At 72.7% G+C, this 110,548-nt stretch carries 113 protein-coding genes, 1 rRNA gene and 1 pseudogene (1 of these 115 cut by a window edge); 61 read left to right on the top strand and 54 right to left on the bottom strand.

Annotated elements, in window-relative coordinates; all coding sequences use genetic code 11:
• On the bottom strand, positions 1-200 hold the start of the coding sequence (locus ACZ4FH_RS23460) for a hypothetical protein (RefSeq protein ID WP_467307109.1). Its footprint begins 475 nt before the window's first position; the window shows 200 of its 675 coding nt (coding positions 1-200); its start codon is at positions 198-200; its stop codon lies off the left edge, out of view.
• Between the two features lie 46 nt (positions 201-246).
• A complete protein-coding gene (locus ACZ4FH_RS23455) occupies positions 247-744 on the bottom strand; it encodes a helix-turn-helix domain-containing protein (RefSeq protein WP_467307108.1) in 498 nt (165 codons plus the stop codon).
• A 316-nt stretch (positions 745-1,060) separates the two neighbouring features.
• Between ACZ4FH_RS23455 and ACZ4FH_RS23450 the strand changes: the two genes are divergently transcribed.
• The 7 genes from ACZ4FH_RS23450 (at position 1,061) to ACZ4FH_RS23420 (ending at position 6,188) form a co-directional block, all read left to right on the top strand.
• Positions 1,061-1,609: a SigE family RNA polymerase sigma factor gene (locus tag ACZ4FH_RS23450; protein ID WP_467307107.1), complete on the top strand. Its 549-nt coding sequence runs from the start codon at positions 1,061-1,063 to the stop codon at positions 1,607-1,609.
• Positions 1,606-2,184 carry a PASTA domain-containing protein gene (locus ACZ4FH_RS23445; protein WP_467307106.1) on the top strand — a complete coding sequence of 193 codons (579 nt, stop codon included), beginning with the start codon at positions 1,606-1,608 and terminating at the stop codon, positions 2,182-2,184. The genes ACZ4FH_RS23450 and ACZ4FH_RS23445 overlap by 4 nt, the downstream gene beginning before the upstream one ends.
• 228 nt (positions 2,185-2,412) lie before the next feature.
• Positions 2,413-3,156: a VOC family protein gene (locus ACZ4FH_RS23440; RefSeq protein ID WP_467307105.1), complete on the top strand. Its 744-nt coding sequence runs from the start codon at positions 2,413-2,415 to the stop codon at positions 3,154-3,156.
• Between the two features lie 92 nt (positions 3,157-3,248).
• Positions 3,249-3,719, top strand: coding sequence for a DIP1984 family protein (locus ACZ4FH_RS23435; RefSeq protein WP_467307104.1), 471 nt, complete (start codon positions 3,249-3,251; stop codon positions 3,717-3,719).
• 93 nt (positions 3,720-3,812) lie between these two features.
• Positions 3,813-4,256, top strand: a complete 444-nt coding sequence (locus ACZ4FH_RS23430; RefSeq protein ID WP_467307103.1) for a DUF5958 family protein — start codon at positions 3,813-3,815, stop codon at positions 4,254-4,256.
• 69 nt (positions 4,257-4,325) lie between these two features.
• Complete coding sequence (locus tag ACZ4FH_RS23425; RefSeq protein ID WP_467307284.1) at positions 4,326-4,838, top strand: NUDIX hydrolase; 513 nt, start codon at positions 4,326-4,328, stop codon at positions 4,836-4,838.
• Between the two features lie 117 nt (positions 4,839-4,955).
• Positions 4,956-6,188: a hypothetical protein gene (locus tag ACZ4FH_RS23420; protein WP_467307101.1), complete on the top strand. Its 1,233-nt coding sequence runs from the start codon at positions 4,956-4,958 to the stop codon at positions 6,186-6,188.
• Between the two features lie 170 nt (positions 6,189-6,358).
• Here ACZ4FH_RS23420 and ACZ4FH_RS23415 read toward each other — a convergent pair whose 3' ends face one another.
• Positions 6,359-7,321, bottom strand: coding sequence for a phosphotransferase family protein (locus tag ACZ4FH_RS23415; RefSeq protein WP_467307100.1), 963 nt, complete (start codon positions 7,319-7,321; stop codon positions 6,359-6,361).
• A 196-nt stretch (positions 7,322-7,517) separates the two neighbouring features.
• On the opposite strand from ACZ4FH_RS23415, the gene ACZ4FH_RS23410 reads away from it, so the two are divergent.
• A complete protein-coding gene (locus ACZ4FH_RS23410; protein ID WP_467307099.1) occupies positions 7,518-8,624 on the top strand; it encodes a MerR family transcriptional regulator in 1,107 nt (368 codons plus the stop codon).
• Positions 8,625-8,643: 19 nt separating this feature from the next.
• Here ACZ4FH_RS23410 and ACZ4FH_RS23405 read toward each other — a convergent pair whose 3' ends face one another.
• From ACZ4FH_RS23405 to ACZ4FH_RS23395, 3 genes and pseudogenes are all read right to left on the bottom strand, one after another.
• Positions 8,644-9,546, bottom strand: coding sequence for an RpnC/YadD family protein (locus ACZ4FH_RS23405; RefSeq protein ID WP_467307098.1), 903 nt, complete (start codon positions 9,544-9,546; stop codon positions 8,644-8,646).
• Between the two features lie 30 nt (positions 9,547-9,576).
• Positions 9,577-9,786: pseudogene (locus ACZ4FH_RS23400) on the bottom strand (hypothetical protein); the annotation flags it as partial.
• A gap of 89 nt (positions 9,787-9,875) precedes the next feature.
• Positions 9,876-10,301 (bottom strand): ATP-binding protein, encoded by a 426-nt coding sequence (locus tag ACZ4FH_RS23395; protein ID WP_467307097.1) that lies wholly within the window; start codon positions 10,299-10,301, stop codon positions 9,876-9,878.
• A gap of 166 nt (positions 10,302-10,467) precedes the next feature.
• Here ACZ4FH_RS23395 and ACZ4FH_RS23390 point away from each other — a divergent pair, with 166 nt between their 5' ends.
• The 4 genes from ACZ4FH_RS23390 (at position 10,468) to ACZ4FH_RS23375 (ending at position 13,497) form a co-directional block, all read left to right on the top strand.
• A complete protein-coding gene (locus ACZ4FH_RS23390; protein ID WP_467307096.1) occupies positions 10,468-11,346 on the top strand; it encodes a helix-turn-helix domain-containing protein in 879 nt (292 codons plus the stop codon).
• Positions 11,343-11,552, top strand: a complete 210-nt coding sequence (locus ACZ4FH_RS23385) for a DUF397 domain-containing protein (protein WP_467307094.1) — start codon at positions 11,343-11,345, stop codon at positions 11,550-11,552. The genes ACZ4FH_RS23390 and ACZ4FH_RS23385 overlap by 4 nt, the downstream gene beginning before the upstream one ends.
• A 72-nt stretch (positions 11,553-11,624) precedes the next feature.
• Positions 11,625-12,536 (top strand): aminoglycoside phosphotransferase family protein, encoded by a 912-nt coding sequence (locus tag ACZ4FH_RS23380; protein WP_467307092.1) that lies wholly within the window; start codon positions 11,625-11,627, stop codon positions 12,534-12,536.
• A gap of 193 nt (positions 12,537-12,729) precedes the next feature.
• Positions 12,730-13,497 (top strand): hypothetical protein, encoded by a 768-nt coding sequence (locus ACZ4FH_RS23375; RefSeq protein ID WP_467307090.1) that lies wholly within the window; start codon positions 12,730-12,732, stop codon positions 13,495-13,497.
• 100 nt (positions 13,498-13,597) lie between these two features.
• Here ACZ4FH_RS23375 and ACZ4FH_RS23370 read toward each other — a convergent pair whose 3' ends face one another.
• A complete protein-coding gene (locus ACZ4FH_RS23370) occupies positions 13,598-14,323 on the bottom strand; it encodes a class I SAM-dependent methyltransferase (protein WP_467307089.1) in 726 nt (241 codons plus the stop codon).
• Between the two features lie 118 nt (positions 14,324-14,441).
• On the opposite strand from ACZ4FH_RS23370, the gene ACZ4FH_RS23365 reads away from it, so the two are divergent.
• The 4 genes from ACZ4FH_RS23365 (at position 14,442) to ACZ4FH_RS23350 (ending at position 19,032) form a co-directional block, all read left to right on the top strand.
• Entirely contained in the window at positions 14,442-15,044 is a 603-nt protein-coding gene (locus ACZ4FH_RS23365; RefSeq protein ID WP_467307088.1) for an ArsR/SmtB family transcription factor, read from the top strand.
• A gap of 29 nt (positions 15,045-15,073) precedes the next feature.
• Entirely contained in the window at positions 15,074-16,348 is a 1,275-nt protein-coding gene (locus ACZ4FH_RS23360; protein WP_467307282.1) for an MFS transporter, read from the top strand.
• An 84-nt stretch (positions 16,349-16,432) separates the two neighbouring features.
• Positions 16,433-17,011, top strand: a complete 579-nt coding sequence (locus tag ACZ4FH_RS23355; RefSeq protein ID WP_467307087.1) for an O-methyltransferase — start codon at positions 16,433-16,435, stop codon at positions 17,009-17,011.
• 125 nt (positions 17,012-17,136) lie between these two features.
• Positions 17,137-19,032 carry a hypothetical protein gene (locus ACZ4FH_RS23350; protein ID WP_467307086.1) on the top strand — a complete coding sequence of 632 codons (1,896 nt, stop codon included), beginning with the start codon at positions 17,137-17,139 and terminating at the stop codon, positions 19,030-19,032.
• 63 nt (positions 19,033-19,095) lie between these two features.
• On the opposite strand, the gene ACZ4FH_RS23345 is transcribed toward ACZ4FH_RS23350, so the two are convergent.
• Both ACZ4FH_RS23345 and ACZ4FH_RS23340 read right to left on the bottom strand, forming a co-directional pair.
• Positions 19,096-19,653 (bottom strand): YceI family protein, encoded by a 558-nt coding sequence (locus ACZ4FH_RS23345; protein WP_467307084.1) that lies wholly within the window; start codon positions 19,651-19,653, stop codon positions 19,096-19,098.
• Positions 19,654-19,759: 106 nt separating this feature from the next.
• Positions 19,760-20,890 (bottom strand): serine hydrolase domain-containing protein, encoded by a 1,131-nt coding sequence (locus tag ACZ4FH_RS23340; protein WP_467307082.1) that lies wholly within the window; start codon positions 20,888-20,890, stop codon positions 19,760-19,762.
• Between the two features lie 173 nt (positions 20,891-21,063).
• Here ACZ4FH_RS23340 and ACZ4FH_RS23335 point away from each other — a divergent pair, with 173 nt between their 5' ends.
• Positions 21,064-21,720: a TetR/AcrR family transcriptional regulator gene (locus tag ACZ4FH_RS23335; protein ID WP_467307081.1), complete on the top strand. Its 657-nt coding sequence runs from the start codon at positions 21,064-21,066 to the stop codon at positions 21,718-21,720.
• Between the two features lie 117 nt (positions 21,721-21,837).
• Here ACZ4FH_RS23335 and ACZ4FH_RS23330 read toward each other — a convergent pair whose 3' ends face one another.
• Positions 21,838-22,200, bottom strand: coding sequence for a winged helix-turn-helix transcriptional regulator (locus ACZ4FH_RS23330; RefSeq protein WP_383648452.1), 363 nt, complete (start codon positions 22,198-22,200; stop codon positions 21,838-21,840).
• 45 nt (positions 22,201-22,245) lie between these two features.
• Here ACZ4FH_RS23330 and ACZ4FH_RS23325 point away from each other — a divergent pair, with 45 nt between their 5' ends.
• Together ACZ4FH_RS23325 and ACZ4FH_RS23320 are read left to right on the top strand one after the other, a co-directional pair.
• Positions 22,246-23,181, top strand: coding sequence for an NAD(P)-dependent oxidoreductase (locus ACZ4FH_RS23325; RefSeq protein WP_467307079.1), 936 nt, complete (start codon positions 22,246-22,248; stop codon positions 23,179-23,181).
• Between the two features lie 68 nt (positions 23,182-23,249).
• Positions 23,250-24,065, top strand: coding sequence for a phosphotransferase family protein (locus ACZ4FH_RS23320; protein WP_467307078.1), 816 nt, complete (start codon positions 23,250-23,252; stop codon positions 24,063-24,065).
• 30 nt (positions 24,066-24,095) lie between these two features.
• On the opposite strand, the gene ACZ4FH_RS23315 is transcribed toward ACZ4FH_RS23320, so the two are convergent.
• Positions 24,096-24,941 (bottom strand): alpha/beta fold hydrolase, encoded by an 846-nt coding sequence (locus tag ACZ4FH_RS23315; RefSeq protein ID WP_467307077.1) that lies wholly within the window; start codon positions 24,939-24,941, stop codon positions 24,096-24,098.
• A 74-nt stretch (positions 24,942-25,015) separates the two neighbouring features.
• On the opposite strand from ACZ4FH_RS23315, the gene ACZ4FH_RS23310 reads away from it, so the two are divergent.
• The gene (locus ACZ4FH_RS23310) at positions 25,016-25,648 is read left to right on the top strand and encodes a sigma-70 family RNA polymerase sigma factor (protein ID WP_467307075.1); all 633 of its coding nucleotides are present in this window, start codon (positions 25,016-25,018) and stop codon (positions 25,646-25,648) included.
• 126 nt (positions 25,649-25,774) lie between these two features.
• Here the strand turns inward: ACZ4FH_RS23310 and ACZ4FH_RS23305 are convergent, their stop codons facing one another.
• The gene (locus ACZ4FH_RS23305) at positions 25,775-27,127 is read right to left on the bottom strand and encodes an MFS transporter (protein WP_467307281.1); all 1,353 of its coding nucleotides are present in this window, start codon (positions 27,125-27,127) and stop codon (positions 25,775-25,777) included.
• Between the two features lie 149 nt (positions 27,128-27,276).
• On the bottom strand, positions 27,277-28,494 hold the full coding sequence (locus tag ACZ4FH_RS23300) for a DUF4037 domain-containing protein (RefSeq protein ID WP_467307073.1): 1,218 nt from the start codon (positions 28,492-28,494) through the stop codon (positions 27,277-27,279).
• A 100-nt stretch (positions 28,495-28,594) separates the two neighbouring features.
• On the opposite strand from ACZ4FH_RS23300, the gene ACZ4FH_RS23295 reads away from it, so the two are divergent.
• The 3 genes from ACZ4FH_RS23295 (at position 28,595) to ACZ4FH_RS23285 (ending at position 31,293) form a co-directional block, all read left to right on the top strand.
• Positions 28,595-29,086 carry a MarR family winged helix-turn-helix transcriptional regulator gene (locus ACZ4FH_RS23295; RefSeq protein ID WP_467307072.1) on the top strand — a complete coding sequence of 164 codons (492 nt, stop codon included), beginning with the start codon at positions 28,595-28,597 and terminating at the stop codon, positions 29,084-29,086.
• Positions 29,087-29,234: 148 nt separating this feature from the next.
• Complete coding sequence (locus ACZ4FH_RS23290) at positions 29,235-30,764, top strand: MFS transporter (RefSeq protein ID WP_467307070.1); 1,530 nt, start codon at positions 29,235-29,237, stop codon at positions 30,762-30,764.
• Between the two features lie 70 nt (positions 30,765-30,834).
• On the top strand, positions 30,835-31,293 hold the full coding sequence (locus tag ACZ4FH_RS23285; RefSeq protein WP_467307280.1) for a DUF2199 domain-containing protein: 459 nt from the start codon (positions 30,835-30,837) through the stop codon (positions 31,291-31,293).
• Positions 31,294-31,324: 31 nt separating this feature from the next.
• Here ACZ4FH_RS23285 and ACZ4FH_RS23280 read toward each other — a convergent pair whose 3' ends face one another.
• From ACZ4FH_RS23280 to ACZ4FH_RS23260, 5 genes are all read right to left on the bottom strand, one after another.
• Entirely contained in the window at positions 31,325-31,993 is a 669-nt protein-coding gene (locus ACZ4FH_RS23280) for a TetR family transcriptional regulator (RefSeq protein ID WP_467307069.1), read from the bottom strand.
• Positions 31,994-32,011: 18 nt separating this feature from the next.
• The gene (locus ACZ4FH_RS23275) at positions 32,012-32,818 is read right to left on the bottom strand and encodes a TetR/AcrR family transcriptional regulator (protein WP_467307067.1); all 807 of its coding nucleotides are present in this window, start codon (positions 32,816-32,818) and stop codon (positions 32,012-32,014) included.
• 120 nt (positions 32,819-32,938) lie between these two features.
• Positions 32,939-34,192, bottom strand: a complete 1,254-nt coding sequence (locus ACZ4FH_RS23270; RefSeq protein WP_467307065.1) for a GNAT family N-acetyltransferase — start codon at positions 34,190-34,192, stop codon at positions 32,939-32,941.
• Between the two features lie 102 nt (positions 34,193-34,294).
• Positions 34,295-35,278, bottom strand: coding sequence for an asparaginase (locus tag ACZ4FH_RS23265; protein ID WP_467307064.1), 984 nt, complete (start codon positions 35,276-35,278; stop codon positions 34,295-34,297).
• 46 nt (positions 35,279-35,324) lie between these two features.
• Positions 35,325-35,990 (bottom strand): RsiG family protein, encoded by a 666-nt coding sequence (locus ACZ4FH_RS23260; RefSeq protein ID WP_467307063.1) that lies wholly within the window; start codon positions 35,988-35,990, stop codon positions 35,325-35,327.
• Positions 35,991-36,106: 116 nt separating this feature from the next.
• Between ACZ4FH_RS23260 and dtd the strand changes: the two genes are divergently transcribed.
• A complete protein-coding gene (dtd, locus tag ACZ4FH_RS23255; RefSeq protein WP_467307061.1) occupies positions 36,107-36,556 on the top strand; it encodes a D-aminoacyl-tRNA deacylase in 450 nt (149 codons plus the stop codon).
• Positions 36,557-36,589: 33 nt separating this feature from the next.
• On the opposite strand, the gene ygfZ is transcribed toward dtd, so the two are convergent.
• The 6 genes from ygfZ to ACZ4FH_RS23225 all read right to left on the bottom strand — a co-directional run bounded on the left by ygfZ (position 36,590) and on the right by ACZ4FH_RS23225 (position 41,596).
• Positions 36,590-37,555, bottom strand: coding sequence for a CAF17-like 4Fe-4S cluster assembly/insertion protein YgfZ (gene ygfZ / locus ACZ4FH_RS23250; protein ID WP_467307059.1), 966 nt, complete (start codon positions 37,553-37,555; stop codon positions 36,590-36,592).
• Positions 37,556-37,615: 60 nt separating this feature from the next.
• The gene (locus tag ACZ4FH_RS23245) at positions 37,616-38,083 is read right to left on the bottom strand and encodes a Fur family transcriptional regulator (RefSeq protein ID WP_467307057.1); all 468 of its coding nucleotides are present in this window, start codon (positions 38,081-38,083) and stop codon (positions 37,616-37,618) included.
• A 102-nt stretch (positions 38,084-38,185) separates the two neighbouring features.
• Positions 38,186-38,758: a heme-binding beta-barrel domain-containing protein gene (locus tag ACZ4FH_RS23240; RefSeq protein WP_383648155.1), complete on the bottom strand. Its 573-nt coding sequence runs from the start codon at positions 38,756-38,758 to the stop codon at positions 38,186-38,188.
• A 246-nt stretch (positions 38,759-39,004) separates the two neighbouring features.
• Positions 39,005-39,931 (bottom strand): hypothetical protein, encoded by a 927-nt coding sequence (locus ACZ4FH_RS23235; protein WP_467307056.1) that lies wholly within the window; start codon positions 39,929-39,931, stop codon positions 39,005-39,007.
• Positions 39,928-40,662, bottom strand: coding sequence for a hypothetical protein (locus ACZ4FH_RS23230; RefSeq protein ID WP_467307054.1), 735 nt, complete (start codon positions 40,660-40,662; stop codon positions 39,928-39,930). Before ACZ4FH_RS23230 ends, ACZ4FH_RS23235 begins: the two co-directional genes overlap by 4 nt.
• A gap of 118 nt (positions 40,663-40,780) precedes the next feature.
• Complete coding sequence (locus ACZ4FH_RS23225) at positions 40,781-41,596, bottom strand: hypothetical protein (protein ID WP_467307053.1); 816 nt, start codon at positions 41,594-41,596, stop codon at positions 40,781-40,783.
• 126 nt (positions 41,597-41,722) lie between these two features.
• Between ACZ4FH_RS23225 and ACZ4FH_RS23220 the strand changes: the two genes are divergently transcribed.
• Positions 41,723-42,085: a DsrE family protein gene (locus tag ACZ4FH_RS23220; protein ID WP_383648149.1), complete on the top strand. Its 363-nt coding sequence runs from the start codon at positions 41,723-41,725 to the stop codon at positions 42,083-42,085.
• A gap of 67 nt (positions 42,086-42,152) precedes the next feature.
• On the opposite strand, the gene ACZ4FH_RS23215 is transcribed toward ACZ4FH_RS23220, so the two are convergent.
• The 8 genes from ACZ4FH_RS23215 to ACZ4FH_RS23180 all read right to left on the bottom strand — a co-directional run bounded on the left by ACZ4FH_RS23215 (position 42,153) and on the right by ACZ4FH_RS23180 (position 47,844).
• Positions 42,153-42,476: a DUF3099 domain-containing protein gene (locus ACZ4FH_RS23215; protein WP_383648145.1), complete on the bottom strand. Its 324-nt coding sequence runs from the start codon at positions 42,474-42,476 to the stop codon at positions 42,153-42,155.
• Positions 42,477-42,658: 182 nt separating this feature from the next.
• Complete coding sequence (locus ACZ4FH_RS23210) at positions 42,659-42,946, bottom strand: DUF1416 domain-containing protein (protein WP_148837139.1); 288 nt, start codon at positions 42,944-42,946, stop codon at positions 42,659-42,661.
• A 77-nt stretch (positions 42,947-43,023) separates the two neighbouring features.
• Positions 43,024-43,869, bottom strand: coding sequence for a sulfurtransferase (locus ACZ4FH_RS23205; protein ID WP_467307049.1), 846 nt, complete (start codon positions 43,867-43,869; stop codon positions 43,024-43,026).
• A gap of 168 nt (positions 43,870-44,037) precedes the next feature.
• Positions 44,038-44,145 (bottom strand): putative leader peptide, encoded by a 108-nt coding sequence (locus ACZ4FH_RS23200; RefSeq protein ID WP_351392369.1) that lies wholly within the window; start codon positions 44,143-44,145, stop codon positions 44,038-44,040.
• Between the two features lie 218 nt (positions 44,146-44,363).
• Positions 44,364-45,053, bottom strand: coding sequence for an LmeA family phospholipid-binding protein (locus ACZ4FH_RS23195; protein ID WP_467307047.1), 690 nt, complete (start codon positions 45,051-45,053; stop codon positions 44,364-44,366).
• Between the two features lie 160 nt (positions 45,054-45,213).
• Positions 45,214-46,650: a hypothetical protein gene (locus tag ACZ4FH_RS23190; RefSeq protein ID WP_467307045.1), complete on the bottom strand. Its 1,437-nt coding sequence runs from the start codon at positions 46,648-46,650 to the stop codon at positions 45,214-45,216.
• A 10-nt stretch (positions 46,651-46,660) separates the two neighbouring features.
• Entirely contained in the window at positions 46,661-46,915 is a 255-nt protein-coding gene (locus tag ACZ4FH_RS23185; RefSeq protein ID WP_383648130.1) for a MoaD/ThiS family protein, read from the bottom strand.
• A gap of 53 nt (positions 46,916-46,968) precedes the next feature.
• On the bottom strand, positions 46,969-47,844 hold the full coding sequence (locus tag ACZ4FH_RS23180; protein ID WP_467307044.1) for an alpha/beta hydrolase family protein: 876 nt from the start codon (positions 47,842-47,844) through the stop codon (positions 46,969-46,971).
• Between the two features lie 303 nt (positions 47,845-48,147).
• On the opposite strand from ACZ4FH_RS23180, the gene ACZ4FH_RS23175 reads away from it, so the two are divergent.
• From ACZ4FH_RS23175 to ACZ4FH_RS23155, 5 genes are all read left to right on the top strand, one after another.
• On the top strand, positions 48,148-48,948 hold the full coding sequence (locus tag ACZ4FH_RS23175; RefSeq protein WP_467307042.1) for a response regulator transcription factor: 801 nt from the start codon (positions 48,148-48,150) through the stop codon (positions 48,946-48,948).
• Positions 48,949-48,972: 24 nt separating this feature from the next.
• Complete coding sequence (locus tag ACZ4FH_RS23170) at positions 48,973-50,013, top strand: LacI family DNA-binding transcriptional regulator (protein WP_383648119.1); 1,041 nt, start codon at positions 48,973-48,975, stop codon at positions 50,011-50,013.
• A gap of 126 nt (positions 50,014-50,139) precedes the next feature.
• Complete coding sequence (locus ACZ4FH_RS23165) at positions 50,140-51,243, top strand: S1C family serine protease (RefSeq protein ID WP_467307040.1); 1,104 nt, start codon at positions 50,140-50,142, stop codon at positions 51,241-51,243.
• Positions 51,244-51,309: 66 nt separating this feature from the next.
• Positions 51,310-52,041, top strand: coding sequence for a response regulator transcription factor (locus tag ACZ4FH_RS23160; protein WP_467307038.1), 732 nt, complete (start codon positions 51,310-51,312; stop codon positions 52,039-52,041).
• Positions 52,038-53,444 carry a sensor histidine kinase gene (locus ACZ4FH_RS23155; RefSeq protein ID WP_467307037.1) on the top strand — a complete coding sequence of 469 codons (1,407 nt, stop codon included), beginning with the start codon at positions 52,038-52,040 and terminating at the stop codon, positions 53,442-53,444. Before ACZ4FH_RS23160 ends, ACZ4FH_RS23155 begins: the two co-directional genes overlap by 4 nt.
• A gap of 243 nt (positions 53,445-53,687) precedes the next feature.
• Here the strand turns inward: ACZ4FH_RS23155 and ACZ4FH_RS23150 are convergent, their stop codons facing one another.
• Positions 53,688-55,550 carry a bifunctional metallophosphatase/5'-nucleotidase gene (locus tag ACZ4FH_RS23150; protein ID WP_467307035.1) on the bottom strand — a complete coding sequence of 621 codons (1,863 nt, stop codon included), beginning with the start codon at positions 55,548-55,550 and terminating at the stop codon, positions 53,688-53,690.
• A gap of 574 nt (positions 55,551-56,124) precedes the next feature.
• Here ACZ4FH_RS23150 and mshD point away from each other — a divergent pair.
• The 11 genes from mshD (at position 56,125) to pstB (ending at position 67,777) form a co-directional block, all read left to right on the top strand.
• Positions 56,125-57,063 (top strand): mycothiol synthase, encoded by a 939-nt coding sequence (gene mshD, locus ACZ4FH_RS23145; protein ID WP_467307034.1) that lies wholly within the window; start codon positions 56,125-56,127, stop codon positions 57,061-57,063.
• Between the two features lie 87 nt (positions 57,064-57,150).
• Positions 57,151-57,561, top strand: coding sequence for a GntR family transcriptional regulator (locus ACZ4FH_RS23140; protein WP_467307032.1), 411 nt, complete (start codon positions 57,151-57,153; stop codon positions 57,559-57,561).
• On the top strand, positions 57,558-58,448 hold the full coding sequence (locus tag ACZ4FH_RS23135; RefSeq protein ID WP_467307030.1) for an ATP-binding cassette domain-containing protein: 891 nt from the start codon (positions 57,558-57,560) through the stop codon (positions 58,446-58,448). The genes ACZ4FH_RS23140 and ACZ4FH_RS23135 overlap by 4 nt, the downstream gene beginning before the upstream one ends.
• Entirely contained in the window at positions 58,445-59,218 is a 774-nt protein-coding gene (locus ACZ4FH_RS23130; RefSeq protein ID WP_467307029.1) for a hypothetical protein, read from the top strand. The genes ACZ4FH_RS23135 and ACZ4FH_RS23130 overlap by 4 nt, the downstream gene beginning before the upstream one ends.
• A gap of 253 nt (positions 59,219-59,471) precedes the next feature.
• Complete coding sequence (locus tag ACZ4FH_RS23125) at positions 59,472-61,727, top strand: RNA degradosome polyphosphate kinase (protein ID WP_383648096.1); 2,256 nt, start codon at positions 59,472-59,474, stop codon at positions 61,725-61,727.
• On the top strand, positions 61,714-62,754 hold the full coding sequence (locus ACZ4FH_RS23120) for a CHAD domain-containing protein (protein WP_467307027.1): 1,041 nt from the start codon (positions 61,714-61,716) through the stop codon (positions 62,752-62,754). The genes ACZ4FH_RS23125 and ACZ4FH_RS23120 overlap by 14 nt, the downstream gene beginning before the upstream one ends.
• Positions 62,751-63,176 (top strand): NUDIX hydrolase, encoded by a 426-nt coding sequence (locus ACZ4FH_RS23115; protein WP_467307026.1) that lies wholly within the window; start codon positions 62,751-62,753, stop codon positions 63,174-63,176. Before ACZ4FH_RS23120 ends, ACZ4FH_RS23115 begins: the two co-directional genes overlap by 4 nt.
• 463 nt (positions 63,177-63,639) lie before the next feature.
• On the top strand, positions 63,640-64,773 hold the full coding sequence (gene pstS, locus ACZ4FH_RS23110; protein ID WP_467307024.1) for a phosphate ABC transporter substrate-binding protein PstS: 1,134 nt from the start codon (positions 63,640-63,642) through the stop codon (positions 64,771-64,773).
• A gap of 132 nt (positions 64,774-64,905) precedes the next feature.
• Positions 64,906-65,898: a phosphate ABC transporter permease subunit PstC gene (gene pstC, locus ACZ4FH_RS23105; RefSeq protein ID WP_467307023.1), complete on the top strand. Its 993-nt coding sequence runs from the start codon at positions 64,906-64,908 to the stop codon at positions 65,896-65,898.
• The gene (pstA, locus tag ACZ4FH_RS23100) at positions 65,895-66,977 is read left to right on the top strand and encodes a phosphate ABC transporter permease PstA (RefSeq protein ID WP_467307021.1); all 1,083 of its coding nucleotides are present in this window, start codon (positions 65,895-65,897) and stop codon (positions 66,975-66,977) included. Before pstC ends, pstA begins: the two co-directional genes overlap by 4 nt.
• Before the next feature lie 23 nt (positions 66,978-67,000).
• Complete coding sequence (gene pstB, locus ACZ4FH_RS23095; RefSeq protein ID WP_467307019.1) at positions 67,001-67,777, top strand: phosphate ABC transporter ATP-binding protein PstB; 777 nt, start codon at positions 67,001-67,003, stop codon at positions 67,775-67,777.
• Positions 67,778-67,903: 126 nt separating this feature from the next.
• On the opposite strand, the gene ACZ4FH_RS23090 is transcribed toward pstB, so the two are convergent.
• Both ACZ4FH_RS23090 and ACZ4FH_RS23085 read right to left on the bottom strand, forming a co-directional pair.
• The gene (locus ACZ4FH_RS23090) at positions 67,904-68,902 is read right to left on the bottom strand and encodes an inorganic phosphate transporter (protein ID WP_450685187.1); all 999 of its coding nucleotides are present in this window, start codon (positions 68,900-68,902) and stop codon (positions 67,904-67,906) included.
• Positions 68,903-68,907: 5 nt separating this feature from the next.
• On the bottom strand, positions 68,908-69,528 hold the full coding sequence (locus ACZ4FH_RS23085) for a DUF47 domain-containing protein (RefSeq protein ID WP_383648080.1): 621 nt from the start codon (positions 69,526-69,528) through the stop codon (positions 68,908-68,910).
• Positions 69,529-69,729: 201 nt separating this feature from the next.
• Between ACZ4FH_RS23085 and ACZ4FH_RS23080 the strand changes: the two genes are divergently transcribed.
• The gene (locus ACZ4FH_RS23080; RefSeq protein ID WP_467307017.1) at positions 69,730-70,101 is read left to right on the top strand and encodes a metal-sensitive transcriptional regulator; all 372 of its coding nucleotides are present in this window, start codon (positions 69,730-69,732) and stop codon (positions 70,099-70,101) included.
• A 42-nt stretch (positions 70,102-70,143) separates the two neighbouring features.
• On the opposite strand, the gene ACZ4FH_RS23075 is transcribed toward ACZ4FH_RS23080, so the two are convergent.
• Together ACZ4FH_RS23075 and ACZ4FH_RS23070 are read right to left on the bottom strand one after the other, a co-directional pair.
• On the bottom strand, positions 70,144-70,374 hold the full coding sequence (locus ACZ4FH_RS23075) for a hypothetical protein (RefSeq protein WP_467307015.1): 231 nt from the start codon (positions 70,372-70,374) through the stop codon (positions 70,144-70,146).
• A gap of 138 nt (positions 70,375-70,512) precedes the next feature.
• Complete coding sequence (locus ACZ4FH_RS23070; protein WP_467307013.1) at positions 70,513-71,484, bottom strand: SCO4651 family lipoprotein; 972 nt, start codon at positions 71,482-71,484, stop codon at positions 70,513-70,515.
• 132 nt (positions 71,485-71,616) lie between these two features.
• Here ACZ4FH_RS23070 and ACZ4FH_RS23065 point away from each other — a divergent pair, with 132 nt between their 5' ends.
• Entirely contained in the window at positions 71,617-71,793 is a 177-nt protein-coding gene (locus ACZ4FH_RS23065) for a hypothetical protein (protein WP_383648074.1), read from the top strand.
• Positions 71,794-71,841: 48 nt separating this feature from the next.
• Positions 71,842-73,446 (top strand): FAD-binding oxidoreductase, encoded by a 1,605-nt coding sequence (locus ACZ4FH_RS23060; RefSeq protein ID WP_467307011.1) that lies wholly within the window; start codon positions 71,842-71,844, stop codon positions 73,444-73,446.
• Between the two features lie 31 nt (positions 73,447-73,477).
• On the opposite strand, the gene ACZ4FH_RS23055 is transcribed toward ACZ4FH_RS23060, so the two are convergent.
• The 8 genes from ACZ4FH_RS23055 to ACZ4FH_RS23020 all read right to left on the bottom strand — a co-directional run bounded on the left by ACZ4FH_RS23055 (position 73,478) and on the right by ACZ4FH_RS23020 (position 83,799).
• The gene (locus ACZ4FH_RS23055; RefSeq protein ID WP_467307009.1) at positions 73,478-74,212 is read right to left on the bottom strand and encodes a phosphatase PAP2 family protein; all 735 of its coding nucleotides are present in this window, start codon (positions 74,210-74,212) and stop codon (positions 73,478-73,480) included.
• Between the two features lie 268 nt (positions 74,213-74,480).
• Entirely contained in the window at positions 74,481-75,473 is a 993-nt protein-coding gene (locus tag ACZ4FH_RS23050) for a C40 family peptidase (protein WP_467307007.1), read from the bottom strand.
• A 234-nt stretch (positions 75,474-75,707) separates the two neighbouring features.
• Positions 75,708-76,331 carry a hypothetical protein gene (locus ACZ4FH_RS23045; RefSeq protein ID WP_467307006.1) on the bottom strand — a complete coding sequence of 208 codons (624 nt, stop codon included), beginning with the start codon at positions 76,329-76,331 and terminating at the stop codon, positions 75,708-75,710.
• Positions 76,328-78,751 carry an alpha/beta hydrolase gene (locus tag ACZ4FH_RS23040; protein ID WP_467307005.1) on the bottom strand — a complete coding sequence of 808 codons (2,424 nt, stop codon included), beginning with the start codon at positions 78,749-78,751 and terminating at the stop codon, positions 76,328-76,330. Before ACZ4FH_RS23040 ends, ACZ4FH_RS23045 begins: the two co-directional genes overlap by 4 nt.
• 298 nt (positions 78,752-79,049) lie before the next feature.
• Positions 79,050-79,526: a hypothetical protein gene (locus tag ACZ4FH_RS23035; protein WP_467307004.1), complete on the bottom strand. Its 477-nt coding sequence runs from the start codon at positions 79,524-79,526 to the stop codon at positions 79,050-79,052.
• Positions 79,527-79,621: 95 nt separating this feature from the next.
• A complete protein-coding gene (locus ACZ4FH_RS23030; RefSeq protein ID WP_467307002.1) occupies positions 79,622-81,421 on the bottom strand; it encodes an alpha/beta hydrolase in 1,800 nt (599 codons plus the stop codon).
• Positions 81,422-81,470: 49 nt separating this feature from the next.
• The gene (locus ACZ4FH_RS23025) at positions 81,471-81,902 is read right to left on the bottom strand and encodes a hypothetical protein (RefSeq protein WP_467307001.1); all 432 of its coding nucleotides are present in this window, start codon (positions 81,900-81,902) and stop codon (positions 81,471-81,473) included.
• A 166-nt stretch (positions 81,903-82,068) separates the two neighbouring features.
• The gene (locus ACZ4FH_RS23020; protein WP_467306999.1) at positions 82,069-83,799 is read right to left on the bottom strand and encodes a hypothetical protein; all 1,731 of its coding nucleotides are present in this window, start codon (positions 83,797-83,799) and stop codon (positions 82,069-82,071) included.
• 410 nt (positions 83,800-84,209) lie between these two features.
• On the opposite strand from ACZ4FH_RS23020, the gene ACZ4FH_RS23015 reads away from it, so the two are divergent.
• On the top strand, positions 84,210-85,421 hold the full coding sequence (locus ACZ4FH_RS23015; RefSeq protein WP_467306997.1) for a low temperature requirement protein A: 1,212 nt from the start codon (positions 84,210-84,212) through the stop codon (positions 85,419-85,421).
• A 47-nt stretch (positions 85,422-85,468) separates the two neighbouring features.
• Here ACZ4FH_RS23015 and ACZ4FH_RS23010 read toward each other — a convergent pair whose 3' ends face one another.
• Positions 85,469-86,743, bottom strand: coding sequence for a hypothetical protein (locus ACZ4FH_RS23010; protein WP_467306995.1), 1,275 nt, complete (start codon positions 86,741-86,743; stop codon positions 85,469-85,471).
• A 219-nt stretch (positions 86,744-86,962) separates the two neighbouring features.
• Here ACZ4FH_RS23010 and ACZ4FH_RS23005 point away from each other — a divergent pair, with 219 nt between their 5' ends.
• Positions 86,963-87,742 carry a DUF4232 domain-containing protein gene (locus tag ACZ4FH_RS23005; protein ID WP_467306993.1) on the top strand — a complete coding sequence of 260 codons (780 nt, stop codon included), beginning with the start codon at positions 86,963-86,965 and terminating at the stop codon, positions 87,740-87,742.
• A 141-nt stretch (positions 87,743-87,883) separates the two neighbouring features.
• On the opposite strand, the gene ACZ4FH_RS23000 is transcribed toward ACZ4FH_RS23005, so the two are convergent.
• Positions 87,884-88,297: a VOC family protein gene (locus ACZ4FH_RS23000; protein ID WP_383648045.1), complete on the bottom strand. Its 414-nt coding sequence runs from the start codon at positions 88,295-88,297 to the stop codon at positions 87,884-87,886.
• A 115-nt stretch (positions 88,298-88,412) separates the two neighbouring features.
• Complete coding sequence (locus ACZ4FH_RS22995; protein ID WP_383648042.1) at positions 88,413-88,805, bottom strand: helix-turn-helix domain-containing protein; 393 nt, start codon at positions 88,803-88,805, stop codon at positions 88,413-88,415.
• Positions 88,806-88,952: 147 nt separating this feature from the next.
• Here ACZ4FH_RS22995 and ACZ4FH_RS22990 point away from each other — a divergent pair, with 147 nt between their 5' ends.
• Positions 88,953-89,750, top strand: coding sequence for a class I SAM-dependent methyltransferase (locus ACZ4FH_RS22990; protein WP_467306990.1), 798 nt, complete (start codon positions 88,953-88,955; stop codon positions 89,748-89,750).
• Between the two features lie 17 nt (positions 89,751-89,767).
• On the opposite strand, the gene ACZ4FH_RS22985 is transcribed toward ACZ4FH_RS22990, so the two are convergent.
• The 4 genes from ACZ4FH_RS22985 to ACZ4FH_RS22970 form a co-directional block, all read right to left on the bottom strand.
• Entirely contained in the window at positions 89,768-90,301 is a 534-nt protein-coding gene (locus ACZ4FH_RS22985) for a TetR/AcrR family transcriptional regulator (RefSeq protein WP_467307278.1), read from the bottom strand.
• 22 nt (positions 90,302-90,323) lie between these two features.
• On the bottom strand, positions 90,324-91,160 hold the full coding sequence (locus tag ACZ4FH_RS22980; RefSeq protein ID WP_383651386.1) for an alpha/beta fold hydrolase: 837 nt from the start codon (positions 91,158-91,160) through the stop codon (positions 90,324-90,326).
• Between the two features lie 118 nt (positions 91,161-91,278).
• The gene (locus tag ACZ4FH_RS22975; RefSeq protein WP_467306988.1) at positions 91,279-92,223 is read right to left on the bottom strand and encodes a helix-turn-helix domain-containing protein; all 945 of its coding nucleotides are present in this window, start codon (positions 92,221-92,223) and stop codon (positions 91,279-91,281) included.
• A 100-nt stretch (positions 92,224-92,323) separates the two neighbouring features.
• Entirely contained in the window at positions 92,324-93,097 is a 774-nt protein-coding gene (locus ACZ4FH_RS22970) for a helix-turn-helix domain-containing protein (RefSeq protein WP_467306987.1), read from the bottom strand.
• 346 nt (positions 93,098-93,443) lie between these two features.
• Between ACZ4FH_RS22970 and ACZ4FH_RS22965 the strand changes: the two genes are divergently transcribed.
• From ACZ4FH_RS22965 to ACZ4FH_RS22920, 10 genes are all read left to right on the top strand, one after another.
• Complete coding sequence (locus ACZ4FH_RS22965) at positions 93,444-95,834, top strand: glycoside hydrolase domain-containing protein (protein ID WP_467306985.1); 2,391 nt, start codon at positions 93,444-93,446, stop codon at positions 95,832-95,834.
• Positions 95,831-96,508, top strand: coding sequence for a hypothetical protein (locus tag ACZ4FH_RS22960; RefSeq protein WP_467306983.1), 678 nt, complete (start codon positions 95,831-95,833; stop codon positions 96,506-96,508). The genes ACZ4FH_RS22965 and ACZ4FH_RS22960 overlap by 4 nt, the downstream gene beginning before the upstream one ends.
• A 50-nt stretch (positions 96,509-96,558) precedes the next feature.
• Complete coding sequence (locus ACZ4FH_RS22955; protein ID WP_467306981.1) at positions 96,559-97,008, top strand: peptidoglycan-binding domain-containing protein; 450 nt, start codon at positions 96,559-96,561, stop codon at positions 97,006-97,008.
• 268 nt (positions 97,009-97,276) lie between these two features.
• Positions 97,277-98,059, top strand: coding sequence for a ribonuclease FAU-1 family protein (locus ACZ4FH_RS22950; RefSeq protein ID WP_467306980.1), 783 nt, complete (start codon positions 97,277-97,279; stop codon positions 98,057-98,059).
• Between the two features lie 289 nt (positions 98,060-98,348).
• Positions 98,349-98,657, top strand: a complete 309-nt coding sequence (locus ACZ4FH_RS22945) for a hypothetical protein (protein ID WP_018101695.1) — start codon at positions 98,349-98,351, stop codon at positions 98,655-98,657.
• A 195-nt stretch (positions 98,658-98,852) separates the two neighbouring features.
• On the top strand, positions 98,853-99,710 hold the full coding sequence (locus tag ACZ4FH_RS22940; protein WP_467306978.1) for a DUF8175 domain-containg protein: 858 nt from the start codon (positions 98,853-98,855) through the stop codon (positions 99,708-99,710).
• A complete protein-coding gene (locus ACZ4FH_RS22935) occupies positions 99,700-101,046 on the top strand; it encodes a hypothetical protein (protein ID WP_467306976.1) in 1,347 nt (448 codons plus the stop codon). Before ACZ4FH_RS22940 ends, ACZ4FH_RS22935 begins: the two co-directional genes overlap by 11 nt.
• The gene (locus tag ACZ4FH_RS22930; protein ID WP_467306974.1) at positions 101,043-102,593 is read left to right on the top strand and encodes an SCO6880 family protein; all 1,551 of its coding nucleotides are present in this window, start codon (positions 101,043-101,045) and stop codon (positions 102,591-102,593) included. The genes ACZ4FH_RS22935 and ACZ4FH_RS22930 overlap by 4 nt, the downstream gene beginning before the upstream one ends.
• A gap of 39 nt (positions 102,594-102,632) precedes the next feature.
• Entirely contained in the window at positions 102,633-104,051 is a 1,419-nt protein-coding gene (locus ACZ4FH_RS22925) for an ATP-binding protein (RefSeq protein WP_467306972.1), read from the top strand.
• Position 104,052: 1 nt separating this feature from the next.
• Positions 104,053-105,654 carry a type IV secretory system conjugative DNA transfer family protein gene (locus ACZ4FH_RS22920; protein ID WP_467306970.1) on the top strand — a complete coding sequence of 534 codons (1,602 nt, stop codon included), beginning with the start codon at positions 104,053-104,055 and terminating at the stop codon, positions 105,652-105,654.
• A 6-nt stretch (positions 105,655-105,660) separates the two neighbouring features.
• Here ACZ4FH_RS22920 and ACZ4FH_RS22915 read toward each other — a convergent pair whose 3' ends face one another.
• Positions 105,661-106,218 carry a GNAT family N-acetyltransferase gene (locus tag ACZ4FH_RS22915; RefSeq protein ID WP_467306969.1) on the bottom strand — a complete coding sequence of 186 codons (558 nt, stop codon included), beginning with the start codon at positions 106,216-106,218 and terminating at the stop codon, positions 105,661-105,663.
• Positions 106,219-106,385: 167 nt separating this feature from the next.
• Between ACZ4FH_RS22915 and ACZ4FH_RS22910 the strand changes: the two genes are divergently transcribed.
• Genes ACZ4FH_RS22910 through ACZ4FH_RS22895 form a run of 4 tightly spaced genes read left to right on the top strand, consistent with a single transcriptional unit; the run spans position 106,386 to position 110,204 of the window.
• Entirely contained in the window at positions 106,386-107,354 is a 969-nt protein-coding gene (locus tag ACZ4FH_RS22910) for an ATP-binding cassette domain-containing protein (protein ID WP_467306967.1), read from the top strand.
• On the top strand, positions 107,351-108,151 hold the full coding sequence (locus ACZ4FH_RS22905; RefSeq protein ID WP_467306966.1) for an ABC transporter permease: 801 nt from the start codon (positions 107,351-107,353) through the stop codon (positions 108,149-108,151). The genes ACZ4FH_RS22910 and ACZ4FH_RS22905 overlap by 4 nt, the downstream gene beginning before the upstream one ends.
• Positions 108,148-109,542: a sensor histidine kinase gene (locus tag ACZ4FH_RS22900; RefSeq protein ID WP_467306964.1), complete on the top strand. Its 1,395-nt coding sequence runs from the start codon at positions 108,148-108,150 to the stop codon at positions 109,540-109,542. The genes ACZ4FH_RS22905 and ACZ4FH_RS22900 overlap by 4 nt, the downstream gene beginning before the upstream one ends.
• Entirely contained in the window at positions 109,539-110,204 is a 666-nt protein-coding gene (locus ACZ4FH_RS22895; protein ID WP_467306963.1) for a response regulator, read from the top strand. Before ACZ4FH_RS22900 ends, ACZ4FH_RS22895 begins: the two co-directional genes overlap by 4 nt.
• A gap of 75 nt (positions 110,205-110,279) precedes the next feature.
• Here the strand turns inward: ACZ4FH_RS22895 and rrf are convergent.
• Positions 110,280-110,396: ribosomal RNA gene (rrf, locus tag ACZ4FH_RS22890) — 5S ribosomal RNA — on the bottom strand.
• Positions 110,397-110,548 lie beyond the last annotated feature (152 nt).

Raw genomic sequence — 110,548 nt, 5'->3', positions numbered from 1 at the left:
TGCCCGGTCACCTTCTCCTGCACGGCCTTGGGGTCGGTGTTGCGTACCGCCTCGATCCGCTCGGGCGCCTCGGCCCGCAGCTGCTCCAGCAGGGCCGGGACCTTCCGGGCCTGCTGCACGGCGAGATCGGCCGTACCGGCGGCGAAGTAGAGGGGAGTCGGGTCGGTGAGGGTCTTGCGCAGGTCATCGGTGATGGCCATGACTGTGGTCCTCCCGGATCATCAGCTCGGTCTGAGGGTGGTGGATCTATGAGGCGCGGTGCGGAGGTTCCGCCGACGGCCCGTCGGCGTCCGTCGGTTCCCGGCCCGCATCAGCTGTATCGGCAGCACGGCCGTCGACACTGAGGGGCCCGTCCGCGCGCCCCTCCTTGCCCGGGGCCCCGTCGACGGGCTCGTCCTCGAACCCGTTCTCCTTGCGGAAGGAGGCGTAGATCTGGAGCAGCACGCTCTTCTGCCGCTCGTTGATCGACGGATCGGCCAGAATCACCGCCCGCGTCTCCGACTCCTCCCGCTCCCGCTCGTCCAGGATCCCGGCCCGTACGTACAGCGTCTCGGCCGAGATCCGCAGCGCCTTCGCGACCTGCTGCAGCACCTCGGCGCTGGGCTTGCGCAGCCCGCGCTCGATCTGGCTGAGGTAGGGATTCGACACCCCGGCGGCATCCGCGAGCTGCCGCAGCGACAACTGCGCACTGCGGCGCTGCTCGCGCAGGTAGTCGCCGAGATTGCCGACGTTGAGTGAGGCCATGTTCCGATACTGGACCCCTCGCGCTAACTTTTGCAAGCAGGCGCTTGCAAAAGTGTGCCGGACCACTCGGAGTGACTTGACCCGCAGGACGGGACCGGCGGAGGCGAACTCGCCGAGGTCGAGAGCGGCGTCGCGTCCGCCCGTGCGGGACGCCGGGCCCCGCTCCCACCCCGGGCGGCAGCGGCGCGAGGTCCCGGGACACCCTTCCGTCCCAGATGTGATTCACGTCACTGCTGGTGGCTCGGTGCAGCACCCGACCCCGTTCCGCCGTCATGGGGGCAGTGATCGGGACGGGACGAGGAGAGGAGGTCGGCGGGTGAGGTTTCGCAGGAGCGGTCCGGGCAACGGATTCACGGAGTTCGTCGCACATCGGTCGGGAGCGTTGTTCCGCACCGCGTATGCGCTGACCGGTGACGTGCACGTGGCCGAGGATCTGGTGCAGGAGGCGCTGGAGCGGGCGTGCCGACACTGGCGGAAGGTCGAGGTGGCGGACTCGCCGGAGGCGTACGTGCGCAAAGTGCTGGTCAACCTGGCCAACGACCGCTGGCGGCGGCTGTCGCGCCTGGGCGAGCGCCCCGGGCTGTCGGGGGTGCCCGAGACGGCCGACCCCCGGGACCGGTTCGGGCAGGCGGATCTGCGCGCGGAACTGATCGAGGCACTGCTCGGGCTGCCGATGGGCATGCGCAGCGTGGTGGTCCTGTACTACCTGCACGATCTGGACGCCCAACAGGTCGCCGGCGTCCTGGACATCTCTTCGAGTGCGGTGAGGTCCCAGCTCGCCCGCGGCCTGGCCAAGCTGCGCGATTCCGTATCGGGCGCCCAGGCGCCGCACACCCCGTCGACCGCTTTCGGAGGTACGAAGTGAGGAACACGTCGTCCGGACCCGCCCCGTTCGAGCCGAGCCTCGAAGCCGAGCTGCGTGCCGCGGTGGCCTCCTTCGCCGACGGGCCGACGGCGCCGGTCGTCGACGCGGCCGCGATCGAGCGAGCCGTCAGCCGCAGCCGCACCCGCCGGGCGCTCCTCGGCACCGCTGCGGCGTGCTGCGTGCTGGCGTGCGCCACGGTGGGGTTCTTCGCGCTGAAGCCCGTGCCGCCCGCGCCCGGCGCCTCCCCGACCCTGTCCTCACCGGCGAACGGGGCGTGCAGCCCGCTCGCCACCGGCACCCCCAAGAGCGGAAGCGCCGATGCGACTCCGACACAGGAGCAGGAGCAGACCGCGGAAGCGAACATCGCGCTGCCGGACCTGGCCGGCATGCCGGTCGAACAGGCCGGAAGCCTGCTGCGCAGACTCGGACTGAGCTGCACGATCATGCGGCACACGGACTGGAACGCTCCCGCCGGGCAGGTGATCAGCAGTGACCCCCGGGGCGGCGCAGCACCGGTGGCACCGGGCTCGTCCGTCCTCCTGCTGGTCTCGACGGGCAAACCCGGCAGAAGCTGAGCGACCGGGCCCTTCGGCCCGCGCATGCCTCAGCGCCCGGCACCGTGCCGACCGCTTTCAAGGACGCCGACAGGCCCAATGGAGGTCCGATGGAAATGACTTCCTGTCGCTGCGAGTCACACGGGTTCCCGTGGTCCCCAGCCGGTGCGGTCTCCGGCGTCTGCCGTCGCATTTCAGCTTTCGCCGTATCGGCTGTGCCGTGCGGGGCGGGTGCGTAGGATCCCCGGCATGGCGCTGCGACCCGTCCTGGTGAACATGAAGGCATGTGACGACTCGGCTGTCGGACGGTTCTGGGCGGAAGCGCTCGGCTGGAGCGTCAGCGGCGAGGGATCGGGCGCGACCGCCGCCAAACCCGCCGGCTTCGACTGGCTGGATCCGGTCGGCGTGTGCATCGACGTCGTCGCCGTCCCGGAGGCCAAGACGGCGACGAAGAATCGTGTGCACGTCGATCTCGCCACCAGTTCAGCGGCCCACCAGGCGGAGTGGGTCGCGCGTCTCAAGGCGCTCGGTGCGACGCCCGCCGACGTCGGCCAGGGGGACGTGCCGTGGACGGTCCTCGCCGATCCGGAGGGCAACGAGTTCTGCGTACTGGAGCCCCGGGAGACGTACCGCGACACCGGGCCGATCGCCCGGGTGGTGGTCGACTGCGCGGATCCGCGGGCCATGGCGCGGTTCTGGGACGAGGCGGTGGACTGGGACCTGTACGAGGTGACGGACGACCATGCGGTGTGGCGGTCGGCCGCGGGCGTGGGTCCGTATCTGGAGTTCCGCCGCTCGCCCGACGTGAAGACCGTGCCGGACCGCGTTCATCTCGACGTGGTGCCGGAGCCCGGTGACGACAAGGAGGCGGAGGTCGCCCGGCTGCGGGCCATCGGCGCCGCCGATCTCGATGTCGGCCAGGGCGATGTCCCGTGGACGTGTCTCATGGACCCGGAGGGACACGAGTTCTGCGTCCTCGCCCGTTCGTCCTGACACGGAGTGTTGGCCCCGCAAGGGCTTGGTACGGGTGCGCCGTTCCCCCCGCCCCTATACTCGGGCGCGTTCCGGAGAGGGAGGTCGAGACGGTGAAGCTTGCCGAGGCACTGGCCGAGCGGGCGGAGGCGACGCGCCGTGTGGAGCAGTTGCGCGCCCGCGTCGTCAGCAGCGCGCGGTACCAGGAGGGCGAGACCCCCGCCGAGGACGCCACCCAACTCCTGGCCGAGGCCGGTGAGGTGCTGAACACGCTGGAGACGCTGATCCGGCGGATCAACCGCACCAACGCCACCGTGGAGCTCGAATCCGGCGGCACGCTCACCGACGCCCTCGCCCGTCGGGACGTCCTGCGGCTGCGCCACTCCGTCGTCACCGCGGCGGCGGACGCGGCGGCGGGCGGCGGCGACCGGGGATACGGCCGGCAGCTCCGGTCGGAGCTGATGATGCTGGCCGCGCTTCCGGTCGCGGAACTGCGCGGTCAGGCCGACGTCCTCGCGCGGGAGATCCGCGACGTCGACGTGCGGATCCAGCGCACGAACTGGGAGGTGGACCTGCTGGACTGAGAGGTCCGGCGGACGGGAACGATGTGGAGCAGGTAGCCACTCCGGAGGCGTGCACACACCGAGGGCCGGCGGTTTCCGGCCCCTTTCTGGCGCGTGAAGAGCAACGCAGGGGTTCGACTCCCCAGTCAACAACGCAGCTCAGCACGGCGTACAGGTAAAGGTGCACAGCGCACAGCACATCACCACGTGCAGATCCGAAGCGGCGAGGGCGGGTTCGGGGCTTTCCACATCGCACCACGACGCACCACCCGGGCAGCGGCGGTCCTGCTCGTACGAGGCCGGATCGACCGGCAACTCCGGAAAATCACCGCCCTCGACCCGTACGACGAACGCCTCAAGGTATTCCGGCTGCTCATCGCGGTGCCGACCGTCGCCGACCGGCACCGGCGGGAACGCTTTGCGCCGACGACTGCGGCCACGCATGGCACCGGCTCCCGGCGCCCCCCGCCGGAACCCGCGTCGTCGTCGCAACACTGCCTGATCACAGGCGTCTCCCCGATCCGCGCCCTCAGGGAGCCGTCCCCAGAACGCAGTTGAACACATGGGATGTATGGGATGCATGGGAAAGATTGAACGCATGCCGCGTTGTCGGTGGCGCCTGCCAGGCTGTCCTTCGTGGACGAACTCGTGGAGCGTGTCGACGATCAGGACCGGGCGACGGGGGAGGTCGTCAGCCGTAGCCGGGCCGTTCGCGAAGGATGGCTGCACCGGGTCGCCGTGACGGTCTGCCGCGATACGCGCGGCCGGGTCCTCGTGCACCGGCGGGCGGAGCATCTGTCCCGCTTCCCCGGGCGCTACGAGGCCGTCATCGGCGGTGCCGTGACGGTGGGCGAGACCTACGAGCAGGCCGCCGCGCGGGAGATCGCGGAGGAACTCGGCGTACGGGCGCGGCCCCGCCCCCTGTTCACCTTCCTCAACCGGGGCGGCCTGAGCCCCCATTGGCTCGGCGTGCACGAGGCCGTCGTACCGGACGCCGTGACCATCGCCCCCGAGGAGATCGCCTGGCACGGCCGGCTGACCGTTCCGGAGCTGCGATCGGCCCTGGCGGAGTGGCCGTTCACTCCCGACAGCCAGGAGGTGTTCGGTCGGTACCTCGCGTTCGTGGCCGAGGAGTCCTGAGGGGAGGCCGGGCGCCCCGGCGTCTCCCAGGGCACCGCTCTCGTCCGCGGTGGCGCATAGGTCCGCAGAGGTCCGTTCCCCTCCGGTCGCCGACCGGTTCTCGTAGGATGCCGGGCCATGACTTCCGTATCGGCCCTCGCCATGCCGGGCCAGATCTGGTCCGTGGCGGTACAGGATCCGTCCGGCCCGCTGTACGTGACCGGTTGCGGGGGGAATCCTCTGGAGACGGTCGTGACGATGGTCCATGTCACGGGATCGGTGACGTGGCAGCGGTCGTACCCCGGCACCGGACGGCCCCGGTCCCGCTTGTCCGCGGACGGGACGCTCTGGGTCGCGTGCCCGGAGGGCACAGGGCGGGTTCTGGAGGGCGTACTCCCCGACGGATCCACTCACCGGACCGTTGTCCCGGAGTGCCAGGCCGGCGAGGAGATCGGCGCGTTCGTGCTGCTGGACGACGGTTTCTGTATCGCGTGGGCCGGTACTTTGCCCATGCTGCGGAGGATGCAGGGCATCGCGTCCGAGCCGCCGCCGCCTCGCGTCGCGCGGTACACACGGGACGGGCAGTGCCTGTGGTCGACGCCGATCGCGCTCGGCCCGGTCTCGCATCCGGGTGTCAAAGGCATGAGCGAGGAAAGTGGCTGGGAGATACGTCCGTTGCGGCCCTGGGTTCCGGAAGAGATCGATGTCGATCGCCAGGAACCACTGATGGTCTCGGGGGACAGGGTCGCGGCCAGTTACACCGACGCACGTGGCGGGCTCGGGAGGACCTTCCTCCTGGACCTGGCCAGTGGGACGATCGTCTCGGCCACCGCGCCCGCCCCTACGGGCCGGAAGGCGATCGCCGGTCCGGGCGCGTTCCTGATCGGGTCCCAGGGATACGGGGAGTTCATCACGCGCCGCTACGACCGGAGCGGCAGCGAAACGGACCGGTGGGCCAGCCACGGCGCGATGGTCGTCAACGACTGGGGGACCGTATGCGGCCCCGAACTGGAGAATCGCCTGCCGTCCACATCGCGTTTCCGGCGACTCGCCCCGGACTCAACGCTCGTGGACGGGCCCCGGCTGACGGGCTACTACACGTCCTCTCCGGCGATGGACAGGGCGGGCACCACGGTGTTCTGGCGCGACGGCGCGCTGATTGCCGTCGGTGCGGACCTGACTTCGCACGAGTTGTATGCCCGGAACGACGACAGGAACATCATGGGCCGCACCCTGCTCCTGGACGACGGCCTCGTCGTCGTCCCGCTGGACAGTGAGGTGGTCGTGTTTCGAACCCCTCTGGGCCCCTTGGCCGAAGGCCCCTGGCCGTGCGGCGACGCGAACCTTCAGGGCAATCCCGTGGTCCGCTGACGCGGGTGGGCGCGGACAAGGACACGGTCCGCGACGTGATCCACCGGTTCAACGAGATCGGCCTGGTCTGCCTGGACCGAGCAGCACCAGACTCTCGTGCCTCACGAAATGGTGAACATCTGCTGTCCCTTCTCGTCTCGCGAACGAGGCGCCTCCCGGCCCGTTCGCGTTCAGCCCGCCGCCCCCATCAACGCGACGACATACGCGTTCAGCCGCTCCCCCGCCACCCGTTCCGTCAGTTCCGGGCGCCCCGCCTCCCGCCACACCCGGGAGACGATTCCCACCTCTTCGGACGCGGCGAGTGCGTCCCGGAGCTGCCAGTAGCGGCGCTGGGCCGGGGTCGGGGCGAGGGTTCCGCCGGCTGCCTCGTACGCGTCGGGGAAGCGGAGGCCCCAGGTGGGGCCGTGGAGGAGGGCGAGGACGGTGGAGCAGTGGGCGACGTCGAGGTCGGAGGGGCCCCAGGAGGCGCCGGCCCAGTCGATGATGCCGGTGATGCGGGCGGAGGGGGTGAGGGCGGTGGAGCTGTCGAAGAGGATGTTGCCGGGCTGGAAGTCCCGGTGCAGGAAGCGCCCTTGGTACGGGGGCCGGGGTGTCCGGATCGCGTCGGCGGCGGCGGACCAGACCGCGCGGTCGGCGTGGTCCGGGACCACGGCCGTGTCGGGGGTCGAGAGGGTGACGTACTCCGGGGGCCGTTCGGCGGGGCGCAGCGCGTGGACGGCCGCGAGGTGGCGGGCCAGGAGGGGGAGGCGGGTCGGGATGCCCGCGTCGTCGAGGACCGTGCGGCCCTCCAGGCGGGTCATCAGCAGGGACGGGTGCGCGCAGTACGCGGCCGTGGGGTCGGCGGCGACCAGGGCGGGGGCGGGTACGCCGGTTCCCGGGAGCAGGGTCAGGGCGGCGGCCTCCCTGTTCAGGGCGGACTCGGCGTCGCGGAGGTAGAACGGGTCGACGTAACTCCGCAGGACCAGGTCCCGGGTGCCGCCGTCCCGTGCGGTGATCGTCAGTCTCCGTACGTCGGCGGTGACCCCGCCGTGCAACGGCTCGGCCCGGACCACCTGTTCGCCCGCTTCGAGGTGGCGGCTCACCCAGGCCAGGGTCTGCGGGCGGAGGGGCGCGGTCGCGTCGTGACTCGTCACCGGGGAAGCTCATCATCCGGACGGGGGCCGGGGCGAGGGATTTCCGCGGAGCCCGGAGGGTGGAGCGGCGGGGCGGCGGGGCGGCGGGACCGTGGGACGGCCGGAGCGTGGATCCGTAGCGGGTTGACCTTCCCCTTGGGGCAGCCCACAGCATCGGTGGTGCCGGGCGGCGTGCCCGGTACGAGGAAGGACGGGCATGGAGCTGCTGACGATCGGGGCGTTCGCGAAGGCGTCCCGGCTCTCGCCGAAGGCCTTGCGCCTCTACGACGAACTCGGCCTGCTGCCCCCGGCCCGCGTCCACCCGGTGACGGGCTACCGGCTCTACGCACCGGAACAGCTGGACGCGGCACGGCTCGTCGCCTGGCTGCGGCGGCTGGGGATGCCCCTGGCCCTGATCCGGCACGTACGGACCCTGGACGCCGAAGAGGCGGCCCGGGAGGTCCGCGCGTACTGGGCCCGGGTCGAGGCCGACACCGCCGCACGGCGGGATCTGGCCACCTTCCTCGTCGACCATCTGTCCGGGAAGGAACCCGCCATGTCCTCGACCACCGCACCCCTGGGAATCCGCTGCGCCGCCCTGTCCGACCGGGGCCTGATCCGCGAGAGCAACCAGGACACCGCGTACGCCGGGAACCGGCTGCTCGCCGTCGCCGACGGCTGGGGCGACCGGGGAGCCCCGGCCGGGGCGGCCGCCGTCGACGCGCTCAAGCACCTCGAAGCCGAAGGCATCCCGGCCGGCGGACTCCTCAACGCCCTGGAAGACGTCATCGAGGAGGCCCGCCGGGCCGTCCACGACGCCACCGGTACGGGTACGTCCCCCACCGGTACCAGTACCGGTACCTCCCCCACCGGATCCGGCACCACGCTCACGGCGATGCTCTGGACCGGCTCGCAACTGGGTCTCGTCCACATCGGCGACTCACGCGTCTACCTTCTGCGCGACGGGAGCCTCTCCCAGATCACCCATGACCACACCATGGTCCAGTCGATGGTCGACGAGGGCCGGCTCACCCCGGAGGAGGCCGCCTCCCACCCCCAGCGCTCCCTCCTGGTCCGGGCCCTGGGCGCGGAGACCGGCTCCTCCCCCGATCTGCGCCTCCACGACGCCCGGAGCGGCGACCGCTACCTCCTCTGCTCCGACGGCCTCTCCACCGTCGTCCCCGCCCCCGACCTCCACCGCGTCCTCAGCACGTCCACCACCCCCGACGAGGCCGTCCACGCCCTCATCGCCCTCGCCAACGGCTCGGGCGGCCCCGACAACATCAGCTGTGTGGTGGCCGATGTCGTGGAGGCCGACCGGTAGTGCCCACGGCGGTCCGCGATCAGGACGCCGGGCCGAACACGTCCTCGGAGGTGGTGGCGGTCACGGCACGCGTCAGCCACTGCCTCAGGCGGTGGGAGTCTGTGCAGGTGGCGATCCGCTGCCGGTGCTCCTCGCTGAGCGGGATCCCACGGGTGTCGAGGATGAGAAGGAGGCTGCCGGCCTGCCCCTCAGCCTGCCCCTGGGCGCGCCCTTGAGCGCGCCCCTCGTCGCGAATTTCCTCGGACATGAAGGACTTGTAGAAAGAAGTGTCCACGGCCACCAGGTTCCTCCACTGTTGTGCGGCCGGGCGGGTCCCCAGGCCTTGTGCGGTGAGTTCGACGATGGGGTCGGTGAGGGTTTCGGGTGTGTCCCGCAGCGCGGCGGAGAGCGTTTTCAGTATGGCACCGACGTCCGGATGATCGGCGTGGGTGATGGCGGCGAGCGTGGCGAGGGCGAGGTCCTTGCGGGCCTCGGCCACGTCCCTGATCACCGGCATGTTGTGGGGTCCGGCGACGAGGGGGCGGAGGATCAGGGTCGGCCACTGGGTGAAGCCGATGGTGACCGGGCTGGCGGCCCACTGCGCGGTGGCGTGGTCCTGGCAGACGACCAGGAGGAGGACGGGCAGGGCCCCGTAGCGGTTGTGGAGATAGCTGACGTAGTAGGGCCAGCTGGTGGTTTTGCGCGGGTCCTTCTTGCCCTGCGCCTCGACGGCGAGGAGGAAGGGGCCGTCGCGCTCGGTCTCGATGCGCAGGAGGGTGTCGACGCGTCGTTCGACCGGGCTGTTCTCGGTGAGGTCGGTCGGCAGGACCGTGGCGGACGTGGGCGGTGGGATGTCGATCCCGAGGACTTCGGAGACGCCGGAGAAGAGGCCCGGGTACTCCTGGAAGATCCGGTGCATCGCTTCGTGGGGTGAGCTGACCATGGGGGTCCGTTCCGGGAGGGGATGTCGCCGTCAGACGGCGGTCGCGTGCGGGTCCGGGGACGAGGGGGTACGGCATGTACGGCAGTGGCCCGGTTCCCCGGCCCGGAACGCGCGGTCGCAGCCGTCGCAGTTCTGGAGGGGAGTGACGAGCACCCTGCGGTGCGGTGGCGGCGCGAGATCCGCGCTGCCGGGGAGAGGCGGTGGCAGCAGCGCGGTGATGCGGCTGCGGACGAACTTCGACGTGGTGACGACACCGTGCGCGAGTGATGCAGGTCAGGACGGGGCGGGGTTGGGTTTCCCGGTGGAACCGGTGGAACCGGTGGAACCGGTCAGCGTACGAGGTCGAGTTCCGCCCAGATCGTCTTGCGCGGCACCGGCCCCCGGACCACGCCCCACCGGTCCGCCAGCGCCTCGACGATGAGCAGCCCACGCCCGCGTTCCGCCAGCGGATCGGGAACAGCCGTGACAGGCAGGCTGTCGCCCCGCGTATCGGTCACCTCGATCCGCAGCCGCGCCTCCGCGACCAACGCCAGGCGCAGTTGGAAGTCCCGCCCCGACACCCGGCCGTGAAGCGCCGCGTTGGCGGCCAGTTCCGCGACCACGTGCGCGGCCGTCGCGGAGGGCAGCCCCCACAGGTCGAGATGGGCCACGGCCAGAAGCCTGGCGAGGCGGGCCCCGCGTCGGGTCGGGGAGAGCAGCACGGTGAACGTGCGCTCGGCGGTGGTCTGTTGAAGCGTGACGGTTTGTTGGTTCACATCACACAGCGTGGCCGCCGCCGCATACCGTGCCCAGTGACACAGCCCTTGCGTACGGTGATTGTCCCGGGCTTGTCCAGCGCTGTCCCGGCTGTCCGGAGTGACCTGCGGGGAACGGACGCGGTTGAGGAACACCAGCACACGCGCGGTCGGGAATGGGGCACGGATGAGTGTGAACGGGGCGGGTACGGAGCAGGTCAACGGCGGTGCGGACGAGCCCGGCTGGGACGTCGACCCCGACGACGAGTCGGGCGTCGCGGTCGTCGCCGCCGTCGGCCGCCAGATCAAGGCCTGGCGGGAGGCGGCCGGGCTCCGCGCCGGCGAGTTCGGAGCGCTGATCGGGTACGGGGAGGACCTGGTCTACAAGGTCGAGGGCGGGCGCAGGATCCCCCGGCCGGAGTTCCTGGACAAGGTGGACGAGATCTGCGGGGCGGGCGGCAAGATCGCGGCGATGAAGGCGGATGTCGCGCGGGTTCGGTACCCGAAGAAGGTCCGGGATCTGGCAAGTGTGGAGGCCAAGGCTGTTGAGATCGCGGCCTATGTGGCGCACGGACTGCACGGGCTCTTACAGACCCCTGGGCACGCGCGGGCACTGTTCGAGGCCCGGCAGCCGCCGTACACACAGGACGAAGTGGAGCGCATGGTCGCCGCGCGCATGGCCCGGCAGTCGATCTACGAACAATCACCCGCACCCGCGCTCAGCTTCGTCCAGGAGGAATCGGCACTCCTGCGCCCCATCGGCGGCAGGGAGGAGTGGCGGAGGCAGCTCGAACGACTGCTGGAGATCGGGCAGCTGCGCCACGTAACCCTCCAGGTAATGCCCACGCATCGCGAGGCGCACCCGGGGATGGACGGTGACATCGACGTGCTGAAATTCAACGACGGTACGGCGGTGGGCCGTTCCCCCGGGGCCTTCAACGGCCGACGGGTGACCGATGCCAGGCAGCTCCGTATCCTGGAACTGCGGTGGAGCGCCATCCGGGCCGAGGCTCACACACCCCGAGCGAGCCGGGCCCTCATCGAGCGAATTCTGGGAGAGACATGATCCGCAGGACGTCCGCGCAGGACGTTTCCGAGTTGGCCTGGTTCAAGAGCAGCTACAGCAGCAACGGAAACGAAGGCGACTGCGTCGAGGTCGCCGCCGCCCCCGGCGCGGTGCACGTTCGGGACTCCAAGGACGTGCCGGGACCACGGCTCGCCTTCGGCGAGACCGCCTGGGCCGGGTTCGTGTCGTACGCCGCCGGACACTGAGCCCGTAGGCGACCCGTCCCCGGGCGGGGAAAGTCGTTGGAATCCCGCCCGGCCGCCCGTCAGACTCCCCGCGTGACGATTCACGAGAACGAGATCCCGGTCGACGAGGCGCTGGTGCGTGCGCTGCTGGAGGCGCAGCGGCCGGAGTGGGCGGGGTTGCCGCTGTCGCGGGCGGGGGCGGGGACGGACAACACCATGTTCCGGCTGGGGGACGAGATGCTGGTGCGGCTCCCGCGTACGGCTGAGCACGCGCCGTCGCTGGTGAAGGAGCGGGAGTGGCTGCCGCGGCTGGGGCCGGCCCTGTCGTGGCCGATTCCGGAGCCGGTTCATGCGGGGGTGCCCACGCAGGACTTTCCGCTGGTCTGGTCGGTGTACCGGTGGATCGAGGGGGATCCGGTCGGGCCGGAGACGGTACGGGACTGGGGGGCCTTCGGGGCCGATCTGGCGTCGTTCGTAGGCGAGTTGCACGGAGTCGGGCTCATGGGGGCGACGCGTGGGGACGGGCTCCGCTGGTACCGAGGGGGGCGGCCGGGCGAGTGCGACGCGTATGTCCGGCCGGCGTTCGAGGCGTGCCGGCCGCTCGTGGGGGACGAGCTGGATGTGGACGCTCTGGAGGGGATGTGGCGGGACGGGCTCGCGCTGCCCGATTCCGGAGCGGGGCCCGTGTGGCTGCACGGCGACCTCAAGGCGACCAATCTCCTGGTCCGGGACGGGCGGTTCCACGCGGTCATCGACTTCGGCGGGCTGTCGATCGGGCTTCCGGACGCCGAGCACGCCGCCGTGTGGGATCTGCCGCCGCAGGCCCGTCAGGCGTACTGGGACGCGCTGGACCTCGACGAGGCGACCTGGACCCGCGCCCGCGCCTGGGCTGTCGCGGTGGCCGTCCTCGGGATCCCGTACTACTGGACGACGTATCCGGCCTTCGTCACCGAGTGCCGGGCGCGCCTGCGCGCCGTCCTCGAAGCGCCCCGTTCCCTCCGCTGAGCGGCCGGCCGCACGGGGCGGGCGGGGGCACCCGAGGGCATCGACCGGACGTCCACGCCCCCTCCGCGACAGCGGGCGCGCTCCGGGGCGCGCCGGTCACGAAGGACCAGGTCACGGCGGCAGGACGCCCGGCCGTGTTACGGGATGCCCCGTGTCCGTGAAACGCCCTCTCCCGGCCGTCTAACCTGGCCGGATGATCGACGCCGAGGACATCCGGCCCGGCGACGTGCTCTCCGTCGCCTGCCCCTTCACCCCCGCCGACGTCGTGCGCGGGGCCGCGTCCGACAGGGATCACCTAGCGGTGCGGTGGCCCTGGTGGGAGATCGACGAGAGCCGGACGTACGGGCACTGGAACGGGGTCGTCGCCCTGGCGGTGGTGCGGGAGAAGGGCGGCCCCTTCCGGCCCGACGCGGAGGTGGAGATGTTCCGCACGGATCCGCCGGCCGAGGAGCTGGCGGCGGGTGACCGCTGCCGGGTCGGGATACCGCCCACCGTGGTGCACGTGACGGACGTCGAACGGCACGATCCCCCGCTGGAGACGGTCTGGCTGCCGCGCCCCACGCGGACGGTGACCGTGCTGCGGCGGGGCCTGTCGTACTGCGAATACCCCGATGGCAGCCACCTCGACGGCTCGGGCTACACCCTCCACCCCGGGGACGGCATCCCGTACGCCTTCGAGCTGGTGCTCCGCCCGTACGCCGCCCTGCTCGCGGACGACGAGGTGGCCGACGCCGCCGGGCGGGCCTGGCGGTTCAACGGGCCGTGGGACTGGACCGCCTTCGACGGCGATTCGTACGGCGCGGCCCCCGTCTGGCCGCTCACCCTGCTCGCACGGGCGGGCGCGCCCCGCTCCCCGGACGATCCGGAGGCGCGGGCCGTGGCGGCGAGCACGGCGCACGGCTCGCACGAGGAGACGGTCCGGACGTGGACGGCCCTGACGGAGGCCTCGCCCACACCGTGACGTCCGGGGCGCCGGAATGCCGTGCCTCCGAGACGCCGGAATGCCCTATCTCCGACCCGCCGGTGCGGCCGTACGCCGTACCCCCGCACCCCTGACCAACTCACCCGCGCCGCGCCACGAACACGAACTCCTTCCCCGGCCGGTCGGGGGCGTCCCGTACGTCCTCGACCTCGTAGCCCAGTTCCTCCAGCTCCGCCGCCACCTCCTCGCGCTCCCGGAAACGGAGGGTGGAGTCGGAGGTCAGCACGGTCCCGTCCGCGCCGAAGACGTACGTCCAACGGAAGCTCACCAGCGGGCCGTTGACGTCCAGAAGCTCCACCCAGCTCTCGACCGGGCCGGTCCCGGGGATGTCCGTCACCCGGTACGAGGCCGCGCGGTTCCACTGCTCCCAGGCGCGGGCGGCCGGGTCGCGGGTCTCGAAGACGAGGTGCCCGCCGGGGCGCAGGGCCGCGTGGGCGGCGGACAGGGTGGCACGCCAGACGGGCGGGCCGGCGAGGGCCTGGGCGACGTTCGCCGTCATGGTCGCCAGGTCGACGCGCAGGGGCGGCAGAGCCGTCGCGTCGCCGTCGATCCACCGGACCCGCTCGGCCCCGGGCTTGCCGCGCGCCACGTCGACGGAGGCCCGCGCGGGGTCCACGCCGACCACCTCGATCCCCCGCCCGGCCAGCAGCAGCGCGAACACCCCCGTACCGCAGCCGATGTCCAGCACCCGCCGCGCCCCGAACTCCTCCGCGATCCGCACATACGCGTCGAGGTCCCCACGGTCGGGCTCCAGCGCGTCGTACACGGCCGCCAGACGCGGATCCCCGAAACACTCGTCAGCCATGCGGCCGAGGATAGGAGCGCTGTCGGCGGCGTACGACGTCAACTGCCCCTCGGACAGCGCATTCTGCTCTCACAACAACTCTTTCGAAACAACTGTTGTACGTCTACGCTCGTCGCCCATGGCCTCCTCCGCGCCCGCGCCCGACCCCGACGTCCGCCTCGACACCGCCCGGCTCCGGGTCCTCGCCCATCCGCTGCGCCTGAACGTCCTGGCGCTGCTGCGCCTCCACGGCCCCTCCACCGCGACCCGGGTCGCCGACGCGCTGGACATCACCCCCGGCTCCGCCAGCTACCACCTCCGGCGGCTCGCGGCGGGCGGGCTCATCGCGGAGGTTCCGGAGCGGGGTGCGGGGCGCGAGCGGTGGTGGCGGGCCGTGCACCGGCAGTCGGTGCACGATCCGGCCGGGGAGCCCGGGGAGCGGCGCGCGGCCGGGCGGGCGTACGCGCAGGCGGTCGCGCTGGCCGCCGCCGAACGGCTGCGGAGGGCCGCCGACGAGGTGCCCGCCCTTCCGCCGGAGTGGTACGCGGCCGGTGTGTACGCCGACTTCGCGCTCCGGCTCGCCCCGGACGAGGTCGAACGGCTGCGCGCCGAACTCTTCGCGGTGGTCGACCGCTACCGGCGCGACCCCGCCGACGCCCCGCCCGGGACCGTCCCCGTCGCCCTCCAGATACAGGCGTTCCCCGTACCCGGCGGCGCGGGACCCGGCACGGGCGGGGCGTGACCGCCCACGGCGGGGAGGCCGCGCGGCCCCTGGACCACTGCGGAGGGCACCCCACGGCCCCCGCCGGTCGCCTCGCTCCCCCCGCTCACCGCGACGCCAACCTCCTCCGCTGGCTCGGGGCCTACACCGCATCGGTGATGGGTGACGTGGTGTATTTCCTCGCGCTGTCGTGGTCCGCGACGCGGGCCGGCGGGCCCTCGGTCGCCGGGTTCGTGATCGCGGCGGGGGCGCTGCCCCGGGCGGTGCTGATGCTCGGCGGGGGCGTGGTGGCGGACCGGTTCGGGCCGCGCCGGGTCGCCGTCGTCAGTGACGCGACGCGGTGCGCCGTGATCCTGGCGGCGGCCGCCGTCCTGCTGCTGACCTCGCCCCGCCTGTGGCTGCTGGTGCCGGTGGCGCTGCTGTTCGGCGTGGTGGACGCGGTGTTCATGCCTGCGGTCGGCGCGCTGCCGCCGCGCCTCACGGTTCCCGGACAGCTCGCCCGCGTCCAGGGGATGCGCGGGCTGGCCGTCCGGCTGAGCAACGCGGTGGGCCCGGTCCTGGCGGGGGCCGTTCTGGCGGCGGGCGGCGCGGCGGGCGCCTTCGCGGTGTCCGGGGCGCTGTTCGCCCTGTCCCTGGTCCTGCTGCTCACCGTACGGACGAAGGAGCTGCCGGAGGCACCGGAACTCGCCTCCCCAGCAAGGGAGTTGAGGGACGGGCTGCGTTACGTACGCCGGCACCGGCTCCTCGCCCCGCTGGTCACCGTGATCGGTCTGAGCGAGATGTGCTTCAGCGGGCCGGTCGCCGCCGGGCTGGTGCTGCTGGCCGACGAACGCGGGTGGGGCGCGTCCGGCATGGGCTGGATCGCGGGCGCGTTCAGCGCCGGGGCGGGTGCCGGTGCGCTGCTGCCGGCCGTCGCGCCCCGGATCCCGCGCGCCGGACTGGCCGTGTCCGGGGCCCTGTGCGTCACGGCGGTGGGCACCGTGGCCCTGGGGCACAGCCGGTCCCTGGCCGCCGCCGTGGTGTGCGGTGCGGTGGTCGGTCTGTCCAACGGGGTCACCGCGACGGTGACCGGGGCGCTGGCCCAGACGGAGACCGACCCCCGCTATCTGGGCCGGGTCACCTCCGTCACCACCCTGTGCGCGGTGGGGCTCGCCCCGGTCCTCTTCCCCGTCGTCGGCGTCACCGTGGCCGCGCGGGGAGCCGCCGCCTTCTTCACCGTCTGCGGCGCGATCTGCCTGCTCGGGGCGGTGCTCGGGGCCGCCGCCACGACTCTGCGACAGGCCGAACTCCGGTCGGCGGAGCGGCCCTTGGGCGCGAAGACGTGACCCGGAACGCCCCGCCCGTCCACCTGCTGACATCCGGGCCTAATTGCCTTGCCCGTACGCCCATGAGCCTTTCATGATCAGCGCATGGACGACACTCCGAGCATCCGGCCCGCCTCCCTGCCCGCCCTGCGTTCCCGGGCGCGTGACGCGGGCTTCACCATGTCCAGCGACGATCGCACGGGAAGTCTGCTGGCCGCCCTGGCCGCCGCCCGGCCGGGCGGGCGCATCCTCGAACTCGGTACGGGGGTGGGCGAGGGCAGCGCCTGGCTCCTGGACGGCATGGACGCCGCCGCCCGCCTCACCAGCGTCGAACTCGACGCCGCCGTCCAGGAGGTCGCCCGCCAGGAGCTGGGCGCCGACCCCCGGGCAGCCTTCGTCTCCGGCGACGGCGGCGCCTGGCTGGAGGAGTACGACGGCGCCCCGTTCGACCTCGTCTTCGCGGACACCTGGCCCGGCAAGTTCACCCACCTCGACCAGGCCCTCGGGCTGGTGGCCGTCGGCGGCACCTATCTGATCGACGACCTGGACCCCCAGCCCAACTGGCCGGACAGCCACCAGAAGTCCGTCGACGCGCTCCTCGTCGAGCTGGAGGCCCGCGACGACTTCCGGTGCGTACGGCTGGCCTGGTCGACCGGGCTGCTGATGGCCGTCCGTACGGGGTGAGGGGCCGGACGCGGACCCGTCTCCGTGTCCCCGTGTCTTCCCTGCCCCGTAACTCCCTCGACAGCGCACTCGCCGGACTGGCACGCTCCCCCCATGACCCATGGAATCGAGACCCGTCCCGCCCGGTGAGCGCCCAGGAGGAGCGCGACGCGCTCACCCCCGCACCCGACGCCCTGTACGACCAGGTGCGCCGACTGGTGCACTCGGCGCACAACGGGATCCCGCCCCGGCGCGGCTTCCCGCTCCCCCGGCAGCCCGCCTCCGGTGCGGAGCCGTTGCCGTACGACGACGTCGCGCGCGTCCTCGCGGAGGTACTGACGCCGCTGCCGCGCGACGCGGCCGAACTGGGCCGCCGCCTCACCCCGCTCGGCCTGGACCACAGCCATCTCCCCCGGCTCCGGGCGGCCGTCGCGGCCCTGCCCGTGCCGGAGGGGCCGTCCGGACGGGCGGCAGCCGCGCTGGCCCGGGAGCTGGTCCGGACCGGCACCACCGAGTCCGCCGTCGCCGTCGGGATCGCGCTGCTCGGCCGGTTCGGGGAGCCCGGGGACGTCCGGTATCTCACCGCCCTCGGGCTGTACCGGGAGTTCACCGACGGGGCGGTCCGCGCCCTCGACCGGCTGGACCGCCGCCGCGCCGCAGCCGTCTGGCTCGTCGTCCGGGCCCGCCCGGCCGAGTTGACGCCCCTTGTCCACGCCCTGTGGACAGGCGATCCCGACACCGTCCGGGAGGAACTCGGCGTGCTCTCCCCCGGACCGCGCTTCCTCCCCGCCGAGGTCGCCCGCCGCATCGCGGAGGCCGCCCCGCTCCCGGACCTGCTCGACCGGCACCCCGACGACCCCCGTCTGCTCGCCCGCGCCGCCCGGCTCCTGGTCCGGGGCGCGGCCTCCCGCGACGGCGACACCGGGCTCCTCGCCTTCCGCGACGCGCCCGCGCTGTACGAGCGGGTGGTGGCCCGTGCCGGGCTCCTGCCGCCGACGACCGAACACCGCGCCACCCTGCTCTCGCTCGCCCTCGACCTGAGCAGCGGCGCCGCCGTCCTGCTCGACTGGGCGCCGGGACGACGCACCGCCCTGCTGGACGCGCTGGACCAGGTGCTGGCGCAACCGCACTGGGCCGACGCCGCCGTTGCGGCTGTCGCCGTATCGGAGTCCGGCCCGGCGGAAGGCGGACAAGGGCTCCACAGACGTTCGGAGTCCGGCCCGGCGGACAGCGAACAAGAACTCCGCGCCCGCTGGATCCGCCGCACCGGCCGGCGTCCCTTCGCGTTCGCCGCCGCACCGCAGGCGCTCCGCATCGAAGTCGTCGCGGGCGATCCCGTGGACCGCGAACCCGTCGAGACCCGCGTCCTCGTGGACGGACGGCCCCTCGTCCCGGCGCTCTTCCCGTGGGGCCCGGCCGACGATCCCGAGGCGCTGCTGGACAACGGGGCGCTCCGGGCGGGCGGGGAGCCCCACGAGGTGCGGCTGGCGGAGGCGTACTGCACCGAGGGGTGCTGCGGGGCGCTGTACGTGACCGTGCGGCGGGACGGCGACACGGTGGTGTGGGAGAACTGGCGGCGGCCGACCACCCCGCCGCTGCCGCCGGGCGTCCCCGCCGAACCGGCCGTCCTCCGCTTCGACGCGGCGGCCTACGACGCGGAGATCGCCCGCGCCGAGGCGGACACCGCCTGGTCGTGGCCGGCCAGGACCACGGGCCGGCTGATCAGGGCGGGGCTGGTGGCGCGTCCGGACCTGCTGGGCCGGTGGGACGCGCGGCGCGGGTGGATCAGCACCGGGTTCGACGATCCGGACACCACCGTCGTGACCTTCGACCACGCGCCGGGCCTCGGCTCGGGCACGCCGGACGGGATCCCGCTCCAGTTCCGGTGGGTCATCCCCGAGGACGGCACCCCGCCCGAGACCCGGGCCGCCGCCGCCCTCGGCCGTCTCGCCGCCGAGAACCCCACGACGTACGCCGACGTCTGCGGCGGCAACCGCGCCCGCGCCGAACAGCTGGGATTCACCTGGCCCGAGGGGCTGTGATCCGGAGCCCCGCCCCGCCTACGACCGGGGCCGCGCGACGACGCGGGCGCGCGGGCCGGCGGGTCAGCCCTGCTTGATCGCGGAGATGTCGAACTCCAGGACGATCTTGTCGCCGACCAGCACCCCGCCGCCCTCCAGGGCCGCGTTCCAGGTCACGCCGAAGTCCTTGCGGGAGATCGTCACGGAACCCTCCAGGCCGACGCGGAGGTTGCCGTACGGGTCGACGGCGTTGCCCGTGTACTCGAAGTCGATGGTGACGGGGCGGGTGACGTCCTTGACGGTGAGGTCGCCGGTGACCCGGTACTCGCTCGCCGAGACCGTCTCCACGGCCGTCGTACGGAAGGTGATGTCGGGGAAGTTGGGGGCGTCCAGGAAGTCGTTGGTCCGCAGGTGCTGGTCGCGCTGGTCGACGCCCGTGTCGATGCTCTCGGTCTTGATGACCACCTGCGCGGTGCTGCGCGAGGGGTCCGTGCCGTCCAGATGCGCGGTGCCCTCGAACTGGTGGAACGCGCCGCGGACCTTGGTCACCATGGCGTGGCGGGCCACGAAGCCGATCCGGGTGTGGGTGGGGTCGAGGACGTAGTCCCCGGTGAGGTCGGCGAGGCCGGCGTTGGTCGTCAAGGGTTCCTCCGTGGCCGAGGTGGGGGTGGGGGTGGGCGCGCGGGGGCCGCCCGGCCGGGCGGCCCCCGCGGAGCGTTGCCCCCGCCACGCTAGGACGGGAAGCGCCTCAGCCGTACAGCGCCACGCGGTACAGCCCGGCCAGGGCCGCGTCGATCGGGTGCGGCCGGGGCCTGCCGTCCGCGCCGAGGCGGTTCCAGCGCTGGAGGTTGATCCCGACGGCCAGCTGCCGCCCGCCGTCGGCGCGGGTCATGGCCAGGGTGCCGCCGCCCCACACCGTGCCGCCGTGCCCCCAGAAGGCGTCCGGCCCCTCGTGCGCCTCCTCGCCCTCCATCGGGTGCAGTCCGAGCCCGTACGCGATCAGGCGGCCCTCCTGGGAGACGACCGGGCCCGTGCGCCGCATCTCCGCCAGCGAGTCGGGGCCGACGATCCGGCCCGCGAACAGCTCCGCGTAGAAGCGGTTGAGGTCGGCGACCGTCGAGACCAGCGAGGCCGTCGGACCCACCCACGACATGTCGAACACGCTGAAGTCGCGCGGCGGGTCGAGCTTCCCGAACCAGGACTCGTACAGCCGGGAGTGCGGCCCCGCGACCTCCGGGCCCTCCGGGAATCCGGTGTCCCGGAGCCCGGCGCGCTCGATGACGTGCCGCGTGATGTACCGCTCGGCCGGGACACCGGTGACCTCCTCCAGGAGCCGGCCGAGCAGCAGGTAGTTGGTGTTCGAGTACACCCCAGGCCGGCCGCCCGGCGCCCCCGCCGGCGGCGCCGAGACCCCCATGCCGATCAGCTCGGCCGGGTCGAACCGCGTGAACCGGTGCTCCTCCAGGCTCTCGGGCCCCGTCTCCGCGACGACCGGGTACGCCTTCAGCGAGGGATAGGCGTACGGGAGGTACTCGGGGAGCCCGCTGGTGTGGTCGAGCAGCATCCGTACGGTGATCGCCTCGCCGCGCTCCCCCGGCACCAGCCGCGGCAGATACCCGCCGACGGGCGCGTCCAGGCCGATCCGGCCGGCCTCGGCCTGCTGGAGGACCGCGGCGGCGGTGAACGTCTTCGTCACGCTGCCGACGCGGTGGCGCAGTCCGGGCTCCGCGGGTCGTCCCGTGCCGAGATCGGCGACGCCCGCGGCCCCGCGCCAGGCCTCGTCCCCGGCCCGGACCTCGGCGAACAGGCCCGGCACGCCTGCCCGGTGGACGCGGTCGATCGCGGCGTCCAGTGCCGCGGAATCCAGTGCGTTGCCCATGTCGGGGTGTCCCTCCGTCGTGTCCTGCGGCCGGCCTAAGTCCGTGTCCCTCACGTTCATGCCTCCATTATGCACGCGGTGCGTGCAACGCCAAGTGCATAGGTGAACGCACCTCTGGGCGCCTGCGTTACGCTGGCGCCCTGATCCGGCAGCGGAAGCGTGAGGGGAACGACATGGCGGGCCGCAGGCGCTGGTCGACCGAGGAGATCCTGGACGCGGCGGCCGAGCTGCTGCGCACGGGCGACGCCGACGCGTTCAGCGTGCGCAGACTGGCCTCCGAGCTGGGCACGGACTCCTCCAGCCTCTACCGCCACTTCCGCAGCAAGACCGAGCTGCTGCGCGCGGTCGCCGACCGGGTCCTCCTCGCCGCCATGGAGGGCCACCGCCCCGAGGGCGACGGCAAGCAGCGCATCACCGCCCTGGCCCTGCGGCTGCGCGAGGCCTTCGGCGAGCAGCCCCAACTCGCCGCCGTCTGGGGCCGTTACGCCTCCAGCGGCGACGGCGCCCGGCTGATGATGGAAGAGGTCGTCCAGGCCCTGCGCGCCTCCGGAATCCCCGACGAGGAGATCCCGGAGCGCTATCACCGCCTCGCCGTCCTCATCGCCGCCCTGATCGCCTTCGAGGCCGGGGCCGCCACCGTGGGCCCGGACGAACAGGCCCAGGGCATGGAGCTGTTCCGCGTCGCCGTCCTCGGCGCCGACCCGGCCCGCTTCCCCGCCGTCGCCCACTTCGCCCGCGACCTCCGCCCCCTGGGCGCGGACCGGGCCGCCGCCTTCGAGGAGATCCTGGCCGCGCACCTGGCGGGGATGGGGGCGGCGGGGAGGGCGTAGGGACCCTCTCGGGCCGGCCCGAGGCCGACCGCCACCCCCCTACCCACCTTTTTGTGGGTACTTGGCACCGTCCCGCGCCGCGGCGAAGCTGGTCGTACCGCGGCGCGCCCGAGCAGGTCAGGAGGGGGAGAGCGAGGGCGAGGGCGTCCCGGTCAGCTGGTCCAGGCGGCGGTGGCCCCAGTCCGAGAGGGGGGCCAGGGCGTCGGCGAGGTCCTGGCCGAACGGGGTCAGGGAGTACTCCGTCCTGAGCGGCCGTTCGTCGTACACCTCGCGGTGGACCAGTCCGTCCGCCTCCATCTCGCGCAGTGCCTGGGTCAGCACCTTCTCGCTGAGCCCGTCGAGCCGGCGGCGCAGTTCGCCGGGCCGCTGCGGTCCGGCCTCCATCAGCCAGAGCAGGGGCGTCTTCCACTTGCCGTCGATCACCGCGATCGCGGCGGTGACCCCGCAGACGTTCGTGTCCTGTGCGCGCTTGCGTCCCATTCCGGTCTCCCCCAGCCCGTCCTTCACGTCTCCAGGAGTCTCACCATGTCCACGACCCCCATGCCCGCAACGCCCCCGTCCACGACGGACCCGTCCCCCGGCCAGTCTGCCGTGACCGTGCTCGGTCTGGGCCCGATGGGCCGCGCCCTGGCCGGGGCCTTCCTCGCCGCGGGGCTCGCGGTCACCGTGTGGAACCGCACCCCGGGCCGGGACGCGGAGCTGGTCGCGCGGGGCGCGGCCGGCGCGGAATCGGCCGCGGCGGCGGTCGCCGCCAGTGCGCTGACCGTCGTCTGCGTCGTCAACTACGACGCGGCGGACGCCGTGTTGCGGGACGAAGCGGTCGCCGCGGCCGCCCGGGGCCGGACCGTCGTGAACCTCTCGGCCGACACCCCGGACCGGGCCCGGTCCACCGCCGCGTGGGCCGCACGGCACGGGGTCGGCTACCTCGACGGCGCGATCATGACGCCCACCCCGACGATCGGGACCCCGGCGGGCGTCTTCCTCCACAGCGGTCCCGCCGAGCTGTACGCCCGGCACCGGCCGGTGCTCGACGCGCTGGGCGGCACCCACACCCACCTCGGCGAGGACATCGGACGCGCCGCCGCCTACGACCTGGCCCTGCTCGACATCTTCTGGACCGCCATGTCCGGCTACGCGCACGCCCTGGCCCTCGCCTCGGCGGAGGGCATCACCCCCGGCTCGCTCCTGCCGTTCGCCGAAGGCATCGGTACGCTGCTGCCCACGGTCTTCCGAGACGTCGCCGAGGCCCTGGAGAACCAGGACTTCTCCGGCGAGGCCAACCCGCTGACCTCGGCGGCCTCCTCCATGACCCATATCGTCCACGCCGCCGAGGCCCACGGCATCGAATCGGGACCGATCCGGGCGGCCGAAGCCCTCACCCTCCGCACCATCGCCGCCGGCCACGGCCCCGACGGCTTCGCCCGCATCGCCGAGCGCCTCGCCCACAACCGGACGCCCTGACCGACCGGGCGCCCCACGCGGCCGGACCCGCCGCCGGTCCGGCCGCCCGACCACCCCCGGGAGCCCGTATGACCGCCGTCTGGAGCACCCACGGACTCGACCTCGGGCCCGCCACCGTCACCAAGCGGTTCAGAACCGGCTCCCACGACCAGGCCGTCCGCGAGTGGCGGGCCCTCACCCTGCTCGACGCCCACGCGCCCGGTCTCGCGCCCGCACCCCGGCACGCGGACCTGGACGCCGAACGGCCGTCCGTGGCGATGTCCCGGCTCCCCGGCGCGCCGCTGCGGGGCCGCCGGCTCGACGCCGCACATCTGGACGCCCTGGCCTCGGCGGTGGGCCGGGTGTACGGGGCGGTGCCCGCGCCGCTGCTGGAGGAGGTTCCCGTACGGCCCGGCACCCGGGCGTATCTGACGGGCCGTATCCGCGCCTGGACTCCGCACGCCCGGCCCCGTGCGGGGCAGGAGGCGGGTGCGGCGATGGACGCCGGACTGGAGTGGCTGGCGGGGACGGAGTGGACGCCAGCCGGGTCCGGGGTCCCCGCCGTCTTCGGGCCCGGGGACGGCAACCTCGCCAACTACCTCTGGGACGGCTCGCGCGTGCGGATCGTCGACTTCGAGGAGTCCGGCCGCAGCGACCGGCCCCTCGAACTGGCGGAGATCACCGAGCACGTGGGCTCCTGGGTCGACGGCGAACCGCTCGACGCCGAGGGGTTCCTCGCCCGCTTCGACCTGACCGCCGGCGAGCGGTCCCTGCTGCTCGAAACCCGCCGGCTGCTGGCCCTCGTCTGGCTGTTCCTGCTCGCCCTCGACGACCCGGAGCACCCGCGCAACCCCCCGGGGTCGGTGGACCACCAGGCCGCCCGGGTGCTCCGGCTCCTCCGCTGAGCCGGGCCCCTGCCCCGGCATCCGTCCGCCTCACGGCCGTCCCGACAGGAACCCCTCCACCGTCTCCCTGAACCGCCCCGCGTCGTCCAGCCACGGATAGTGCCCCGCCCCCTCCTGCACGACGAGCCGCGCGTCCGGGAAGAGGGCGGCGCAGTCGGCCGTGGGCCGGGGCGGGCTGTTCAGGTCGAGTGCGCCGGCGAGGAGGAGGACGGGGGAGGGGTGGGCGGCCAGAGCGGTGCGGGTGGCTGCGGGGGTGAACGCCCCGTCGGCGCCGAAGCCGGCGACGGCGCGCGGGTTGTCGGGCGCGCCGGCCGTGTGGTGGGTCCGGGCGCTGTCGTCCCAGCGGCCCCGGCCGTAGAGGAACGGGGCGATGGCCTCCCAGTCGGTGCCGGTGCCGCGGGTGATCGCGTCGAGGGCCTCGTACGCCGCCGGGAACCAGGGTTCGTCCGCCCGCAGCCGCGCGAGGGCCCGGCGCTCCGCGCCGTCCACGTCGATGCCGACGGCCCGCGTACCGGGGGCGACCAGGACGAGACGGCCGACGCGCGAAGGGTGGCGGGCCGCGTACTGGACCGCGAGGTTGGCGCCCGCGCTGTGGGCGAGGAGGTCCACGCGGTCCCGCCCCAGATGGCGGCGCAGCGCCTCGACGTCGTCCACGAGCCGGTCGCAGCGGTACCGGGCGGGGTCCTCGGGCACCGGCGAGCGGCCCGTACCGCGCAGGTCCGGGAGGACCAGCCGGCGCCCGCCGGACAGGCCGCCGAGGTCGCCCAGGTAGCGGGAGTCGGCGGGGCCGCCCGGCAGGCACAGGAGCGGTTCGCCCTCCCCGTGGAGGCGCAGGGCGAGGCGCGTTCCGTCATCTGCCGCGTAGAAAGTGGTCATGGCAGGATCCTGCACGCCATAACCCTGTTATACAACCCAGTTATGACGCCATGGCGTGGGTATATAACTGGGGTGTGGCAGTCGAGGAGACCAACAACGCGCCCGCAAGCGGACCGCCCGGCCTGACCGACGCGCAGGCCGCGGGGATGTTCGCGGGGATGAACGAGGTGATCCGGGCCGGCGAGGAGGCGCGCCGGCTCCGCGCCGAGCTGATCAAGGTGTGTGCCGGGCTCGGCTGGACCCAGGACCGCATCGCCCGGCTCACCGGGCTGAGCCAGCCCGCCGTGTCCAAGCAGATGGCGAAGGAACGGGGCACCGCACCCGGCCCGGTCATGGACCTCTCCCTGAGCCAGGGCGACCCGCCCTGGCTCGAAGGACGGCTGTGGGGGCTGGCCGAGGAACTGGCCGAGGCGTACGGGCCGGACGCCCGCCGCACCGCCGGGCTCCGCGCCCTGACGCGCGGGAAGAACCGCTTCGCCCCGGAGGACGTCGACGCGCTGCGCCGCCTCGTCGAGGAGGACCTGCGGCGCTACGCCACCACGGACTCCGCCCACCGCCGGGCGTACGACGAGATCAGCCGCGGGCTCGACCTGCCGGCCGCACCGCCGGCCGTCGCTCCGCCCGGCACCCCCTCCGTCCGCCGCGCCCTCGCCCACCGCCTCCAGCGCGACGCCCTCGGGAACACCCACCCCACCCCCGAGCGCTGACGGAACCTCACTCCCCGCGCACGCGTGCCGCCATGTGGCGGACCAGGCCCTTCGTGAACAGCGGCCCTCACCCGCGCACGCGTACCGCCCCCGGCTCCCCGGCCACGGAGGGGACGGTCCGCACCCTCACTCCCCGCGCGCCCGCACCGCCAGGCTCGCGGCCAGGACGCTCGGGACGAGGAGCAGGGCGAAGGCGGCGGTGTACGCGGCCGGATCGGCGGAACCGCCGGCCAGGACGAGGTTGAACACGGCGGCGGCCACCCCCATCACCGCCATCTGGCCCAGGTTCTGACTGGTCTGCATCGCACTGCTCGCGTACCCCTGACGGCCCGGCGGGCTGTGGGTGAGCGAGAGCAGGGTGAGCGAGGGGGCGGCCATGCCCATGCCGACGGCCGCCAGGACCATGGCCGCGGCGGCGGTCTGCGCGGGGAGGGCGGGCAGCGTTCCGGCCGCGGCCAGCGCCACCGACGCGCCCATCACCAGCGCACCGGCCGTGACCAGCCGGTGCCGGGCGACCCGGCCCTGAAGGCGGCCCTGCAGCCAGGAGGACCCCGCCCAGGCGATCGCGGCGCCCGTGAACGCCAGCCCGGTCTGCACCGGCGGCACCCGCCGCACCGTGTTGAGCAGCAGCGGCACGAAGGCCTCCAGCGTGAAGTACGCCCCCGACGTCATCGCGCGCAGCAGCACCGTGGCGGGCAGCCCCCGCGCGGCGCGCCAGGTGCCGGCCGGCAGCAGACGCGGCACGCACACCACCAGCAGCGCGAGCCCCACCGCCCCGCACAGCAGATGCGTGAGGCTCCAGCCCGAGACGCCGAACTGCCCCAGCGCCGCCCCCACGCTCACCGCCGCCGCGACCAGCAACGGCGGCCTCGGCCCGACCGCGCCCCCGGCCTTCTCCGTACCGCCCGTACCGCTCGTATCCCCCGTGTCCCCGGGCCGGCCCGCATCCCCCGCGTCCTCCGCCTTCCACGAGCGGCCGCGCAGCTGGAGTACGACGATCAGCGACGGGATCACCGTCAGGGCCGCCAGGCCGAAGAACACCGCACGCCATGACCACCAGGCCGCCACCAGGCCCGCGAGGGGCGGGCCGGCCAGGGACGGGATGATCCAGCAGGTGCTCATCAGGGCCAGGGCGCGGGCCCGCAGCCGGTCCGGATAGGCGTGCGCGATGGCCGTGTTGATCGCGACCGCGATCATTCCGGCCGCCACCCCGTCGAGGAAACGCCCGGCCGCGAGCTGCCAGATGCTGGTGCTGGTCGCGGAGACGACGAGGGTGGTCACCGCGAGGACCACGCCCGCCGCCAGGGGCCGCGCCGCGCCCGAGCGGTCCGCCCAGTCGCCGCCCAGCACCCCGCCGAACAGGCTCGCCGCGACGAAACAGCCCGCCACCATCGGATAGAGCGGCACCCCGTCCAGTTCCCGGGCGGCCACCGGAAGCATCGGGACGACGGCGAGCGCGGCGAAGCCGGTCAGGAACATCACCGCGGCGAAGCTGAACGTGGCCGCCGCGTACGTCCGGGAGAACAAGCGCTCCTCGGGGGCCTCCGCCGGGGCCGTCGCCCGCCCCGGCTCCGCCGCGCACCGTCCGTCGCCGGACGCCTTCCGATCATGGGTCACGGGCCGTCAGGCTAGGTGCGCCGGACCCGGCCCCGCCACGGATTTTCCCCGGGCCTGCCACGGGTTTCCCCCAGGCCGCCGGCGGCGCGGGTGCGGGCGGCCCGCTCCGCTCGCGCTCCTCCGTGCACCGCCGCGCCCGCCGACCGAAGCGCCCGCGCGTCCGCGCCCATCAGCAGGTCCGTGCTGTCAGCCCACTGGTCGACGGTCCCCGTCAGCGGCAGTCCGCGCAGCTCCGGGTCGGTGAGCGAGTCGGCCAGCGGGCGGGCGAACCGTTCCGCGTGCAGAACGAGGAACGGACGGCTGTGGTACGGGCGCGGGGACGGGTCCACCGGGTCGACCAGACCCGTCGCGTTCTGCCGGACGGCCACCGCCTCGTACGCCGCGCACAGCAGCCGCTCCCGCTCCGGGTAGTCCGTGGCGGCCAGCGCGCCGCTCAGCAGCGGGGTCAGCTCCCCGGCCGCGTCCAGCAGGGCGAAGGCGCTCCCGAGCCACTTGGTGTACGGGACGTAGCGCCGCTCCAGCAGCAGGCTCAGCCGCATCAGATCGCGGACCAGCCGGGCGGCGACGACGGCCGAACCGAGCGCGTCCCCCACCTCGGCGCAGCGCCCGACGAAGGCCTCCTCCTGGGAGATCCGCTGCCACTGGCAGGCCAGCGCATACCGCCAGACCTCGTCCGGGTAGCGGGCCAGCCGGGCCCGCGCGGTGGTCAGGGCGCCGGGGCCGTCGTGGAACACCGCGCCTGCGGTGACGCCCGCGAGCCGCTGCTGGGGCATGGCGAGCCAGTCCCGTACGCCCGGTTCGCAGGCGGCGGCGTCCTGGCCGACCTCCGCGACCAGCCAGTCCCCGAGCGCGTGCACGGCCACGCGGTGGTCGACCGGGCCGTCGGGCACGGTCATGTGGGCCACCGGGTCGAGCGGGTCGTCGGCCGGGGCGAAATGGGTGGACCAGCCCCGGACCCGCTTCGGCAGCCGGTCCGCGAGCAGCCGCCGGATCGCCTCGCCGTGGGCCGCCGCGTCCGGTGCCGCGAGGAAGAGGTCCAGACGCGGACCCCAGTCGTGGTCGGCCGAGCGCGCGGTGTCGAAGCCCAGCACCTCCGAGCCCGCGCCGATCCGCGCGGCTGCGTACGGAAGACCGGGGAAGGCCTCGTCGAGGAGGGGCCGCACCGCCTCCTCGTACAGGATCCGGGAGAGGTCGAGACCGGGCAGAAAGGCGGGTTCGGCAGCGGGCATGCGGTCACTATGCGGGGCTCGCGGGGCGACGGCGAGCGCTTTTCGCAAGCCGTCCACTTGCGGACGATCTGCCACAGACCGAATTGTTACGCTGGCGGGCATGACGGCCATGGCACCCACGCGCACCGCACCGGACCTCTCCTACCTCCTCGACCACACCAGCCATGTGCTGCGCACCCAGATGTCGGCGGCGCTCGCCGAGATCGGACTCACCCCGCGCATGCACTGCGTGCTGGTCCACGCGCTGGAGGAGGAGCGCACCCAGATCCAGCTCGCCGAGATCGGCGACATGGACAAGACCACGATGGTGGTGACGGTGGACGCCCTGGAGAGCGCGGGGCTGGCGGAGCGGCGGCCATCGAGCCGGGACCGCCGGGCGCGGATCATCGCGGTCACCGGGAAGGGCGCGGAGCTGGCCGTCCGGAGCCAGGAGATCGTCGACCGGGTGCACACGGACGCGCTGGGCGCCCTGTCCGAGGAGGACCGGACCACCCTGCTGCGCGCGCTGGAGCGGCTGGCCGGCGGGCACCTCGCCACCCCGTCCGAGCTTCCCCACACGGCCCGCCGGGCCCGCCAGACCCGCCGGAAGTAGCCCGCCGGGCCCGACGGGAGCCACGAGAACCACGAGGGTCGCCCTCCCCCGGCCGCGGCATGCCCGAAAACAAGAACCGAAAGAAATAGTCTGCAACAAAACCATCTGCTACGTTCTCTCTTGCCGCACCGACCGACAGGAGAGCGCCATGTCCGCCCCGCATCCCCCTGCCCTCACCCCCGCCCCCGCCCCTGACCCCGTCCCCGGCTCGCCCCGCACGCGCCGCCTCGCCCTCGGCGTGATCGCCACCGGTCTGCTGATGACCGTGCTCGACGGCTCGATCGTGACCGTGGCGATGCCCGCCATCCAGAACGGCCTGGGCTTCACCCCCTCCGCCCTGAGCTGGGTCGTCAACGCCTACCTGATCGCCTTCGGCGGACTGCTGCTGCTCTCCGGGCGGCTCGGCGATCTGATCGGCCGCAAGCGGATGTTCCTGGCGGGCACCGGCGTCTTCACCGCCGCCTCCGTCCTCGCGGGCGCCGCCGGCTCCCCCGCGCTGCTGATCGCCGCCCGCTTCCTCCAGGGCGCGGGCAGCGCGATGGCCTCGGCGGTCGGCCTGGGCATCCTCGTCACCCTGTTCACCGAACGCCGCGAACGGGCCCGCGCCATCGCCGTGTTCAGCTTCACCGGCTCGGCGGGCGCCTCGCTCGGGCAGGTGCTCGGCGGCATCCTCACCGACGCGCTCGGCTGGCACTGGATCTTCCTCATCAACCTGCCCATCGGCATCGGCACGCTCCTCGTCGCCGCCCGCGTCCTGCCCGTCGACCGGGGCCCCGGACTCGCGGCCGGAGCCGACGCGCTCGGCGCGTTCCTGGTCACCGCCGGGGTCATGACGGGCATCTACGCCGTCGTCCGCGTCGAGTCGTACGGCTGGCTCTCGGCCCACACGCTCGGGCTCGGGACCCTCGCCCTCGCCCTGATCGCCGCCTTCGCCGTACGCCAGGCCACGGCCGACACCCCGCTCCTGCCCCTGCGCGTCCTGCGCTCACGCAGCGTCGCGGGCGCCAATCTGGTCCAGATGCTGATGGTGGCCGCGCTGTTCTCGTTCCAGATCCTGGTCGCGCTGTACCTCCAGCGGGTACGGGGCTACGGCGCCACCGCCACCGGGTTCGCGATGCTGCCCGCCGCCCTGACCATCGGCGCGGTGTCGCTCGGGATCTCGGCACGGCTGATCGCGCGCTTCGGCGAACGGCGGGTGCTGGTGGCGGGCCTGGTCCTGCTGACGGCCCTGCTGGGGCTCCTCGCCCGGCTCCCCGTCCACGCCCAGTACGCCACGGACCTCCTGCCGCTGATGCTGCTCGCCGCGGGCTTCGGACTCGCGCTCCCCGCGCTGACGACGCTCGGGATGTCCGGGGCCGGCGAGAAGGACGCCGGACTCGCCTCGGGGCTCTTCAACACCACCCAGCAGCTCGGCATGGCCGCCGGCGTCGCCGTCCTCACCACCCTCGCGGCGTCCCGGACCAGCAGCCTCCTCGCGGCCGGCCACGACCGGGCCGAAGCGCTGACCGGCGGCTACCACCTGGCCTTCGCCGTCGGTGCCGGACTCCTCGCCGCCGCCCTGCTGGTGGCCCTGACCGTGCTGCGCCGTCCGGCCCGCCCGGCACCCGCCGCCGGCGGACCCCTCCGCACCCCCGCCGAACCGGAACACGAGGCTCACACACCTCCGTTGCCCCATTAGGATCCCGCCCATGGCTACCGATCCCGGCTACACCTGCTCCCGCTGCGGCGAACACCACCCGGAACTCCCGATGGGGTACTCCACCATGGCGCCCGACGTGTGGGACGCGAGCCTGGAGAACGATCCGGACAGCATGCTCTCCTCGGACCAGTGCATCGTCAGGCACGAGCACTACTTCATCAAAGGTCTGATCGAGATACCCGTGACCGGCAGCCCGGAGCCGTTCTCCTGGGGGGTCTGGGTCTCGCTGAGCAGGGAGAACTTCGGCCGGGCGCTGGACATGTGGGAGACCCCGGGCCGGGAGTCGGAGAAGCCGTACTTCGGCTGGCTGACCACCGAACTGGGCCTGTACACCCCCCGTACGACCAACCTCAAGACCAACGCCCACACCCGCCCCATCGGCCGGCGCCCGCGCATCGAACTGGAACCGACCGACCACCCGCTCGCCGTGGAGCAGCGCACCGGCATCACGCTGGACCGGGTACGGGAGATAGCCGAAGCGGTCCAGCACGCGGACGACAGCCGCTGAGGCCCGGACCCGGCTCCCTGCCCCGCCGCCCCTACCGCCCCTCCAGCCCCGACCGCAGCTGCGCGAAGCCGTCCTCGGCCTCGCGGACCGCCTGCGCGTACAGCGCGTCGGCGGTGCGGCCCTCGTCGATCCGCCGCCAGTTCTCCAACGCCAGGATGCGCAGCACGGCGATGATCTGACCGGCCGCCAGCCGGTCCCCCGTCCCGTCGCCGAGGGCGCGGGCGAGCGCCGCCTCGGAGCGGCTCTGGTACGCGTACATCCGGGCCACCAGGGACGGCGTCCCGTACAGCAGCCGGAGGAAGTCCAGAACCGCAGGCACGTCACAGAGCCCGGTGACCGGGTCGCGGCGCTCCAGTCCGTCGAGAACGTGGCGCAGCAGCGCGTCCAGGGGGGTCTCGCCGGACGCGCGGGAGGCGACCACCCGGGCGGGTTCGTCCTCGTGGTCGGCGAACCGGTGGAGGACCAGGTCCTCCTTGGCCGGGAAGTACCGGAACAGCGTCGGCTTGGAGATGTCCGCGGCGGCCGCGACCTCGGCGACGGAGACCTTGTCGAAACCGCGCTCCAGGAACAGCGAGATCGCCGCCTCGGAGACGGCCTGATAGGTCAGCTGCTTCTTCCGCTCGCGCAGCCCCAGCGGCGCGGCGGGCTCGGACCGGGGCGGCCGCCCCGCGGATCCGGGCTTCTCTGCGTTCATGGCCATGAAGGGTACGCGCCGGCCTCAGCCGCGCCCGCCGTCCGGCCCCGGGGGCCGCGTCCGGGCGCGCACCAGGACGTCGATCCCGTCCAGGACCGTGTCCAGCCCGAACCTGAAGTCGTGGTCCGGGTCGCGCGGCGCCCCCATGCTCCCGGTGGCGGCGAGCCGGGAGAGCGCGGGATGGCGTTCCGGGTCGACCAGCCGGCTCAGCGTGCGCGCGTACCCCTCCCTGACCTCCTCGGCCGGGACCCCACGGGCCCCGACGGCCGCCGCGGCGGCGTCCAGATCCCCCCGCACCAGAGCCTCGTTCCGTACGAACCCGCTGACCAGCATCAGCACGGACAGCTGCTCGCCGGGCTCCAGACCGGTGCCCTCCAGCGCCTGGAGCCCCTGTTCCCACCAGGCGACCGAATGGGGGCTCACCGGCGGACCGGCGACCGGGACGCGGAGCATCCACAGATGCGCGTGGAAGACCCGCCGCTGCGCACCCGCCCACTGCCCGAGCGCCGCACGCCAGCCGGCCCCTTCCTCCAGCGCGGGCAACGGGGGCGGCGGCCCCAGCGCCGCCTCCTGCATCAGCACGTACAGCTCGTCCTTGGCGGCCACGTACCGGTACAACGACATCGTCGACGCCCCGAGCTCCTTGGCCACCCGCCCCATCGACACCCCGCCGAGCCCCTCGGCCGCCGCGATCCCCACGGCCGCGTCCACGATCCGCTCCAGGCTCAGACCGGGCCGGGGCCCCTTCGCCGGCCGCGCCCGCAGCCCCCAGGCCCGCTCGATGCTCACCGGCAGGCCCGTGTCCCCCGACGCCCGTTCCCCTCGCGTCACCCGCACCCCGCCTTCCCCTCGGCGCCCATCCTAGGGAGGCGTCACCTCACACGGCGATGCGTCCCTCGGGGCGAACGGGGCGGCACTCCGGACAGGGCCCAGGGGGTGTCCGGACACCCCCTAGAACACATCCGGGCACCAGGCCCGCCGCCCCGCCCGCAGCATCCCGTCCGCGCGGACGGCGGCGCCCTCGGTCAGCTGCTCGACGCGGCCCAGGGCGACCAGGCGGGAGACGCTCTCGTCGCCGAGGTAGAGGGTGCCGAGTTCGCGGATGTCCAGGGCGAGATCGGCGGGGCGGGTGGTGGGGGTGCAGCTCGCGCCGTCCGGGGAGGCGTCCAGGTGGAAGCGGCCACCGGTGAGGGCGGCGGGGTCGTGGATGTCGAGGACGAGCGAGCCGGGGACGGCGTAGGTGCGGGCCTCCAGGGCGCGGACGACGTCCAGGACGCGGATCCAGAGGAAGTCCGCGTGGGTGACGGTGCGGGCGGCGCGGGGGTCGGGCAGGAGGAGGGGGAGGAGGTCGTCGGGGGCGCGGTGGCCGGTGCGGACCGTGGCGATCCAGTCGATCGAGCAGAGGTAGTGCCACAGGGCCCGCTCGGCCTCCGGGGTCACCGCGACCAGACCGCGCACCGTCGCCCGGTTCAGCGGCTGCTTGGCGTCGCCCCAGGTGCCGTCGGCGCGGTACGTCAGCAGACCGTCGACGCTGCCCCCGGCCGACCGGTACACCGCGTGGAACGGCTCGGTCCACGGGTCGCCCGGGAACAGCGCCTGCCCGGTGTACAGGTCCCACCACCGCGCGCCCCGGCTCACCGTCCCGTGCCGGGCGGCCCGCAGCCGGTCGTGGAGCGCCGGGCCGAGCGCGCGCACCTCCGCCCCGTCCACCAGGTCGATCCGGCCCCCGTCCGCCGCCGAGGGCACCCGGGCGCCGAGGTCCAGGCCGGTGCGGTGGACGTCGACCTCCCACTCCGTGGTCCAGGCCGCGGGGCCGAACCCGTACCGCCCGTAGATCGGGTACTCGGCGGCGATCAGCGTCGCCGCCACGTCGCCGCGCTCCTTGGCCTCGGCGAGGTCCGCCGCCATCATCCGCGTGAGCAGCCCGCGCCGGCGGTGCGTCGGGGTCACCGTGACGTTCGTGACCGCGTCCGTCGGCACCGTCGCCCCGCCGACCACCGTCAGCTCCTGCGCGAACGAGCGGAACGTCGCCACGCACCGCCCCTCGTCGAAGGCGCCCCGCACCCGCGCCAGGTCCATGTGCGGCAGCCGGCCCTCCACCTCCTCCCGCGACGGGGTCGGCACCCGCAGGAAGCCGGTATTCAGGGCGCGGAGCCATTCGGGGAACTCGGCTTCGCGGAGGGGGCGGACATCAAGGCTGGTCATGCCCCTCACGCTAAACAGCCGGGGTGGGTGTGTCGCCCGTATTTCGGGCCCGGTGCACAGGGCCCGTGCCTTCGGGCCGGTGAGCAAGGGGGCCGGGCCCCCTCAGAACACCGCGCGGATCTCCCCGACCTCCGCCGCCCCGCCCATCAGCGGCGCCCGGCCGATCCGCGCCACCACCGGGGCGTCCACGCCCAGCAGCCCCAGTGCCCGCGCCAGCACCGGGCCCAGTGCCCGGCCCGCGCCGTCGTCGATCTTGAAGGCGAGGGCCCGGCCGTCCGCCAGCGCCACCGCCTGCACCGCCTCCGCGCCCATCTTCGACAGCGTCCCCGGCACCTCCCGCATCAGCCAGGTGTCGGGCCGCCGGGTCCCGGCCACGTACTCCGGGTGCGCCCGCATCGCGTCCGCCACCCGCCGCTCGGCCGTCCCCGGCGCCGCCGTCACGAACGTGCGGAACGCCCGCGCGAGCCCCACCAGCGACAGCGCCATCAGCGGCGCCCCGCAGCCGTCCGTGCCGACCGCGGCGACCCGTTCGCCCGCCGCCTCCTCCACCACCCGGTGGACGAGGCGCTGGAGCGGATGGGCCGGGTCCAGATACGTCGCCGGGTCCCAGCCGTTGTGCGCGCAGACCGCGAGCATCGCCGCGTGCTTGCCGGAGCAGTTCATCGTGATCCGCTCCCGGACGTGCCCCGCCGCGAGGTAGGCCTCCGCCTCCACCGGGTCCAGCGGGAGATCGGGCGGGGTCTGGAGATCCTCGGGCCCGAAGCCGTGCTCCGCGAGCATCTTGCGGGCCAGATCGAGGTGGAAGCCCTCGCCGGAATGGCTCGCGGCGGCCAGCGCCAGCCGCTCCCCGGAGAGGTCGAGACCGGCCCGCAGCACCGCCGCCGCCTGCATCGGCTTGTTGGAGGAGCGGGGGAAGACCGGGGCGTACGGATCACCCAGCGTCCGCTCCACACCGCCGTCCGCGTCCAGCAGCACCAGGGAGCCCCGGTGATGCCCCTCGACGAAACCGGAGCGGACGACCTCGGCCAGGACGGGCGGGACCGCGCCCGGCTCGGATATGGCGGACGGAGCTGCGCTGGAGGTCATGGTGGCCTTCCGGGGACGGGCGGGACCCGCCCCCGGAAGGATCGCTTCAGGCGAGCAGGTCGTCTACTTGTGCTTCTCCGTCACGGTACCTGCGGGCGATCTCCGCGCCGCAATCGTCCGCGGTGCGCTGGAGCCGGTGCCGGCGCCGGGAGACCTGCTGTTCGTAGCGGACCAGCCGCCCCATCGCGGTGTGCAGCTCTTCGTCCGTCCGGGCGTCGAGGTCGGACAGTTCGACCTCCGCCAGCGTCTCCGCCGCCAGCCTGCGGTACTCGTCGCTGCGCGGCGGGCCGAGCGTGACGTGCCGGGCGGAGGAACGATGCGGCGACGGGGCGTCCGCCAGGATCTCGGACAGCCGGTCCACCACCGGGGTCTCCGGATCGCGCCGCCGCGCCAGCTCCGCCCGGAGGATGTCGATCCGGCCCTGCACGAGCCGCCGCACATAGCTGAGATCCGCCTCGTCCCGCTGCGACGCGCGCCGCAGCGCCCGCAGCTCCGGCAGCCGCAGCCCGCCCAGATCCGGCGCCGCCGGGCCGCCGGGCCCCTCCTCGGACCCGTGCCCGGTCCGCTGCACGGGCGGACGCAGGGTGCTCGCGCCCGCCGTCCCCGTGCCGATGCCCGCACTCGTACCGATACTCGTACTGACACCGCTGTTGACGCCGGGGCGCGCAACCGGCACTGTGCCCGGGGACTGCCCGGTTCCATACGTGCTCATGCTTGTGTCCATCCCCTCGACCGGTGCGTCGGCACACCGCCTCCGTGCATGGTGCCACTCCGAGGGGTCCCGTGGAGGTGCTCTGTACCCGTTCAGCCCAAGATAGGTTGGTCTGTATGCGTGCAGTGGTACAGAGGGTGGATGGCGCGAGCGTCTCGGTGGCCGGCGCCGGTGACGGGGGCGACGGTACGGCCGTCGTCGGCGAAATAGTCGGCGAGGGCCTGTGTGTCCTGGTCGGAGTCACTCACGGGGACACCCCGGAGAAGGCGGCCCAGCTGGCCCGCAAGCTCTGGTCGGTGCGGATCCTGGAGGGCGAGAAGTCCTGCTCCGACGTGAACGCACCGCTTCTGGTGATTTCACAGTTCACTCTCTACGGGGACGCCCGGAAGGGCCGCCGGCCCACCTGGAACGCGGCGGCGCCCGGCGAGGTCGCCGAACCGCTGGTCGACGAGGTCGTGGCCCAGCTGCGGGCGCTGGGCGCGCACGTGGAGACGGGCCGGTTCGGAGCGGACATGCGCGTCTCGCTCACGAACCACGGCCCGTTCACCGTCCTCGTCGAGGTCTGAGCCGAGGCGGGCCCGGACGGCCCGCGCAGAACCTCAGGGCTCGACGACCGTCTCCTGGGCCGCCGCCGTGTCCCCGGCCAGCAGCTCCGCGTCCACCGCCACGTTCCGCTTCACCAGCGCCAGGGCGATCGGCCCCAGCTCGTGGTGGCGGGCCGAGGTGGTGACGAAGCCCAGCTGCCGGCCCTCGGGCCCGTCCGCCGCGAGCCGGACCGGGGTGCCGTGGCCGGGCAGCACGACCTCGCTGCCGTCCAGGTGCAGGAAGACCAGCCGCCGCGGCGGCTTGCCCAGGTTCTGCACCCGGGCCACGGTCTCCTGGCCCCGGTAGCAGCCCTTCTGGAGGTGGACGGCGGTGCCGATCCAGCCCAGCTCGTGCGGGATGGTGCGGTGGTCGGTCTCGAAGCCGAGCCGGGGCCGGTGGCCCTCCACCCGCAGTGCCTCGTACGCGAGGACGCCGACGGCCGGGCCGTTGTCGGCCGCGTACGCCTCCAGCGCGCCGCGCGGCAGGAACAGGTCGCGGCCGTACGCCGTCTCCCGTACGACGGCCCCCTCGGGCACCTCCGCGATCGAACCGGCCGGAAGGTACACCACGGCGAAGTCCTCGGTGCGGTCGGCGACCTCGACCCGGTAGAAGAACTTCATCGACTCCAGATAGGCGATCAGCTCGCCCTGGGTGCCCGGCTCGACGTGCACCCACACGGTCTCGCCGTCGTCGACGAGGTACAGGGCGTGCTCGATGTGGCCGTTCGCCGTGAGGACCAGGGCCTCGGTGGCACGGCCGGGGGCCAGATCGCTGACGTGCTGGGTGATCAGGAGGTGCAGCCAGGCCAGCCGGTCGCTCCCCGAGACGGCGATGACACCGCGGTGGGAGAGGTCGACGAGGCCGGAGCCGTCGGCGAGGGCGCGCTGCTCGCGGAACAGGTCGCCGTAGTGCGCGGCGACGCCTTCGTCGCGGCCTTCGGCGGGGACGGCGCCGGGCAGGGACAGCAGGGGGCTCTTCATACGACCAGCGTACGACCGTCCCGGCACGGGCCGTTCACGCAGGCGGCACCGGACCGGAGGTCACTCGGCGGCGGGGGCCGTCCGCTTCGCGTCCTTGTCGGCCGCCGCCGCCTTCGCCGTGCAGTCCGCGCAGCGGCCGAAGATCGCGAAGTGCTTCATGTCCGTCTCGAAGCCGAAGGCGCCGCGCAGCTTCTCGGTGAACTCGGCGACGACGTCGACATCGGCCTCGATGACGTCCGCGCAGTCGCGGCAGACCAGGTGGATGTGGTGGTGCCGGTCGGCCAGGTGGTAGGTCGGCGCACCGTGGCCCAGATGGGCGTGGCTGACCAGCTCCAGCTCCTCCAGGAGCTCCAGCGTCCGGTAGACCGTCGAGATGTTCACCCCGGACGCCGTGCGCCGCACCTCGGAGAGGATGTCGTCGGGCGTGGCGTGTTCCAGCGCGTCGACCGCTTCCAGGACAAGCTGCCGCTGCGGCGTCAGCCGGTAGCCGCGCTGCCGGAGATCGGACTTCCAGTCGGTGCTCACCACAGGCTCCAGTCTAGGGCGCGTCCGGGCCGCAGCCTCTACCCCTGAGGAAACACGGCACCCCGGGAGCCGGCATCCGCTGCTCGGCCCCGGGGTGCCCCTGGACTACTTGAAGAACGCGATGCCGTCGTCCGGGAGGTCGCCCAGGCTCTTCGCCATGGCCTCGACCTCTTCCGGGGTGACGACCTTCTTCAGGTGCGCCGACATGTACGGCCGCAGCTCGACCTCGGGGGTCGCCTTCTCGCCGACCCACATCAGGTCGCTGTTCACATAGCCGTAGAGCCGCTTGCCGCCGCTGTACGGGCCGGAGGCGGCGGTCCGCGCCACCGCGTCGGTGACCAGGTCGATCTGCGGCTTCTTGTCGGCCAGCTCGCCGTACCAGATCTCGATGACGCCCTGGTCGCGGGCCATGACGACCTCGACCTTGCGGTCCTTGTCGATGCGCCAGTAGCCGGTCTCCGACTCCAGCGGGGCGACCTTGTTGCCCTGGTCGTCCAGGACCCAGGAGTGCGAGGCGTACTCCAGGAAGTTCCGGCCGTCGTGGCTGAAGGTGACCTCCTGGCCGAAGTTGCACTTCTCGGCACCGGGGAAGTCGGACACCCCGGCACCCGCCCAGTTGCCCAGCAGGAAGGCCAGCGGCACGAGGTCCGGGTGGAGGTCGGACGGGATCTCGATCATGAGCGGCTCAATCGATCGGTGAGGCGGAGGGGGTTAGCGCTGACCCTGGTACAGCTTCTTCACGGTCACGGCCGCGAAGGCGAGGACGCCCACGCACACGAGGACCAGCAGGGCGGAGAAGAATGCCTCAAGCACGTGGAGCTCCTTGAACGAGCGGTATGGCGGCAGTACAGGGCCGGGCCCCAGCCTAATGGGTGGGGCCCCGGCACGCCGTTCCGGGGCGTGCCGGGGCCCGGCCGTCCTGCCTCAGCCCAGCAGCTGGTTCTGGAGGATCAGCGTCTGGTGGAAGGGGACGCGCGGCGTGCCCGCGGCGTCCTTCCGCTCCTGGACGACGAGGCCGATCGTGTCGCCCGCGACGACGAAGCCCTCCCGGGTCTGGGCCGCGCCGAACGGCTTCGGCTCGTCGAAGACGTACGTCGCCGTCTCCGGGACCTTCCCGCCGCCCTTCCATGTCTCGTCCAGGTCCATGTGCTCCACGCCGGTCAGCGCGTCCCCGGGTGTGGAGCCGATGTACCGGGTGTCCCGGAAGTCGTCGGCGAAGGCCGTCGAGTTGAACTGGAGGAGGTAGATCCGCGTGGACGTGCCGTCCGGCATGGTCCAGCCGCGCGCCGCGATGTGCCGCACGGCGGACTCCCTGAGCTGGAGGCGGAGATCGGCGCGGGAGCTCTTCGCGAACGCGGCGAGGAACTGCTCGGTGCCGATCCAGCCGCCCGTCAGCTTCGGGTCCGGCGTCGCCCCGGCCGGGGCCGGGAGCAGCAGCCGGCGCAGGTCGACGTGGTGGACCTCGGCGGTGTTGCCGTCGGTGAACGGGCGGGGCGCGCCGGGCGGCAGCGCGGGCAGGCTCAGCCGGGGGTAGTCCCAGCGCCCGTCGCTCTCGGTGGCCAGCCCCGGTACGTCGCCGCGGTCCGCCGAGGCGAGGGCGTAGGCCGTACCGGCCCCGAAGGCGCCGAAGACCAGCACGGCGGCGGTCCACCGGGCCACGGCCCGCAGCGCCCGGCGCGGCGGCCGGGGCGCGGGCGGCACCACGGCCGGGACCGGGACCGGCGGCAGCAGGGGCACGGGCGGAAGCTGGGGCGGCTGAGGCGGCTGTGCCTGCTGGGGCTGCTCGGCCTGCTCGGGCGGCTGAGGCTGCTCGGGCGGCTGCAGTGCGGGTGCGGCCGTCTGCTCGGTCATACGTACTCCCCCGGGGACGTGAGGTGGTCGAGCTGGTCCTTCACCAGCCCGACGACGGCGGACGCGTCGAAGGGCTTGGTGCCGGACGCCGTGAAGGTGAGGGTGATCTCTCCGTCGAACGCCAGGCAGGTCATGCCCTCGACCCCGCTCTCCTTCTCCTTGGGCGCCAGGAAGCACCGGGCGTTCCTGGTGTGGCCGGTGACCTTCGGTCCCTTCCGGAAGAAGTCGACGGCCTCGAAGAGACCGGTCCGCATCGTGTACAGGTCCCGGACGGCCTTGGTGTCCTTCATCCGCACCAGTTCCGTCTTGACGACGAGGTCGTTGGTGTCCTGCGCGTACGTCCGGATGGCGAGGCCCTGGACGCGCAGCTTGTCTATCCGCTTCTCCAGCTCCCGGCGCTGCTTGCCGGCCAGCCCCCGGCCGCTCTCCTTCATCTCGGCGGTGGCCGCGCGTCCGCCGAGTTCGCTGTCGTTTCCGTGCACCCCGGAGTCCGGGCCGAGCCGGAAGTTCCGGGGCACCGGCAGGAGCAGCCTGCTCAGCTCGGTGGTGGTCCGGCCGCGCGAGACGTCACCGGCCGGGTCGGGGCCCGGCCCCTTCTCGTCCTCGTACCAGAGGCTCGTCGGCACCGTGCGGTCGGCGCCGTCGACCGTGGCCTTCGTGTACACGGCCGCTCCGGCGACGGCGGCCAGCACCAGCACGACGGGGACCGCCGCGAGGACCACCCGCCGCACACCGCTCCTGCGCACGGGCGCGGCTCGGGCTCGGGCTCGGGAGCGGGCACCGCCTCCGGAACGGCTGCGGGCGCGACTTCGGGGGCGGGGCCCCGCTCCGGGACGGCGTCGTCGTTGCTCACAGGCGCTCCAGCTGCTGCTCGGCCAGCGTACGGATGTCCTTCTTGCTGATCGGTACGGTGTCGACCAGGTTGATCTCGGCCATGACGTCCCCGCGGTCGAAGACGGCCCTGGCCCGGTAGAGCGGCAGGAAGCCCGGCTCCCGGTCGGCCTTGTACAGGTAGTAGCGGCCGTCGAGGCTGCCCTTGATCGCGTCGCCCGTGTTGCCCGCGCCGTGTTTCGGGTCGGGCATGTAGGAGCGCTGGTCGGCGGCGTGCAGGTCGGCCGACATGGCCGTACCGGCGCGGAACTGCACCAGCATGACGCTCGCCCCGCGGTGTTCGCCCTTCGTCCAGGCGGCGGCCGCGACCCGGCGGATGTCCGACTCCAGAAGATTGCCGAACATGTACGCGTCGTCCTCGAAGCCGCGCGCATAGGCGTCGACCGTGATCCAGCCGTCCCGGAGCGCGGGTACGTCCTTGCTCTCGCGCCAGCCGGCCGGCCGGGGCAGGAGCAGCTTGCGCAGATCGCCGTCCGTGCGGACCCGGCGGTCCTGCGAGGCGGGCAGCGGTTCGGGCGCCCGGCCCGCGGGCAGGGCCTTCGCCGGGTACCTGAGCCCCGGCTGCGAGAGCGCGGCGAGCGGCGTCGGGGCGCGTCCGACCTGGATGTCGTAGCCGACGGCCGCACCGGCCGCGATGCCCAGCACGGCCGCGGCCGCGATGATCAGCGTCGTACGTCCGCGCGGGCGCCGCTTCGGGGAAGCGGCCGGTTCCGGCGGTGCCGTCGGTTCCGCCACCCCCAGCGGAACGGGCGGCTCCGCCTGTTCGTCGGACACTGTGTCGTTCGGATTCACTTTTGGGGTCCCCCCACGAGACCTGAGGCACGGGTTCCGTTACCTGTGCATCCACCTGACTGCCGGGGCGCCAACGGGGTTGTGCGGCAGGGGATTACAGTTCGGCATATGCCGAAGAAGCTCGTGATCAAGGTGACCGCAGGTGCCGACTCCGCCGAGCGCTGTTCGCAGGCGTTCACCGTCGCGGCGGTGGCCGTGGCGAGCGGGGTGGAGGTCTCGCTCTGGCTGACCGGGGAGTCCGCGTGGTTCGCGCTCCCGGGGCGGGCCGCGGAGTTCGAACTGCCGCACGCGGCACCGCTGCCGGACCTGATCGAGTCGATCCAGGCGGGCGGGCTCATCACGCTCTGCACGCAGTGCGCGGCCCGGCGCGACATCACCGAGGCGGACGTCCTGGAGGGCGTGCGGATCGCGGGCGCCCAGGTCTTCGTCAGCGAGATCATGGCGGACGGCGTCCAGGCGCTCGTCTACTGACGGTCCGCCACCGGCCCGGGGGCTGTTCAGCGGCGGTGTCCACGGTCCGCGACCGTCCGGGGGCCGTTCAGCGGCGGTGTCTGCCGTCCAGCTCGTCCCACCAGGCGTCGGACTCCGGATCGCCCGTGGGCCCCTGCCGCACCGGCGGCTCCTCGGTCCGGCGCGTCCGCTCGGGCGGCCGGGTGCGCCGCGCGGGCTCGTCCCACCAGCGGTCCTCCGGGCCCTTCCGGTTGGCGACCATCGCCGCGAAGGGCGGGATCACCATCGCCACCACGCACATCGCGATGGCGGCCGGCATCGACCAGAGCCGCACGAAGGACCAGGCCGAGACGAAGAGCACGAGGCATCCGGCCATCATCAGGAAGTAGGCGCGCCGGCGTCGGCGGTACATGACTCCAGCGTAGGCCCGTTTCCGTCACCCGGCCGGTCCAAGGACGGACCGGATCCCCGGCCGCACACCGCTCCGGAGCGTGCTCCGGACGGCGCGAAGGGCCGCACCCCGCTCAGGAAGCGTCCAACCCCCTGGGGTGCGGCCCTCCGGCCGGTTCAGCGGCAGCGACCCGCCGGCCCTGCTCAGACGGCGATGGCCACCTCGGAGAGGCCGCCCGTCTGCGCGACGACCGTGCGGTCGGCGCTGCCGCCGGGGACCAGGGCGCGGAGCGTCCAGGTGCCCTCGGCCGCGTAGAAGCGGAACTGTCCGGTCGCCGAGGTCGGGACCTCGGCGGTGAACTCGCCGGTCGAGTCCAGCAGGCGGACGTACCCGGTGACGGGCTCGCCGTTGCGGGTCACGCTGCCCTGGATGGTGGTCTCACCGGGCTTGATCGTCGAGGCGTCGGGGCCGCCGGCCTTTGCTCCACACATGGTTCTGTCCTTCTGGTCGGGGGTCGTGCCGGTCCGGGTGGCACGGCCGGTCCGGGTGCGGACCGGCCGTACGGGGATTACTTGTTGGCGCCGAGCTCGATCGGCACGCCCACGAGGGAGCCGTACTCGGTCCACGAGCCGTCGTAGTTCTTGACGTTCTCCTGGCCGAGCAGCTGGTGCAGCACGAACCAGGTCAGCGCGGAGCGCTCACCGATGCGGCAGTAGGCGATGGTGTCCTTCGACAGGTCGACCTGCTCCGCCTCGTAGAGGGCCTTGAGCTCCTCGTCCGACTTGAAGGTGCCGTCGTCGTTGGCGTTCTTCGACCACGGGATGTTGCGGGCGCTGGGCACGTGGCCGGGGCGCTGCGACTGCTCCTGCGGGAGGTGCGCCGGGGCGAGCAGCTTGCCGCTGAACTCGTCGGGCGACCGCACGTCGACCAGGTTCTTGCTGCCGATCGCGGCGACGACGTCGTCGCGGTAGGCGCGGATCGACTCGTCCTGCGCCTGGGCCTTGTACTCGGTGGCCGGGCGGGACGGGACCTGGTCGCCGTCGACCAGGTCGCGGGAGTCCAGCTCCCACTTCTTGCGGCCGCCGTCGAGCAGGCGGACGTCCTGGTGGCCGTAGAGCTTGAAGTACCAGAACGCGTAGGACGCGAACCAGTTGTTGTTGCCGCCGTAGAGGACGACCGTGGTGTCGTTGGCGATGCCCTTGGCGGACAGCAGCGCCTCGAAGCCGGCCTGGTCGATGAAGTCGCGGCGGACCGGGTCCTGGAGGTCCTTCGTCCAGTCGATCCGGATCGCGTTCCTGATGTGGTTCTTCTCGTACGCGGAGGTGTCCTCGTCGACCTCGACGAGGGCGACCTGGGGGTCGTCGATGTGGGCCTCGACCCAGTCGGCGTCTACCAGGACGTCACTGCGGCTCATGCTGTTCTCCTCCGGGGCAGTCTGCGGCGGGATGATGCGAGTGGTGCGCGATGGTGCGTGGTGACTGAGGACGTACGCGGCGCGGTCGGCGCGTGCACAGGTGCCACGCGGGACGGCCTCGACGAACGGCGTCGGAGGCCCGGGAATGCGGGACGGCAAAGGTTCCGCTCAGACAGTGCGACAGAGCATGGCGGCGACGCGGCACAGGTCCACTGCCCGCCGCTTCGTGAGATCCGCCTGTCCCCGCTGTCGGAGACCGCTAATAGAGCACTGCATGGGTCCGATCGTAGGGACGTCCGGGCGGCCATGTCACCGTTGTGTCGCATATTGAGACACGATCGTCCGACATGTGGGACGAGTACGGGGTGCATCCGCCTTCCGGGGCGCCGCGCGCCCGGCGGTCCCGGTGCGGCATCTGCGGAACGGACTCCGCCGTCTCAGTATGTGGTGAGGCGGGCGGACCGGCCGGTACGGAAGGCGTCGGGCCGGGCGGTTCAGCCCGCGAGGCGGACGTCGGTCCCCGTCACGGAGATCTCCAGACCGGCGGCGGTCGGTTCGATCCGCTCCAGCTTCAGCCCGTTCGGCAGCGTGCCGACCTCGCGCTCGAAGTCGGTCTTCTCGCGGACGAGCCCTTCGAGCCCCGGGATCCCCTCGCCCGGCACCTTGTCGGCGTGCACCCGCACGGTGTGGCCGTCGACCAGCGTCACCGTGGACAGCACACTGCGGGTGAGCGTCCGGCCGAGGATGTTCACCGAGCCGGTCACCTTCACCTTGCCCTTGCCGCCGTACTCGACGACGACGTCCTGGGCGGCCGCCTTCGTCAGATCCGCGTACGAGACGACGGCCGTCCCGGTGGCCCGGTCGGCGGTCGCCCCGGAGAAGCCGTCGGCCAGCCGCACCCGGTGCAGGTCCGCCGTCATGCGGTCGATGCGCAGCGCGCGGCCCCCGGCGGTCGCCTCGATCCCGTCGACCTTCACCTCGACCTCGTCGAGTTCCTTGCCGAGGACCTGGGTCAGGAACGGGAAGCCCTTGATGGAGACGTCCGTGGACCCGATGGTCGCCCCGGAGACCTCCACCCGGTCGGCCGCCCGCGACTCGGCGAACCAGACGGCCGCCCGGTCCACGGCCGTGAACAGTCCGGCCACGACCACCAAGACGACCAGCAGTATTCGCAGTGCACGCATGCCTGTCCTTCCCCCACGCCCGTCCGGTCCCGGGCGTCCGCGCGGTCCGGCGCCGGCCGGCGCAGCACGCCCCGGGTGATCGACGTGCGGAAGCCCCCCAGCGGTTCCCCGTGGAGGGCTTCGTCCCGGTGGCGCGGCGCGCCCGTCTCCCGTCCCCGGGTCAGCCGATCAGGCGTCCGACCAGGTAGACGGCGGGCACCGCCGCGGTCAGCGGCAGCGCCACGCCCGCCGTCATGTGGACGAACCGGGACGGGTAGTCGTAGCTGGCCACGCGCAGCCCGACGAGCGCGCAGACACCGGCGGCCAGGCCGAGCAGCGCCCCGTCGGACCCGCCGAACCCGGCCAGGGAACCGCCCACCGCGCCCCCGGCCGCCGCGACGACGAGCGCACCCACGACGGAGGCGGGACCCGGCAGCGGCAGCGCCCGGACGAGCACGGCGGCGGCGACGGCCACGGCCCCGGCCGTCACGGCGTCCGGGACGGCCGCGAGGAGCCCGGCGGCCAGCACCGCGAGCGCGGCCGAGGCGAGCGTGGCCATCAGCCCCTGCATCCGCTCGTCGGCGCCCGCGCGGCTGCGCAGCTGGAGCACGACGGTGAGCAGCACCCAGACGCCGAGGGTGCCCAGGATCGCGGCCGGACCGTCGTCGCGGCCGGCGGCGAGCAGCGCCACGTCCGCGACCAGTCCGCCGGCGAAGGCCAGCGCGATGCCCTGGCGGGCGGGCCACATCCCGTTGAGCCGGAACCAGCCCGCCGCGGTGAGCCCCTGGAGCAGCACCAGCGGAACGGCCAGCCCGTACGGCCCGAGGGCGGCGCCGAGCGCCAGCAGCAGCCCGAGCCCGGCGGTGATCGCGGCCGGCTGCGTCCCGGGCGCGATGATCGGCGAACGGCCCTCGGCGCGGGCGCGCTGCGCGTCGGTGATGCGGCTGTTGCCCAGGGTGGTGGGCGCGCTGTAGCCGTCGGCCGCCGACGCGGAGGGCGCGGATGCCGGTGCGGCGGGGGCCGCGGGCACCTCGGGCGGCAGCGGGTAGGAGCCGGAGGCGTGGGACGGGGCCGCCGGGGGCACGTAGGCGGTCTCCGCCGCGTCCACCGCCGGGACGGGCGGCGGATACGCGGTCCCGGCCGCGTCCGGCACGGCCACCGGGGCGAGATACGCCGTCTGCTCCGGGTCCGCCGCGGGCACCGGGGCCATGTACGCCGTCTGCTCCGGGTCCGGCACCGGGGCGGCCGCGCCGGGGCCGATCGTCGGCTGGTACCGGGTGTCCCAGGTCTGGCCCTCCCAGGTCTGCGCGACGCCCTGCTCCCCGGCCTGCCATCCGTCCCCGGGCTGCGCCTGGGGCACGTGAGCCGCACGGGGCGCCCCGTGCGGCTCGTAGCCGCCCTGCGCGCCGTACGCCGGGTCCTGGTGGCCGTGAGCGCCGTACGCCTGCCCGGTGTGGGCCTGCCCGGACGGGTACGGCTGCTGCGGGGCGTACGGATCCTGCGCGTACGGGGCCTGGGCGGGGGCCTGGGCGTAGGGGTCCTGCGCGTACGGGTCCGGTGCGTACGGATCCCGGGCGTACGGGTCCTGCGGGTACGGCTGCTGCTGATCGCTGCTCATCTTCTCCGGTTCACCCTCCTGCGAACGGCGGGAGCACCTCGACCGTGCCGCCCTCGGCAAGGCGTACGGTCTCATGGCTCCGGGTCCCGACGGGGTCGCCGTCGACGAGGAACGAACACCGTCGCAGCACCTGGCTCAGCTCACCGGGGTGCGCGGCGCGCACCGCGTCGAGCGCTTCCTTGAGCGTCGCGGCGGTGTACGGCTCCTCCGCGGTTCCGGCTGCTGCCTTGGCTGCTGCCCAGTAGCGGATCGTTCCCGCAGGCATGGCGGCGCTCCTCTCCTCGTCTCGCGTCAGCTGTCCATCATGGTTCACCCGCGTCACCGGGCCGTCGCCCAGTCGGCGATGCGGGTGAGCAAGCTCTCGTCCGCCGCGTTCTCCGCGTGGCCCATCCCGGGCTCCAGCCACAGCTCGGCGGCCCCGCCCGCCGCCTCGGCCAGCGTCCTCGGGTGGTCGAGCGGGAAGTACGGGTCCCGGTCGCCGTGCACGAGCAGCAGCGGGGCGGGGGCGATGCGCCCGGCGGCCTCGACCGGGGAGAGCGGGACCGGGTCCCAGGGCCTGCGGTCGATCCGGGTGCGGAAGCCGTAGCGCCCGACGAGCCGGCCGGTGGGGCGGGTGACCATCCAGTGGAGCCGGCGCATGGGGGCCGTCCCCCGGTAGAACCAGCGCGCGGGTGCGCTCACGGACACCACCGCATCAGCGTGCGCCTCCCCATGCGCTTCCGTGCGCCCCCCGCCCTCCTCGCGTACGCCCGGGGCCGTATACAGCGCCCCGTGCCGCAGCACCACCGAACCGCCCATCGAGAAGCCCGCCGTAACGATCCGCCGGTGTCCGAGCGACCGCGCCCAGGCGACCGCGGCCGCCAGATCCAGCACCTCGCGGTCCCCCACCGTGGACCGTCCGCCGGACCCTCCGTGCCCCCGGAAGGAGAACGTCACCACCGCCGCACGCTGGGCGAACACCTCCGCGGCCCGCCGCACCGCGGGGCGGTCGGCCGAACCGGTGAAACCGTGCGCGAGCACGATCGCCGTCCCCGCCCCGGCCGCCCCGTCCGCCGCCGCGGCACCCGCCGTACACGGTTCGTACACCGCCTCGATACGGACCCCGTCACCCGCCCGCAACGTCGTCCGCAGCGGCCCGCGCGTGATCAAGGGAACAGCGCCACCGTGAATTCGCCCCTCGGACACTGAAGTCATGTGGGCTATTCTGCGGGGAAGAGGATCCGGGCAATGCAGCCCCCGGGTCCTTTTGTGCTTTCCGCATGTTGTTACGGAGACGTTTCGACAAGCTCAGCGTTCCTGAGTGCGGGCCGCACGGGCGAAACCCGTACGACCACCCGTCGTACGGCCGAGCAGGACACACAGCGTACGAAGCAGTGCCGCAGACTCCCCCGGGTCCCGCCCGGGAGTGCCCCTCTCGCAGGGAACGAGGAGGACCGACGCAATGGGCGAGCCAACCGTGCACGATCACCGACCGACCGACCGGGCAGGTGGACGGCGATGAGTTCTCTGCTGCTCCTGACCAATGCCCTCCAGCCGTCGACGGAGGTGCTCCCCGCCCTCGGCCTCCTGCTGCACAGCGTGCGGGTCGCCCCCGCCGAGGGCCCCGCTCTCGTCGACACCCCCGGTGCCGACGTCATCCTCGTCGACGGCCGCCGCGACCTGCCCCAGGTCAGGTCGCTCTGCCAGCTCCTGCGGTCCACCGGACCGGGCTGTCCACTGATCCTCGTGGTCACCGAAGGCGGCCTCGCGGCCGTCACCGCGGACTGGGGCATCGACGACGTCCTGCTCGACACGGCGGGCCCCGCCGAGGTCGAGGCGCGGCTGCGGCTGGCCACCGGCCGCCAGCAGATCACCGCCGACGACTCCCCCATGGAGATCCGCAACGGCGACCTCTCCGTGGACGAGGCCACGTACAGCGCCAAGCTCAAGGGCCGGGTCCTCGACCTCACGTTCAAGGAATTCGAACTGCTCAAGTACCTGGCGCAGCACCCGGGCCGGGTCTTCACCCGCGCCCAGCTGCTCCAGGAGGTCTGGGGCTACGACTACTTCGGCGGCACCCGCACCGTCGACGTCCACGTCCGCCGGCTGCGCGCCAAACTCGGCCCGGAACACGAATCCCTCATCGGCACCGTCCGCAATGTGGGATACCGCTTCGTCGCCCCGGAGAAGGTGGAACGGGCCGCCGAGGAGGCCAAGGCGGGCACGGCCAAGGGAAGCACCGAAACCCTCACCCGTTCGGAGCAGTCGGAGATGTCCGAAGTCACGGAAGAAGCCCCGGTCCGGCCTGTCAAGAGGTAGTTCCATCCGCGTAGACTGCCGCGCGTGGCCAAGGTGACGCGGGACGATGTGGCGAGACTGGCGGGGACGTCGACCGCGGTCGTCAGCTACGTCATCAACAACGGACCCCGGCCGGTCGCCCCGGCCACGCGCGAGCGGGTGCTCGCCGCGATCAAGGAGCTGGGCTACCGGCCCGACCGGGTCGCCCAGGCCATGGCCTCGCGGCGGACCGACCTCATAGGGATGATCGTGCCGGACGCCCGGCAGCCCTTCTTCGCGGAGATGGCGCACGCGGTCGAACAGGCCGCCGCCGAGCGCGGGAAGATGGTGCTCGTCGGCAACTCCGACTACCGCGACGAGCGCGAGGTCCACTATCTGCGCGCCTTCCTCGGCATGCGGGTCTCCGGCCTGATCCTCGTCAGCCAGGGCCCCAGTGAGCGCGCGGCGGCGGAGATAGAGGCGTGGGACGCCCGGGTCGTGCTGCTGCACGAGCGGCCCGAGGCCATCGACGACGTCGCCGTCGTCACGGACGACGTGGGCGGCGCCCAGCTCGCCACCCGCCACCTCCTGGAGCACGGCAACGCCTACGTGGCGTGTCTGGGCGGCATGGAGTCCACCCCGTCCGTCGGCGACCCCGTCGCCGACCACATCGAGGGCTGGCGCCGGGCCATGCACGAATCGGGGCGCTCCACCGAGGGCCGCCTCTTCCAGGCCCCGTACAACCGCTACGACGCCTACCGGGTCGCCCTGGACCTCCTCTCCGGCCCCGACCGGCCGCCGGCGATCTTCTGCGCCACCGACGACCAGGCCATCGGCGTCCTGCGGGCCGCGCGCGAGCTGCGCATCGACGTGCCCGGCGAGCTGGCCGTCGCCGGCTTCGACGACGTGAAGGAGGCCGGTCTCACCGATCCGCCGCTGACCACGGTCTTCTCCGACCGTCCGGCGATGGCGCGGGCCGCGGTCGACCTGGTCCTCGACGACTCGCTGCGGGTCTCGGGCTCGCGGCGGGAGCGGCTGAAGCAGTTCCCCTCGGCCCTCGTCGTCCGCCGCTCCTGCGGCTGCGGAGAACCCCCGAAGCCGCTCTGAGCCCTCCCGGCGCCCCGGTCCCCGTGATCGGCCCCCGCCGGTCTTTATATCGGGCATACGAGGTTCTGCCGGGCTTCTCAGCGCGTGCTCACGCTCCTCTCATCTTGGCCGGACAGGCTCTTGGTCATGACAGAGAGCCAGCGCCCGAGCGGCGAGTACCCGATGTACCCCTCGTACGGCAACGGCGAAGCGGCCTACCCGCCGCCGCCGTCATACCAGCCCGCCCAGCCGGTCGACCTGGGCCACGGCACGACCGTGTGGCCCGGCGACGGCGGCCACGGGGGCGGCGGATTCCACGGCGCCGCCCCGGCCGCCCCGCACTCCCCCGAACCGGCACCCTCCCGCCGCCGGGTCCGCCGCCCCGTCGCCCTGCTGGCGGCCGTGGCCATCGCCGCGGCGGTCGTCGGCGGCGGCACCGCGACCCTCCTCGGCCGGATCACCGACGACACCGCCGCGCCCTCCGGCAGCGGGGTCGTCCCCGGCACCACCGTCTCGCAGAGCAGCAAGGGCACCGTCTCCGGCGTCGCCGCCGCCCTCTCCCCGACCATCGTCGAGATCGGCGCGACCTCCACCTCCGGCCAGTCCACCGGCTCCGGCGTCGTCATCACCGCCGACGGCGAGATCGTCACCAACAACCACGTCATCGCGGGCGCCACCTCCATCGAGGTCACGCTCTCCACCGGCAAGAAGTACACCGCCGACGTCGTCGGCACCGACCCCGACAAGGACCTCGCCCTCATCAAGCTCCAGGGCGCGAGCGGGCTGAAGACCGCCACCCTCGGCGACTCCTCCAAGGTCGCGGTCGGCGACCAGGTCGTCGCGATCGGCTCCCCCGAGGGCCTCACCGGCACCGTCACCAGCGGCATCGTCTCCGCGCTCGACCGTGACGTCACCGTCGCCAAGGAGGGCGGCGACGAGAGCGGGAACCAGGGCGGCGGCCGGCAGTGGCCCTTCGAGTTCGGCGGACAGCAGTTCAACGGCGACACCGGCGACTCCACCACCACGTACAAGGCCATCCAGACCGACGCCTCGCTCAACCCCGGCAACTCCGGCGGCGCCCTGATCAACATGGACGGCGAGATCATCGGCATCAACTCCGCGATGTACTCCGCCAGTTCCGCCGCCGGCCAGGGCAGCTCCAGCGCGGGCAGCGTCGGCCTCGGCTTCGCCATCCCCGTCAACACCCTCAAGGCCGACCTCGCCGGCCTGCGGTCCGGCGACGGCTCCTGAGCGGGCGGGGCTGAGAAACTGGGACCCGCCCCGCACCGTACGCACCGAGAAGAGGACGAGACAGCGATGAGCCCCGCCGAGGAAGGTCCCCAGCGCATCCTCGTCGTCGACGACGAGCCCGCCGTGCGCGAGGCCCTGCAGCGCAGCCTGGCCTTCGAGGGGTACGGCACCGAGGTCGCCGTCGACGGACTCGACGCCCTCGCCAAGGTCGAGTCGTACGCCCCCGACCTCATCGTCCTCGACATCCAGATGCCGCGGATGGACGGCCTGACCGCCGCCCGCCGCATCCGTGCCACGGGCGCCACCACCCCCATCCTGATGCTCACCGCCCGCGACACCGTCGGCGACCGCGTCACCGGACTCGACGCGGGCGCCGACGACTACCTCGTCAAACCCTTCGAGCTCGACGAACTCTTCGCCCGTATCCGCGCCCTGCTGCGCCGCAGCTCCTACGCGGCCGCGGCGGGCGCCCCCGTCCCCGACGACAACACCCTCTCCTTCGCCGATCTGCGCATGGACCTCGCCACCCGCGAGGTCACCCGGGGAGAGCGCCGCGTGGAACTCACCCGCACCGAGTTCACCCTCCTGGAGATGTTCCTCGCCCACCCGCGCCAGGTCCTCACCCGCGAACAGATCCTCAAGGCCGTCTGGGGCTTCGACTTCGAACCGAGCTCCAACTCGCTGGACGTGTACGTGATGTACCTGCGCCGCAAGACCGAGGCCGGCGGCGAACCCCGCCTCGTCCACACCGTGCGGGGCGTCGGCTACGCCCTGCGCTCCGGCGGGGCCGAGGGATGACCGGCCCCCTGCGCCGCATCCGCGCCCTGCCGCTCCGCTCCCGCCTCGCCCTCCTCATCGCCACCGCGGTCGCGGTCGCGGTCGCGGCGGTGGCGGCGGCGTGCTGGTTCGTGACGCGGGAGCAGTTGCAGAACCAGCTGGACACGACGCTGCGCGGCTCCAACGTGGACGCCCGCTATCTGACCAACCTGTACGACTACTGCCGCGGCGCCAATCAGATCCCGCCCCGGCCCTACTCGGGGCTCACCGTCCAGCTCATTGACGCCGAGGGCACGGTCTGCCTCGCGCCCGGCTCCTCCAAGCTTCCCGTCAGCGCCGCGGACCTCGCCGTCGTCACGCACGACCGCCCCGACGCCCTGCGCACCGCGAAGGACGCGAACGGCGTCGAGATGCGCGTCTACACCGCCCCCGTGAAGGGCCCCATCGACCTCGCCGTCTCCCTCGCCCGCCCCCTCAGCGAGATCGACAAACCCCTCACCACCCTCGCCTGGGTGCTCCTCCTCGTCTCCGGCATCGGCGTCCTCGGCGCCGGCGCCGCCGGGCTCTGGGTCGCCCGCTCCGGACTGCGCCCCGTCGACGAGCTGACCGAGGCCGTCGAGCACGTCGCCCGGACCGAGGACCTGACCGTCCGCATCCCCGTCGACGGTGAGGACGAGATCGCCCGCCTCTCCCGCTCGTTCAACTCGCTGACGTCCTCCCTCGCCACCTCCCGCGACCGGCAGGCCCAGCTCATCGCCGACGCCGGCCACGAACTGCGCACCCCGCTCACCTCGCTGCGCACCAACATCGAACTGCTCGCCCGCAGCGACGAGACCGGCCGGGCGATCCCGCCGGACGACCGCAAGGCCCTGATGGCCTCCGTGAAGGCCCAGATGACCGAACTGGCCTCACTCATCGGCGACCTCCAGGAACTGGCCCGCCCCGACGCCGCCAAGACCGGCCCCCTCCAGGTGGTCGCCCTGCACGACATCACCCGTACCGCCCTGCAACGCGCCCGGCTGCGCGGCCCCGAGCTGACGATCACGGCCGAGCTGGCCCCCTGGTACGTCCGCGCCGAGCCCGCCGCGCTGGAGCGGGCGATCGTCAACGTCCTCGACAACGCCGTGAAGTTCAGCCCGCCGCGCGGCACCGTCACCGTCGTCCTGCACCGCGGCGAACTGACCGTCCGCGACCAGGGCCCCGGCATCCCCGCCGACGAACTCCCCCATGTCTTCGAACGCTTCTGGCGCTCCCCGTCCGCACGCCAGCTCCCCGGCTCCGGCCTCGGACTGTCCATCGTCGCCCGCACCGTCCAGCAGGCCGGCGGCGAGGTCACCCTCCTCCCGGCCGAGGGCGGCGGCACCACGGCCACCCTCCGGCTCCCCGGAGCGCCCCAGCCACCCCCGGAGACCCCCGGGGAATGACACACGGGGACGCGGTACGACACGGGTCCGCCGACCCATCTCGTACCGCGCCACCGGAGCGGCACCCCGGAAGGAGGGCACCGTCCGCCGAGGAGACTAGGCCGCTCCGGAGCGCGGGGGTGTGCCGGACGTGCAGGGGTGTGTGCCGGACGTGCAGGGGCGGGTGGAGCCGGGAAACGACGGATGCGCGGGCCGGGGCCTTCGCCCCCGCCCGCGCATCGCGGTCGGTCCGGTGGTTCCGTCCTACTGGATGACGGTGATCCGGTCCGCGGCCGGCGGGGCCAGCGGGGCGGCGGCCGTGGAGTGGGCCGCCAGGTAGGCGTTGAACAGGTCCAGGTCGGAGGCGCCCACCAGCTTGTTGGTGCCCTGGCCGAGGGCCGCGAAGCCGTCGCCGCCGCCCGCCAGGAACTCGTTCATGGCGACGCGGTAGGTCTTGGCCGGGTCGATCGCCTCACCGTTCAGACGGATGGTGTCCGTCACCACACGGGCGGCGCCCGACTTCGTCATGTCCAGGGTGTAGGTGAGCCCCTTCGACACCTGAAGGATCTTCGGGCTGGCCTCGTTCGACCCGCTGACCTGCTGCTGGAGCGCGGAGACCAGCTGGGCGCCGGTCAGGTCGACGACGTTCATCATGTTGGTGAACGGCTGCACGGTGAACGCCTCGCCGTAGGTGACGACGCCGTCGCCCTCACCGCCGGTCGCCTTGTACACGAGGTCCGCGCGGATGCCGCCCGGGTTCATGAAGGCGACGACCGCCCCGCCCTTGTCGGCCGGGGCCAGACCCTCCAGCTGAGCGTCGGCGATCAGATCGCCGAGCGGCTTCTCCGGCGCGGTGGAGCCGCGGCCGTTGATGTCCGCCGAGATGTAGCCCTGCGGACGGTTGGCGATCGGGGCCGCCAGGGTGTTCCAGCGCGCGATCAGGGCCGTCATGTCGGAGGCCGGGGCCTGGTCGCGGCTCACGATGTGGTTGGCCGAGACCGGGTTCGAGGGCGCCGGGTGGTGGCCGCGACCGGCCCCCTTCACCGCGGTGCGCACGATGTCCTTGGTGCGGCGGTCGTACGTCAGCGTCGTGTCCGTGTACAGCTTGCCGAACGAGGACGCCGAGGTGACCAGGCGCGGGTTGCCCGCCGGGTCCGGGATCGTGCAGACGTACGCCTGGTGCGTGTGGCCCGTGACCAGCGCGTCCACCTTCGGCGTGATGCCCTTGGCGATCTCGGTGATCGGCCCGGAGATCCCGTCACCGGCCCCCGGGCTGTCGCAGTCGTAGTTGTACGAGGAGGACGCCGGGGCGCCGCCCTCGTGGATCAGCGCGACGATCGACTTCACGCCCTGGCGGTCCAGCTCCTTGGCGTACTTGTTGATCGTCTCGACCTCGTCGTGGAACTTCAGGCCCTTGACGCCGTTGGCCGTCACGATGTTCGGCGTGCCCTCCAGGGTCACCCCGATGAAGCCGATCTTGATGCCGTCCTTCTTCCAGACCGTGTACGGCCGGAGGATCGGCTTGCCCGACTTCTCGTCCGTCACATTGGCCGCGAGGTACGGGAAGTCGGCGCCCCGGAACTTCTTGCCCTGCTCGTAGCAGCCCTCGACCGGGTGGCAGCCGCCGTTCTGAAGGCGCGCCAGCTCCGTGGCACCCTCGTCGAACTCGTGGTTGCCGACGCTCGTCACATCGAGGTCGATCTTGTTCAGGGCCTCGATGGTCGGCTCGTCGTGGAAGAGCCCCGACAGCAGCGGGCTCGCACCGACCATGTCGCCGCCCGCGGCGGTGATGGAGTACGGGTGCCCCTTGCGCGCGGCGCGCAGCGAGGAGGCCAGGTACTCGACGCCGCCGGCCGGAACGGCCTTCGTCGTGCCGTCGGCCTGCGTCTCGGTGACCGTGCCGGCCGAGCCGGCGGGCGGCTCCAGGTTTCCGTGCAGGTCGTTGAAGGACAGCAGCTGCACGTCCACGGTGCCGGGAGCGTGGTGACCCCCGTGGCCCCCGTGGCCCTTGCCGTGCCCTTCGGCGCTCGCCGGCATCGCGGCGACCAGCGCACCGACGGTGGCCAGCCCGGCCGCGGCGGCGAGCACCCGCCGGGACGCGCGGTTCTTCTGAGGTGTCGCTGACATCGGACCCCTTGTGAGTTCAGCGGGTGGTGTGACGATCGAGCCACGTCTGAATCTGGATACTGCGTGCGCAGCCTAGGGTCAACGCGCGTAGCGCGACAGATGTTTGGGGTTACGAACTGGTTGCCGCACGATCGGAACGGGGCCATTCGCCCAAATGGGGCTGGGGTGCTTCGGGGTGGGCCCGTGCGCCTCTGTTCGGTGGGTGGGGGCGGGGTCCCTCCGGGGTGACTCCTCAGAAATGGCGTGTTCACCCCGGTACGCAAGGGACCCGGGTCGTACGCCATTTCCTGCGGGGACACCCCTGCACGCCCCCACCCGGCCGGTTTTGCGTCTTCCCGCCGGTGGAACCCGTTGTCGCAGACGCACGACGGCCGGGGCCGGGGGCGTGCAGGGGAGTCCCCGCAGAACGACGAACACAGACCGGGGTACGTGTCCGTGGTGCCCGCACGTTCGTCGTTCGAGGAGTCTCCCCGGAGGGACCCCGGACCCCACACGACGAACAGAAGGCGCACCCCGCGGAGAACCCGCACCAACCTCGCCGCCCCCCGCCCAAGGGGCCCGTACGCTCGTACCCATGACGACTGACGTACCCCTCCCCGCCCCCGGACGCGAGATCCAGACCCTGGACACCCTCACCCCCGACCAGGCGGAAGCCGTCACCGGGCTCCTCGCCGAGGCCGCGCGCTCCGACGGCCGGCAGGCCGTGTCCGAGCAGGGGCGGCTCCAGCTGCGGGGCGGACACCGGGACGGCGTCCGGCACTTCCTGCTGACGGCCGGCGGCACACTCGTCGGGTACGCGCAACTGGAGGACACCGACCCCGTCGAGGCCCCGGCCGCCGAGCTGGTCGTGCACCCGGCCCACCGGGGCCACGGCCACGGACGGGCCCTCGGCGCCGCACTGCTGGCCGCGACCGGCAAGCGACTGCGGGTCTGGGCACACGGCGGAAAGGCCGCCGCCCGCCATCTGGCCCAGGTGCTCGGGCTCTCGCTCTTCCGCGAACTGCGCCAGCTCCGCAGGCCGTTGGACCCGCTGAACATCGCCGAGCCGGTACTGCCGCCGGGCGTCACCGTCCGCACCTTCGTCCCCGGCCAGGACGACGCCGCCTGGCTCGCCGTGAACAGCGCCGCCTTCGCCCACCACCCCGAGCAGGGCGCCCTGCGCCAGCGCGACCTCGACGACCGCAAGGCCGAGCCGTGGTTCGACCCCAAGGGCTTCTTCCTCGCCGAGCGGACCGGCGAGGACGGCACCACCGAACTGATCGGCTTCCACTGGACGAAGGTGCACGCCGAGGAGCGGCTGGGCGAGGTGTACGTGGTCGGCATCCGGCCCGACGCCCAGGGCGGCGGCCTCGGCAAGGCGCTCACCGCGATCGGCCTGCGCCACCTCGCCTCGGAGGGCCTGCCCACCGCGATGCTCTACGTCGACGCGGACAACACGGCCGCCGTGACGGTCTACGAGCGGATGGGCTTCACCACCCACGAGGTCGACCTGATGTACCGCACGGAATCCTGAGAGCGGGGCGCTCACAGGGGCGGCGTCGCTTGACGCCGCCCCTTTCTCACGTCACCCTTTCACTACTCAATTAGTGAAAGGGTGAAGATGGCAGACTCCGCGGCAGTCGAGTTCCGCATCGACCGGCGCAGCGGCGTCGCCACGTATCTCCAGATCGTCCAGCAGACGAAGCAGGCCCTGCGTCTGGGCCTGCTGGAGCCGGGCGACCGGCTGCCCACCGCCCGGGAAGTGGTCGAGGCCACCGCGATCAACCCGAACACCGTGCTCAAGGCGTACCGCGAGCTGGAACGCGAAGGACTCGTCGAGGGCCGCCGCGGGCTCGGCACCTTCGTCATCGGAACGCTCGGTGGCGCGGCGGCCGGCGACGACTCCCCGCTGCGCGCGGAGCTGGACGCCTGGGCGGACAGGGCACGGGCCGCCGGACTCGACCGGGACGACGTGAGCGCGCTCTTCACCGCCGTACTGGACAGGACATTCGAGGGGGACCAGGACCGATGACAGGTTCAGCGCTCGAGGCCGACGGCCTCGGCATGCGATACCGGGGCAGGCGGGGCGGCTGGGCGCTGCGCGACTGCGCGTTCCGGCTCCCGGCCGGCGCGGTCTGCGCGCTCGTCGGCCGGAACGGCGCCGGCAAGTCCACCCTGCTCGCCCTGGCGGCGGGCCTCCTGCGCCCGGCCGAGGGAACGATCCGGGTGCTCGGCACGACGGCCGGTGAGGCTCGTGCCCGGATGGCGTACGTGGCCCAGGACAAGCCGCTGTACCCCTGGCTGACGGTCGCCGGGACGCTCTGGGCGGGGGCCGAGCTGAACCCCGGAAGCTGGGACCGGGAGGCGGCCGAGCGCGTCGCCGGGCCGCTGCCGTACGACACGAAGGTCCGTGAGCTGTCCGGCGGCCAGCGCACCCGCCTCGCTCTGGCCCTCGCGCTCGGCAAACGGGCCGAACTCCTGCTCCTCGACGAGCCGATGGCCGATCTCGATCCTCTCGCCCGCCACCAGCTCATGGGCGTCCTGATGGCCGAGGCCGCCGAGCACCGGACCACCATCGTGATGTCCTCGCACATCATCGGCGAGCTGGAGGGCGCCTGCGACCACCTGCTCCTCGTCGACGGCGGCCGCGTCCGCCTCGGTGGCGGGACGGACGACCTCGTCGCCGCACACGCCCTGCTCACCGGCCCCGTACGGGACCTCGCGCCGCACACGGTGGTCGAGTCCCGCACCACGGGACGGGCGCTGACCGCACTGGTGCGCCCGGACGGCCCGGTGGACGCGGCCTGGAACAGGACCGAACCCTCCCTGGAGGAGGTCCTGCTCGCCCATCTCCGCTCCCCCGAGGCGCCCGCGCTGCTCACCACGGACACGACGGCCCGTCAGGCGGTGGCGGCATGAGCACGGTCTCTCTGCGGGGTCCGGCGCGGCTCGTCGCACGGCAGCACCGCCTGGTGCCGTGGATCGGCGGCGGCCTCGTCCTCGCCTGGACCGCCCTGGTCGCCGGGGCCCGGTGGTTCATGTCCGCCGCCGCCGACGACTTCGCCGGAACCGGCTGTTCGGTGCAGCACACCGTCCGGGGCTGCGGCATCCAGGTCCGTCACGTCCTCAGCGTCGAACTGCACTACGGGCGGCTCTTCGACTACGCGGGGCTGGCCATGACGGCGCTGCCCGTGCTCATCGGCCTCTTCGTCGCGGGGCCGGTCATCGGTCGGGAACTGGAGGACGGCACCTACCGCCTCTCCTGGAGCCAGTCCGTGAGCCCCGCCGGCTGGCTGACCGCCAGGCTCGCGGTGCCCGCGGCGGTCACCGTGGCCGGCGTCACCGTGCTGTCCGCCGTGTACGCGTGGGGCTGGTCCCGGACGTCCGCGACGAACTACCCCGCACAGTCGTCCGAGCCACTGGTGTACCGGGCGATGGGTCCCGTGCCCGTCGCCTGCTCCCTGCTCTGCCTCGCCCTCGGCGCGCTCATCGCCCTGCTGGTCCGGCGCACGCTTCCGTCGATGGCCCTGACCGCGGTCGTCTCCGCCGCGGTGGTCGTGACCCTGGGGGCCGTCCGCCCCGGCGGTGGTTTCTGGCCCCTCCAGCTCGCCGAGACCGCCCTCCTGCTCGGCCTCGCCGCCGCAACCACCGCACTCGCCTTCCGGGTGCTGCACCGCCACCACGCCTGAGGCGTGGCCCGAGCCCGCCCGGGGCCCCGGCCCCGGGCGGAATCGCCATACACGGCCACTCACCGCTTCCTGCATGTCATGTCGCCGTTACCGGGCATTCAGACGCCCTTGCGACCCTCTCAGGATGCAGCCAGCCCTGCCGACCCCCCGCAACGGGAAGAATCCCGGCCCGCGACGCACTCCGCGCGCGGTTCCCGTGATCTCCGCCCCCTCCGACGCGCCTCCGGAGCCCTCCGCGCGGAAGAATGGGCCCATGAGCCAGCAGCCCAGCTCCGAGGTCCCGGTCCAGCCCGCCGCCCAGCCGTCGGTCGGCTCTCTCGCCGCCCACCGCCCGCATGCCGTCGCCGGCCAGGCGTCGCGGCCGGGCGCGCTGTCCACCGCCGCCGATCTGGATCCGGACATCGACGCGGACGCGGACGCGTACGAGCCGGGTACGGACGGGGACGAGCTGCCCCAGGGGCGCTTCCTGGACCGGGAGCGCAGTTGGCTCGCGTTCAACGAACGGGTTCTGGAGCTGGCCGAGGACCCGTCGACCCCGCTCCTCGAACGGGCTAATTTCCTCGCCATCTTCGCCTCGAACCTGGACGAGTTCTTCATGGTCCGGGTGGCAGGGCTCAAGCGCCGCATCGCGACCGGGGTCGCCACCCGCTCCGCCTCCGGGCTCCAGCCCCGCGAGGTCCTGGATCTGATCTGGACCCGCTCGCGGGAGCTCATGGCCCGGCACGCGGCCTGCTACCAGCAGGACGTCGCGCCCGCCCTGTCCGACGAGGGCATCCAGCTGATCCGCTGGCCGGAGCTGACGGAGAAGGAGCAGGCCCGGCTGTTCACCTTCTTCCGCCAGCGGGTCTTCCCGGTGCTGACCCCGCTCGCGGTGGACCCCGCGCACCCCTTCCCGTACATCTCCGGCCTCTCGCTGAACCTCGCCGTCGTCGTACGCAACCCGGTCAGCGGCCACCGCCACTTCGCCCGGGTCAAGGTGCCGCCGCTGCTGACCCGCTTCCTGGAGGCCTCGCCGCAGCGGTACGTGCCCATAGAGGACGTCATCGCCGCACATCTGGAGGAGCTGTTCCCGGGGATGGAGGTGCTGGCGCACCACATGTTCCGGGTGACCCGGAACGAGGACCTGGAGGTCGAGGAGGACGACGCGGAGAACCTGCTCCAGGCCCTGGAGAAGGAGCTGATGCGGCGCCGCTTCGGGCCGCCGGTCCGGCTGGAGGTCGAGGAGTCCATCGACCCGTACGTGCTGGACCTGCTGGTGCGCGAGCTGAAGGTCTCCGACGCCGAGGTCTACCCGCTGCCCGGTCCGCTCGATCTGACCGGACTGTTCGGCATAGCCTCGCTCGACCGGCCCGAGCTGAAGTACCCGAAGTTCGTGGCCGGCACCCACCGCGACCTCTCCGAGGTGGAGTCCGCCTCCGCGCCGGACATCTTCGCCGCCCTGCGCGAGCGGGACGTGCTGCTGCACCACCCGTACGACTCCTTCTCGACGTCCGTCCAGGCCTTCCTGGAGCAGGCGGCGGCCGATCCGGACGTGCTGGCGATCAAGCAGACGCTGTACCGGACCTCGGGCGACTCCCCGATAGTGGACGCCCTCATCGACGCCGCCGAGTCCGGCAAGCAGGTCCTCGTACTCGTCGAGATCAAGGCCCGCTTCGACGAGCAGGCCAACATCAAGTGGGCGCGGAAGCTGGAGGAGGCGGGGTGCCACGTCGTCTACGGCCTCGTCGGGCTGAAGACGCACTGCAAGCTCTCCCTCGTCGTCCGCCAGGAGGGCGACACCCTGCGCCGCTACTCGCACGTCGGCACCGGCAACTACCACCCCAAGACCGCCCGGCTCTACGAGGACCTGGGCCTGCTCACCGCCGACCCGCAGGTCGGGGCGGACCTCTCGGACCTGTTCAACCGGCTCTCCGGCTACTCCCGCCGCGAGACCTACCGCCGGCTGCTGGTGGCCCCCAAGTCGCTGCGCGACGGGCTGATCGTCCGGATCAACAAGGAGATCGCCCACCAGCGGGCCGGCCGCCCCGCCTACGTCCGCATCAAGGTCAACTCGATGGTCGACGAGGCGGTCATCGACGCCTGCTACCGGGCCGCGCAGGCCGGTGTCCCGGTCGACATCTGGGTCCGCGGCATCTGCGCGATCCGCCCCGGCGTCACCGGCCTCTCGGAGAACGTCCGGGTCCGCTCGATACTGGGCCGCTTCCTCGAACACTCCCGGGTCTTCTCGTTCGGCAACGGCGGGGAACCCGAAGTCTGGTTCGGCAGCGCCGACATGATGCACCGCAATCTCGACCGCCGCATCGAGGCCCTGGTCCGGGTCACCGACCCCGCGCACCGGGCCGCCCTCAGCCGGCTCCTGGAGACCGGCATGGCCGACACGACCTCCTCCTGGCACCTGGGCCCCGACGGGGACTGGACCCGGCACGCCACGGACGCGGAGGGCCGGCCGCTGCGGCACGTACAGGAAATGCTCATTGACGCCCGGAGGCGCCGGCGTGCGACGCCCTGACCACCAGACACAGGCGGACGTGACCGCGGGGGCGGTGCTCGCACCGTATCTGCGGGACCGGGCCGCGGACTTCCTGCGCAGCCTGCGTCTGCACCGCGAGAACAGCGCCCCCACCGACGCCGGCCCCCGGGCCGCCGAGGAGGCCGCCTGGGCGCTGCGCCGCTCGGCCCGCCGCATCGGGGGGACGCTCCACACGTTCCGCTCCGCGCTCGACCCGCTCTGGGCCGAGCACCTGCGCACCGAACTCGCCTGGCTGTCCGGCACCCTGGCCCGCGAGCACGCCTACGCGGACCGGCTGACCCGGCTCCTGGACGCCCTGCACGGGCTCCCGGGCGCCGCCCTGCCCGCCGCCCGCACCGAAACGGGCACGACCCCGGCGTCCCCCATGAACGCGGGCGCCACCACCACCGCCGCCACGGCCGCCGCGGAGAAGGAACGCGCCGTCCTCGGCGTCGGCGCCGCCCGCGCCGGTGCGCTGCTCGACCGCCAGCTCACCCTGGCCCGGACCCGCGCCCACTCCGCCGCGCTCCAGGCCCTCGGCTCCTCCCGCTTCCACGCAGTCGCCGACGCGGTCGCCCTGCTCGCCTCCGAGGTGCCGCTGTCCGCCGCGGCCGCCCAGCCGGCCGGCGACCTGCTCGGCGATCCGGCCGGCCGGGCCGAACAGCGGCTGCTCGGCGCCGTCGCCGCGCTGCCCCCGGACGAGACGGCCGAGCCGTACAACGACGCGCACGACGCGCCCTGGCACCAGACCCGGCTGCTGCTGCGTCTGCACCGGTACGCCCACGAGGTGCTGCGCGGCGCCCCCGATCCGGTCCTGGCCGGCCCCGGGCGCGCCCTCGACCGCCACCGGGACGCCGCCGAGGCCGCCGCCGCCGCTGCCGCCGCGGCCCGCACCCCGCGCATCGCCCCGACGACCGCGTACGCCCTGGGGGTGCTCCACGCCGACCAGCGCCACGAGGTGGAGGCGGCCCGCGCCCTCTTCCGGGAGTGCTGGCCCTACGCCACGGCCGCGGCGGTCCGGCCGTGAGCGGCACCCCGGACAGCACCGTGCGCGCGGCGGGATGCGTCCTGTGGCGCCGGTCGACGGCGCCGCGCGGCGGGGTGGAGCTGTGCCTCGTGCACCGGCCGCGCTACGACGACTGGTCGTTCCCCAAGGGGAAGCTGAAGCGCGGCGAGTCCCCGCGCGAGGCGGCGCTGCGCGAGGTGCTGGAGGAGACCGGGCACCGCTGTGTGCCCGGCCCGCTGCTCCCCGCGGTGCGGTACGTCGTGAACGGCCGCCCCAAGGAGGTCACGTACTGGTCGGCCGAGGCCACGGCGGGCGCGTTCGTCCCGAACCGCGAGGTGGACGACGTGCGCTGGCTGACGCCCCCGGCCGCCCGTGCCCGGCTGACCCAGGACCGCGACCGCGCGCTCCTCGACGCCGCGCTGGACACCCTGCCGACGGCGTAACCCGGCCTCCGCGCGCCCCGCGTCCGGCGGGGCGCGTCCCGTACCCGTGCGCCCTGTCCGCCGGCGCAGTCCCGCACCCGCGCACCTCGCGTCCGGCCGCGTGATCCCGTGCCCCCGCGCCCCCGTCCGGCTGCGTGATCCCGTACGCCCGCACGCCGCCCCCGGCCGCGCGGCCCCATGCCCGCACCCCCGCCCTGCCGCGTAATCCCGCGCCCCCGCCCCCCGTCCGCCCCGCCCGTCCGGGGCGGACGGACCGCTGTCCGTACCCGGAACCGGGCCGCCCGACACGGTTCACCTCCCGTTCACTCACCCCCGTAAGCCGATTCACCTGATCTGCCTAATTTCGGCTGTGCACGGTGCGAGGCACTCACCGCACCGTCCACGACTTCCGCACCACCCACCACCTCGCACGCCGTCGTAGCGACCACACCACCTCGGCGGCTTCTGGAAGGAACACCCGAAAGTGAAGCTTCAGCGCAAGAACCGGCTTCGTGCCACCGCGCTCGGTGCCCTCGCCGTCTCCGGCGCCCTGGTCCTCACGGCGTGCGGTTCGGACGACAACAGCAGCAACGACACCAGCGGCGGCAAGCAGACGAAGGCCGCCTCGAACGTCAAGTGCGACGGGGCCAAGGGGCAGCTGCGCGCCTCCGGCTCCAGCGCGCAGAAGAACGCCATGGACCTCTGGGTCAAGGAGTACATGGCCGCCTGCTCCGGCGTGGAGATCAACTACAACTCCTCCTCGTCCGGCGAGGGCATCGTCGCCTTCAACCAGGGCACGGTCGGCTTCGCCGGCTCCGACTCGGCGCTGAAGCCCGAGGAGGTCGCCGACTCCAAGAAGATCTGCAAGAGCGGCCAGGGCATCAACCTCCCGATGGTCGGCGGCCCGATCGCGATCGGCTACCACCTGGAAGGCGTCGACAGCCTGACGCTGGACGCCCCCACCCTCGCCAAGATCTTCGACACGAAGATCAAGAAGTGGAACGACGAGGCCATCGCCAAGCTCAACCCGGGCGTCAAGCTCCCGGACAAGGCGATCCAGGCCTTCCACCGCTCCGAGGACTCCGGCACCACGCAGAACCTCGGCAAGTACCTCGGCGCCGCGGCCCCGTCCGACTGGAAGTACGAGGCGGAGAAGAAGTGGCCCGCCCCCGGCGGCCAGGGCGCGACCTCCTCCTCCGGTGTCGCCACGCAGGTCAAGCAGGTCGACGGCGCGATCGGCTACTTCGAGCTCTCCTACGCCGCCTCGCAGCAGATCACCACGGTCGACATCAACACCGGCGGCTCCGCCCCGGTGAAGGCCTCCTCCGAGAACGCCTCCAAGGCCATCGCCGCCGCCAAGGTCAAGGGCACCGGCAAGGACCTGGCGCTCGACCTCGACTACACCACCAAGGCCGAGGGCGCCTACCCGCTGGTCCTGGTCACCTACGAGGTCGTCTGCGACACCGGCAACAAGGCCGACACCCTCGGCACCGTGAAGTCCTTCCTCACCTACACCGCCTCCGAGGACGGCCAGAAGCTCCTCACCGAGGCCGGCTACGCCCCGATCCCCGAGGCCATCAACGCCAAGGTCCGCGAGACCGTCGCCGGTCTCTCGTAACACCCGCTCCACCCGGGCTCCTCGGGCGGCCGGTCCGGCGCACCCCTCCGGACCGGCCCGCCCCCCACCCCCATCCGGTGCACCGCCGCCAGGGGCGCCGTCCGCGGCTCCCCCACACAGACCGGAAAGACCATGGCTTCCACCACACAGACAGACATCCCACCGGCCCGGCCGGGCGGACACTCCCGCCCCAGGAACACCGGCCGGCTCGGGGACACGATCTTCCTGGGCCTCTCCCGGGGCTCCGGCATCCTGCTGCTCGTGATCATGGCGTCGATCGCCGCCTTCCTCACGTACCGCGCGGCGATCGCGATATCCGGGGACGAGGGCAACTTCCTCACCACGTTCGACTGGAACCCGGCCGGTGACCCGCCCGTCTTCGGCATCGCGGTCCTGCTCTTCGGCACCGTGATCAGCTCGGTCATCGCGATGGCCATCGCGGTCCCGGTCGCGGTCGGCATCGCCCTGTTCATCTCGCACTACGCGCCGCGCAAGCTGGCCGGCCCGATCGCGTACGTCATCGATCTGCTCGCCGCGGTGCCCAGCATCGTCTACGGCATCTGGGGCGCACTCGTGCTCGTGCCGTATCTGGAGGGCCTGAACCTCTGGCTCGACCAGTTCTTCGGCTGGACGTACGTCTTCGAGAAGACCGAGGTCGGCGTCGCCCGTTCGCTGTTCACCGTGGGCATCCTGCTGGCCATCATGATCCTGCCGATCGTGACGAGCGTCAGCCGCGAGGTCTTCCTCCAGGTCCCGCGCATGAACGAGGAGGCCGCGCTGGCGCTCGGCGCCACCCGCTGGGAGGTCATTCGCCTCTCCGTACTGCCCTTCGGCCGCTCCGGTGTGATCTCCGCCTCGATGCTGGGGCTCGGCCGCGCGCTCGGCGAGACGATGGCCGTCGCCACGGTCCTGTCGCCGAACTTCCTGATCTCCCTGCATGTGCTCAACCCGGGCGGCGGCACGTTCGCCCAGAACATCGCCGCGAAGTTCGGCGAGGCCGACGCGTTCGGGCGGGACGCCCTGATCGCCTCCGGCCTGGTCCTCTTCGTCCTCACCCTGCTGGTCAACGGCGCAGCGCGGCTCATCATCGCCCGCCGCAAGGAGTATTCGGGGGCCAACGCATGAGCCACGCATCCACGAGCGTCCAGGAACGTCCGACGCCCGCACCCGCCGCCCCCACGGGCAGCCTCAGCAGCCGCACGCTCCCCCGCCTGGCGCCGCTCGGCTTCGCCGCCGCGGGCATCGTCCTCGGCGTCGGCCTCGCCGTGGTGGCCGGCTGGCACAGCCGCGTCCAGTGGGGCCTGCTCTCCGCGCTGTTCTTCCTGGTGATCTCGTACGTCACCACCAGCGTCGTCGAGAACCGCCGACAGGCCAAGGACCGCCTGGCCACCAGCCTGGTCTGGGTCTGCTTCCTGCTCGCCGTCGTCCCGCTGGCCTCCCTGCTGTGGACGACGATCAGCCGCGGTTCCGAACGCCTGGACGGCTACTTCCTGACCCACTCGATGGCCGGCGTCCTCGGACCCGAGGCCAGCGGCGGTGTCTACCACGCGCTGATCGGCACCCTGGAGCAGGTCGGCATCGCCACCGTGATCTCCGCCCCGATCGGACTGCTGACCGCGGTCTACCTGGTGGAGTACGGCAAGGGCGCGCTGGCCCGGTCCGTCACCTTCTTCGTCGACGTGATGACCGGCATCCCGTCCATCGTGGCCGGTCTCTTCATCCTCTCGATCATGCTGATCGCGGGTCTGGAGCCGAGCGGCCTGATGGGCTCGCTGGCCCTGTCGATCCTGATGATCCCGGTCGTGGTCCGCTCCACCGAGGAGATGCTCAAGCTCGTCCCGAACGAGCTGCGCGAGGCCTCCCTCGCCCTCGGTGTCCCGAAGTGGCGCACCATCCTCAAGGTGGTCCTGCCGACCGCGATCGGCGGCATCGCCACCGGCGTCATGCTCGCCATCGCCCGTATCGCCGGTGAGACCGCCCCGATCATCCTGCTGGTCTTCGGCAGTCAGCTGATCAACACGAACCCCTTCGAAGGCGCCCAGTCGTCACTGCCGTTCTACATCTACGAGCAGTACAAGATCGGTGAGACCGCGTCCTACGACCGCGCCTGGGCGGCGGCCCTGGTCCTGATCGCCTTCGTCATGATCCTCAATCTGGTGGCCCGCGGCATCGCCCGCTGGAAGGCCCCGAAGACCGGCCGCTGAGGCCACGGAAAGCAGTGATTCAGATGGCCAAGCGCATCGATGTCAGCGGCCTCTCGGCCTACTACGGCAACCACAAGGCGATCGACGACATCTCGATGACCGTCGAGCCCCGCTCGGTGACCGCCTTCATCGGCCCCTCCGGCTGCGGCAAGTCCACCTTCCTGCGCACCCTCAACCGCATGCACGAGGTCACCCCCGGCGGCCGCGTCGAGGGCAAGGTGCTGCTGGACGACGAGAACCTGTACGGCGCCGGCGTCGACCCGGTCACCGTGCGCCGCACGGTCGGCATGGTCTTCCAGCGCCCCAACCCCTTCCCGACCATGTCGATCTTCGACAACGTCGCGGCGGGTCTGCGGCTGAACGGGAACTACCGCAAGAGCCAGCTCGGCGACATCGTCGAGAAGTCGCTGCGCGGCGCGAACCTCTGGAACGAGGTCAAGGACCGGCTGAACAAGCCCGGCTCCGGTCTCTCCGGCGGCCAGCAGCAGCGGCTCTGCATCGCCCGCGCCATCGCGGTCGAGCCCGATGTGCTGCTGATGGACGAGCCGTGCTCCGCGCTCGACCCGATCTCCACCCTCGCCATCGAGGACCTGATCGGTGAGCTGAAGGAGCGCTTCACGATCGTCATCGTGACGCACAACATGCAGCAGGCGGCCCGGGTCTCGGACCGCACCGCGTTCTTCAACCTCGCCTCGGTCGGCATGCCCGGCAAGCTCATCGAGATCGACGAGACCGAGCGCATCTTCTCCAACCCGTCGGTCCAGGCCACCGAGGACTACATCTCGGGCCGCTTCGGCTGATCCCCAGACGGCCTTGGGGTGCTGCATGGCGGTGCCACCACAAGGCGAAAGGGTCCGCCCCGCACTCCCTGAGGAGTGCGGGGCGGACCCGTAGGCACGTGAGCCGTACGTAGGTGAGCCTCGGCGTCAGCCGAAGACCAGGGCGACGACCCCGTAGCTCGCGGCGGCGACCAGAGCGGCGGCCGGCATCGTGATGAACCAGCCGAGGATGATGTTCTTCGCGACGCCCCACCGCACCGCGTTGACCCGCTTGGTGGCCCCCACACCCATGATCGCGGAGGTGATGACGTGCGTCGTCGAGATCGGCGCGTGGAAGAGGAACGCCGAACCGAACATGATCGAGGCGCCCGTCGTCTCGGCGGCGAAGCCCTGCGGCGGGTCCAGCTCGATGATCTTCCGGCCGAGCGTACGCATGATGCGCCAGCCGCCCGCGTACGTGCCGAGCGACAGCATCAGCGCGCAGACGAGCTTCACCCAGACCGGGATCGGGTCGCTCGGGGACTCCACATCGGCGATGACCAGGGCCATCACCACGATGCCCATGGTCTTCTGGGCGTCCTGGAGACCGTGCCCCAGCGCCATGCCGGCCGCCGACACGGTCTGCGCGATGCGGAAACCGCGCTTGGCCTTGTGCGGATTGGCCTTCCGGAACATCCACATGATGGCGACCATCACCAGATAGCCGACCACCAGGCCGATCACCGGCGAGACGAACATCGGGATGACGACCTTGTCGAGCACCCCGTCCCAGTGGACCAGCGTGCCGCCCGCGAGCGCCGCGCCGACCATGCCGCCGAACAGGGCGTGCGAGGACGAGGACGGCAGCCCGAAGTACCAGGTGACGAGGTTCCAGATGACGGCGCCGACCAGCGCGGCGAAGAGGATGCCCATCCCCTTGTCGCCCTCGGGCGTGGCGATCAGCCCCTCGCTGACGGTCTTGGCGACCCCGCTGCCGAGGAACGCGCCCGCGAGGTTCATCACGGCCGCCATCGCCAGCGCCGCCCTCGGGGTCAGCGCCCGGGTGGACACCGACGTGGCGATGGCGTTCGCCGAGTCGTGGAAGCCGTTCGTGTACGTGAAGCCGAGCGCGACGCCGATGGTCACGACCAGTACAAAGGTGTCCACGTGGTTCAGGACTCCTTGACCGCGATGGTCTCCACCGTGTTCGCGACGTGCTCGAACGCGTCCGCAGCCTCTTCCAGGACATCCACGATCTGCTTCAGCTTCAGCACCTCTATGGCGTCGTACTTGCCGTTGAAGAGGTGGGCGAGCAGCTTGCGGTGGATCTGGTCGGCCTGGTTCTCCAGACGGTTGACCTCGATCCAGTACTCCGTGAGGTTGTCCATCGTGCGCAGCCCCGGCATGGCCTCGGCGGTCAGCTCGGCCGCGCGCGCCAGGACCTCGATCTGCTGCTCGACGCCCTTGGGGAGTTTCTCGATCTGGTAGAGGACGACCAGGTCGACGGCCTCCTCCATGAAGTCCATGATGTCGTCGAGCGAGGACGCGAGGTTGTAAATGTCCTCACGGTCGAACGGCGTAATGAATGAGGAGTTCAGCTGGTGGAAGATCGCGTGGGTGGCATCGTCCCCCGCGTGCTCCGCTGCCCGCATGCGCTCCGCGATCTCGGCCCGGGAGGCTGGATCCGCCCCGAGCAGTTCCATCAGGAGTTTCGAGCCCGTGACGATGTTGTCCGCGGACGCGGAGAACATGTCGTAGAAGCTCGTCTCCCTGGGGGTCAGACGAAAGCGCACGTGGGGTCCTCGGGGTGCTTTGGATTCGGTCAGGCTGATGCTAGGCGCATCATCCGGCCACGGCTAACCGGCATTCTTCAGTGTCGCGCATCAGGCAGGCTGATCAGCACGGGGCCCCGGTCACGTTTCAGCTGAATTCGCTAAGATATACCCACCAGGGGTATGCAGACGGCAGGGTAAAAGGGAAAACGGGAGGCAGCAATGACCACGACCGAGGCCGCCGAGGCCGGACGGACGCCGGAGCCGGCGGCCGCCGCCGCCGAGACACTCGTCACCGACCACGACCGGGGCATACACGGCTACCACCACCAGAAGGCCGAGCACCTCAAGCGGCTGCGCCGCATCGAGGGCCAGATCCGCGGCCTCCAGCGGATGGTCGACGAGGACGTCTACTGCATCGACATACTGACCCAGGTCTCGGCGTCCACCAAGGCGCTCCAGTCCTTCGCGCTCCAGCTGCTGGAGGAGCACCTGCGCCACTGCGTGGCCGACGCCGCGGTGAAGGGCGGCGCGGAGGTCGACGCCAAGGTCGAGGAGGCCACGAAGGCGATCGCCCGGCTGCTGCGCACCTGACCGGGAGGGGTCCGGCGCCGCGCTCCGCCGGGGGCGGCGCCGTCAGCCGTGGTGCTCCGGGTGCCCGAGGGCGGCGCCGTCGTCCGGGCGACCGCCCTGCCGGCCGGTGGTGGTGTGCTCGGTGACCGCCTTCACATCGAGCACCTCGTCGATGCGGTCCGCGCTGAGCCGCTCCCCGATCGCCGCGGCCGCCGCGATCATGAGCTCCCCGCACAGGTCGATCTCGGCGAGGGCCACATGGTCCGACACGGTCCGTGCGCTGAGCGTCACCACGTCACTCACCTCTCACTGCCGTCACCGGCACCGGGACCGGGAGACTCTGCGGACACGACCAGGGGTCACGACCAAGGGTAGGGAGCGCGCCACACACCGCGCATGGCACGGACGGACCATTTCACGCCCGCGAGGTGGCTAGGTCCTGTCGGTCCCGGCGGCCGCATCGCTCGTACCGGTCCCGGCCGCATCGCTCGTACCGGTCCCGGCGGTTTCCGGTGCCCCGGCCTCCCCGCCCTGGTCGATCGCCCCGGTGTAGATGTCCCGCTCGGCCGGGAGGGACACGGAGACCGCCACCCCGAACCCGTACAGGAGCGTGGTGGAGACGACGTCCTTGGCCCGGTCCTCGTTGGCGAAGGAGAAGCGGTGGCGCACCTTGCGCAGCCGGCCCTCCGCGTCGAGGTACGCGTCGAAGGCGACCGTGTCCGTGCTGAACCCTTTCGCCGCGGCCGCCAGCGCTCCCCGCGAGCCGGCCGAGGCCCGGCTCGCCGCCCGGCCGATGTCGGTGGTGCCGCGGTAGTGCCGCACGGTCACCCCGGCCAGATCGGTCTCCCCCACATACGTCACCGCGCGCACCCCGCGCAGCAGTTCGGCGGCGGCCAGCGGATCGGTCACCCCGCCGGTGACCAGATTGCCGTCGGCCAGCGTCGTCGTGTCGATCCGCACCCATTTGCCGGCGGGCACGCCCGCGCCCCGGTTCATCATGTACAGCGCGCCCGGGGCCAGCAGTTCGGTGATCGGCCGGTGCTCGTCCTCGCCCGCCGCGTCCGGCGGCAGCACGACCTTGAGCCGCCCGGACCGGGCACGGAAGTCGTACGCGCCCTTGCCCCTGATCGTGACCCGGGTGCCGCCGGCCGCCGTCTCCATCGAGGTGACCACCTCGGCACTCCCGGCCGCCGCCCGGCCGCCCGGCGCGGCCCCCGTCCCCACGAGGACGTCGGCGGCCCGCCGCACCACGGCGGCGGCCTCGGCCCCGGCCCGGTCGTCGGCCTCGGCGCGGCCGGAACCGGCGCCCGTCCCGCACCCGGAGACCCCGGCCATCACACCCGTCACGGCGAGGGCGCACACCGCGCGCACCCCTCCTCCGGTCCTGTGCCGCTGCACCACCATCGCCTGCCAACCCCCAACGCCGACCGCCTGCCCGTTGCCCCCACCCGTTCCGGATAACGACGGCCGCTCCGCCTCGTCACGCCGCCCGCACACCCCTCACCCCCGGACGGCCCGGCCCAGTACCGTGGTCGCGTGTACGACCAACACACCGCAGAGGTCCCGCCGGCCCGCCCCGTCCACGAAGCCACCACCGTCGAACGCGGCTCGTTCTGCACGGCCCGGTGCAGCTGCGGCTGGGCGGGCCCGGCCCGCCGCTCCCGCGACCGCGCCCGTACGGACGCGGAGGAACACCGCACCTCCACGGCCTGACGGCCCCCTCTCCCGCTCCGCTCCTCCCGCCCCCACCCCGGAGGTCCCATGCCCCTGCCCAACCGGCGCACCGTCCTGACCGCGGGCGCCGCGGCCGTGCTCACCGGTGCCACCGCCACGGCGTGCGACGGCGCGGGCTCCGGACCCCCGGCGGGCGGCTCCGCCCCGGGCGGGACGGCGACCGCGAGCGTCCCGGCCCCCTCCCGGACGTCCGCCCCCTCCTCGCCGTCCGCCCGCCCGGCCGACTGGTCCGCGCTGTCCCGGAGCCTGGACGGTTCGCTCGTCCGCCCGGACGACGCGGCCTATCCGACGGCGCGGCTGCTCTACAACACCCGCTTCGACGGACTGAAACCGGCCGCCGTCGCGTACGTCCGGCACGAGGCGGACATCCGCGAGTGCCTGGCCTTCGCCCGCCGCGCCGCCGTACCCGTGTCGATCCGCAGCGGCGGCCACTCCTACGCGGGCTGGTCCAGCGGCACCGGACGGCTGGTGGTCGACGTCTCGTCACTCTCCAAGGTCTCCCCCGACGGCACGATCGGCGCGGGCGCCCGGCTCCTCGACGTCTACCAGGGCCTCGGCGCCCACGGGGTGACGATCCCCGGCGGCTCCTGCCCCACGGTCGCCATATCCGGCCTGACCCTCGGCGGGGGCCACGGCGTCGCCTCCCGGGCGTACGGCCTGACCTGCGACAGCCTCACCGCCGCCACCCTCGTCACCGCCGACGGCAAGACGCTCACCGCCGACGCCACGCACCACCCCGAGCTGTTCTGGGCGCTGCGCGGCGCGGGCAACGGCAACTTCGGCGTGGTCACCGAACTCCGTTTCCGCACCCACCCCGCCCCGCAGACCGTCTCCGCGTACATGTCCTGGCCCTGGTCGCGCGCCCACGCCGTCCTGACGGCCTGGCAGGAGTGGGGCCCGGACCAGCCGGACGAGATCTGGTCGGCCGCCCATGTCGCGGCCGGTCCGGGCGGCGGGAACCCCACGGTGTCGGTCTCCGCCTTCAGCCTCGGCACCTACGGCGACCTCCAGAACGCGGTGGACCGCCTCGCCGACCGCATCGGCGCCTCCGCCTCCTCGGTCTCGCTGCGCCGCCGCGGCTACCGGGAGGCGATGCTCGTGTACGCGGGCTGCTCGGGCATCACCGACGCGCAGTGCCATCTGCCGGGCACCACCCCGGGCCGCGATCCGCAGGGTTCGCTCCAGCGCGAGACCTACGCCGCGGCCTCGGACTTCTTCGACCGCTCGCTGACTCCGGCGGGCGTCCGGGCGCTGCTCGACCGGACGGAGGCCTTCAGCCGGCTCAGCGTCGACGAGGGCGGCGGCGGCTCGGTGGCGCTGACCGCACTGGGCGGGGCGGTGAACCGGGTGGATCCGCAGGCCACGGCCTTCGTCCACCGGCGGTCCCGGATGCTCGCCCAGTACATCGGCGCCTGGCGCCACGACACCGCGGGCACCGCCCAGCGGAAGTGGCTGAAAGACACCCATGCCGCGATGCGCCGGTACGCGTCCGGGGCGGCCTACCAGAACTACACGGACCCGACGCTGACCGACTGGCGTACGGCCTACTACGGAGCGGCGGCGGACCGGCTGGCCGGGGTGAAGAAGACGTACGACCCGGAGGGCTTCTTCAGCTATCCGCAGGGGGTCTGAGACGGGCGGCCGGAGCAGCGGACCCCGTCCCTCAGGCGGCGAGCCCCTTCTCGCCCTCCGAACCGCCGCCCGAACCGGGGCGCGGCTCGGGGATGCCCATGGCCTCGCCCCGGCCGCCGGGGGCCGGGACGGCCAGCGGCCGGCGCGAGCGCACCAGGGCGCCGGTCCGGCCGGAGCGGGCGACGGCGCCCATCAGGGGCGTCAGCAGCATCATGGCGAGGGGGGCGAGGAGCAGGGCGACGGCCGTACCGAGCGCGAAGCCGCCGATGACGTCGGTGGGGTAGTGCACGCCCATGTAGATCCGGCAGAAGCCCTCGAGAAGGGCGAGCGCGATGGCGGCGATGCCGAACTTCCGGTGGGCGACGAAGAGGCCCACGCCGAGGGCCATCGCCATCGTGGCGTGATCGCTCACGAAGGAGAAGTCGTTCTTCCCGTCGACGAGGACGTCCAGCCCGGAGTGGTCCTTGAAGGGGCGGGGACGTTCGACGAACTCACGGATCGGGATGTTGATCAGGAGCGCGATCCCGGCGGCAAGCGGGGCCCAGACGATCCCGGCGACACCGCTCACCGAGTCCTCCAGGGTGCCGCGCCGGCGCATGCTCCACCAGCACCACAGAGCCACCAGGACCATGCCGAGCATGATCCCGTACTCACCGACGAACTCCATGACCCGGTCGAACCAGGCGGGAGCGGACTTGGCCAGCCCGTTGATGTCGTAGAGCAGGCTGACGTCGGGGTTCGACCCATCCAGTGCGAGTCCAGCCATCTGCCGCGGCCCCTTGCCTTGTCTGCTGCCGCGGCGCACAGCCCTGTGTGCCGCGTTGACGAACCCCCGTGTTCGGTTCGATCACTCATTACGTGGCGGGCGACGCCCGGTCAGTGACGGTGGCCCCGGTCCTCCCAGAGAACGACGGGTCCCGTGCGTACGTTCCACTCTCCACCGAATGATCACCATGACGTTATCGAAGAGTGACTCATCGTCGCAGCTCAGGGCCCAGGGTTCACAGAGAGTTCCGGCCATGGCCGCGTGCGGGTCAGGCCGCCGGACGGGCGGTCGGGAGCGCCGCCGCGCCGTCCTTGGTGACCCTCGTCGCACCGAAGTAATCGGGCGTGTCGATCTTGTCGAAGCGGATGACGGCACCGGTGTAAGGGGCGTTGATCATGTATCCGCCCCCGACGTACAGGCCGACGTGATGGATGGCGCGCGAGTTGGCGAGGTCGTCGGAGAAGAACACCAGGTCCCCGGGGAGCAGTTCGTCCCGCGAGGGGTGCGGTCCCGCGTTGTACTGGTCGTTGGCCACCCGGGGCAGCTCGATGCCCACGGTCCGGTACGCCGCCTGGGTCAGCCCCGAGCAGTCGAACCGCCCGCCCTGCTCCGGTGTCCCGTTGCCGCCCCACAGATACTTCGTCCCGAGCTTCTTCTGCGCGAAGTAGATGGCTCCGGCCGCCTGCTGCGAGGGCTGCACCCGCCCGACGGGCCGGGCGAAGCTCTTCTCCAGCGTACGGATGATCTTGACGTAGTTCTGCGTCTCCGCGATCGCGGGGACGCCGCCGGCCCGGATGACCCGGTAGGCACCGGCGTTGTAGGCGGCGAGCATGTTGTCCGTCGCGTCGCCGGGGACCTTCTTCACGTATCCCGCGAGTTCGCAGTCGTACGAGGCGGCGGACGGGATGGCGTCGGCCGGGTCCCAGACGTCGCGGTCGCCGTCCTTGTCCCCGTCGATCCCGTGCGAGGCCCAGGTGCCCGGGATGAACTGCGCGATGCCCTGCGCGGCGGCCGGGCTCTGCGCGCGCGGGTTCCAGCCGCTCTCCTGGTAGAGCTGCGCGGCCAGGAGCGCCGGATTGATGGCGGGACAGAGGTTGCCCCACTTCTGCACCAGCGGCTGGTACTTGGCGGGCACGGCCCCCTTGGCCAGCCCCACCGCACCGCTCCCGCCGCCTCCGAGCCCGGCGGCGGCGGAGTACGTACCGACGACGAGCAGCGCCACGAAGCACAGCGCGGCGCCGACACCGATCCCACCAGCCATCCAGTATTTCCGCACCCCTCAACCATCGCTCATCGGGGCCGGGTTCATCAGCTCTTTCGACGGTGTGTACGACTCATCACGGCGCACGCGGGTGCACGGCGAGGCGCGACGAGGCACGGACGGGCACGGCCGGGCACGGCGGGACAGCGCCGCCCCCGCACACGCGCGCCGCCCGCTCCCCCGCGTACGAAGGGGGAACGGGCGGCGCTCACACCGGCGGTACGGCGACGGCCGTTACGACGAACCGCCCCCGGACCAGTGCGTGGAGCGGACGTTGGGCGCGGGGAGCGGATAGACCCCCCGGTAGTCCTTGCCCTTGGGCCGTGTCGTGGAATCGGCGACCGCGGACTCCTTCACGCACGGGGTGTCCGCCTCGAAGAAGGCCTGGCCCCGGGCCCGGATGCTGACGCTGATTCCGAAACCGTCCTTGGTCACGGCGTAGACCGCGGGGAAGACGGGATCGGTGTTCTTCGCCTTGATGCGGTAGCCGGCGGTCCGCCAGATCCCCTCGATCTGGTCGAGGAAGTCCTGCCGGCGGCCCTCGGAGACGATCGTCATGACGGTCCGTCTGCGGGTGACGTCACAGCTGCCCTTGGTGGTCGGCCCGTGGGCCCACTCCACCTCCGGATCGATCTTCCCCAGGACGGCGTCGAGCAGGCCGTCGGCCCGCTCGGCGGCCCCCTGCATGTCCATGGACGTCTTCCTGTCCCCTCTCTCCGTGTCCTTCCCGGTGCCCGAGGGGCTGTCCGAGACGGTGGTCCCCGCCTCCGCGCCCGACGGGGCCTTCTCGCTGCCGCAGGCGGACAGCGAGAAGCCGGCGAGCAGAGCCACCGCGACGATCTGGAGCCTTCGGCTCATCGCTGTTCCTCCATCTTCAGCCGGTCGGCGTGTCCTGACACGATAAGAGCAATGGCGTCGGCGGACATGGCGTCGCGGGCCGGGTTGAAGTAGTTCGAGTGGGCGTCGAAGCTCACCCCGTTCCCGCTGATGAGCGGCTGCCCCGGAGCCACGGGGAAGCGCCGCGCCCCGAAGGCCTTGCTCGCCGGGTCCTTGCCGAACCAGAGGTCGTCGTCGCCGGGATCCGCCAGGTCCCCGGCCAGATACGCTCCGGCCGGACCACCGAGGATCCCCCCGATCGCGCCGACGATCGCCTGGGTCTTCGACGGCAGCTTGGTGACCGGGTCGTTCTCGGCCGCGCCGACGAAGACGTGCGAGGCCCCGACCCCGAGATCGACCGCCTGGTCGACCCCGACGCCCGGACTGCCGACGAGGATGATGTCGTCGACCCCCGGGATCCCGCCGAGCCGCTGGGTGGCGGCGCCGACGGTACGGGACCCGTAGGAGTGCCCGATCGCCGTGATGTGCGGGTCCTTGTTCTGGTTGGTGGCCGCGATGCCCGCCATGAAGTCGTCGTACGCGGCACCGCCCTTCTCGGCCCGTGCGGTGCCCGCGACGGCCAGGCTCTTCAGCCCGTCCGGGGTCTGCGGGGCGTCGTAGCCGAGCCAGACGATGGCGGCGCTGGACGGGTCGTAGCCCTGGGCGCCGATCGCGGTGTCCCTGGCCCGCTTGAGGTCGTTCTTCGCGAACTCCTCGTCGAGCGAGGTGTTCAGCCCCGGTACGTACGCCGACACGTTCTGCGAGGTGTCCGGGTTCCCGTACGCGACGACGGCCCTCCCGTTGCCCTCGTCGCTGATGCCGATGAGGTACATCGGGGGCTGGCTGCCCTCCTTCAGCTGCCGGTCGATCTCGCGGAGCCCGGCCAGCTTCTCCTTGGACTGCTTGTCGCTCTGCCCCTCCAGTTTGCTGATCAGATCGGGCAGCTGGCGCCGGTTGGCGGCGTCCCGGTCGGCCACCGGGATGCCGTCCAGATTGCCGATCCGGTCCGGCGACAGCTCCAGGTACCGGTCACGCTCCTGCTGCGAGAGCCCGTTCCACCAGGCCTTGCGCCCGGCGGCGCTGGCCCCCGTCGGAATGCGCCCGTTGAGGTACTGCCGCTCCGAGTCCCGCACCGCGGCCTCGACCCGCGGCCCCGACCCCGGAAGCCCGGCCACCGCACCGCCGAGCCCCCCGGGCCCCTTCGCCACGTCCCAGGCAGCGGCCACGTACTGCCCCTGCCCCCACTTGTCGCCGCCCTTCTTCGCGACCTGCGCGTACTGCTGGACGACGTCCCGCGCGGTGTCCACCGGGTGCGCGATCGCGTCGGCGGCCCCCGTCACGTCCCCGAGCAGCCCGTCGTCCCCCACGAGCCCGGTGAGGAAGTTCCCCCCGGACCGGGAGGCGGTCTGCGCGGAAGCGCCGGTGGTGGACGGTCTACCCGCGTCGACTCCTGAAGAAGAACCGGCGGTGGCGTTGTTGTCGGGGGAGGTGTTTCCGGCTCCGGAGGATCCGGCGCTTCCGGTGCTTCCGGCTCCGGAAGAGGTCGTGCCGGACGTGTCCGTGCCCGAGGTCGCTCCGGTGCTGCCGCCGGTGGTGGTGGATCCGGCGGCACCAGTGCTCTCGCCCGCGCCGGTGGCGCCGGAACCGGACTCGGAACTCTTGGATCCGATGCCCTGGGAACTGGCGCCCTCGGTACCGGCGGCGCCGGTGGTACCTCCGGTGTCGGAGCCCCCACCGTTGGAGCCTCCACCGTTGGAGCCTCCGCCGTCCGAGCCACCGGTGACGGTCGCGCCTTCGTACCCTTCACCGGCCCCGGCTTCGCCGGTGATGTCACCGTTGGCGCCCTTGTTCCCGCCCTTGCTGCCGTCGGCGACGACGGTGGGCGAGGACGAGCAGCCGCCGCCGGTGACCTCACAGACGGCGGTACGGAACCGTCCGGCCATCTGCCCGCCGACCCCCGTGGTGACGAGACCGGCGATGAGGGCCGCGACGATCAGGATCAGCCCCACGTACTCCAGCGCGGACTGCCCGGTGTCGAGGCGCCAGCGCATCATCCGCGGGAAATTGAACGGCTGGGCCGGGATGCGGTGTTCGGGAGCCAGCCGGAACCACGCGCGCGCGTGCGGGCGCGTGACCAGGACGAGGACGACGACGGGCAGCACGAGCTGCGTGAAGCCCCGCCCGCTGTCCGGCTGCCCGAGCGTGGCGACCGCTCCCAGCAACAGCCAGGCGTGCACGCCCAGCAGCCCGTACCAGATCCGGACTCCACCGGTCCGTACGCGTAGGGACAGAACGAACCCGGCGATGCCGGGCAGCATGGCGTACAGCACCATGCCGAGAAGCCGACCCGTGACGGCGTCGGCGGAAGCCGCCACGAGCAGCGCGTTCAACGCGCCGATCACCGTGACGACGAACAGTAGACGGACAAGAACCAGAGCGATGAGCAGCGGGCGCGCCAGCGCCTGTCTGCCCGGCCGTACTTCGGGGGTGCCTAGGGCAGCACCATCGGGTAACGCTACTTCTCCTATGCCAGACACGAAGAGTCTCCCCAGCTTTGTGAGCGGGCGCAGCGACGGTTCCCCCCGGTATCCGTATGCGACCACAGCACCACCGGTTTCGGCATGGGCCCCAGGGCCCAATACGAGACTCAATATCCCGCCGGCGAGGGCCCCCTAATCGCCCTTGACTGCGCTTATGCGGTCATTGGGGGCGGGGGGCGGGGTCCTTGGCGGACCAGAAGTCGGAGTGGACGTTGGGGCGGGGGATCGGGTAGATGCCTTCGTAGGAGGGCCCGTTGGGAGGCGTTGTCGAGTCGGCCACCGCGGACTCCTTCACGCAGGGGCTGTCGACTTCGAAGAAGGCTTGGCCCTCTCCGCCGATACTCAAAGTCACGCCGAATCCGTCACTCGTCTGAGCATAGATCGCGGGAAGATCTACATCCCTGTTGATCCCCTTGATCCTGTATCCGCTCTTACGCCAATAGCGATCAACCACCCCCAGAAAGCTCCCCCTCCTACTCTCCGACACGATCGTCATGACGACACGCATACGCGAAACGTCGCAACTCCCTTTCGTAGTAGGTCCGTGAGCCCATTGCACCCCGGGCCTGACCTCGCCCAGTACGGCATCAAGGATCTCATCCGCACGTTCAGCCGCACCCTGTATGTCCATACTCACGCGCCCACCTCCATCAGAAGCGCCTGTTTTCTCCGTACACCCCGAGAGCAGAAGGCCCACCAGAAGAGCAGTTGTTGTCAGCGAGCAGCCACGCCTCATCGAGACCTCTCCATTTTGACTTTTTCTGACCTGCCGGCAGCAATCAAAGCGATACTGTCCGCTGACATGGCATCTCGCTGTGGATCGAAGTACTGAGAATGTGCATCGATAGAGACCCCGTCCCCACTGACTACGCGTGGCCCATCGTCCACGGGGAACCTCCTAGCCCCAAAGGACTCACTTGCGGGATCCTTGCCGAACCAAAGATCATCGCCATCCTGATCAGCAGCCTTGCCCGCCAAGTAGGCGCCCACTGGCCCGGCAGCAGCCCAGCCCACCGCTCCAGCAGCGCCCTGACGCTTGGAAGGCAGATGGGTCACGACATCGTTCTCGGCTGCCCCGACGAACACGTGCTCCTTACCCACACCAAGATCCTCTGCCCTATCCACACCAACACCGGGACTTCCTACCAAAACGATGTCATCGACCCCAGGAATCCCACCGTCTCGCTGTGTTGCCGCACCCAGAGTCCGCGAACCGTAGGAATGACCGATTGCCGTCACATGCGGATCACTGTTCTCATTCGTAGCCGAAACACCATCCATGAACCGCGAGAACGATTCCCCACCCTTGCGGGCCCTCTCCTCCCCCATCACGTCGAGACTGTCCAGACCGTCGGGGGACTGCGGGGCGTCATATCCGAGCCACACGATTGACGCAACCGAGTGATCATATTTCGCTGCCCCTTTCGCCGTGTCCCGCGCCCGCTTAAGGTCATTTTTCGCAAAGTCCTCGTCCAACGACGTGTTCAACCCCGGAACATAAGCCGAAACATTCCGCGCCGTATCCGGGTTCCCGTACGACACAATCGCCCGCCCATTCCCCTCGTCACCGATACCGAGCAGGTACATCGGCGGCTCGCCCCCCGCCCGCAACTGCCGGTCGATCTCCCGCAGTCCTGCCAGCCGGGTCTCCGCCCGCTCGCCGCTCTCGCCCTCCAGCTTCCCGATGAGGAGTTGGAGGTTGTCGCGGTTGGCGGTGTCGCGGACGAGGGCGGGGATGCCGTCGAGGTTGCCGATCTGGTCGGGGAAGACGGCGAGGTACTCCTCGCGCTGTTCGTCGGTGAGGTGGGCCCACCAGGCGCGGCGGGCGGCGGGGGGCGCGTCGTAGGGGATGGCGGACTTGAGGTAGCCGCGGGCGGCGGCGCGGACGGAGGCGGCGTCGGACGCGGCGTCGGTCCACGTGCGGTCGGGGACCTTGAGCCCCTCCTCGGCGCGGAGCTTCCGGAGGATGCCGGCGAACCGCCAGTCGATCTCACCGGCGGTGCGCACGGCCGCCGCCACCCGGTCCGCGATGTCCCGCGCACGGGCCGCGTGGGGGTTCGGCGCGACGAGTCCGGACGGCGGGAGCAGCCCCGGCGCGGGCCCGGCCGACACCGTGCCGCCGGGCAGGGGCTTGCCGTCGATGAGGCCCTCCCCGGCCTCCGGATACGTGACGGAACCGTCCGCGTGCACCGTGAACCTCAGCGCCGCGGCCTCGTCCAACGCGTCCCGCAGCACCCGCTGCTGGGCCCGCATCTCGAAGGCGAGGCTGTTCAGGGCGGTACGGACCAGGCCGCACTCGGTGTACACGTAGCTCAGGTTCCGGCCCAGCTGCCGCATCCGCCGTACGGCCGCCTCCGCCGCCGCGCCGTGCTGGGTCTCGCGGAGACCGTTCAGCAGCTGCCGCTCGATGCGGTCGCGGCCGGCGTCGGCCCGGTTGCTGGCCCGGCCCCAGCCGTCGGCCGCGCCCTCCAGCTCGTCGCACTTCAGGTCCCGTAACTGCGCCCAGGTCAACCCCGACCCCACGACGGTCATCGCCCCACCCCGACCACACGCCCCACCCGGATCACACGGCCCCCGCCCCTCACCGCGTCAGACCCTCGAAGCCGCCGGTGCCGCGCCCCGGGTCCCGTCCCGTCACCGGGGCGAAGGAGGCCTTCACGGACTCGTTGGTCTCGCCCTGGGCGCGGGCGACGGTGCGGAGGGCGGCGGAGAGGGAGGCGCATTCGTGGCGGGCGGCGGCGAAGCGGCGTTGCCAGGACTCACGGACGGCGCCGAGTTCGGCGAGGGCGCTCAGGCCGGCGGTGCCGGTGGAGAGGCCCTCGTGGGCGGTAATCAGTTCGGTGCGTACGGGGCCGAGGTGGGCATTCATCGCCTCGGCGCCGCCGGAGGCGCGGAGCCACGGACCGTCGCTGTGCCTCAGTTCGTCGCCGCCGGCCCCCGGCCCCGTACCGCCGGCCAGATCGCTCAGACGCTGCCGCCCGACGGGCTGCCCCACCACGGTCACACCACTCACCCCGCTCCTTGATCGTGGAGCGGACTGTCCCAAACGCGGCGGCCCCGACACGCCGCGCCACGGACGCGCGAAGGCCCGGACGTGCGCGGATTCCCCCGCTCGTCCGGGCCTCGGCGTCCGGCCGCACCACTCCGGGGATCACCCGAACGGTGGACCGGCGGGTCCGTCACCCCCCGTCGGCGCCGTACGTCCGCGGGTCCTCCGTCGCCAGGCGTTCCAGTACGGCGGCCGCACGGTCCTCGGGCGGGGCCCCGTCGTCCGGGACGAGCCACAGGTACTGCCCGTCGTAGCCGTCACCCCGGTCGTAGAGGAGGGAGAAGGCGGTCACCTCCGGGGTCCCGAACCGGGTGCCCGCCCACGACAGCCGCACGCCCCACCGTTCCAGCGGTTCCGGCCGGTCGCGGAGGGCGGCGACGACCAGGCGGGCGGTGCGCCGGGCGGGCCAGGTCCAGGAGTCGTCACGCTCCGCGCGGGCGACCTCGGCGTCGTACGCGGCGGCGTCGAAGCGGAGTTCGGGCCGTTCGCGGGTGTGCAGCGGGGACGGCGGCGGAGCCGGGCACCGCCACCCGTACCAGCGCACCTGGTCGCCGTCCCGCCGGATCGTGACGTACAGGGCGCCGCAGCAGCCCTCGCTGCAGTACGCCTCCGCAAGCCGCACCTCGCGCGGCTCGGCGGTGGCCCGCAGCAGGCCCCGGTCCAGCAGGTACTCGGGCGCGTCGGCCGGGCCCCGGCCGAAGTACTCCGGCACCACCGGCCGTCCGTCGACCAGGACGCGAGCCTCGATGACGTCCGGATCGGCCGGATCGCGCTCGACGACCTCGATCCGCAACCGGTGCTTCTGCTCCTGCTCCGGCTCCTGCTCCTGCTCCCGCTCCTGCCGCGACCGACGGGACAGCCGGGACCGCCGCGCCCATTCGATCCTGCGCCGCCGCTCGATGCCGTCGGCCTCCTCCGCGCCTCCCCCTCCCGGGTGGTCGGAGTCGTCGAGAAGCGCCTGCCAGGCAGCGCGGTCCAGAATCGATTCCAGTTCCGCGAGCACCGCCTCCCGGCCGCCGGGCCGCCACGGGTACAAGGGGCCGGAACCGCTGCGCAGTTCGTCGGCCGCCGAGAGCACCAGCGCGTAGTGGTCCAGGGTGGGCGGGAGCCGGCCGGCGTCCCGGGCGAACACCTCGTACGCGTACGGGGCCCCCGGATAGGACAGGATCTCCGCCTGGTCACCGCGCCGGCTCGTCATACGGAACAGCAGCCCGCCGAGCAGCGCCGTCAGTTCCGGGCCGGCCCCGGACGGGGGACGACGGACCGGCGGTCCGACGTCCTCGCCGGCCGAGCCCGCGCGGTCCGGGTCCGGGCTCTCGTCCCAGCCCACGGCCGGGCCCGCCGCCTCCGCGATCCTCCGGGCCGTCTCCGGGGCCGCGATCCGCGGCAGGGCGAGCAGACGTTCCCGTACGGCTTCCGCTTCCGCGTCCGCCTCCGCGCCGGAACCGCTGCCCGTGCTCTCCACCACCGCGGCCAGCGCGCGGAGTCCGGTCACCCCGTCCGTGTCCCCGAGCCGGACGACGGCGGCCGTCCGGCGGTCCAGGGCGTCGAGGGCCGACACCACGGGCGGGACGAGGTCGCGCAGGAACCCGAGGGTCCGGAGGACCGGCACGTCCTGTGCCGTACCGAACCGGGCGAGGAGCAGGACGCCCACGCAGACGGCCGCGGGCAGCTCCGCCGTACGGACCAGCTGCCGCGCGAACTCCCGTACGCGATCCGTGTCCTGAGCGCCGGCGGGTGGCGGGAGCTGCCGGAGGAGCTGGGGAAGGCGCTGCGGCCGTATCGGCGGGTCGAGGGCCGTCAGTCCGCGCTGCAGTTCGCGCGCGGCGCGGGCGGGGTCCGGGTCCGTGAGGAGGGGCACCAGCAGTCCGGTCAGCAGCTCGCGGGTCTCCCCCCACGTGCGGCGGGGAGCCTTTCCACGACCGCGACCGCGGTCGGCTGCCTGATCGGGCGCGGCGGGAGGCGCGGCGTACCGCGCGGACCAGGGCCCTTCCGGTTCCGCTTGCCGGACGCGGAGGGCCGTGGCGTACAACGAGGGCCGGGGTGTGAGCGCTCCGCGCTCGTCCGGGGCGCTCAACGGGCGGGGGTGTTCTCGATTCCCTGAGTCATGCCGCAGAGTGTGGCAGCGCCCCGGCCCGCACGCCACCCGTTTCCCCCGCCGCCCGTTTCCCTCGCCGCCGTGCCGGCCCCTTCCCCGGGACGGTGGTCCCACCCGCGAGGCGGCGACGCCGCGCCCGCTCTCCGGCGGAACAGCCGGAAGAATGCCTCCTCATGAGCCATTCACCCCCCGCGCCCCGCGCCGACGCCTGGCACCGCCCCATGGTCGCCCGCCTCGCCGACGAGGAGCACCGCACGGCGACCATGCTGGAACTGTTCTTCGACCTCTGCTTCGTCACGGCCGTGGCCCAGGCGGCCTCGGCGTTCGAGGAGGAACTGGCCGCGGGACGCGTCGGCCACGGGGTCCTCGGCTACGCGATGGTGTTCTTCGCCATCTGGTGGGCGTGGATGAACTTCACCTGGTTCGCCTCCGCCTACGACACCGACGACGTCCCGTACCGGCTGCTGACGCTGGTGCAGATCACCGGCGCGCTGGTCCTGGCGGCGGGTGCGCCGGAGGCGCTGCGGCACGAGGACTTCACGGTCATCACCTGGGGTTACGTGATCATGCGACTGGCGATGGTCACGCAGTGGCTGCGGGCCGCGCGGGCCGATCGGGAGCGGCGGGGCTGCTGTCTGCGGTACGCGGCCGGGATCTTCGTGGTGCAGATCGGGTGGGTGGTGCGGCTCGCGCTGCCGGAGAGCGTGGGCGGGGTGACGTTCGCGATCCTGGTCGTGGCCGAACTCGCCGTCCCCGCCTGGGCCGAGCGCAGGATCGCCACCACCTGGCACCCGCACCACATCGTGGAGCGGTACGGGCTGTTCACCCTGATCGTGCTCGGCGAGTCCATCACGGCGGCGACCGGCGCGGTACGGGCCGCGCTCGACGGCGAGGCGGGCATCGGCGAGCTGGCGCCGCTCGTCGTCGGCGGGATCCTCACGGTCTTCGCCCTGTGGTGGCTGTACTTCGCCCCGCGCACCCCCGTGCGTCTGGACTCGCTGCGCGCGGCGCTGATGTGGGGGTACGGGCACTACGCCGTCTTCGCCTCGGCGGCGGCCGTCGGCGCGGGCCTCGCGCTGAACGTCGCGCACACGGGCGGCCACGGGCATCTGTCGGAACACGCGGCGGCGGCCGTCTACACGGTCCCGGTGGCCGTCTTCATCACGCTCGTCTGGCTGCTCCACCACCGCGGCCCCGAGCTGTGGGCCGGGATCACCCTGTTCCAGCCGCTCGCCGCCGCCGCGGTCCTGGCCATGACCTTCGCACCGTCCCCGGTCCTCCTGACGGGCCTGGTGACGGCACTGCTCATCGCGGCGAAACTGGTGTCGGCGTCCCGCGCGACCGCACGGGACGGGGCATCGCCCGCACCGCACCCCGCCGACTAGCCACGGAGCGGGCGGCCCACTGGTACGGACGGCCCGCCGCTACGGCCTCACCGCGCCGGGCCCGCGCCCTTCGCCGCGCCCCGGCCGGCGGTCGCCTGGCCCGGCAGGGTGATCCCCTGGGCCTGGGCGGCCTTCCCCGGGCGCAGGGTCCACGGCACGGGGGCGGTGTCGGTGAGCCAGCCGTCGGCGATGATCCCGCTGATGACGAGGCCGCGCAGCGCCCGGGAGAGCTTCTTCCAGCCGAGGCCCTTCCACAGCTGTCCGTACGACGGGCCGTGCCCGTGCTCGGCCCGGAAGGCGACGGTGAACTCGGCGGCCTCCCGGCCGGCGTCGGGATACCGGAGGTGCCACGCCTCAAGAGCGCCGTCCTCGGGCCGGGGCGCGGGCACGGGGGTGGGCTCGGACATGAAGGCCTTGGTCACCCGGGGGAACGTGCACTGGCAGAGCGCGCACCGCTCGACCGTCTCCACATGGCGCAGCAGCGCGGGGCTGAGGTCCGCCTTCCAGGCGGCCCACTGCGCGGGGGTGGCCTCCACGAGCGCGGCGGCTGCCGCCGCCTGCTTCGCCTCCCGCCGCCCGGCCTCGGCGGCCTCCAGTGCGGCGGCCTCCTCGGGGGTGCGGAAGAGCCCGGCGAGATGCCGGACGCTGTCGCCCAGCCGGTACGTACGCCCGGTGATCTCGGCGAGGAACCCCTTCTCCAGGAGCACCGGCACCGCCCCGTAACAGACGACGGGGAAGTCGGCGGGCGCCTCCCCCACCAGCTCGTCCGTGCTGTGCGCGGCCAGGAACAGGGCGGCCAGCCGCGCCGCCGACGAGGTCTTCCTCACCGGCTTGGCCATCCGCGCCCGCATGGCCCATCCCGAGACCTTGGACCGGGTGCCCTTGCCCAGGGGCATCACATGGTCCGGCCCCGGCGCCATCTCCGGCACCACGATGCCGGCGGGCTTGTCCGGCTCCCCGTGGAGCAGCGCGTCGGGCACCTGCCAGCCGGCCGCCTCCACCTCCGCGACGGCCCCCGCCGGATCGTCCAGCCGCAGCGACCGCAGATCCGTCCCGGTCAGATTGCCCACCCCGGTCCGCGCCGCCCGGATCCCCACCACGACGGCCAGCAACTGCGCATCGGCCGAGGCCAGCGGCATCGCCGCCACGTACGACAGCAGTGCGCGCGCCGCGTCCCCCTGCCGTGGCGTCAGAAGGAAGGGCACGGGCGCGGGTTCCGGAGCGGTCAACGAGGGGGTCTCGACCGAGACGGCAGGCTTGGGCACATCACATCTAACGGTGATCAGACCGCAGAAGTCACGGGTGACGTAGCGCACAGCCACGTTCGGTGCATGCGCCCGTCCCGTCCCAGCCTGCCCGACCCGGCGGGCCGCGACGCGCCGGACGGACATCAGCGGGACGTCAGGGAGGCGTTAGCCGAACATGAGCGGGGGGCGGGAAGCTTCAGAAGTCAGCAGGCCAGGCGGGGGAGCGGTTCGCCGCTGAGTCCGGGCCGCGACCGCACCGTCACACTCGACCGCCACACAAACCGGGGATTCCTCATGCGTACGATCCGCACCCGCAAGCGCACCGCCACCCTTGGTGCCGCCGTCACCGCCGTCCTCGCTCTCGCTCTCACCGCCTGCGGCGGCGACGACGGCAGCGGCACGAAGTCGGCCGGCCCGGCGTCCTCCGCCGAGGCCACGACCACGTCGAAGGACGGCGGCCAGGCCTCGGACTCCTCGGCCACGACGGACTCCTCGAAGTCCGGCGGCGACTCCGCGAAGTCCTCCGGCTCGGGTTCGGGCACGTCGAACGGCGGCGCCACGAAGACCGGCACCTCCAGCGGCGACAGCGGCGGCGGGGACACCAGCGACAGCTACGCGTACAAGCACCCGTGCCCGAGCGCCAACCTGACGGTGCGGGTCTACCCCCGGGACGGCGCGCCCACCCAGCAGGTCATCCAGGTCACGAACAACGCACCCACCTCCTGCGGTCTGAGCTACTACCCGCGCGTCAGCCTCGGCGCCCAGAACGCCACGGACCACAGCGGTGACATCATCCCGCTCGTCCCGGGCGGGCTCGGGGGCGCCCCGGCGTACCCGGTCAAGCCGGGGGCGTCCGCCATCGCCGTCCTCGACTTCAACCCGGGCGGCGGCAACGGCGTGACCTGGGTGGACGAGATGAGCGTGCTCCCCGACGGCGACAACATGTCCAACGCCGAGCAGGTGGGCTACCCGCTCCCTCCGGACGCGAAGGTCGGCACCGCGAAGCTGGGCCTCTACCGGAGCTCGATCGCCGACGCCGTGTCCTCCATGGAGTCGGCCAACACCAAGCCCTGACCGGCCGCCGGACCGCGCCCGGAGCCCCGGGCACGCCGGAACCCCCTGCCCGACCGCATGCGTACGGTCCGGCAGGGGGTTCCGGCGTGAAAGGGCCCGATTCCGGGAGGATCCCGGTGTCCGGGCCGCCCGGCTTCCGGGTCAGGCGGTCTTCGGCTGCGTGAAGCGCAGGCGGTTGCCGAACGGGTCGCGCAGGCCGCAGTCGATGCCGTAGGGGCGCTCGGTGGGCTCCTCGGTGAACTCGACGCCCTGGGCGAGCAGCGTCTCGTAGGTCTTGCGGCAGTCGTCCGTGGTGAGGATGAGCCAGCCGCCCATCGCCCCCTTCGTGATCAGGTCGCGGACCTGCGCCGCCGTCTCCTCGGACATCGCCGGCGCACCCGGCCGCTCCAGGAGGAGCTGGCGCTCGGGGTGCCCCGGAACGCTGACCGCGAGCCAGCGCATGAAGCCCAGGTCGACATCGGCGGCGATCTCCAGACCGAGCTTGCCGACGTAGAAGTCGAGGGCCTCGTCCTGGTCGAGTACGTACATCTGCGAATGCGTGATGGCGGTGAACATGCGTCCAGGCTAGGGAGGCGGCGGCGCGGAAACTTATCCGAAACTGCTCAGTCCCGGCGGCACCGCCCGGCCCCGGCGGCCATGGCGATGGCCGTGACCGTGCCCGATCAGCCGTTCAGCCGCTGGGCCGGGTCCACGCCATCGTGAAGCAGGTGGGGACGCCTGCGGCCACCGCCTCCCTGCGGTACGCCCGGGGCGACCTGCCGACGACGGCGCTGAACGTGCGGCTGAACGTGCCCGTGCTGCCGAAGCCGACCTCGAAGCAGATGTCCGTGACGCTGCGGTCGGTCTCGCGCAGCAGGAACATCGCGCGTTCGACGCGGCGCCGCTGGAGGTAGCGGTGCGGCGTCTCGCCGAACGTGGCGCGGAAGGTCCGCGAGAAGTGCGCCTCGGAGACATGGGCGAGCCGGGCCAGCGCCGGAACGTCCAGCGGTTCGGCGTACGCGCGGTCCATGGCGTCCCTGGCCCGCAGCATCCGCCGGTTGGACTCCTCGGTGGCACGGCTCATGCGGCCCCTCCCCTGCTCCTGCCGCGGCCGGTCCGCTCCCGGCCTGCCCCGATCATGCCCGGCGGCCGAGCCCGCGCGGAACGAAGCGGGTACGGGTGTTCCCGAAGCGGGTGCTGCGGACGGGGGCGGAGGGGCAGGATGACCCGTATGACGCGTACGAGCAGCTCCGCACAGGCACTCTCGTTCGACCACGCCGCCGCCGACTACGCCGCGAACCGCCCCTCCTATCCGGCCGGACTGCTCGACGCGATCGAGGAGATCACCGGCTTCCCGCTGGCGGGTGCCCGGGTCGCCGACGTCGGCGCGGGCACCGGCCTGGGGACCCGGCTCCTTCGGGAACGCGGCGCGCACGTCGTCGCGGTGGAGCCGGGGCCGGGCATGGCCGCGCAGTTCCGGCGGGGGCTGCCCGGAGTCCCGCTGGTGCTCGGGGACGGCAACCGGCTGCCCCTGGCCTCCGCCTCGGTCGACCTCGTCACCTACGCCCAGGCCTGGCACTGGACCGACCCGGACTGCTCCGTCCCGGAGGCCCTGCGCGTCCTGCGCCCCGGCGGCGCGCTCGCCCTCTGGTGGAACGACTCGGACGCCTCGGTCCCCTGGATCGCCGCCCAGGACACCCGGCTGCGCCGCCTCTTCGGTGCCGAGGACCGCCCGCACGACCCGCTGGCCCGGTTCCGCCGGCTGCCCACCGCCCTCGGCTTCGTCCGCCGTCAGGTGGAGTGGACCCGCCGCGTCCCCCTCGCCACCCATCTTGCCAACCTGGCCAGCTACTCGGACTTCCTCGTCCTCGGCGAGGAAGCCACCGCCGCCTTCATGGCCGAGGAGCGCGCCGTCCTGGGCGAGGTCTTCCCGGACGGGTCGGTCGAGGAGCGGTACGTGGTCAGTCTGGCCGTGGCCGGTCCGGCGACGGCCGGGGGCCGGGAAGGGCGCCGGGTCCGGGAGGGGTGACGGGTCGGGCCGTCTTCTCAGAGGGCCCGCAGCCCCCGGTCCATGAACGTGATCATCCAGTCGAAGCTCTCGTCGACGTCGGTGTTCCAGCGGAAGCCGCCGGCCGCCTGGAGGGTGGCGAAGCCGTGGAACTGGCTGCGCAGCATGCGCAGGGCGTGGGGCACGTCGGCGTCGGCGATCTCGTAGCCGCGCAGGACGGCGGAGAACACGGCGAGCAGGCTGCGGCTGCCGGCGGCGAGCGGGTCGTCGGGGCCGGTGGGCGCCAGGCCGAGGGCGGCGGCGTACCGGCCGGGGTGCTCGACGACGAAGGCGCGGAAGGCACGCGCGGCGGCCGCGAGGGCGTCGCGGCCCGCGTATCCCTGGACGGCGCCGCCGACCGTCTCGGCGGCCTCCTCCAGCGCCAGGGCCGCGATGCGGCGGTTGAGGTCCTCCTGGCCGGCCACGTGCTTGTACAGGGACGGGGCGCGGACGCCCAGCCGCTGGGCCAGGGAGCCCATCGTCAGGTTCCCCGGGCCCACCTCGTCGGCGAGTGCGGCACCGGCCGCGACCACGGCCGCCGTGTCGAGACCGGCCCTAGGCACGGACGGCGTCCGATCCGAGGAAAGCGAGCATGAGCGAGACCACCTGGTCGGGGAACTGGTCGTGGGGGTAGTGCCCGGCGCCCTCGATCATGTCGAGGCGGCCGAGACCGGCCGGCAGGTCGCCGACGACGGCCGAGCCCTCCGCGTGCGGGTCGGCCCAGTCGGGGTCGAGCGTACCCATCACGACCAGCACCGGGCAGCGGACGTTGCCCAGCTGTGCGCCCGCGTCGGTCGGCGCGGAACGGCCCATTCCCTGGAGCGCCTTCATCCGGCCGGGCTCGCTCAGCAGCTCCCCGACGCGGTCGAGCCGCTCGGTCCAGTCGGCCGGCTTCGTCCCGGGGTAGGCCACGTCCAGGTACGCCCGCCACAGCCGCACGCTGCCGAACAGCCCGGCCCCGAGCAGGCGCGTCATCCCGCGCCGCAGCCGCTTCACCCGCAGGTCGCCCAGGCGGACCGACTGCTTCCGGGTGAACGGTGCCAGCTCCACGACCGCGCTGACCAGCGAGGGCTCCAGGGCGGCGGCGATCGTGGCCGCTCCGCCGGAGATCGAGTGGCCGACGACGACCGCCGGGCCGCCCAGGTGGCGTACGACCGCGATCAGGTCACCGGCGATCGCCGTGCGGCTCCAGTCGGACCAGGCGGTGCTGGACTCGCCGCAGCCGCGCAGATCGACGGCCGCCACCCGGTACCCCGCCGCCACCAGCGACGGGACCATCGCCCGGTACGCGGCGCGGCTGTCGCCCATGCCGTGCGCGAGCACGATCAGCGGACCGGCCCCGGCGACCTCGTACGCGATGGTGCCGCCGTCGACGGTGAGGTACTCGGTCATCACAACCCCCTGTGGGACGAAGCCGGCCGGCCGGGTCACCCGCCCACCCACCCTTGGCTAAATGGAATAGCTAAAAGCTAACTTCAATAGCCAAGGGTGTCAACGGACCGGCTGCCGTTCAGCCCCCGCCCGAGGCCGTGAAGCAGTGCCGGGTGTTCTCCCGGACCAGACAGGCCCGTACGCGCGTCAGCAGCTCATCGGCCGCGGCGGCCATCGGTGTGGAGACCGAGGCCGAGGCGTCGAACCGGTCCCTGACCGTGGTCTGCTGCGTCCGCACGCCCGGGACCAGCACCTCCACCACGTCGCCCTGGGTCCCCCGGTCGATCCGGGCCCAGACGGTCTCGCACACGGCGGAGTGACGGACCTTCACCACGGTTCCGTCGAGGCGCTGTTCCCCGAGGGTCGTGGGCGGCTCCGCGAAGTTGGAGCACTCCAGGTCCTCTGCGTCCTTGCCCGTGCAGCCGGCCCCGTGACAGCCCGGCCCCACGGCCGCCGTCGTGGCCGCCGGCCCGCCCCCGGCCGGGCCGGGATCCGCCGGCGGACCGGGGCGGAGCAGCACCGTCAGCGCCGTGGCGACGACGACCAGCACCACCGCGCCGAGCACCCACGGATACGCCCGGCGCCCGGACCACCACCGGGCACCGGCCTCCGGGACACCCCGGGCCGAGGCGCTCCGGGCCGGCCCCGTCGCGCCGGATGCCGTCCCGCCGGATGCGGCCCCATCGGATGCCGTCCCGTCGGATGCCGTCGCGCCCGGTGCCGTACCGGCCGGCGGTTCCGTCCGCGTCTCCGCCGCCCGGCCGCTCCACGCCGTCTCGGCCAGCTCCCACTGGGCGAGCGGCCGGCGGGAGTCCGCCCCGGCCAGGACGCACAACTGCTCGACGGCCTGACGGGGCGGCAGCGTGCGGCCGTTGAGGTAGCGCTCCCACGACGACTTGCTGTACGGGGTCTTCGCGGCGAGCGCCGCCAGGCTGAGGCCCGTCTCCGCGCGCAGCTCCCGCAGGGTCCGGCAGAGCGCCGCCCACTCCGGCGGCAGCGCGCGCCCGTCCGCGGTCACCGGCACCCGGCCTTCCGCCCGCCCGGCCCGCCCGCGCGCACGGAGGCGGCCGGCACGCCGTGCGGAGCCGCCGTACCGCCCGGCGCGTCCCCGCACGCGAACCGGTTCACTTCCGCAGGACCTTCCAGGTGTCCGGCCCCACGATCCCGTCCACCGCGATCCCGGCCCGGTCCTGGAGGCGGCGCACCGCGCGGTCGGTGTTGCTGCCGAAGGCCCCGTCCACCCCGCCCGGCGGCACCCCGTGGTGCTCCAGGAGGCACTGCGCCTCCACGACCGACCAGCGGGAGGCGTCGCGCTGCAACTGCTCGGAGCGCGTACGGCTGTAGCCCGCGTACAGCAGGCCGTCCTCCTCGTCCCGCGCGACCTGGCACTCGTACGTCGTCCCGGCCTTGTACGCGAACGTCCCGAGCCTCGGGTGCACCGCCCCCGCCTGCGGCCGGGCGTCGGCGGTCTCGGCCGTCCGGCCGCCGGACCCCTCCCAGGGCGCGAGGAGCACCAGGCCGAGGAGCATCACCACGGCCGTGGTCGCGCTGGACAGCACCATCGCCGCCCACGGGACGCGCTGCCGGCCGCCCGGCCCGGCCTCCGCCGGCCCGGAACCGTCCGCGTCCGTCTCCTCGCGCGGGGCCGCGGCGAGCTCCCGCAGCTCCAGCAGCGGAGCCGGCTCCGTCCCGCAGACCTGGGCCAGCGCCTCGACGGCCTCCTCCGGAGGCAACGCCCGCCCGTTCAGATAGCGGTCCCAGGACGACTTCCCGAAACCGGTGCGCGCCGCGAGGGCGGCGATGCTCAAATCCTGGCGGTCCTTGTGCTCGCGCATCAGCACGACCAGCTGCCGCAGATACGGATCGAGCGAATCCGGCAGACCCTTCCACCGCGCCATGGTCCCCCCACATCTGCGTCCGGCTGCGCCGGGCGTCAGCATGCCAGAACACCGGCCCCGGTGCGCGTCCGTCCCGCGACCACCCCAGCCGGGACGCGATCACCGCAGGTCAGCGCGGCCCGGTCCCGTGATCGCCCCACCTCCTCCACAGCGCTGGCGCCCACCGGCCGGGCCGTCGGATGCTCGGTGCGGCACCGGCGGCGGGGAGTTCCGTCCCCGCCGCGTCCGTCGTGCCCGCGGCCGGACCGGGGTCCTCGGGGGAGCTCCGGTCCGGCCGCCCGGCCCGTACCCGCGCCCTGGCCCTCCTCCCCCGGACCCGTGCCAACCGACCTCCAGGAGAGGAACGATGACCGACCCGAATGTCCTCGCGGCCCAGAAATGGGTGAACGAGACCTATGCCGGCGTGGACGGGTACATCGACTGCGACACGGACGGCAACACCGGCTGGGAGACCGTCCTCAGCCTCACCCAGGCCCTCCAGCACGAACTCGGCATCTCACCCGTCGTCCAGAACTTCGGCCCCGGCACCTACGCCAAGGTCAAGGCCCGGGACCTGCGCCCCGACGCCGAGACCAACAAGAACATCGTCCGCATCTACAACTACGCGCTGTGGTGCAAGGGGTACTACGGCTCCGCCACACCCGACACCTGGGACGCCACCGCCCAGAGCTCCCTCAGGGAACTGTGGACCGGCATGGGCTGCCCGCCCGAGGTCGCGATCGGCACCGAGATGTGGCCCCGGGTCGTCCAGGCGCTCCTGCGCATGGACCAGTTCCGCCTGGTCCCCGACGGCAGCACCCTCGTCCAGGGCATCCAACGGCACCTGAACTACCGCTACGTCCTCCAGTCCGGCATCCCCGCCATGCGTCTCGTCCCCTGCGACGGCGTGTACTCGCGCGACGTCCAGCAGGGCCTGATGATGGCCATCCAGTACGAGATCGGCATCGCGCCCGGCAGCATCACCGGCAACTTCGGCGAGGGCACCATCGCCGGCCTGAAGAGCCACCCCGTCGCGCCCGACGCCCTCGGCACCCCGCTGGGCTACCTCTTCAAGGCCGCCTGCCTGTTCAACTCCCCGACGTACGACGAGGACTTCGGCGAGTACCCGTACAGCTTCTCCTTCACCGCGGCCGAGCACGGGGCATGGCTGCGCACCTTCAAGGCCTTCTCCCACCTGCCCCAGCCGGCCACCGACATCGGCGACTACCAGGCCTGGGCGCAGCTCCTCGTCTCCACCGGCGACCCGACGCGCGGCGCCGCCGGCTGCGACGGCATCACGGCCATCACCCCCACCCGCGGCGAGGCCCTGCACGCTGCGGGCTACCGCCTCGTCGGCCGCTACCTGGACGAGAAGCTGAAGGAGGGCGACAACGGCTGGCTCGACAAGGTCATCAAACCGGGCGAACTCCAGACCATCTTCGAGGCCGGGCTGAGGGTCTTCCCGATCTCCCAGTACTACGGCGGCTCGGCGAGCGAGTTCACGTACGAGCGGGGCCTGGCGGACGGCTACAACGCCTACCGGAAGGCCAAGGGCTTCGGCTTCAACCGCGGCACCTGCATCTACTTCGCCGTCGACTACGACGCCATCGGCAGCGAGATCAACCAGTACGTCATCCCGTACTTCAAAGGGGTGCGCTCCATCCTGGCCCAGCACGGCAGCTACTACCAGTTCGGCGTGTACGGCTCACGGAACGTGTGCGAGCAGGTCTCCCGCAACACCGGGGCCCGCTGGTCCTTCGTCAGCGGCATGTCCTGGGGCTTCTCCGGGAACCTCGGCTATCCGCTGCCGCGCAACTGGTCGATCAACCAGATCCGCGAGTACGACTTCGACGGCGACGGCGTCCGGGACCTCGACCACGACGTCTGGCGGCCGACCACCGACCCCGGCTCCGGATCGGTGAACGATCCGGCACCCGGCCTCGACGACCTGGTCGTGGGCCTCCAGAAGCTGGAGGCCGCGGCGGACTCCTACGCCAACCCCGACGGCATGAGCCGCAACCGGCTGGTCACGGACTTCTTCCGGTACGGCCTCTACGACAGCCCGGCGTGGACGGTGCTGCTCGGCCGGATCGATCAGGACTGGATCGCCCACGTACGGGCGCGGTCCGTCTCCATCGGCGACTTCCGCGAGCTGGTCGACCCCCTCACCCAGGCGCGCATCGGCACCCAGCACCTCATGGCCTCCACCGCCGGTTTCGTGCGCCACGCCCACTCCACCGCCGAGGCGAGCCTCGCCGACAGCGCCGGCTGGGGCGGCGACCTGGTGACCTTCTACGTCGAGTGGCGCAACAACCGGGACGCGTACCCCACCGGCCTGGCGTTCTGCCAGGACCGCCTCGCCCGCACCGATGTGGACTCCACCTTCGGATACGGCGACTTCATCGAGGACGCGGACGCGTTCAACCTCAGCCGGCGGCTCACGTCCGGACAGCGCCTGTCCCAGGCCGTGTCCGAGTACTACGGACAGCTGACAGCCGGGGAGATCAACGCGGACGCGCGCTGGCGCGGCTTCTACACCAACCGCTTCGGCGCCGACTACGCGACCGTCGAACGCCTCGCCAAGGGCGTCCTGACCGGCGACAACATCTGGCAGAGCATCGGGGACCTCATGCAGATGCGCAGCCTCGACTCCGACCAGCTGCCCACGTCCATCCCCGCGTCCGAACTGAACTCCTTCCTCCTCGGGTTCCGCTGGGCCCTCACCGACCGGGTCGACGCCGAAGGAGGCGCCTCATGACCATCGACCGCCGCACACTCCTGACCGGCGCGGGCGCGACCGCCGCGCTCCTCGCCCTGCCGCACCCGGCGGCGGCCTCGCCCCGCACCGCACCCGCCGCGCCCGCCGCGCCCGTCCCGGGTACGACGCCCTGGAACGGGGACCGCAGCGCCAACGGCTGGCGCATCGACCCCGACGCCGTCGAGACCTTCGCCGTCGAGGGATCCCCGGCCACCGTCGCGCTCCACCCCGCCGCGGCCGCCGTCCTCCTGCACGTGGCGCGCCGCTGGCACTACGAAGTGCTGCCGCTGCGCGGCCCGGCGGACGTCCTGGGCCACACCACGGACCGCGCCGTCCCGGCCGCGTACGCCTCGAACCGCCTCTCCGGCACCGCGCTCGTGCTGCCCGCCGCGGCCGACGGCCTGTGGCCGCACCAGACCGCCCTGATCCGCGACATCCTCGCCGACTGCGAGGGCACGGTGCGCTGGGGCCTCGACCTGGCCCCCGCCGCACCGGGCCACTTCCAGATCGACGTGAAACCGGGAACCCGCACCCTCGTCCGCCTCACCCGCGCCCTGGCCGACCGCTCGGGCCGCGCGGACGGGCCCCGCCCCGGGGCCCCCGAGGACCCGGCCACCCCGGAACGCCGCAGGCAGGCCGACCGCCTGGCGCAGGCGCAGCGCACCAACAGCTGACCACCCCGTCCCGCACCGCGTTCACCCATCACACACCGAGGAGAAACAGCATGGCGAAGACCCGCATCACCCGCACGAAGGCCGCCCTCACCACCGGCGCCCTGGTGCTGGCGGGCATGGGCGGAACCCTCCTGACCGCCACGCCCGCGGCGGCCATCGGCTGGTGCAACTCGACCGTCACCGTCCGCGGAAGCTTCATCGAGTGGGCCGGCGAGGCGAAGATCCCCTCGTACAACACCAACAAGACCTGCCAGATGAGCAAGGGCTCCAACAGCAACGCCGTATCGGCCCTCCAGCTGACCCTCAACAAGTGCTACGGCGAGAAGCTCAGCGTGGACCGGGAGTTCGGCGAGAACACCCGGCTGGCCCTGATCCGCGCCCAGAAGAGGGCGGGGGTCACGGGCGACGGCATCTACGGCCCGAACACGGCCCGCGCCCTCAGCTGGTACTTCAAGCCCGTCACCCCGGGCTACGACGAGTGCAGCTCCGTCACGATCTAACAGGCCGTCCGACGGAACACACGGTCCGCCCGGCACCCCGGGCCACGACAAGTGCGGCCGCGTCACGATCTAACAGGCCGTCCGGCGGAACGCACGGTCCGCCCGGCACCCCGGGCCACGACGAGTGCGGCCGCGTCACGATCTAACAGGCCGTCCGACGGAACACACGGTCCGCTCGCCGTCCCGCACCACGCAGGGCCCGCCGGTCGTCGGCGGGCCCTGCGCCGCGTACGTGTCCCGGCGACCCACCGCGGGCATGATCAAATGCATGAAAGCCGACAAGCAGGATGTCGCGAGCGGGGGCGCGCAGCACGGCGCCCGCGCACCCCAGCGCATAGCCGACGGCAGCCCGGCCGCGGGCGCCGCCCGCGAGAGCTCCACGCACGCCCCCCTGCACACCCCCGCGCACCGCCCGGGGCAGATCCTCCACTGGAACTTCTTCATCGGCGGCCACCTCAGCACCTCCGTCCCCGTACGCCTCGTCGAACGCACGCCCGAAGGCCAGCTGGTGTGGATGGAGACGGGCACCCCGATGTGGCGTACGGCGCTGCCGCGCGGCGCCACCCACCTGCGCGACATCGCCCCGGACGAGCGGCCGGCCGGGGGCTACCCGGTCGTCGCCGGACGCTGGCCGATGGGCGACGCCCTCTTCTACCAGCCGACCGACGCCGCCCACTCCGTCCTCTGGCTCTTCGGCCGCAGACGGAGGTTCCGCGGCTGGTACGTCAATCTCGAACACCGGGTCCACCACGGCGACGACATCGACATCGCCGACCACGAACTCGACCTCAACGTGGCCCCGGACCGGACCTGGCGGTGGAAGGACGAGGAGTCCTTCGCCGAGAAGACCGGGCACCCCGCCTACTGGACCGCCGAGCAGGCCGTCGCCATCAGGGCCGAGGGAGCCCGGGTGGCCCGGCTCGCCGAGGCCGGAACCTTTCCCTTCGACGGCTCCTGGTGCGATTTCCGGCCCCCGCCCGCCTGGCGGACCCCGCCCCGCCCCCTGATCCCCCGTCACCCGCTGCTCCACAGCCCCACGCAGGGCCCCTGACCGGCGGCCGGAGCAGCGCATCCCGTGTGCGCACAGGTCTCGGCCAGGGTGGCGCGAGGACAATCATTGCCCGGCGTCACCCACCGTGATACACAGAGTAACCATACGTATATAGCCCACACATCGATTCGATCCGCAGGTCAGAACCGCCAGACCGGTCAAATGTGCGAGATCCGGGTAAAGAGAGCCGACAAGTCGTCGTACGAGAGCAGTTTCATCAGCGAAGATAGAGGGTGACCCGCGCCGTGCGGCGCGGGCTCCGAACTACCCAACAGGGGCGGTGACTTACATGATCCTGGCAGCTGAAAAGGGCGACATCACCACCATCATCGGCGGAATCGCCCCGAACTGGGGGCCGTTCGGGACCCTGGGCAACGAGGCCCGCGTGATGATCGAGGTCGTGATGGCGATCGCGATCCTGCTCTGCCTCGGCATCGCGGTCTGGGGCGCGGCCAAGCAGCGCATCGGGGCGACCGCGCTGCGCGACACGTTCAGCGCGGAACAGGGCAAGGGACTGATCGTCGCGGGCCTGACCGGTGTGTTCATCATCGGATCGCTGGGAACCTTGTTCACCATCGTCTACGGGATGGCGGTCTGACCGACCGCCGGCCACCGCCGGACCCGCCCCACCGGCCCCACCGTCCGCCATCCACCGTCATCCGCCCGTCGTGCCCACCGGCAGAGGTTGCGTCTCCCTGATGTCGAGTCACCACACCGCGTCCACGCGGGAACCAGCACGGCTACCGTCGTACCACGGCATGGTCCAGGCAACGGTTGAGGGGGCGTACGCGGCATGAGTCACGACGACGGCTACGGCAGCGACTCGGGGCGCTCCGGCGACGGCTACAGCACGATCGGCGGCACCCGCCAGACCCGCACCCGCCTCCCCGACCGCGAGGGCGACCCCTACACCCCCCGCCGCCCCGCCCGCACCTCCCGCTCCCTCGTCACCGTCGTCGGCGTCGTCGTCGTCCTCCTCGGCGCCATCGCCTTCGCCAACATGAGCGGCGACGACACCGACAACAACGGCCCCTCCGGCACCAAGGACAAATCCACAACCTCAACCCCGACCTCCCCCACCGGCACAAAGCCGGTGACGGGCAAGAACGGGGCGATCCCGTCGGGGTTCGCACATGACGAACAGGGGGCGCAGAGTGCGGCGTCCAACTTCGCTGTGGCGCTGGGTTCCGCTGACATGTTCAACCGGGCGTCCCGGCAGAACATCGTCCAGGCAATCCACGATCCGGCGATTGCGGACAAGCTCGTCTCCGATCTCGACGCGGCCTACTCGCCGAACTTCCTCAAGAACGTCGGCCTCAACGACGACGGCAGCACTCCAAACGGCCTGACCTTCGTCTCACGGACCGTTCCGGTCGGCACCAAGGTCGTCGAGGGCAGTGGCGACAGAGCAACCGTCGAGGTCTGGTGCACCGGTCTCGTCGGCATGGCAGGAGAAGGGTCCACAAAGCCCGTGACCGAGACCTGGTTCACGATCACGCAGAAGCTCAAGTGGGTCGGCGACGACTGGAAGATCGAGTCGTCCAGCCAGACCGAAGGACCTACCCCTGTCAACGGGGACAACCGGGCGTCCTCGGCCGATGAAATCGCCGACGCGGTCGAGGGATACGGAGGTTTCGTCTATGCCCGCTAACCGCCGCCACGGCGCACGTGCACTCGCTGTCCTGGGCAGCCTGCCGGCTCTGGTGATCCTGCTGGCCGCACAGGCCACAGCCGCGCCCTCACCGTCTCCTTCGCCCTCACCCTCGTCCAAGGGCGACGACGCATGTGATCTGATCGTGGGCCTCGCCAAGGACTACTGCGAAGGCGACCCCGCCCCCAAGGCAAAGACCCCCAACAGCACCGACCCCGCCCTAGACCCCCTCACCTCCCTCGGCCGAGGCTGCGCCGACGCCGCCGCGTGGATCGTGGGGAAGCTCAGCGACGCCGTCAAGAGCACCGCGAACGTCGACTTCACGAACACCCGCTTCCTCCAGCAGTACGCGATCGTCTTCGCCGCCTCCACCGTGCTGACGCTCGTCCTCTGGCTCCTCGCCGTCGCCAAGCGCGCCATCCGCGGCGTGCCGCTCACCACGGCACTGTCGGAGGCCATCGGCTTCCTGTGGCTCACGGTGCTCGCCTCGGCGTTCACCCCCCTGATCCTGTACACGATCGTGTCCGCCACCGACGGCGTCACGGAGGTCATCGCCTCCTCGTCCGGCGGACAGACCGACGTGTTCTTCGGGTCCTTCGCCGAAGCGCTCAAGAAGGACTCCGACATCGGCGGCGGCCCGATCATGCTGATCGTCGTCTCACTGGTGTCGATCCTCGCCGCGGGCATCCTCTGGCTGGAACTCGTGATCCGCGCCGCCCTGCTCTACGTCGGCGCCCTCCTCGGAACCGTCGTGTACGCGGGGCTCGTCGACAAGAACATGTGGGGACACGTACGCCGCTGGGCGGGCATCATGATCGCGGTGATCATGGTGAAACCGGTCATCGTCATCGTGCTCGGACTGGCCGGCGCCCTGTCCTCCGACGGCGGCCCGGACGCCTTCTCCGCCGTCGTCTCCGGACTCGCCATCATCCTGCTGGCCATCTTCGCCTCCGGCATGATCTACCGCTTCGTCCCCGGCTTCGGCGACGAGATCCAGGGCGCCCGCACCAACCGCAAGCAGGCCACCGACGGCTCCCAGGCCGCCGCCCTGATCAGCTCCCCCGCCGCCCTCGTCTCCCAGGGCATCAAGACCCACAGCAGCCGAGGCGGCCAGGACAACGGCTCCGCCGGCTCCGGCGGCGCCCGCCCCGCCAACCCGGTCAGCGGCGGCGTCGCCGCACACAGCTCCCGCACCTCCGGGAGCGGGTCCGGCGGCGGATCCGCGCCCCCGCCCCGCAGCGGTTCGGGCCCCACCTCCGGCACCCCGCACGGCAGCCGCGGCACCGGCGGACCAGGCAGTTCAGGTAACAAGAGCACAGGAGGTGGCGGGCGTTGAGCACGCAGGCCCAGCCCATCACGCCCCGCCGTACGTATCTCATCGGCCGCGCCCGGCCGAACGCGATCGTCGGCAAGAACCGTGAGACCGGCGAGATCGCGCTGATCATCGGCGGCGCGTTCCTCGGCATGATGAGCGGGCTGCTCATCCCCGTCCTCTCCCTGCGGATCGTGCTGCTCACCGGCTTCCCGCTGCTCGCCCTGGCGATCGTCTACGTCCCGTACAAGCACCGCACCTTCTACAAGTGGTTCGAGATCAACCGCAGCTTCAAGCGCACCCTGCGCAGCGGCACCACCTACCGCTCCGCCGCCATGGAGGCCGGCGTCCGCGCCGACGGGCGCGAGGTCGAGATCGGCCCGCCCCCCGGCATCGGCCGCATCAGCTGGCTCGCCGCCCCCTTCGGCCCGGACGAGATCGCCGTCCTGCTGCACGCCGACCGCCGCACCGTCACCGCCGCCATCGAGATCGAGGGCCCCGGCGTCGGCCTCCGCGACAGCGAGGACCAGGAAGCCCTCGTCGACCGCTTCGGCACCCTCCTCAAGCACGTGGCCAACGGCGACGGCTTCGTCACCCGCATCCAGATGCTCGCCCGCACCCTCCCCGCCGACCCCGACGCCCATGCCAAGGACGTCGGCCAGCGCGGCGACCCCACCTCCCCGACCTGGCTCCAGGACTCCTACGACCAACTCCAGTCCATGGTCTCCACCTCCAGCGAGCAGCACCGCGCCTACCTCGTCGCCTGTATGCACTACACCCGCGAGCTGGCCGCCGAGGCCCACGCCATGGCCCGCGCCGCCCGCCCCCAGGCCGGCCGCAAGCTCGACCGCGACGCCGGTCTCGCCGTCGTCATGGCCCGCGAGCTCACCGACATCTGCGCCCGCCTCGCCGAGGCCGACATCCGGGTCCGCCAGCCGCTCGGCCAGAGCCGCCTGGCCTCCCTCGTGCACTCGATGTACGACCCCGACCACCCCATCGACCACATCCAGGCGATGACCAAGCGCAACGCCTGGCCCGCCGAGCTCGACGCGCTCGAACCCACCTTCCTCCAGGCCAAGACCCGCGAGTCCTCCACCCGCGCCCCCTGGTGCCACTCCACGGCCTGGGTGAAGGAGTGGCCGATGACCCCCGTCGGCGTCAACTTCCTCGCCCCGCTCCTCGTCCACACCCCCGACGTGATCCGTACAGTCGCGGTCTGCATGGACCTCGAACCCACCGAGGTCGCCATCGAGCGCATGCTCACCGAGAAGACCAACGACGAGGCCGAGGCCAGCCGCCAGGCCAAGATGAACCGCACCGTCGACCCCCGCGACATCGCCGCCCACGGCCGGCTCGACCAGCGGGGTGAAGATCTCGCCAGCGGCGCGGCCGGGGTCAACCTCGTGGGGTACATCACCGTGTCGTCGCGCTCCCCCGAATCCCTCGCCCGCGACAAGCGGACGATCCGCGCCTCGGCCGGCAAGTCCTACCTCAAGCTGGAGTGGTGCGACCGCGAGCACCACCGCGCGTTCGTCAACACCCTGCCGTTCGCCACCGGCATCCGCCGCTAACCGCCAGTCCGCGACACCGAGAGGGAGGTCAGTCACGCCATGCGAGATCCGCTGTCCGCGTTGTCGGACGCCTTTACCGCCTTCCTCTTCGGGAAGGTGGAGACGACCCGGCTGCCCGTCCGCACCTCGACCGGCCAGGCCCAGGCCGTCTACCTGCCCACCGCCGCGCCCGGACTCGGCGACTCCGGGGTGATCATCGGCCGCGAGGTCTACTCCGGCAAGGGCTACATCTACGACCCCTTCCAGCTGTACGGGCAGCAGCTCCCCGCCCCGCACTGGCTGGTCCTCGGCGAGTCCGGCAACGGCAAGTCGGCCCTGGAGAAGACCTACGTCCTGCGCCAGCTGCGCTTCCGCGACCGCCAGGTCGTCGTCCTGGACGCCCAGGGCGAGGACGGCGTCGGCGAGTGGAACCTGATCGCCCAGGAGCTGGGCCTCACCCCCATCCGCCTCGACCCCACCGCCGCCCTCAACGGCGGCATCCGCCTCAACCCGCTCGACCCGTCCATCACCAGCACCGGCCAGCTCGCCCTGCTCCGCACCATCATCGAAGTCGCCATGGGCCACGGCCTCGACGAACGCTCCGGCTTCGCCCTCAAGGTCGCCCACGCCTACGTCAACGAGACGACGACCGACCGCCAGCCCGTCCTCATGGACATCGTCGAACAGCTCCGCCACCCGGAGCCGGAGTCCGCCGAGGCGATGAACGTCGACATAGACGACGTACGGGCCTGGGGCCTGGACGTCGCCCTCGTCCTGGACCGGCTCGTCGACGGCGACCTGCGCGGCATGTTCGACGGACCGACCTCCGCCGGCATCGACCTCGACGCCCCGCTGATCGTCTTCGACCTCTCCCACATCGACCGCAACTCGATCGCCATGCCGATCCTGATGGCGATCGTCGGCGTCTGGCTGGAGCACACCTGGATCAGGCCCGACCGGAAGAAGCGCATCTTCCTGGTCGAGGAGGCCTGGCACATCATCAACTCCCCGTTCGTCGCCCAGCTCTTCCAGCGCCTGCTGAAGTTCGGCCGACGCCTCGGGCTCTCCTTCGTCGCCGTCGTCCACCACCTCAGCGACGTCGTCGACGGAGCCGCCGCACGGGAGGCCGCGGCCATCCTCAAGATGGCCTCCACCCGCACCATCTACGCCCAGAAGGCCGACGAGGCCAGAGCCACCGGCCGCGTCCTCGGTCTGCCCCGCTGGGCCGTCGAGATCATCCCCACGCTCACCCCCGGCATCGCCGTCTGGGACGTCAACGGGAACGTACAGGTCGTCAAACACCTGATCACCGAGGCCGAACGCCCCCTCGTCTTCACCGACCGCGCCATGACCGAGTCCTCCGCGAGCGGCCTCCTCCCCGACGACGTACGCGCCGCCGAACTGGAGGCGGAGGAGCGCGCGGCACGCATCGAGCACGGCCAGCGGCTCACCGAATCGTCCGAGTCCACGGTGGCCTGACGTGGCGGGTACGGGTCAGGGCGACGTACGCGGACGCAGCGGCGGCAGCGGCGGAGGCATCCCCGACGGACTCCTCGTCGGGCTGATCGCCTTCCTCCTCGGCCTCACCCTGCTGGCCTGGACGGCGACCGGCCTGGCCGGCCTCCTCGCCCACGGGGCCTGGCCAACGGCCGTCTCCCTCGCCGAGACCCCGCTCGCCATGCGCCGCCTGGTCGCCGCCCCACACGACCTGCCCGCGGCCTGGCCCGCCACCCCGCCCGGGGAACTCTCCGGGTACGGGCTGTTCTGGGGCCTGTTCATCGGCGAACTCATGGTCCTGGTGGTGCTCACGGTCTTCGTGATGGGCGTCCTCGCCCGCTGGCGCGTCGTCCGCGCCCGCCAGCGCGCGGAACGCCTGGAGCAGCGGTCCGCGCACCGGCAGCAGGACCGGCACCGGCCCGAGCCCCACCACGACACCCCGCAGGAGTACGCGGACGAGGCACCCCCGACCCGCACCACAGAAGCGACACCGGCACCGTCCCCGGCACCCGCACCGTCTCCGGCATCGGCACCCGCACCCGCACCCGCACCCGCACCGAACCCCCACCCCGACCGAGCCGAAGCCCCCGAAGCCCGCGAGGCCGCCCCGGCCCCCCTCACCGAAGCACCCCCCACCGTCCCCGCGCCCCGCACCCCCCTCGTCGTCTACGGCCCCGCCGCCACCCGCCGGCTCACCGCCGTAACGACGATCCGCGAGGCGGACGGCCCCGTGCTCGTCGTCACCTCGGACCCCGGACTCTGGGCCGAGACCAAGGACGCACGGGCCAAGCTCGGCCCGGTCCTCGTCTACGACCCCGGCCACCTCTGCGACACCCCCGCCCGGCTCCACTGGTCCCCCACCAGCGGATGCGAACAGCCCGACCGCGCCGCGGCCCGCGCGACCGCGCTCCTCGCCCCCGTCCGCCCACAGGCCCGCATCGACGCGGCGACGGCCGACACGGCGGAAACCCTGCTGCGCTGCTGGCTGCACGCCGCCGCGATCGACGGCCGCCCCTTCCGCCAGGTCCACCGCTGGGCCCTCGGCGGCAGCGGCCACGAACCGGTACGACTGCTGCGCACCCACCCCAAGGCCGCCTCCGGACTCGCCGGACTCCTGGAATCCGCGCTCACCGCCCACCCGGAGCGCCGCGACATGGCCCAGGAACTGACCGTACGGGCCCTGGGCGCCCTCGGCTCCGTACACATCCGGGACGCCTGCACACCGAACCGGGCCGACACCCTCGCACGGGAATCGTTCATGGCCGAGGGCGGCAGCCTCTACGTCGTCGGCGAACCGATCGAGAACCCCCGCTCGGGCCCCGGAGCCATGCCCCTGCTCACCGCGCTCACCGCAGACGTGGTCGAGCACGCCCTCCGCACGGCCGCGCGGTCGCCCGCCGGACGCCTCGACCCGCCCCTGACGCTCGTCCTCGACGACATCGCCGCCGTCGCCCCGCTCCCCGCCCTGCCGGACCTCCTCGCGTCCGGAGAGGAGAAGGGCCTGCCCACCGTCGCCCTGCTGCGCTCCCCCGAGCAGGCCCGCGCCCGCTGGACGCGACAACTGCGCACCCCGACGGCACCCTGAGCCCCGCTACGGACGCGCGACCGCGTACTCCAGCTCACGCGCCTGCGGATCGTTCGGCATCGGCACGCTCTCCCCGGTCGGCACGAAACCGATCCTGCGGTACAGGGCGGCCGCCCGGCCGTTGTCCTCGTGGACATAGAGCCGGACCCGTGCGACCGGCGTCCCGTCCAGCGACCACGCCCAGTCCATCCCGGCCCGGAACAGCTCCTCGGCCAGCCCCGCACCCCGCGCCTCCGGCCGCACGAACACCGCGACCACATGGGCCTGGTCGACCTCGGCCGCCTCACCGAACCGCACCTCGTCGTCCGGGCGCTCGATCAGCACGGTCACCGTCCCCGCCCAGCCGCCGTCCGGCGCCTCCGCGATGAACTGACGCACCCGGCCCTCGCCGTCCTCCGACGCGTTGCGCGTCCGGTCCCGCCAGAAGTCGTCGGCGGCCGCCACGGCGTTCTCGTACGTCTCCAGGAACGCCAGGTGGGCGACCGGATCCCGCAGCGCGGCCAGCCGAAGCTCCTTCGCCCGCTGCCACTCGTCGGCCCGCACGGCCCGTATCACGTAGTCCATGGTCCGATCCTGACCCGCACCCGGTCACCCCCGCAATCGCATTCCCCGCAGGCCGGACCCCCTCCCGCACCCCGGCCGGCCCCGTCGTACCCCGGTACTACGCCGCACCCCACGTCCCGCCCACGGTCCGACGCCCGCACCCCCGCCCGCTCCCTAGCGTCGACCCCATGATCCGGGCATACGAACTCACCAAACGCTACGGCGGCACCACCGTCGTCCAGGACCTCGACTTCACCGTGCGGCCCGGCACCGTCACCGGCTTCCTCGGCCCGAACGGCGCCGGCAAATCCACCACCATGCGCATGCTCCTCGGCCTGGACGCCCCCACCCGGGGCCACGCCACCATCGGCGGACGCGCCTACGCCACCCACAGCGCACCCCTCACCGAGGTCGGCGCGCTCCTGGAGGCCCGCTCGGTCCACCCCGGACGCACCGCCTTCCACCACCTGATGGCCCTCGCCCACACCCACGGCATCCCCCGCGGCCGCGTCGAGCACGTCCTCGACCTCGCCGGACTGACCGCCGTCGCCCACACCCGCGTCAAGGGCTTCTCCCTCGGCATGGGCCAGCGGCTCGGCATCGCCGCCGCCCTGCTCGGCGACCCGGCCACCCTGATCCTCGACGAACCGGTCAACGGCCTGGACCCCGAAGGCGTCCTGTGGATCCGCACCCTGCTGAAGTCCCTCGCCGAGCAGGGCCGCACCGTCCTCGTCTCCTCGCACCTGATGAGCGAAATGGCCCTCACCGCCGACCGCCTCGTCATCATCGGACGCGGCCGCCTCCTCGCCGACACGACGGTCACCGACTTCGTCGCCCGCGCCGGCGGCTCCACCGTCAAGGTCGTCACCCCGCAGGCCGCCGCCCTCGCCGAACTCCTGCGCGCCCCCGGCATCGAGATCAGCGGCGGCGACGACCGGGAGGAACTCGACGTACGCGGCACCGACGCCGCCCACATCGGCCGCCTCGCCGCCGCGCACGGCCTTCCGCTGTACGAACTGACGCCGCGCACCGCCTCCCTGGAACAGGCCTTCATGGACCTCACCCACGCATCCGTCCAGTACCGGGTCAGCGCTCCCGGAGCGACCGGCACCCGTGAACCGACCGGAACCCCCGAACCGACCGGAGCCCCCGCATGACCACCACCTCCGAGACCGCGCCCGCCCCGTCCCCGTACCGCGTCACCCCGGCCCGCGTCCTGCGCTCCGAATGGCACAAGCTGCGCACCCTGCGCTCCACCTGGACCACCCTCGGCTCCGCCGCCGCGCTCGTCCTGGCCGTCGGCATCGTCATGGGCACCACGTACACCTCCGACGGCGGCGACTCCGACATCGACACCGTCGTCCTCGTCCTCTACGGGACCGTCCTCGGCAGCCTCTGCACCGTCGTCCTGGGCATCCTCGTCACCGCCGGCGAGTACTCCACCGGCATGATCCGCGCCTCGCTCACCGCCGTGCCCCGCCGCCTCCCGGTGCTGTGGGGCAAGGCCGCCGTGTTCGCCGCCGCCGTGTTCGCGGTCATGCTGGCCACCTCGCTGATCACGTTCCCGGTCGCGCAGATCTTCCTCCGGGACACCGACCAGGCGGCCTCCCTGTCCGACCCGGGCGTACTGCGCGCCGTCGCCGGCAACGCGGCCGGGACCACGCTCCTCAGCCTGATCGCGCTCGGCCTGGGCGCCCTGCTCCGCTCGGTCCCGGGCGCCATCGGCGCCTTCATCGGGGGCGTGATGGTCCTGCCGGAAGTCCTCTCGATGCTCCCGTACGACTTCGTCGAGACGGCCGTACGCTACTTCCCCACCCAGTCCGCCGGGGTGCTCGGCTCCGCCACCCCGCTCCCCGGCGCCGCCTCCCCCGCCGGGGGCCTGCTCGCCCTGGTCCTGTGGGCCTCGGCGACACTGATCACGGCCGCGGTCCTGCTGCGGCGGCGCGACGCATGACACGGACGGGGGCCGGGCACGCGGTGGACGGACGACGGGCGAACGAGAAGCGGACGACGGACGGGCGGAGGAGCGACGAACGGGCAGCGGACGGGCGCAGGCCCGGCGACGGCGGTGACCCGTCCGCCGGTCCCCGCCCCGGCGACCGGGCCCACACCCCGGGCGGCTTCCCGCTCACCGGCCCCCTCCAGCGCCTGACCCAGCGCGTCCGCGCCTTCGACCGCGCCGGACCCCTGGCCTGGGACGGCCTGCTCACCGCCTTCTGGGTCCTGTTCGCCGTCCTCGACGTCTCCACCGGCGGCTGGCGTACGGTCGCCGTCGACCCGACCGTCTCCGGGCACCTGGTGCTCGCGATGAGCGCGGCGTTCTCCGCCCCGCTGCTGTGGCGCCGCCGCCGGCCGCTGACCGTCCTGCTGGTCATGGCCCCGGTCTCCCTGGTCAACGTGTGGACGGGGGCGATGATCCAGGCCTCGTTCCTCCAGGAGATCGTGGTCTTCAACATCGCGGTACGCCAGCCCGTACGCACCCTGGCCTGGGCGGTCGGCATCGTCCTCGCCCCCCTGGTGATCGGCTCGCTGCAGTCCCCCGACCCCTGGAACACACTCTTCGCCCCGCATCTGTACGCGCTCGTCTTCGCCTCGCTCGCCGGCATCGTCGTCCGCACCCGCAAGGAGTACACCGAGGCCCTCGTCGACCGCGCCGACCGGCTCGAACGCGAACGCGACCAGCAGGCCCGCCTCGCGGCGGCCGCCGAACGGACCCGGATCGCCCGCGAGATGCACGACATCATCGGCCACAACCTCTCGGTGATCACCGGCCTCGCGGACGGCGGTGCCTACGCGGCCGCCAAGAGCCCGGAACGGGCGGCCCAGGCCCTGGACGCCATCGGCACCACCAGCCGCCAGGCCCTCGCCGAACTCCGCCGGCTGCTCGGCGTCCTGCGCGACCCCCCGGCCGAGGCCGACCGCACGCCCCAGCCCACGCTGGACGACCTCGACGCCCTGCTGACCGGCGTACGCACCGCCGGACTCCCCGTACGCCTCCACCGCCACGGCACACCACCGCCCCACCCGCCCACCCCGGGACGGCAGCTGACGGTGTACCGGGTGGTGCAGGAGGCCCTGACGAACACCCTGAAGCACGCGGCCCCGGATCCGTCCCTGGCGGCCGAGGTCACCCTCATCTACCGTTCCAGGGAACTGGAGGCCCTGATCTCGGACAACGGTGCGCCGAGACCGGACGACGACGCCCCGGCCGGCAGCGGCCAGGGCATCACGGGCATGCGCGAACGCGCCTCCCTGTACGACGGCACCCTCGAAGCGGGCCGGCCCGGCCCAGCCACCGGCTGGCGGGTACGGCTCCGCCTGCCCCTGGAGGATTCCCCCTCGTGACGACCGTGCTCATCGCGGACGACCTGCCCATGCAGCGCTTCGGATTCCGCATGCTGCTGGAGAGCCAGGACGACATGACCGTCGTCGGCGAGGCCTCCAACGGCCACGAAGCCCTCCAGCTCGTGGCCCGGCACCAGCCGGACGTCGTCCTCATGGACATCCGCATGCCGCTCCTCGACGGCATCGAGGCCACCCGACGCATCGTCAGGACCGGTTCCCGTACGCGCGTCCTCATCGTCACCACCTTCGACCTGGACCGGTACGCGTACGACGGACTGCGCGCGGGCGCCAGCGGCTTCCTCATCAAGGACGCGCTCCCGGAGGAACTGCTCTCCGGCGTCCGGGCCGTGGCCAGTGGCGACGCCGTCGTCGCCCCGAGCCTGACGCGCCGTCTCCTGGACGCCTACGTCCAGCACTTGCCGGCCGCCCCCGGTGCCCCCGCCACCCCGGACGCCCGCATCGCGAAGCTGACCGAACGCGAGACGGAGATCCTCACCGTCATCGGCCAGGGCTGGACCAACTCGGAGATCGCGGACCGTCTCCACCTCGCCGAATCCACGGTGAAGACCCACGTCTCACGCATCCTCGCGAAGACCGGCGCCAGAGACCGCGTCCAGGCGGTCATCCTGGCGTACGACACCCACCTGGTGTCGGCGGGCTGAACCAACCGGGTCCGAAAGGGCCCTGAAACGCAGAAAAGCCCCGTGCCAACGGCACGGGGCTTTCCCACAATGATTGTTCGGCGGCGTCCTACTCTCCCACAGGGTCCCCCCTGCAGTACCATCGGCGCTGAAAGGCTTAGCTTCCGGGTTCGGAATGTAACCGGGCGTTTCCCTAACGCAATGACCACCGAAACACTATGAAATTAACCAACACCGGACAACAACACGGCCGTTCGTTATTTCAGAACTAACACAGTGGACGCGAGCAACTGAGGACAAGCCCTCGGCCTATTAGTACCAGTCAGCTCCACCCGTTACCGGGCTTCCACATCTGGCCTATCAAC

This window comes from Streptomyces sp. NPDC024555, from assembly GCF_055559335.1.
This window is presented reverse-complemented; position numbering and strand designations above follow the sequence as displayed.

Excerpts from the sequence above, each read along its gene's own strand:
- ACZ4FH_RS23455 (WP_467307108.1), bottom strand. The coding sequence starts at position 744 with ATGGCCTCACTCAACGTCGGCAATCTCGGCGACTACCTGCGCGAGCAG.
- ACZ4FH_RS23440 (WP_467307105.1), top strand. The coding sequence starts at position 2,413 with ATGGCGCTGCGACCCGTCCTGGTGAACATGAAGGCATGTGACGACTCG.
- ACZ4FH_RS23420 (WP_467307101.1), top strand. The coding sequence starts at position 4,956 with ATGACTTCCGTATCGGCCCTCGCCATGCCGGGCCAGATCTGGTCCGTG.
- ACZ4FH_RS23410 (WP_467307099.1), top strand. The coding sequence starts at position 7,518 with ATGGAGCTGCTGACGATCGGGGCGTTCGCGAAGGCGTCCCGGCTCTCG.
- ACZ4FH_RS23405 (WP_467307098.1), bottom strand. The coding sequence starts at position 9,546 with ATGGTCAGCTCACCCCACGAAGCGATGCACCGGATCTTCCAGGAGTAC.
- ACZ4FH_RS23390 (WP_467307096.1), top strand. The coding sequence starts at position 10,468 with ATGAGTGTGAACGGGGCGGGTACGGAGCAGGTCAACGGCGGTGCGGAC.
- ACZ4FH_RS23385 (WP_467307094.1), top strand. The coding sequence starts at position 11,343 with ATGATCCGCAGGACGTCCGCGCAGGACGTTTCCGAGTTGGCCTGGTTC.
- ACZ4FH_RS23375 (WP_467307090.1), top strand. The coding sequence starts at position 12,730 with ATGATCGACGCCGAGGACATCCGGCCCGGCGACGTGCTCTCCGTCGCC.
- ACZ4FH_RS23370 (WP_467307089.1), bottom strand. The coding sequence starts at position 14,323 with ATGGCTGACGAGTGTTTCGGGGATCCGCGTCTGGCGGCCGTGTACGAC.
- ACZ4FH_RS23365 (WP_467307088.1), top strand. The coding sequence starts at position 14,442 with ATGGCCTCCTCCGCGCCCGCGCCCGACCCCGACGTCCGCCTCGACACC.
- ACZ4FH_RS23355 (WP_467307087.1), top strand. The coding sequence starts at position 16,433 with ATGGACGACACTCCGAGCATCCGGCCCGCCTCCCTGCCCGCCCTGCGT.
- ACZ4FH_RS23340 (WP_467307082.1), bottom strand. The coding sequence starts at position 20,890 with ATGGGCAACGCACTGGATTCCGCGGCACTGGACGCCGCGATCGACCGC.
- ACZ4FH_RS23335 (WP_467307081.1), top strand. The coding sequence starts at position 21,064 with ATGGCGGGCCGCAGGCGCTGGTCGACCGAGGAGATCCTGGACGCGGCG.
- ACZ4FH_RS23330 (WP_383648452.1), bottom strand. The coding sequence starts at position 22,200 with ATGGGACGCAAGCGCGCACAGGACACGAACGTCTGCGGGGTCACCGCC.
- ACZ4FH_RS23325 (WP_467307079.1), top strand. The coding sequence starts at position 22,246 with ATGTCCACGACCCCCATGCCCGCAACGCCCCCGTCCACGACGGACCCG.
- ACZ4FH_RS23320 (WP_467307078.1), top strand. The coding sequence starts at position 23,250 with ATGACCGCCGTCTGGAGCACCCACGGACTCGACCTCGGGCCCGCCACC.
- ACZ4FH_RS23315 (WP_467307077.1), bottom strand. The coding sequence starts at position 24,941 with ATGACCACTTTCTACGCGGCAGATGACGGAACGCGCCTCGCCCTGCGC.
- ACZ4FH_RS23305 (WP_467307281.1), bottom strand. The coding sequence starts at position 27,127 with ATGTTCCTGACCGGCTTCGCCGCGCTCGCCGTCGTCCCGATGCTTCCG.
- ACZ4FH_RS23300 (WP_467307073.1), bottom strand. The coding sequence starts at position 28,494 with ATGCCCGCTGCCGAACCCGCCTTTCTGCCCGGTCTCGACCTCTCCCGG.
- ACZ4FH_RS23295 (WP_467307072.1), top strand. The coding sequence starts at position 28,595 with ATGACGGCCATGGCACCCACGCGCACCGCACCGGACCTCTCCTACCTC.
- ACZ4FH_RS23290 (WP_467307070.1), top strand. The coding sequence starts at position 29,235 with ATGTCCGCCCCGCATCCCCCTGCCCTCACCCCCGCCCCCGCCCCTGAC.
- ACZ4FH_RS23285 (WP_467307280.1), top strand. The coding sequence starts at position 30,835 with ATGGGGTACTCCACCATGGCGCCCGACGTGTGGGACGCGAGCCTGGAG.
- ACZ4FH_RS23280 (WP_467307069.1), bottom strand. The coding sequence starts at position 31,993 with ATGGCCATGAACGCAGAGAAGCCCGGATCCGCGGGGCGGCCGCCCCGG.
- ACZ4FH_RS23270 (WP_467307065.1), bottom strand. The coding sequence starts at position 34,192 with ATGACCAGCCTTGATGTCCGCCCCCTCCGCGAAGCCGAGTTCCCCGAA.
- ACZ4FH_RS23265 (WP_467307064.1), bottom strand. The coding sequence starts at position 35,278 with ATGACCTCCAGCGCAGCTCCGTCCGCCATATCCGAGCCGGGCGCGGTC.
- ACZ4FH_RS23260 (WP_467307063.1), bottom strand. The coding sequence starts at position 35,990 with ATGAGCACGTATGGAACCGGGCAGTCCCCGGGCACAGTGCCGGTTGCG.
- dtd (WP_467307061.1), top strand. The coding sequence starts at position 36,107 with ATGCGTGCAGTGGTACAGAGGGTGGATGGCGCGAGCGTCTCGGTGGCC.
- ygfZ (WP_467307059.1), bottom strand. The coding sequence starts at position 37,555 with ATGAAGAGCCCCCTGCTGTCCCTGCCCGGCGCCGTCCCCGCCGAAGGC.
- ACZ4FH_RS23240 (WP_383648155.1), bottom strand. The coding sequence starts at position 38,758 with ATGATCGAGATCCCGTCCGACCTCCACCCGGACCTCGTGCCGCTGGCC.
- ACZ4FH_RS23235 (WP_467307056.1), bottom strand. The coding sequence starts at position 39,931 with ATGACCGAGCAGACGGCCGCACCCGCACTGCAGCCGCCCGAGCAGCCT.
- ACZ4FH_RS23220 (WP_383648149.1), top strand. The coding sequence starts at position 41,723 with ATGCCGAAGAAGCTCGTGATCAAGGTGACCGCAGGTGCCGACTCCGCC.
- ACZ4FH_RS23215 (WP_383648145.1), bottom strand. The coding sequence starts at position 42,476 with ATGTACCGCCGACGCCGGCGCGCCTACTTCCTGATGATGGCCGGATGC.
- ACZ4FH_RS23210 (WP_148837139.1), bottom strand. The coding sequence starts at position 42,946 with ATGTGTGGAGCAAAGGCCGGCGGCCCCGACGCCTCGACGATCAAGCCC.
- ACZ4FH_RS23205 (WP_467307049.1), bottom strand. The coding sequence starts at position 43,869 with ATGAGCCGCAGTGACGTCCTGGTAGACGCCGACTGGGTCGAGGCCCAC.
- ACZ4FH_RS23200 (WP_351392369.1), bottom strand. The coding sequence starts at position 44,145 with ATGCAGTGCTCTATTAGCGGTCTCCGACAGCGGGGACAGGCGGATCTC.
- ACZ4FH_RS23195 (WP_467307047.1), bottom strand. The coding sequence starts at position 45,053 with ATGCGTGCACTGCGAATACTGCTGGTCGTCTTGGTGGTCGTGGCCGGA.
- ACZ4FH_RS23190 (WP_467307045.1), bottom strand. The coding sequence starts at position 46,650 with ATGAGCAGCGATCAGCAGCAGCCGTACCCGCAGGACCCGTACGCCCGG.
- ACZ4FH_RS23185 (WP_383648130.1), bottom strand. The coding sequence starts at position 46,915 with ATGCCTGCGGGAACGATCCGCTACTGGGCAGCAGCCAAGGCAGCAGCC.
- ACZ4FH_RS23180 (WP_467307044.1), bottom strand. The coding sequence starts at position 47,844 with ATGACTTCAGTGTCCGAGGGGCGAATTCACGGTGGCGCTGTTCCCTTG.
- ACZ4FH_RS23175 (WP_467307042.1), top strand. The coding sequence starts at position 48,148 with ATGAGTTCTCTGCTGCTCCTGACCAATGCCCTCCAGCCGTCGACGGAG.
- ACZ4FH_RS23165 (WP_467307040.1), top strand. The coding sequence starts at position 50,140 with ATGACAGAGAGCCAGCGCCCGAGCGGCGAGTACCCGATGTACCCCTCG.
- ACZ4FH_RS23160 (WP_467307038.1), top strand. The coding sequence starts at position 51,310 with ATGAGCCCCGCCGAGGAAGGTCCCCAGCGCATCCTCGTCGTCGACGAC.
- ACZ4FH_RS23155 (WP_467307037.1), top strand. The coding sequence starts at position 52,038 with ATGACCGGCCCCCTGCGCCGCATCCGCGCCCTGCCGCTCCGCTCCCGC.
- ACZ4FH_RS23150 (WP_467307035.1), bottom strand. The coding sequence starts at position 55,550 with ATGTCAGCGACACCTCAGAAGAACCGCGCGTCCCGGCGGGTGCTCGCC.
- mshD (WP_467307034.1), top strand. The coding sequence starts at position 56,125 with ATGACGACTGACGTACCCCTCCCCGCCCCCGGACGCGAGATCCAGACC.
- ACZ4FH_RS23140 (WP_467307032.1), top strand. The coding sequence starts at position 57,151 with ATGGCAGACTCCGCGGCAGTCGAGTTCCGCATCGACCGGCGCAGCGGC.
- ACZ4FH_RS23135 (WP_467307030.1), top strand. The coding sequence starts at position 57,558 with ATGACAGGTTCAGCGCTCGAGGCCGACGGCCTCGGCATGCGATACCGG.
- ACZ4FH_RS23130 (WP_467307029.1), top strand. The coding sequence starts at position 58,445 with ATGAGCACGGTCTCTCTGCGGGGTCCGGCGCGGCTCGTCGCACGGCAG.
- ACZ4FH_RS23125 (WP_383648096.1), top strand. The coding sequence starts at position 59,472 with ATGAGCCAGCAGCCCAGCTCCGAGGTCCCGGTCCAGCCCGCCGCCCAG.
- pstC (WP_467307023.1), top strand. The coding sequence starts at position 64,906 with ATGGCTTCCACCACACAGACAGACATCCCACCGGCCCGGCCGGGCGGA.
- pstA (WP_467307021.1), top strand. The coding sequence starts at position 65,895 with ATGAGCCACGCATCCACGAGCGTCCAGGAACGTCCGACGCCCGCACCC.
- pstB (WP_467307019.1), top strand. The coding sequence starts at position 67,001 with ATGGCCAAGCGCATCGATGTCAGCGGCCTCTCGGCCTACTACGGCAAC.
- ACZ4FH_RS23080 (WP_467307017.1), top strand. The coding sequence starts at position 69,730 with ATGACCACGACCGAGGCCGCCGAGGCCGGACGGACGCCGGAGCCGGCG.
- ACZ4FH_RS23070 (WP_467307013.1), bottom strand. The coding sequence starts at position 71,484 with ATGGTGGTGCAGCGGCACAGGACCGGAGGAGGGGTGCGCGCGGTGTGC.
- ACZ4FH_RS23060 (WP_467307011.1), top strand. The coding sequence starts at position 71,842 with ATGCCCCTGCCCAACCGGCGCACCGTCCTGACCGCGGGCGCCGCGGCC.
- ACZ4FH_RS23055 (WP_467307009.1), bottom strand. The coding sequence starts at position 74,212 with ATGGCTGGACTCGCACTGGATGGGTCGAACCCCGACGTCAGCCTGCTC.
- ACZ4FH_RS23050 (WP_467307007.1), bottom strand. The coding sequence starts at position 75,473 with ATGGCTGGTGGGATCGGTGTCGGCGCCGCGCTGTGCTTCGTGGCGCTG.
- ACZ4FH_RS23045 (WP_467307006.1), bottom strand. The coding sequence starts at position 76,331 with ATGAGCCGAAGGCTCCAGATCGTCGCGGTGGCTCTGCTCGCCGGCTTC.
- ACZ4FH_RS23030 (WP_467307002.1), bottom strand. The coding sequence starts at position 81,421 with ATGACCGTCGTGGGGTCGGGGTTGACCTGGGCGCAGTTACGGGACCTG.
- ACZ4FH_RS23015 (WP_467306997.1), top strand. The coding sequence starts at position 84,210 with ATGAGCCATTCACCCCCCGCGCCCCGCGCCGACGCCTGGCACCGCCCC.
- ACZ4FH_RS23005 (WP_467306993.1), top strand. The coding sequence starts at position 86,963 with ATGCGTACGATCCGCACCCGCAAGCGCACCGCCACCCTTGGTGCCGCC.
- ACZ4FH_RS23000 (WP_383648045.1), bottom strand. The coding sequence starts at position 88,297 with ATGTTCACCGCCATCACGCATTCGCAGATGTACGTACTCGACCAGGAC.
- ACZ4FH_RS22995 (WP_383648042.1), bottom strand. The coding sequence starts at position 88,805 with ATGAGCCGTGCCACCGAGGAGTCCAACCGGCGGATGCTGCGGGCCAGG.
- ACZ4FH_RS22990 (WP_467306990.1), top strand. The coding sequence starts at position 88,953 with ATGACGCGTACGAGCAGCTCCGCACAGGCACTCTCGTTCGACCACGCC.
- ACZ4FH_RS22980 (WP_383651386.1), bottom strand. The coding sequence starts at position 91,160 with ATGACCGAGTACCTCACCGTCGACGGCGGCACCATCGCGTACGAGGTC.
- ACZ4FH_RS22970 (WP_467306987.1), bottom strand. The coding sequence starts at position 93,097 with ATGGCGCGGTGGAAGGGTCTGCCGGATTCGCTCGATCCGTATCTGCGG.
- ACZ4FH_RS22965 (WP_467306985.1), top strand. The coding sequence starts at position 93,444 with ATGACCGACCCGAATGTCCTCGCGGCCCAGAAATGGGTGAACGAGACC.
- ACZ4FH_RS22960 (WP_467306983.1), top strand. The coding sequence starts at position 95,831 with ATGACCATCGACCGCCGCACACTCCTGACCGGCGCGGGCGCGACCGCC.
- ACZ4FH_RS22955 (WP_467306981.1), top strand. The coding sequence starts at position 96,559 with ATGGCGAAGACCCGCATCACCCGCACGAAGGCCGCCCTCACCACCGGC.
- ACZ4FH_RS22950 (WP_467306980.1), top strand. The coding sequence starts at position 97,277 with ATGAAAGCCGACAAGCAGGATGTCGCGAGCGGGGGCGCGCAGCACGGC.
- ACZ4FH_RS22945 (WP_018101695.1), top strand. The coding sequence starts at position 98,349 with ATGATCCTGGCAGCTGAAAAGGGCGACATCACCACCATCATCGGCGGA.
- ACZ4FH_RS22940 (WP_467306978.1), top strand. The coding sequence starts at position 98,853 with ATGAGTCACGACGACGGCTACGGCAGCGACTCGGGGCGCTCCGGCGAC.
- ACZ4FH_RS22935 (WP_467306976.1), top strand. The coding sequence starts at position 99,700 with ATGCCCGCTAACCGCCGCCACGGCGCACGTGCACTCGCTGTCCTGGGC.
- ACZ4FH_RS22925 (WP_467306972.1), top strand. The coding sequence starts at position 102,633 with ATGCGAGATCCGCTGTCCGCGTTGTCGGACGCCTTTACCGCCTTCCTC.
- ACZ4FH_RS22915 (WP_467306969.1), bottom strand. The coding sequence starts at position 106,218 with ATGGACTACGTGATACGGGCCGTGCGGGCCGACGAGTGGCAGCGGGCG.
- ACZ4FH_RS22910 (WP_467306967.1), top strand. The coding sequence starts at position 106,386 with ATGATCCGGGCATACGAACTCACCAAACGCTACGGCGGCACCACCGTC.
- ACZ4FH_RS22905 (WP_467306966.1), top strand. The coding sequence starts at position 107,351 with ATGACCACCACCTCCGAGACCGCGCCCGCCCCGTCCCCGTACCGCGTC.
- ACZ4FH_RS22900 (WP_467306964.1), top strand. The coding sequence starts at position 108,148 with ATGACACGGACGGGGGCCGGGCACGCGGTGGACGGACGACGGGCGAAC.